This is a genomic window from Trichlorobacter sp. (assembly GCF_034008105.1).
Taxonomy (GTDB): domain Bacteria; phylum Desulfobacterota; class Desulfuromonadia; order Geobacterales; family Pseudopelobacteraceae; genus Trichlorobacter.
The window spans coordinates 1-110139 of the sequence record NZ_JAVEPN010000009.1 but is presented as its reverse complement, the minus strand read 5'-3'; the positions used below and the strand labels follow the sequence as shown (position 1 = coordinate 110139).

The following is a 110139-nucleotide window of genomic DNA, read 5'->3' as shown; positions in this document are numbered from 1 at the left end:
CTGATGGTGCTGGTGGCGGTGCTGCTGTTCTTTGTGGCGGTGATCATCCTGCGCCGCAGCAAGGGGCAGGTGGCGCCCGACGACGCCTGGGCATCAATAAAGCTGTCCCTGTTGGGAATGGTGCTGCTCTACCTGGAGACGGCATTGTCCGCCTATCCGCACTACCGTGGTATCCTGGCCGGCCTGCAGGGCGTGATCGTACTGCTCTGTCTGGCCCGGCTGGTGATCTACCTGATGGTGGATCTGGTGTTGACCATCCGACTCAAGGGCAATGTACCGATGCTGGTGCGGGATGCCGTGCGTCTGCTGGTCTACCTGCTGGCCGCCCTCTTTTCGCTGCACATGGTCTTTAAGGTGGATCTGTCGGCGGTGGTTGCCACCACAACGGTGCTGACCGCGGCGGTGGCCTTTGCCATGCAGAGCACCCTTGCCAACCTGTTCTGCGGGTTCAGTATCCAGTCCGACGCCAAGCTGGCCCGGGGCACCTGGCTGGCCCTGCCGGAGAAGAACCTGTTCGGTCAGCTCGACAATGTAGGTTTTCGCTATACCACCCTGCGCACCCTGGACAACAATCTGGTGCTGGTGCCCAACAACCAACTGGTGCAAAGCGTCGTCACCACCCATGGCAACCGGGTTGAAGAAGCCCATCAGCGGGCTGCCGTGACCTTGACCGTGGGCCTGCCCTACGAAATGCCGCCTGAGGAGGCCCGCAGCCTGCTGTTGGCTGTACTGGCAGAGGACAGCCTGGTGCTTGCCGAACCTGCGCCGCAGGTGCGGCTGCAATCCTTGGCGGAGAGTAGTATTACCTATCTGCTCAAGTTTTGGCTGACCGACCCGCAACAGCGCAACCAGGCGCTTGACACCGTCCAGACCAAGGTCTGGTACGCCGTACAGCGTGCCGGCTGGAGCTTTCCTTTTCCCCGTCGGCAGGTGGTGGTGGATACGCAGCTACGCCCGTCGTTTTCGTCGCCCCGTGAAGCGGTGCTGGAGGGTTTACGGCTTTCCCATCTCTTTGAAGTACTGAGTGAAGCCGAACTGGCCTTGCTTGCCGACCGAGCCCGCATGCGGGTGTTTGCGCCGGGAGAAACCGCCGTGCGGCAGGGGGAACCGGGGGCCTCGCTCTACTTTGTGTTGCAGGGTACTATGGTGGTTGAAGTCGACGGCGAACCAGTGGCGGAGTTGGAAAAAGGGCGCATGTTTGGCGAGATGTCACTCTTGACCGGCGCCGTCCGCAGCGCCACGGTGCGGGCCATCGGCGAGGCACGGCTGGCCGAGGTCTTAAAGGAAGATCTGGCCTGTCTGATGCAGCAAAACGACCGGCTGCTGGAAAGACTAAGCCAGGCCTTGGAACGCCATCAGGCCGGCATCAGGGACCACCAATCCTTCAAGACGCAGTCATCCGGCCCGTCTCATCTCACGGCGGCCGACTACATGCGTCGGGTGCGGGCATTCTTTTTTGGAGGTGCGGCGTCATGTTAGCGGTTGATCAGCTGTTGCGTCGTTACTGCAGTGGCAAAACAGTCGAGATATTGATGACCCATGGCGGGATGGTGGCGGGTAAGGCCCTGGAGGTCTGCGGCCAGCTGCAGGTTGATGCGGATACCCGCAAGCTGGTGCTTGAATCGTGCTACCTGCATGATATCGGCGTTTGTCGTACTGCAGCCCCTGACATCGGCTGTACCGGCAGCGAGCCCTATATCCGCCATGGTCTGTTGGGCAGGGAGCTACTCGAGGCCGAAGGGCTGCCGCTGCACGCCCTGATCTGCGAACGTCATACCGGCGTGGGACTCACTGTGCAGGATATCGAGCGCCAGCAGCTACCGTTGCCCCGACGTGACATGACCCCCCATTCCCTGGCGGAACGGATTATCTGCTTTAGTGACCTGTTTTTTTCAAAAAATCCGTCTCGATTAGAACAGGAAAAACCGGTTGCCACAATTCGTGACGGGTTGGCCCTGTTCGGGGCGGACAAAGTGGCTATCTTTGACGACTGGTTGCACGAATTTTCAGCATAACCCTGTTTTATAAAAGGGTTGCATTTCTGGTGTCAATCCACTACAGTAACGACTCTGTAAAACCCGTCACCAGCCCCTTCAGGATGATATCGAACCATGTCCGAATCCCCAACCCTTGAACAGCTCCGCACCGAGATTGATGCCCTGGACGCCCGGATCGTCGAATCCCTCAATCATCGCGCCAAGATTGCCGCAGCTGTTGGCCGGCTGAAGGCCTCCCAGGACCGTGATTTTCATGTGCCTAGCCGTGAACGAGCGGTGTATGAACGGGTAACCCGTCTGAACGAGGGGCCGTTGCCGGAGGAGGCGATCAGGAGCATCTTCCGCGAGATTATGTCAGCCTGCCTGGCCCTTGAATCGCCGTTGAAGGTGGCCTACATGGGGCCCAAGGCCACCTTCAGTCATCTGGCCACCATGCAGCAGTTTGGCCTTTCAGCCCAGCTTGAACCGCAAAAATCCATACCGGCGGTTTTTGAAGAGGTTGAGAAGGGCAAGGCTCTATACGGTGTCGTGCCGGTGGAAAATTCTACGGAAGGGGTGATTACTCACACCCTTGACATGTTTGTGGACAGCAACCTGCAAATTACGGCCGAGATCATTCTCGACATCCATCATGATCTGCTTTCCCGCACCGGACGGATGGAGGATATCCGCAAGGTTTACTCCCATCCGCAACCGATCGCCCAGTGTCGTAACTGGCTTGAGGAACATCTGCCCAATGTTCCGCTGGTCGATGTGGCCTCCACTGCAGTTGCGGCCCAGATCGTTAGTGAGGACTACACGGCGGCTGCCATTGCCAGTGAGCTGGCTGCTTCCATGTATGACCTGAAGATGGTGCACAGCCGGATCGAAGACCAGGTTAACAATGTCACCCGCTTTCTGGTCATCTCCCGCAAACCGTCCGAGCCAACCGGCAACGACAAGACCTCAATCCTGTTTTCGGTCAAGGACGAGCCTGGTATCCTGTACCGGATGCTGGAACCGTTTGCCCGGCGGGGGGTCAACCTGTCCAAGATTGAGTCCCGTCCGGTTAAAACCAAGGCCTGGGAGTATATTTTTTTCCTGGATATGGTGGGCCATGTCTCGGAACAGCCGGTGACCGAGGCGATTGAAGAGCTGCGTGGTTTCTGTCAATTCCTGAAAATCCTAGGTTCCTACCCGAAGGCGCGATGAGTCAACCGATTATCACCACCTTGACCGTGGTCGGCGTGGGGCTGATCGGTGGTTCCTTCAGCCGCGCCCTCAAGGCGGCTGGGGCCGTACAGCGGGTGATCGGTGTCGACCAGGACGCCGATAACCTGGCCCTGGCGCTGCGTTTAGGGGTGATCGACGAGGCTGCTCCATCGCTGACCGAAGGGGTCCGTGGGGCCCAGGTGGTGTTTGTGGCTGTACCGGTCGGTTCAATTGCCGCCGTGGTAGCTCAGGCGGCACCGTTTCTGTCGCCGGGTTGCGTCGTTACCGATGGCGGCAGCGTAAAGGACGAACTGGTGCAGGCCTGTGAACCGCTCATGCCGGCCGGCACCTTTTTCGTAGGCGGCCATCCGATTGCCGGCACAGAACATTCCGGTGCTGCTGCGGCCTTTGCAGAGCTGTACCAAGGACGGCGCTGTATCCTGACCCCTACCGCCGCTACCGATGCCGCCGCCCTGGAGCTGGTGCGCCGCCTTTGGCTGACTGCCGGCAGCCGGGTTGAATGCATGGAGGCCGCCACCCATGACCGGGTCTTTGCCGCTGTCTCCCATCTGCCCCACATGGTGGCCTATGCCCTGGTGCATGCTGTGGCCCGCTCCGCCGAGGAAGAAGAGAACATCCTGGCCTTCTCCGCCGGAGGATTTCGTGATTTTACCCGCATCGCCTCGTCGGACCCGGCCATGTGGCGCGATATTGCCCTGATGAACCGTGGGGCGCTGCTGGATATGCTTGATCGTTACAGTGCTGAATTCAATGCCTTGCGGGAGCGCGTGGCCACGGGTGACGGCCCCTGGCTGGAGGAGTTTTTCCATACCTCCAAGCGCCTGCGGGATGGCATACGCTAGGGGTGACCATGCACGAACAGATACAGCCGATGACTACAGCGCCTGCCCGGGCGATTCGCGGTGAGGTGACGGTGCCGGGCGACAAGTCGATCTCTCACCGTTCCATCATGTTGGGATCGATCGCCAACGGCACCACCACCATCACCAATTTTCTGCGCGGTGAGGATAACTTTGCCACCATGGCCGCCTTTCGGGCCATGGGAGTGGCGATTGAGGATGATGGCCAGACCGTAACCGTACATGGCGCCGGACTGCGCGGTCTGCAGGAGCCGGGCGATGTGCTGGATTGTGGCAACTCTGGCACCACCATTCGGCTGATGACCGGTCTGCTCTCCGGACAGCGTTTTTTCTCGGTGCTGACCGGTGACCAGTATCTGCGCAAACGCCCCATGAAACGGGTCACCGAACCGCTGGCCCGCATGGGGGCCCTGATCAACGGTCGCGGCAATGGCACCTTGGCGCCATTGGCCATCAGCGGCACCCAACTGCAGGGCATTGCCTATCAGTCACCGATCGCCAGCGCCCAGGTCAAGTCGTCCCTGATGCTGGCCGGCCTGTACGCCGACGGTGTAACAACGATTAGCGAACCGACCCTGTCCCGCGATCATTCCGAGCGGATGTTACGTTATTTCGGCGCCAATCTTGAAACCGCCGGCAGCACGGTCACCCTGCAGGGCGGACAGGAACTGCAGGGCCGCGAGATATGTGTGCCGGGCGACATCTCATCGGCGGCCTTTCTGCTGGTGGCGGCCCTGATTGTGCCCGGCTCGGAACTGCTGATCCGCAACGTGGGGATCAACCCGACCCGTACCGGCGTCATCGATATCCTGCAGGCCATGGGTGGCGATATCGTACTGCAGAACCAGCGTGAGCTGTCCGGTGAGCCGGTGGCCGACCTGCTGGTTCGTTCCTCTCGTCTGAAGGGGATTGAGATTGGCGGCGAGGTGGTGCCGCGGGCCATTGATGAGTTTCCGGCCATTTGTGTGGCTGCCGCCGTTGCTGAAGGGACTACTGTCCTGCGTGATGCCAGGGAGTTGCGGGTCAAGGAGACCGACCGGATTGCCGCCATGGCCGCCAACCTGCGCCTGATTGGTGCCGGAACCATTGAAGAAACCGAGGACGGCATGATAATGCAAGGTGTTGAATCACTGACCGGCGGCACGGTAACCAGTTTCGGCGACCACCGCATCGCCATGTCGCTTTCCATAGCGGCCCTGTCCAGCAGGGCTCCGGTGACGGTGGACGATGTCTCCTGTGTGGCCACCTCGTTCCCCGGCTTTTTCGACCTGTTGGGCCGGGTGGCGGTACGATGAGGCGCGAACGGGGCATCATCATCGCCATTGACGGGCCCTCCGGCGCTGGCAAGAGCACTCTGGCCAAGGAGCTTGCCAAACGTCTGGGGTATCTGCAGCTGGATACCGGCGCCATGTACCGCGCCATGGCCTGGTTAGCCCGGGAAAGCGGTCTTGACCTGGCTGATGAGGCGGCGGTCAGGCAGTTCAGCGCAACCGCCGAGATCGAACTACAGCCGCTGAACGGTTCCAGCCGGGTTTTTGCCAATGGCCGTGAGGTGACCGGCGAGATTCGCACCCCTGAGATATCGATGCTCACCTCGCGCATGTCAGCTCTGGCCCCGGTGCGTGGGGCCATGACCCAATTACAGCGTCGCATGGGGGATGCAGGTGGCGTGGTGCTGGAAGGGCGTGATATTGGCACGGTGGTCTTTCCCGATGCCGAACTGAAATTCTTTCTGACCGCCTCGGCCGAGGAACGGGGGCGTCGCCGTTTTCTGGAACTGCAGGCCAAGGGTGACCCAGCCACCTTGGAGGCCACCATCCAGGATGTGAAACAGCGTGATGCCCAGGATGCCAGCCGCGATCTGGCGCCGCTCAAACAGGCCGACGACGCCTTGCCGATCGATTCGACCGGCCTGACCATTGACGAGGTGGTTTCCCTGATGGAACAGGCTGTGCAGAAAACACTGGCGACAAAGGGAGCATGACCATGGAGGTGATCCTGGCAAAGCGGGCCGGATTCTGTTTCGGGGTCAAGCGGGCCACCCAGATGGCCTTTGAGGCGGCCGGCAAGCATCAAAAGACCTTCACCCTCGGGCCGATCATTCATTCACCGCAAGTGGTAAAAAAACTCGAAGATATGGGTGTTGGCGTGGTGAAGGATCTGTCCGGCGTCCAGGACGGCACCGTGATTATCCGCTCCCACGGAGTCATGGCCAGCGAGTTGGATGAGGCCCATCGCAAGCAGCTTGAGGTGGTGGATGCCACCTGTCCCTTTGTCAAAAAGGCTCAGGACCATGTGAAATACCTGTCTGACGCCGGCTATGAGGTGTTGGTGGTGGGAGACGCCGATCACCCCGAGGTGCAGGGGATCGTTTCCTACGGTGATGCCAGCAGGGTATACGTGGTGGCATCGGGTGACGAGGTCAGGCAGTTGCCTAAAATGGCCAAGATGGGCGTGGTGGCCCAGACCACCCAATCCTTTGACAACCTGAAGAGCGTGGTCACCGAATGCCTGCGACGGGGGGGCGAGGTGCGGGTCTTCAATACAATCTGTGATGCCACGGCGGTTCGTCAACAGGAGGCAACCGAACTGGCCCAGCAAACGGACTGCATGGTGGTGATCGGTGGTTTCAATAGCGCTAATACCCGTCGGCTGACCGAGATCTGCACCGAGCTGCAGCCAAAGACCTATCACATCGAGACCGCTGCCGAGTTGCGACCGGCATGGTTTGTCGGGGTCAATAAGGTGGGGGTGACCGCCGGTGCTTCCACCCCCAAGTGGATCATCGACGATGTGCTGGCGCGGCTGGAAGAGATCAATAATTCACATTGAATTATCATTGAAAGTGTGTAACAGTATTTAACTCGCACTTGTTACCGGTTGGCGGTAGCAGGGGGCAAAATCAACCAGGGGGTAAGGGTCACATGACTGAGGTAAAACGGCTCAACGTAGATATGGACGAGATGGATGTTGAGCACCAGAGTAACGAATTTGCTGAACTGTTCAGCGCCAGCCTGAAGGAGCAGAAGGACCGGCCTGAGCGTGACAAAATATGGGAAGGTACGGTAGTTCGTGTTGATCCTGATACGGTGCTGGTCGACGTCGGGCGCAAGTCCGAGGGGACCGTGCCGATCAATGAGTTTAAGGACGCCGAAGGCAACATCACCGTCCAGGTGGGGGACAAGATCAAGGTTATGTCCACCCGTGATGGCGGTAACCGTCTCTCCAAGCGTCGGGCTGATCAGATGGCAGCCTGGGAAACCATCAATGAAGCCGGTGGCGAAGGCGCCATTGTTGAAGGTGTTATTGCTGCCAAGACCAACGGCGGTTTCACGGTGGCCATCGGTGGCGTGAACGCCTTCCTGCCCGCCTCCCAGGTGGATATCCGTCCCTCCGGTAACGGCGACGCCTATATCGGTTTGTCCTCCAAGTTCAAGGTGATCAGCCTGAACCAGAAGCGTGGCAACATCGTGCTCTCCCGCCGCAGTCTGCTGGAAGAGGAGCGGGCCGAGTCCCGCAAGGTCACCATGGAGAAGCTGGAAGAAGGTCAGGTTATGCAGGGTGTGGTCAAAAACCTCACCGAATACGGCGCCTTCGTTGATCTGGGCGGCGTTGATGGCCTGCTGCATGTGACCGACATCTCCTGGGGCCGCGTCAGCAAGCCGGCCGATGTCCTGACCCCCGGTCAGGAAGTAACCGTCAAGGTGCTCAAGTTCGACCGCGAGAAGGGCAAGGTGTCGGTGGGCATCAAGCAGACCCTGCCCGATCCCTGGCAGGACCTGGCAGCCCGCTACCCGGTTGGCACACGGATCTCCGGTCGCGTGGTCAGCCTGATGGAGTACGGCGCCTTTGTTGAGCTGGAAGCCGGTATTGAAGGCCTGGTGCATGTCTCTGAGATGTCCTGGACCAAGCGGGTGCGTAAGGCTGCCGACATGCTGAGTGTCGGTGACCAGGTCGATGTGGTGGTGCTGGGTGTCGACCTGCAAAACCGCAAGATATCCCTGGGCCTGAAGCAGGTCAGCGATAACCCCTGGCAGTCAATTGCAGAGCGTTATACCGTGGGTACCACACTGGAAGGCCAGATCAAGAACATGACCGATTTCGGTATGTTCATCGGTATTGAGGACGGCATCGACGGCCTGGTGCACGTTTCAGACATCTCCTGGACTAAGCGGATCAAGCATCCTGGCGACGTATATGCCAAGGGCGACCTGGTGCAGGCTGTGGTGCTGAAGGTTGACCCTCAGAACGAGCGCGTCTCGCTGGGCATCAAGCAGCTGACCCCGGATCCGTGGTCGTTGGTGCCGCAAAAATATGCTCCGGGCACCCGTCTGACCGGTAAGGTTGCCTCCACCACCGATTTCGGCGTGTTTGTCGAGATCGAGGAGGGGATTGAAGGCCTGATCCACGTTTCCGAACTGTCCCGCGAAAAGGTTCCCAGCGCCAAGGACTTTGCCCAGGTGGGTGATTCCATTGAGGCGGTGGTGCTGAGCGCCGACCCTAAGGAGCGTCGTATCTCCCTGTCGGTCAAAGGGCTGCAGGCTGCTGCTGAAAAGGCAGAGTTTGAATCCTACCTGGGTAGCCAGGGTGAAGCCACCTCCAATCTGGGCGATCTGCTCAAGAGCCGGATGGGCAAGGCCTAACACTGTCTGGGCTGCGCCAGTTGCATCGGTTGTAGTCGTTACATAAGTCAGGGGTGCGTAAGCAGCGTACCCCTGACTTTTTTGGCATTGGCGGGCATGGTGGAATTGGTAGACACAAGGGACTTAAAATCCCTCGGCCGCAAGGCTGTGCCGGTTCGACCCCGGCTGCCCGCACCACCTATAGACGCACTCGATTGGTCGGAAATGGTCTTGACGTAGCAGGCCGTTTCACCTAATGCTAACAATTCATTTTGCGAGAGTGGCGGAACTGGCAGACGCACCAGACTTAGGATCTGGCGGGCAACCGTAGGGGTTCGACTCCCCTCTCTCGCACCATTTTCCAGTAAAATCCATCCAAGTGAGGAACTCCAGATGCAGGTTCAGGTAGAAGAGATCAGCTCGGTCAAACGTAAGGTCAGTGTCGAGGTGCCGGCAGAGCGTGTCAATGCCGAGATAGAAAAGGCGTTTGCCGGTATTCAGAAAAAGGCCACCTTGTCTGGTTTTCGTAAGGGTAAGGCGCCGCTGCAGATGATCAAGAAGTTTTACCGGAATGCTATGCAGGACGAGGTGATGCGTCGTCTGTACGAGCAGACCCTGTTTCCCGCCTTGGACGAGCACAAGATCGAGCCGGTGGATGCGCCGCTGATTCAGGATATGCCGCTGGTAGAGGAGGGCACCCCCTTCAAATACGCCGCTCTGGTGGAGATCATGCCCCAGATTCTGCTCAATGAATACAGCGGGCTTGAGGTCAAGAAGGAGCGTTATGTTGCCAATAGAGCTGCGGTTGAGGCCGAGATCGAGCGGATGCGCGAGAATATGGCCCAACTGGTGCCGGTTGAAGACGCTGCTGTTGAAGAAGGTCAGGTGCTGACCGTTGACTACAGCTTCAGTGTTGCAGGTCAGCCCGCTGAGGACTCAAGTGGTCAAGGCGCCCAGGTTGAGGTGACAACCGGTCGTCTGCTGCCCGGTCTGGCTGAGGGTTTGATCGGCATGCGGATCGGTGAAACCAAGCCGATCGAGGTCACCATGCCTGAAGGAGAGGGTAACCCTGAGCTTGCTGGCAAGCAAGGCACCTTTACCGTCACGCTGAAAGAGATCAAGAAGAAGGAATTGCCGGAACTGAACGACGAATTTGCCCAGCAGTTCGGCGATTTCGAGACCATCGACGAGATGCGTACCAAACTGGCCGAGATGCGCGAACAACAGGAATTGGAGCGGATCAACACCGATCTTAAGGTGCGGGTGATTGACGCCCTGATCGCCAAGAACCCCCTTGAGGTGCCCGATTCGATGGTGCGCCGTCAGGTTGAGTTCATGCTGGAGAATATGAAACAGCGCCTGCAGAGCCAGCGCATGTCGCTGGAGATGATGGGCTTGAATGAAGAGGCCTTCAAGGCCCGTTACTGGAATGAGGCGACCCAGAAGGTAAAGGGTGGTCTACTGGTAATGGCGCTGGTGGAAAAGGAAAACATCACCGTGACCGACGAGGATCTGGAGGCACGTTACACCAAGATCGCCGCAGGCAACGAAGAGATGCTGCCCCGTATTCGCGAATTCTACGCAGCTCAGGCCAATGCGCGCAACTCGTTGGTGGCTGAATTGAAAGAAGAAAAGGCGATCGCCTTCCTGTTGGAGCAGTCGCAGCTGACCGAAGTGGACGCCGCTGAACTGACGCAGGGAAGCGAGGCCTAGAGGAGTTGAGCATGTACGTACCTATGGTGGTTGAACAATCCGGTCGTGGTGAGCGGGCCTATGATATCTATTCCCGCCTGTTGAAGGAGCGGATTGTCTTTCTGGGGGGCGAGATCAATGATCAGATGGCTGATCTGGTGATCGCCCAGCTGCTGTTTCTGGAGGCAGAGGACCCGGACAAGGATATCCACCTCTATATTAATTCGCCGGGCGGTGTGGTTACCTCCGGCATGGCGATCTTTGATACCATGCGCTACATCAAAGCGCCGGTATCTACCATCTGCATCGGTCAGGCCGCCTCCATGGGGGCGCTCTTGCTGACAGCCGGCGAGAAGGGCAAACGGTTTGCTTTGCCCCATGCGCGGATCATGATCCACCAGCCGTTGGGAGGTTTCAGCGGTCAGGCCACCGATATCAAGATTCACGCCGAAGAGATCCTGCGCATGAAGCATGAGCTGAACGGTATCCTGGCCGACCTGTCCGGCCAGCCGCTGGAGAAGGTGGAAAACGACACTGAGCGCGATTACTTCATGTCGGCGGAAGATGCCTGCGGTTATGGTCTGATCGATGCCGTTATGCAACGGAAGCCCGATGTGGGAGGTGCGCAATGAGCAGGCTCGATGGTAGTCAGGATACGCTGACCTGCTCCTTTTGCGGCAAGACCCAGGAAGAGGTCAAAAAGCTGATTGCGGGCCCGGCGGTCTACATCTGCGACGAGTGCATCGAGCTGTGTAACGACATCGTCGCAGAAGAAAGCCGCATGGAGGATGCCCTTGGTCCTGATGTAAAAAAACTGCCCAAGCCACGCGAGATCAAGGAGTTTCTCGATGAGTACGTGGTGGGACAGGAGATGGCCAAAAAGGTCCTCTCGGTGGCGGTCTACAACCACTACAAACGAATCGAGACACCCTCCAAGCCGGGCGATGTCGAGATGCAGAAGAGCAACATCCTGATTCTGGGGCCCACCGGTTCCGGTAAAACCCTGTTGGCTCAGACCCTGGCCCGCATCCTCAAGGTGCCCTTTGCCATGGCCGACGCCACCAACCTGACCGAGGCCGGTTATGTTGGCGAGGATGTAGAAAATATCATCCTATCGCTCTTGCAGGCTGCCGATTATGATGTTGAACGGGCCCAGAAGGGGATCGTCTACATCGACGAAATCGACAAGATCGCCCGCAAGGCCGATTCACCGTCCCTGACTCGTGATGTCTCCGGTGAAGGGGTGCAGCAGGCGCTGCTGAAGATTATCGAAGGAACCGTGGCCAGCATCCCCCCCAAGGGAGGCCGTAAACACCCGCAGCAGGAGTTTTTGAAGGTGGATACCACCAACATCCTGTTCATTTGCGGTGGTGCCTTTGCCGGTCTTGACGGCGTGATTCAGCAGCGGATCGGTAAGAAGACCCTCGGCTTTGGTGCCGATGTCAAAAAACGTGAAGAGAAGAAGGCCGGTGAGTTGCTGTTGCAGGTCACCCCTGAAGACCTGCTCAAATACGGTTACATACCTGAATTTATTGGCCGTCTTCCGATGCTGGCTAGCCTGACTGAGCTTGATGAAGAGGCCTTGGTACAGATCCTGACCGAGCCGAAAAATGCGTTGTCCAAGCAGTATCAGAAGCTGCTGGAGATGGAAGGGGTGCGGTTGCGTTTTTCCGACGGCGCCCTGGTGGCGATCGCCAAAGAAGCCATCAAACGCAACACCGGCGCCCGTGGTTTGCGAGCCATTTTGGAAGGTGCAATGCTTGATATCATGTATGAAATCCCGTCACAGCAGCATCTGCGGGAGGTGGTCATCAGCGAAGAAGTGATCTATCGCAAAGAGCGGCCGTTGTTGGTCTACGACCAGACGACCACCCCTGCGGCGGCGTAAAACCTGAAAAAGTGCTTGACACTGTCAAACACCATCTGGTAAAGACGACAACGCTTCACAACTTCTCTTTACATATTTCAGGAGGTGTCACGTGACGAAAGCTGAACTGATTACCGCTGTTGCTGAGAAAGCCGGTTTGAAGAAGGTAGAAGCAGAGAAGGCCGTTTCCGCCTTTATCGCAACCGTAACTGGTGCACTCAAGAAAGGTGACAAGCTGAGCCTGGTTGGCTTCGGTACGTTCAGCACCACCAAGCGTGCTGCCCGTAAGGGTCAGAACCCCCAGACTGGCAAGAAGATCACCATTGCTGCAGCAACCGTGCCCAAGTTCAAGCCGGGCAAGACCCTGAAGGAAGCGGTAAACAAGAAGTAATCAGCGCGTCACCTGTTTGTTGCGCACAGAATAACGTCTGTTGGGGCAGTAGCTCAGTCGGTTAGAGTGCCGGCCTGTCACGCCGGAGGTCGCGGGTTCGAGCCCCGTCTGCCCCGCCATTTTTTAGATTAGCAGTAAATGGGTGAATAGCTCAGCTGGGAGAGCGCCAGCCTTACAAGCTGGATGTCGGGGGTTCGATCCCCTCTTCACCCACCAATAGAGCAGGGAGGGAAAAGGTCACTTTTCCCTTTTTTCTCGAAAAAGCATCAGCCGAACATAAGCAGCACGTATGGGGTTGTAGCTCAGTTGGTTAGAGTGCCGGCCTGTCACGCCGGAGGTCGCGGGTTCGAGCCCCGTCAACCCCGCCATTATCAACCAAAGAGGGCGTTTGTCGGCGCCCTCTTTTTTCGTCTTACACTGTCCAGATCGTGAGCGCCATGGACACAGCCTACGTTGTCATACCCACCTATAACGAACGGGACAATCTGCGCCCGTTGACCGAACGTATCCTCAGCCAGCACCAATCGCTGCGTATCCTGATCGTTGACGACAACTCCCCCGATGGCACCGGCCAACTGGCAGATGAACTGGCTCGGGAAGACAGCCGCATTCAGGTGCTGCATCGTCCCGGCAAGCTGGGGCTAGGGTCAGCCTACCGGGAAGGGTTCCGTAGGGCCCTGGACCTGGGAGCCAACTATCTGATCGAGATGGATGCCGATTTTTCTCACGACCCGGCTGTACTGCCCCTGTTTCTCGAAAAGATCGCCGAGTACGATCTGGTAATCGGCTCCCGCTACATCAATGGCATCAGCGTGGTCAACTGGCCTCTGCGCCGTTTGATGCTGAGTTATGGTGCCAACGTTTACACCCGGCTGATCACAGGCCTTACCATCATGGACTGCACCAGCGGCTTCAAATGTTTTCGTCGCAGCCTGCTGGAGCGGATCGACCTTGATCGCATCACCTCCGACGGTTATTCCTTTCAGATCGAGATGCATTTCCGCTGCGCTGAGCTGGGTGCCCGCATCTGCGAGCTGCCGATCATCTTCATCGATCGTCGGGTTGGCCAGTCCAAGATGTCAAAGCGGATTGTGCGGGAGGCGGTGTTGATGGTCTGGAAGCTGAAGCTGGACAGCCTGATCCGTCAACTTTTGGGCAGGAAACGTTAGCATGTCAATGCAGACTTGGTCGCTGCTGGTTGTTGTTTGCTTCTGGTGCTGGGCTGCGGCGCTGGGGCTCTTTATCGCACGGGCCTTCCCCATAGGCCGAGGCTTTGATGCCCGTCAGGCTACGTTGTGGGGAGGGCTGGCGCTGTTCTTCGCTAGCTGCTGGGCCTTTGGTTGTACCATGGCCTGATGCCAGCCTTGTACAGGTTAGGGTTGTTATTCGCTGCTTGAAATGGTAGAGCCTTGTATAGCCTGCCGTAGCTGATCAAGCGGCAGCAATCCATGCTTCGTACCTGGTGATGACCCATGATTCAATTCCATTCCGTTTCGCTTGCCTACCAAAAAGATGCCACTGCATTGCAGAACATCAGCTGCAAGATAGCCAAGGGAGAGTTTGTCTTTTTGACCGGTCCGTCCGGCGCCGGCAAAACCACTCTGTTGCGGCTGATCTATGGCGCCCTTACCCCCACCCGTGGTCAGGTGTTGATCGATGGCCAGAACATCAGCCGTTTTAGCCGTTCGCAACTGCCGTTTCTGCGGCGTACCATCGGGGTGGTATTTCAGGATTTCAAACTGTTGCCCAATCGCACGGTGTTTGAAAACGTTGCCATTACGCTGGAAGTGCTGGGCTGGGACCGTAACGACATCAGCAAGCGGGTGATGCATATCCTGCGACAGATGGGGATGGAGTCCAAGATTCACTTGACGCCCCAGCGTCTGTCCGGCGGCGAGCAACAGCGGGTAGCCTTGGCACGGGCTTTGGTCAACAGTCCGAAGATACTGCTGGCCGACGAGCCCACCGGCAACCTTGATGATGCCAACAAACAGCAGATCATGAACATCTTCAAGGATGCCAATGTGATGGGTACCACCGTGGTGGTGGCCACCCATGATCGACGTCTGATCGAGCAGGCCCATTACCGTACCATCCGGCTGCAGGGTGGCGAACTGGCGCCAGACAAGGAGGTGGCTGATGCGGTCGTCTCGTAACGTCATCAAGCGACCCACCATGTCCCACCAAGGGGCTGGCGGACGGTTACGGTACTTTGTTGGCCGGGCCCTATCCAATATCCGGCAGAATATGTTTGTCAACGTTGTCACCATCGGCACCATTACCGTTGCCTTGCTGATTGTGGCCCTGTTCATGCTGCTGGTGGTCAACCTTGAAAACGCCGCTGAATCCTGGAGCGAGCGGGTGCAGGTCACGGTCTATTTCGACAATGACCTGGCCCCCCAGGAGCAGATTGACCTTGGTAACCGGATTCAAGCCTTGTCCGGGACAGCCAAGGTGAAGTGGGTCGGGCGCGAAGAGGCGTTGCAACGGTTCAAAGGGCGTCTGCGGGGGCAGGAGACCTTGCTTGAAGGGGTGCGTCCCGAGATTCTGCCCACCTCTTTTGAGATTACCCTCAAGAAGGGCAGTCGTAGCAGCGAGGCGGTGGATGCCTATGTCAGCCGTCTGCGTGGCGTGCCGGGCATTGGCGAGATCCAGTATGGCGAAGAGTGGGTGCGTCGTTTTAACACCTTTCTGACCTTCATGCGGCTGGTGGGGGCGCTGGTGGGCAGCTTTCTGCTGGTGGCGGTAATTTTTATCATCTCCAACACCATCCGTTTGACGGTCTATGCACGGCGGGATGAGCTGGAGGTCATGTCGCTGGTGGGGGCCACCCGCCTGTTCATCAAGATGCCGTTCCTGATCGAGGGCTTGTTGCAGGGGCTGGCTGGCGGTCTGCTGTCACTGGGCCTGATTGTGGCGATGTACCAGCTGTTTCTGCATAATGCTGGCAATTTCCTGAGTTTCAATCCGGCCACCTCCGGCCTGGCCTTCCTGCCGCTTGAGTTTATGCTGGGCCTGGTGCTGGCCGGCGCCCTACTGGGATTTGTGGGTAGCATTACCTCGCTGCGGCGTTTCATGGCGGACAGTTAGGCCTTATGCTGCGTTCCGCGCTGATCATACTTCCTCTGCTGATGTTGTTGACAGGCGTCGTACTGGCCAGCTCGCCCCAGGACGAACTGCGTGGGGTGCGGCGCGAGATCCGAGAAAAACAGACTCTGCTCAAAAAAACCAAAAAGGTTGAGGCGGCCGTATCGCAGGAACTGCAGGAGATACTGAAAAACCTTGAGCGTAAGGAAGCCGAGCTCAAACAGCTCGATCGTGACCTGACCACGGTTGAAGGGGCCATCAGCCGCACCCAGCAGGAGGTTGCGCAGGTCACCGAAGAGGCACAGCTTAAGCAGCGTCAGATCGAGCGGCGTCTTACGGCACTCTATAAGGCCGGCGAGCTGGGTGCCGTGCGGATGTTCTTTTCAGCCGAAAGTTTTCCGCAGATGGCCGAAAACATCCGTTATATGCGCTCGGTGCTTGAGCATGACAAGCGGATTTTTGCTGAATATAACCAGAAGCTTGAAGAGTTGCGCCAGCTGAAGACACGGCTTGAAAAGGACGCCTCGCGCAAGGAACGGCTCAAAGGGACCATCGCCTCCAAGAAGCAGGAGATCGAACAGGAAAAGCAGAGAAAGGCCAGCTACCTCTCCAAGGTACAGGGGGATCGCAAGTCCTACGAACAGTCGATCAAGGTGCTGCAAGCCAATGCGGCCCGGCTGCAGAACATGATGGAGCGGCTGGAGGCCGAGAGCCGACGCCGGGCCTTCCAGAAGCAGGCGAAACCCGGCAGCCGCAAGCTGCCTCCTGAGCTGCCGCCGGTTCCTGACCGCGGTTTCGCCTCCCAGAAGGGGCGTATGCCGATGCCGGTACGGGGCGAGGTGGTGGAGGGTTTTGGCAAGCACAAACACCCAGAGTTTAATTCCTACACCTTCACCAAGGGAATTTTTATAGCGGCAGCTGCCGGTGCCGAGATCAAGGCGATTTATGAGGGAACAGTCATCTTTGCCGACTACTTCAAGGGCTACGGCAACATGGTGATTGTTGACCATGGTGGCGGCTATTTTACCCTGTATGCCCATGCCAGCCGGATTTCCCGCAAGGTGGGCAGTGAGGTCAAACGGGGTGACACCCTGGCCCTGGTGGGTGATGTTGATTCAACCCGTGGCCCGGTGCTCTACTTTGAAGTCAGGCATCAGGGTAAACCTCAAGACCCGTCGGGCTGGGTGCGCTAGGGGTGAAAAAAATCGTTTCTTGAGAGTAGTTGTTGTAGTATAGGAAATCAGTATTGTTTCACGATCAAGCGGAGGATGAAACGCGCATGCAGAAGCCTGGCAGAACCAAAAAGGTGGCCCTTGGATTTATGGTGGTGGCAATTGCCCTGATCACCTTTATCGGTATCAGCACGCAACGTCGCTGTAACGCCCAAGGCGGCAACGATTACGAATATATCGGTTTGTTCACCGATGTGATGACCATCGTCAAGAAGAACTACGTGGAAGAGGTAGATTCCAAGAAACTGATTTACGGCGCCATCAACGGCATGCTGGCGGCCCTTGATCCCCACAGCTCCTTCATGACCCCCGACACCTTCAAGGAGATGAAGATCGATACCAAGGGCGCCTTTGGTGGCCTGGGTATCGAGATCAGCATCAAGGACGGCATCCTGACGGTTATTTCACCGATTGAGGACACCCCGGCGCAACGGGCCGGTATCAAGGCCGGTGACCAGATTATCAAGATCGATGATCGCTTTACCAAAGACCTTTCGATCACCGACGCGGTCAAGCGGATGCGCGGCCCCAAGGGCACCAAGGTGGTGCTGACCATCATGCGGGAAGGTTTTGACCGCCCTAAAGAGTTTCCGCTGCTGCGCGATATCATCCAGGTCAAGAGCGTCAAGTCGCGTCTGTTTGACGGCGGGTACGGTTACGTGCGGGTGGCCCAGTTCCAGGAGCGGACCGATGAGGACTTTGCCAAGGCCTTGAAGAGTCTGGTGGACGAAAATAAGGGCAAACCGCTGGCTGGCCTGGTGCTGGACCTGCGCAACGATCCCGGCGGGCTGCTGGATCAGGCAGTCAAGATTTCCGACCATTTTGTGGAGAACGGCAAGCTGATCGTCTACACCGCTGGTCGTGAAAAAGAATCCAAGATGCAGTTTGTTGCCAGCAACCGCAGCAAGGAGCCCGGTTATCCGATTGTAGTGCTGATCAACGCCGGCAGCGCCAGCGCCTCCGAGATCGTGGCAGGAGCCCTGCAGGATCATAAGCGTGGCATCGTGATGGGCACCCAGAGCTTCGGCAAGGGCTCGGTGCAGACCATCATCCCGCTTTCCGATGATTCCGGTCTGCGTCTGACCACGGCCCGCTACTATACCCCGCTTGGGCGCTCGATTCAGGCCAAGGGGATCACCCCGGATATTGTGGTGGAGCAGGTGGAGCTGCCCAAGGAGCCGACCAAACGGGAGATGATGTTCGTACGTGAAAAGGACCTTGAAAACCATTTTGAAGGCGACGGCAGCACCGCAGATAAGCCTGCAGACAAGCAGGACGAGCCCAAGGAGAAGGACAAGAAGCCCCTTGATCCCCTCAAGGTTGACTACCAGCTGATGCGGGCCGTGGATCTGCTCAAGAGTTGGGACATCCTCAAGACCCTGGGTTCGGTGAACAAGTAGATGGCACAGAAGCCACGCCAGCCCCGCACTAATCGCTACAAAAAACAGAACGGCAAGGGCCTCACCGCCCTTGCCGTTTTCCTTGTGCTGCTATTGGCCCTGCTGGTGGGGGGCTACTATTTCTTTGCCTGGCAGCAGCAGGAAGAGGTGTTTAAGCCGCAACAACACGCTGCTCCTGCTATACCGCACGTTGCGCCGCCGGCCTCACCCGTTCCGGTTGATGCGCTGCCGAACAAGGAACCAGGGCCTGATTGGGAACACTACACCGACGATACCCCCCGGCCTGCTATAAAGCTGCCACCCGCGCAGCAGCCGTTGTCGGCAGGCAAGGCCGAGCTGGCCATCATTGTGGATGATATGGGCAGTTCGCTCCAGGAATTGCGCCGTCTGCTAGCCATCGGGGTGCCGCTTACCCTGGCGGTGATCCCCGGTCTGCGCCATGACCGTGAGGTGGCAGCCCTAGCCGACAGCCAGGGGGCCGAGGTGATGCTGCACCTACCGATGCAGTCCAAGGAATATCCGCGCCGACGACTGGAGGCCAATGGTCTGTTGCTGAGTTACGATCAGGCAAAGCTGCAGCAGCTGGTGGAAGGCTATTTTACCCAGGTTCCCCAAGCCAAGGGAGCTAACAACCATATGGGCTCAGCCTTCACCGAAGACGAACCGCAGATGCGCGCTGTGCTGTCACTGCTCAGTCAGCGGGGTCTGTTCTTTGTGGACAGTGTCACCACACCAGCGTCGGTGGGTTCTCGGCTGGCCGCCGAACTGGGGATGAAGAGCGCGCGGCGGGATGTGTTTCTGGATAACGAACAGCAGGAAGCCTATATCATGGGTCAGTTGAGCACGGCGGTTAACCGCGCCCGCAAGACCGGCCGGGCGATCGCCATCTGCCATCCCCATCCCGTAACCATCGCCACCCTGGCCAAGGCCTTGCCAACCCTGCAGCAGCAAGGCATTACCCTGGTATACGCCTCACGACTGGTCCGTTAGGCATCCAGCAGCGTACCGATCCTTCGGTGCAGTTCCTGCAGCTGGCGGTAGCGCGGTTCCTGCAGCACCTGCTGGGGATGTTCCTCATCCACCGGATGCACCGCCAGCCAGCTGTTGCGTAATCCCCCGTCGTAGCCCGCCAGTGATTCGTTCAACAGCAGGTACAGCTGATCCCGCACACCGTCAAATAGGCCTTCGCTGAAACCGGTCAGAGAAACCGTCCGCTCCAGGAGCGCTGAGCCATGCTGATCAAGCTGCATAAAGCGCAGCCGGTACCCACCGTCGTCATCCGCGCTGGGCAGAAAAACCGCCACCGATTCCCGGGCGCTTTCCCGGATCATCTGCAGCGACAGGGCGTGGACCTCGCTGTTGACCGGCAGGTGATAGAGGGTGTTGCAGAGCAGGGTTACAAAACAGTCGCTGTGTAGAAAACCACGGCTGGTGCGGTCGCCAGATTCATAGAAAAACCCCTTGGCGGTCGGGCCATCCAATGATGCGCCGCAGATCACGCAGTGGGCCGGAATCCCTTCCAGTCGGGCCAGAAAGGCCTCCTTCTTCTGGCTTTCCTGTTCTTTCAGCCAACGGTGGTAGAGATAGGCGCGTGGTTCAGGGGTGGCATCGTAACTGGTCAGGATATCCTGGGCCAGTTCGCTGAACTGGCCATGCACCTCGGTGTCGCGGGCATGGCCAAGAATCGGGTAGATCTTGCCGTCCGGATTGGTGTTGAGGCTTTCCACCTTGGGGCTCTTGGAGATATAGGTCTCCAGGCAGCGGTAGCCGCGGTTGATGGCAAAGGCCTTCAGCAGGGTGCGCTGATCCTTGAAAATGCCGTCGTATTTGATCCGGTTGTCGATCAGGCAGGGGATCAGCGACAGCGATTTTTTGTCAATGCCGCGCTGGTCGAACAGGGCGAAGATATGCTTGCAGTTTTCCAGGCTGGGCATGTCCTTGACCGGTATCAGCACCCGGTCGGCGGCGTAGAGCGCGTTCTGGGTCAGGATGTTCAGGTCGGGCCGGGTGTCGATCACCACGATCCCCGACAGCCCTGATTCCGCCATCATGCGGCAGAGCGCCATCGGCCCCTTAAACTCAGGATACAGCTCGGTCAGGTGGTTGGAGGAGGGGATGTACTGCACGCCATAGTGCCCCTGCAGCACCAGTTCCGTAGCCGGCACACCGTTCAGCAACTCCTGCACCGTGCCGTGCTGCTGCTGTCCCTTCAGTTCGAACATCTTGTCCACCGTAAAGTGGTTGTCGAAGGAGAGGATGGTCACCATCAGCTCCGGCTGCATCGCCTTGAGGTAGATCGCCAGGTTGGTGGCCAGGGTGGTCTTGCCGACGCCGCCCTTTTCGGACGAGATGGTCAGGATAAACGGGAAGGTGTGCATGGCGCGCATCATAGGCAAAAGCAGCACCCCGGTCAACCTTGCTGTGAACGGCCGGTTTGACCGCGCTACGGCGCTGTGCTAGGGTGCCGCCATGGACCTTTTTGGCGACCGGACCATCATCAGCGTTTCACGCTTCACCTCTTTGCTGAAGGACGTGCTGGAGGAGAACTTCAGCCACGTCTGGCTGGAGGGTGAGCTGTCCAACCTTTCCCAGCCCGCCTCGGGGCATCTCTACTTCACCCTCAAGGACAGCGGCGCCATGCTGCGCTGCGTCATGTTCCGCAGCAGCGCCAAGGCGCTCAAGTTCCGCCTGCAGGAAGGCCAGTCACTGATCGTGCGGGGCAGGGTCTCGGTCTACGACCAGCGGGGCGAGTACCAGCTGATCTGCGAATATCTGGAACCCCAGGGCGCCGGCGCCCTGCAACTGGCCTTCATGCAACTGAAGGAGCGCCTGGCCGCGGAAGGGCTGTTTGACGAGGCCCACAAACGGCCCTTGCCGGTCATGCCGCGCCGGGTGGGGGTGGTCACCTCCGCCAGTGGCGCCGCTATCCATGACATCCTGAATGTGCTTGGTCGCCGTTTTGCGGCGCTGGAGGTACTGCTGTATCCGGTGCGGGTGCAGGGAGAAGGGGCTGGGGCTGAGATCGCGCAGGCCATTGATGACCTGAACCGGCTGCAGGCGGCCGATGTGCTGATTGTGGGGCGGGGTGGTGGCTCGCTGGAGGACCTGTGGGCCTTCAACGAGGAGGCTGTCGCCCGGGCGGTGGTCCGCTCCCGGATTCCGGTCATCTCGTCCGTTGGCCATGAAACCGACTGGACCATCTGCGATTTTGTGGCCGACCTGCGTGCGCCGACCCCTTCGGCGGCGGCGGAGCTGGTTTGCGCCAGCAGTGAAGAACTGTTGCAGCGGCTGGAAAGTTTGCAGCACCGCTTGCAGCAAGCCCTACAGGGACAGTTGGCTTTGCTGCAGCGTCGCCTGGAAGGACTTGGCCGTGCCCTGCACGATCCGAGTCTGCTGCTGGGACACCTGGGGCAGCGGGTGGATGACCTGTCCGAGCGGCTGGATAACGGGCTGCGTAACCTGCTGGCCCGGCGGCGGGAGCAGCTGGCCCGGCTGGAACAGGGCCTGGCCGGTCAGCACCCTTCAGTCCGGGTCGCCGCACTGCGGCAACAGCTGCAGCTGCTTTCGGAACGGGCCGAACGCCGGGTAACGGCGCTGCTTGATCATCTGGGCAGGGAACAGGGTGAGGCGATCGCCCGTCTGGATACACTGTCGCCGCTGCAGACCCTGGCGCGGGGCTACAGCGTGGCTGAATCCGTGAGCGACGGCAGGGTGGTGCGTGCGAGTGATCAGCTTACGGTGGGGCAGCAGTTGCGCCTGAGGCTGGCGCGGGGTGGGGCACTCTGCCGGGTGGAGCAAACGTCAACTTGATGGCGTGCATTCTCTTTGTCACACATCGAAATCTTTTAACGCAAAGGCCCGAAGACGCTATGTAGCCCTGAAGGCAATCAGGTGTCATGTGTAAAGGCCGTTCTCTGCGTCTTTGCGCCCTGTCTTTGTAGCTTTGTGTTACGTGCTTTTCGAGATCAGCCCTCCCGCCAGCATTCCCTGTTCCATCCCGGTCACCCGCACCGTCACTTCCTGGTTCAGCAGTTCAGGCCCGCCTGGATAACGCAGCTCCAGGTAGTTGCGGGACAAGCCGGTGAGCATGCCCTGCTGCAGATCGTGGCGCAGGCCAAGCACCTGCAGCGTCTGTCCAACGAAACGCTGTTGAAACGCCGTCCGCTTTTCTGTTGCCAGCTGGCGCAACCGTTCGGCCCGCCTGGTGATGACCTGTGGCGGCACCTGATCAGGCAGCTCAGCCGCCGGGGTGCCGGGACGGCGGGAGTAGGGGAAGACGTGCAGATCGGCCAGCGGCAACTGTTCCACCAGCCGATAGGTGGTCTCGAACTCCGCTTCGGTTTCGCCGGGAAAGCCGACAATCAGGTCGGCGGCAATAAAGGCATCCGGCAGGGACGCAGCGGCCCGCTCTACCACACTGCGGTAGAAGTCGGCCGTGTACCGCCGTCGCATCCGTTCCAGCACCGTGTCGCAGCCGCTCTGCAGCGGGATGTGCAGGTGGGGGCAGAGACGGCTTGAGGCCACAAAGCAGTCCAAAAGTTCGTCGGTCAGTTCGTTGGGCTCGATGGAGCCCAGCCGCAGTCGGGGGATGGTGGACAGCTGCTCAAGCTGTCGCACCAGCTCGGTCAGGCTGGTAGTGGGCTGCTGATCCAGACCGTAGGCCCCCAGATGGATGCCGGTCAGCACCACCTCCTGATACCCGTTGGCGGCCAGCCGTTGCACGGTGGTGATCACCTCGTCCGCTGACGCGCTGCGGTTTGGCCCGCGCGCCGCCGGCACGATGCAGTAGCTGCAGCCGTTTTCGCAGCCGTTCTGTACTTGCAGAAAGGCGCGGGTGTGCTCAAGGTGGCTGGTGATCCGTAACGGGCCGGCTGCTGTAAGCGTACTCAGGTCGGTCACCTGGTTGTCGCCCTGGACAAGGGCCTCCACGATCCGCTGTTTTTCCTCGTTGCCCAGCACCTGATCCAGCTCCACCATGGCGGCCAGCGCCTCGGGCTGCACCTGGGCGTAACAGCCGGTGGCCACCACCCGGGCCGCCGGATTCAGTCGACGGGCGCGGCGGATCAGCCGGCGTGATTCAGCATCGCTGCGGCTGGTCACCGTGCAGCTGTTGATCAGGTACAGATCGGCCTGGGTGTTAAACGGCACCAGCTGCCAGCCGGCGGCCTTTAGCTGTTCGGCCATGGCGGCGGTCTCAAACTGGTTGACCTTGCAGCCCAGGGTGGCGATGGCGATCCGTTTGTGTGTAGCGTTGTTCATCGGTTTGCTTATGGCAGGATCGGGTTCAGTTCAACCCGGCTGCCAATTCCCTTCTCCTTGGCCGACGGTTTGTAGATGTTGTCCCCCTTCAGGAATAGCCGCTCCTGGGCCATCTTGCCGCCATCGGTCAAAAAGGCACGCACCGTGGCCACCCGGTCGGCGGCCAGCTGCTTCAGCTCGGCATCACCCACTTTCGTGTTGGCAATGATCAGCTTGGTCATCTCGGCATCGGGTAGTTCCTTCAACATGCCGATGAAATTGCGCGGCTTGGGGAACTTCTCCTTCTGATAGACCCGCTTCAGGTAGCGCGACTGCTCATTGGGCTCGATGGTCAGCTTGTCAGCCGACTGCACATTGCCCCCCTTGCCGGACTTTACCAACTCAAGGTACTTTTCCTGACGCATCTTCCTGGCCAGCAGTTTGCTGCGGTAGCCTTCGGCGTCCCGCTCCTTGTCCACGTACCCCTTCAACTCCACCTTCAGTTCCGGCCGGTCATTCAGGCCTCTGGCCAGAGTCAGCAGCTTCTGCTGCTCCGCTGGGGCCAGCTTCGTGCTGCCGTAGGCAAACGGCACACTGCTCAGGTCTTCGCCGGAGCCCGCCATCGACGACAGCAGGGCAAAGGGCGAGGTGGCTGCTTTGATGAAGAGGTTTTTCACCACCTGCCAGACCACGCCCCAGACGCTGAACTGGGGGTCATCGGTGCGACCGGTCACCGGCAGGTCCAGATGGATCTCGCCGTTGCGGTCTTTCAACAGGGCCACCCCCAGCTTGATCGGCAGGCTGGTGGCCTTGTCGCTGGGGACCTGCTTGCCAAAGGTAAACTGGTCCACAAACACCTTGTTGGAGGCCTTAAGGACTTTGTCTTCAATATGGTACTTCAGATCGAGGTACAGCTTGCCCTTGTCGATCAGATAGCCCAGGTAGGTGCCGGCATAGGGGCTGACCGGCGACAGCTCGATATCCTTGAAGGAGATGGTCAGATCCACAAACAGGTCATCCCGCAGCGGGTTGATCTGCCCCCTGATCAACAGCGGCGAGTGATTCTCCAGACTGCCCCGCAGATCCACATCGGCAAACTGGTTCATGGCCGACGACAGCCCGGTCACCCGACCACCCAGCTTCTGGAAGGTGGTCTTGAACTGCTGTGGCAGGTGGGCGTCGCTAAAGGCGATGGTGCCATCCTGGATTGTGACCTCATCGATCCTGATCTGCGGTGCACCAGCCGGCGTTGCCGCTGCAGCCGTGGCCGTTGCCGGTTTGGCTGGTTTGGGTCTGTTTTCCTGCCCAGTGACCTGTGACCCTTGTCCCTTGTCCTGCTCGGTGCTCACCAGGTTCTGCAGGTTCAGGGTGCGGTCCTTGCGCACCGCAATGCGCGAATAGACGTCATTCAGGGCGATCTGGCGGATGGAGAGACCAAACGGGGCCAGGGTGCCCCGGATCTGATCCAGTTGCAGGCTTTCCCATTTCAGCAGATCCTCCTGCTGGGCCTCATCCACGGCGTGAAAGCTGCGTAGGCCGGTGTTGCCGCTGAAGCTGCCGCGCAGCGTGCCGGCCTTGTCCTGGCGCAGGTTCAGCCGTAACCGGCTGTCCAGGGTACCGCCCATCAGCGTCACATGCAGGTTGTCCGGCAGATAGGGATCAATATCGCTGATCGGCAAACGGCTGAAACTGAGGCTGCCCTGATAGGCAAAGGGCTGCGGCGTCAGGCTGCCCTGGGCCCTGATCGGTGCATTCTTGCCGTAGCTGGCATTGAAGCTGAGCGGCATCGGCTTAAAGAGCGGCCCCTGCAGGTTGCCGGTGGCCAGCCTGATGTTGCGCAGGTTCAGGCTGGCCGGTTCTGTAAGGCTGTTATCCTTAAAACCGACATTCAGGCCGCTGACGTTAATCTGCTTCACCAGCCAGGCCAGCGCCTGCTGATCGTCTTTTTTCGGCTTTTGGGGAGGCTCCGGGGCAGGGGAGCTGTTGGTTTCATCCGGCTGCTTGGCCACCAGCAGCGCCTGGGGCGATAGCGAGCCGTCCCGCTCACGGGAGAGCGTCACCGTGCCGCCGGTCAGCTTGATCTCGCCCACCTCGGCCCGGTTTTGCTGCTGGTTGTAGCCGATGCCGGTCAGATCAAGGCGCGCCAGCTTGATGCCGTCTGTGGCGCCGAACGGGGCAGCCAGCTTCTGCAGCGAAAGGGCGATGTCGTGGGCGTTCAGGCCGTCGGCCGCTGTAAATTCCGCTGTGCCGGTCAGACCCAGGTTGCCGCTGATCGGTCTGGTCAGCCATGTCTGCAGGTAGGGCCAGCCCTGCTGCAATTTGATGTTGCTGAGATCAAAGGTCGTGGTGGCCGCCAAAGGTGTGATCACCGCCGTTCCCTTGGCGCTGAATTGCTCACCGTTGTCACCTTTCAGCCCCAGCTCATAACTGGATTGAGCGTCTTTTTCTGTGGAGATGTTGGCCAGCGTGGCATTGATTTCAGACAAGCGCGCCTTAAAACCACCCTTGGGCTGGCGGTCGTTGAAGCTGAGTGAGCCGTTTTTCAGCTCGGCCCTGGCTATCTTCAGCCGCAGTGGCGGGCCGCTGTCTGCCTTTTTGGTTGCCGGTTGTTTTGCAGTCTTGGGCGGCCCTGCCAGGCGCTGGAAGTTCAGCTTTCCTTTTTCATCGCGGCTGGCCTGCAGCTGCAGGCCCTCCAGGCGCACCAGATCAAGGTCCACCAGCCGCCTGAAGACCTCGATGGTTTTGGCCTGCAGATCAAAGCGGTTAAACGAGGCCAGCGGCGTACCGTTCTTTTCAACCAGCTGCAGATCATCCAGCCGGGTCAGGCCGCTGATGGTCAGTTCCGGCTGCTGCGAGGCATGCACCCGGTAGCAGAGCGCCAGGTCCAGGGTCAGGCTGCCCTTGGCAAGCTTCACCGGCAGATCGGCCGGCAGGTAGGCCAGGTAGTGGGGCAGGTTCAGCCGGTCCAGCTTCAGGTTGAGGGTGGTTTCCATCGATTTGGCCAATGGTTTGGCCTTGCCTTCAAAACGCAGCGGCGCGCCGTTTATCACCGCCGAAAAGAGCGGGTCGGTGTATTTGTTGGCCAGATGGGGGATGTTGCTGATAAACGGGATCGCCAGCTGCAGTTCCCGCACCGTGTGTTGCTTGCCTCCGGCCACCGCCACGGCCCGGTCGTCAAACAGAAAGGTGCCGTCGCTGATCGAGATATTATTGATCGAAAAGCGGGGCGGGCCGCCGCTACTCTCTTTTTTGGGCTGCCGGGCCAGATGGTCCAGGATATCGGAAAAATTATAGCGGTTATCGGCGCTGCGCACCAACCGCACATTGGGCTTATCAATGCTCAGGCGATCGGCCACAATGCCGAAGCGGTAGAGTGAAGAACTGCTCAGCGAGGCGGTCAGGCTGCCCAGCTCCACAAAGGGGGTGCTAGCGTCCGGCTCAAAGAGGCGGAAACCCTCCACCGTGACGGTCATGCCGAACGGGTTGATCCGCACCTTGGCGATGCTGGCCTTGCGGTTAAGCGCCGTGGCGATCCCTTTTTCGGCCTGGCTGCGTACAATGCCCGGCAGCACCAGCACCATAAACAGCAACACCAACGTAACAACGCCACCCCCCCACAGGGCCAAGGGTTTCCAGTGCTGCTGCAGCCAGCTCAGCGCCTTTTTTCCGTACATGACAGCCTCCTCCGCTCGGGTGATCAGGGGTATAACTATACCGCACTGGGCGTAAAGTGGAAGCAGCTGATTGAAAAACGTACCACTTCGGCTATACTGGGCCGGCAAGCATAAGATCGAAACACAGATGCACAGCACAGAGAAAAGTATGTTACAGCACCTGTTGAACGGAATAAAGGGAGTCAGCTATGGCTTTTGATCAGACTAAGTTCGATAAAATAACCTTGTTGGCTAAAGATTACGGCGCAACTAAGTTGATCCTCTTCGGTAGCGCCCATGACACACCAGAAGAGGCCCGAGATATCGATCTAGCCTGCGATGGCGTTTCTGGCTGGAAACTCTATGAGCTTGCTGCAAAGCTTGAGGAAGAGATTGATATGCCGCTTGATCTTGTGCCGCTTTCCCCATCGACCCGGTTCACGCAAATGATCGAACGTAGAGGAAGGCGGCTGCTATGAATCTTGCCGAACTGCGTGAAGAAATTAGCATTGAACTTGAAATGATGGGCATGGTTGTGAGCGAGGCGGTTTCATTATTGAACGATATTGCCGATGATGCAGAGCCAACTGTTCGGGAGAAAACAGCTGCTGCAGCTTTCCTAGCCCAGTTTTACGGCGGCATTGAAAATATCCTCAAGCGGATTCATCGTTACCACGGTATCCCTCTGCCTGTCGGTGATGCGTGGCATATTGACGTTTTTAAAAGGTTTTGCAATCCCTCCCACGCCCCGTTCCCCGTTTTGTTCGACCATGAATTGGCAGCAGACCTGGCCCCCTTCCGAAAATTCCGCCATGTTGTCTATCATGGCTATGGCTTCCAGTTTGACTGGAGCCGGATGAAGGAAGGACTGAGGGCCGTAGAAAGTGTTTATTCACGTTTTGGCGCTTCTGTAACGGAGTATGTCACCAGGCTTGCAGCCTAAAAGGGCTCTGTGCCCTCTCTGTCTCTGTGTTTCATTGTAGTTCAACCACTAAGGAGGAATCACCCCTATGATCAGCCCCAAGATGGCCGATAGCCTCAACAAGCACATGAACCTGGAACTGTTCTCCGCCCACCTCTATCTCTCCATGTCTTCCTGCGCCAACGAACTGGGCCTGAAAGGCGCCGCCACCTGGTTTCTGGTGCAGTACCAGGAAGAGATGATCCATTTCATGAAATTCTACCGCTACCTGGTGGATCAGGGGATCAACGTCACCATCACCGCCAGCAAGGCCGTGCCCAACAGGTACAAGACCCTGTTGGAGATGTTTGAAAAGACCCTGGTACACGAGCAACTGATTACCTCCTGCATCAACGAGCTGACCGAACAGGCCGTGAAGGAAAAAGATCACGCCAGTCAGATATTCCTGCAGTGGTTTGTTACCGAACAGATTGAGGAAGAGAACAACGACCGCGATATCATCGCTAAACTGAAGCTGGTGGGCAGCAACGGCCACGGCGTGCTGATGGTGGATAATGAACTGGGCCAGCGGGTATTCGTGGCTGTGCCGGGCGCCACCGTGCCGATCCAGGTGATGTAGCCCTCACCCGGCCTGCGGCCACCCTCTCCCGCAGAGGGGAGAGGGGATACCAAGTAGCTCCCCCTACCTTTAAAGGGGCAGGGGGTACTCCTGTGATGCAGACGATGGTTATCACCCCCCTCCCTTTATGGGAGGGGGCAGGGGGAGGGCTGAGTAGACAGATCATGCCGATTAATCTGACTCAGACGGCAAGGGAATTGAGAAAGCGCTCAACTGATGCTGAGCAAGCCCTTTGGAAGCATCTGAAGGGGCGGCAGTTTTGTGGAATGAAATTTAGAAGACAAGAACAAATCGGTCGCTTTATTGCTGATTTCGTCTGCTATGAAAAACGCCTGATAATTGAGGCCGACGGAGGACAGCATGCAGTTGAAAAGGAAAAGGACCTCGAACGTACTGCCTGGCTGGCCTCCCAAGGTTTTACCGTGTTGAGATTCTGGAACAATGATGTTCTGAAGAATATAGATGGGGTTTTGGAGGAGCTGCGCAGGCAGTGTTGCGAAATCCCCTCACCCGGCCTGCGGCCACCCTCTCCCGCAGAGGGGAGAGGGGATACCAAGTAGCTCCCCCTACCTTTAAAGGGGCAGGGGGTACTCCTGTGATGCAGACGATGGTTATCACCCCCCTCCCTTTATGGGAGGGGGCAGGGGGAGGGCTGAGTAGACAGATCATGCCGATTAATCTGACTCAGACGGCAAGGGAATTGAGAAAGCGCTCAACTGATGCTGAGCAAGCCCTTTGGAAGCATCTGAAGGGGCGGCAGTTTTGTGGAATGAAATTTAGAAGACAAGAACAAATCGGTCGCTTTATTGCTGATTTCGTCTGCTATGAAAAACGCCTGATAATTGAGGCCGACGGAGGACAGCATGCAGTTGAAAAGGAAAAGGACCTCGAACGTACTGCCTGGCTGGCCTCCCAAGGTTTTACCGTGTTGAGATTCTGGAACAATGATGTTCTGAAGAATATAGATGGGGTTTTGGAGGAGCTGCGCAGGCAGTGTTGCGAAATCCCCTCACCCGGCCTGCGGCCACCCTCTCCCGCAGAGGGGAGAGGGGATACCAAGTAGCTCCCCCTACCTTTAAAGGGGCAGGGGGTACTCCTGTGATGCAGATGATGGTTATCACCCCCCTCCCTTTATGGGAGGGGGCAGGGGGAGGGCCGCCATGAAGATCCGTTTCTGCGAGCATAGCCCCAAGGGCAAGAGCCGGCTGGTGAAACAACTGGCCGCCGAGTTTCCGGGGCTGGATGTCAAGGTTAAGGGTTGTTGCAAGCAGTGTAAAACCTGCCGCAGCACCCCCTTCTGCCTGGTTGATCAGCAGCTGGTGAGCGGGAATAGTTGGGATGAGTTGTTTCTAACCTTGCGAAAACGGCTAACTATTTGATTCTGTTTATATTCGAATTATTGAATGTTTAAGCATAGTTGTTGCATTTTTCAAATAATCAGGTGTATAAGAAGCGTGTTTGTACTAGCTGTCGTAGTAGATTTGTTGCAGCGCAACACAGCCTGCAACGGCAGCAAACGAACCAATGAGTTGACGGTGTGTTTCGCACCACACCATATCCCAAGCAGCACATTTTCTATGAAAAAGGAGAGATGTATGCGCAAGGCAAACAAGTTGATGCTGGCCGCCGTACTGGCTGTAGCCCTGCCCACCGGCGCCTTGGCCGCCGAGGCCGACCTGCAGGTCAAGATCGACAAGCTGTCCCAGCAGATGGAGGACCTGAAGGGCCAGGTTCAGAAGATCGAAGATAAGTCCCTGGGTAAGTGGTTGACCATTGGCGGCAGCTACCAGTTCCGCATGGACAGCCTGCATGGCAAGACCGCTGCGTATGTTGATGCAATGGGGACCTTTGAAAACACAGTTGGCGCTTACATGATGTATGACGCTGCTCCTAGTATGGTCCTTTTACAAACCATTCAGCCTGATTTGGCTAAAGTATCTAAAGTGTCGCAGATACCTACCTGGATGGGTGCTTATGCTCCTATCCTTGGTTACATGACACCAGCTGCCATGGATATGGTTGGCTCCTATAAGCCGAAGAATGAAACTCTCTACACCAATAAGTTCGCCCTGGATCTGAAGGCCAAGGCCACCCAGGATGTGACCGTCAACGTCAAGCTGGGTATGTATAAGGTGTTCGGCTCCCAGGATGATAATGCGGTTACCGGCAACGCCTACTTTGCCGACCGCACCGGCGTGTTTGACGGTACCCTGGGCCACGTGGCCTCCGACAGCAAGCTGAACGTGGATCGGGCCTATGCCACCTGGAGCAACATCATGGAGCAGCCGATCTGGTTGTCAGTAGGTCGTCGCCCCTCCACCGATGGCGCCCCCACCAACCTGAAGAGCAACAATGAGCGTCCCGGCAACGGCGGCACCCCGGCCCTGCTGGTCAACTACGCCTTTGACGGCATGACCCTGGGCTATGCCCCGGATATCGAGATGCTGCCCGGCTTCTACACCAAGGTCTGCTACGGTCGTGGTTTTGATTCCGGCTTCCGCGGCACGGTCACCAACAGCCTGAAAGACACCGACATGCTGGGCGTGGCGGTGATCCCGGTGGATACCGATCCGCTGCGGGTCTGGATGCAGTGGAACCGTGGTTTCAACATCTTTGACTTCCCGGTCATGAACGACACCGCCTTCGGTAACACCGCCCCCACTGTGAATCTGGGCTCCATCGACTGGTACGGCATCGGCGCCATGTCGACCCTCAAGAAGGTCGGCCCCGGCGACCTGAACTTCTTCGTGGACGGTGGTATCAGCAAGACTCATCCCAACAGCAATATTTCCGGTCAGGCCATGTTCCAAGGTCTGCTCACGGGTTCACCGTTTAATCCTGACATGACCCCTGAAAGTAAGACCGGCTACGCCGTGTTTGCCGGCCTGCGGTATGACCTGCCCAGCCGCACCAAGCTCGGTTTTGAGTACAACTACGGTTCCAAAAACTGGATCACCTTCTCCCCGGCAGCCGATGATATGTGGACCAGCAAGGTCGGTACCCGCGGTCATGTCTTCGAGCCGTACATCATCCAGGAGCTGGACCTGAAGCCGATCTCCTCCTACTTTGCCAAGGCCTTCTTCAAGCTGGGCTACCAGTACTATGACTTTGAGTACACCGGCAGCAACAACTGGGTCGGCGCACCGCTGGAGATCTCCAAGCTGACTGGCAACGAAATGCTGCTGCAGGCTCCGGTCGACAAGGCCCATGACATCTACGGCACCTTCGAAGTGCATTTCTAAGACGTAGCAGGCAGTTCCTTCTGTGTGGTAGGGCGGGTCTTCGGACCCGCCCTTTTTTGTTGCCTGATTGACGGTCACGTAGGAATAAGCTATGGTAACACCATGCCAACCCTGCTTATTGAAGATGGTTTCAAGTTTTTCTTTTACGCAAACGAACACCTGCCCATGCATATTCATGTTGCTCGTGGTGATGGCTATGCCAAAATAGATTTAGTTGCTTTGGATGTTGTTGAAAGTTGTTTTAAGAAGCCGGAATTGAAGAAAGTGATGAATATTGTGAAACTACACCGGACTGATTTTGTGAGGTGCTGGCATGAATACTTCAATAAGCGCTAAAGCCGTTCACTTCGATGAACAGTATTTGCATGTTGAGCTTGCTGATCGCCGAATTCTTTCCACGCCTATGGAATGGTACCCTGAGTTACAGCAAGCAACACTTGCCCAACTGAAGCATTACACCTTTATCTGCCGGAATACCGGTATCGAATGGCCCGACATTGATTATCACTTAAGTGTTGAAGCCATGTTCGCCGGCAGGGAGCAGTTGCAGGCCGCATGAAGACGGTCATCGTTAACACCGGTTCTGTTGAAGCGTACTTTAAGCGTGGACAGGCGCTAGCCCGGCAGGTTGACCAGGCTGAAACCCTTGTGCCTGAGTTTACCCTTACCTTCGAAGACCCGGCCGATATGTTTGCGGTGATGAGCCCGGCCCGTTTGGCCCTGTTTCGGGCCGCCAAGGCAGGCTCGGCGTCCATCAGCGCACTTGCGCAACAACTGCAGCGTGACCGCAGCAGTGTCAAGAAAGATGTCGACCTGCTGGCCTCTTTTGGCCTGCTGGATGTCGAACAGGTTCCTCTGCCCGGACATGGCCGGCAAAAACTGGTCAGGGTAACGGCCGACAGTATCCAGCTGCAGGCGGTGGTGGGCTAGTTTTGGGGGGCTGTCTGAGGAGGTTACGTATGGTACGGGATATTGTGCAGGTTACTCCACAATCGGATTTTTTGCTTGAGCTGGTCTATGAAAATGGTGAGCAGCGTCGATTTGATATGAAACCGTTGCTCGCTATCAAGCCGTGGGATCGTATTGCCCAACCGCAGGTTTTTATGCATGCACGGGTTGCATACGGCACGGTGGTCTGGCCGGGAGACATCGACATTGCCCCTGAGACCTTATACGATGATTCAGTGCCGGTTTAGCATGAAGACTAAAGAATTCGATAACCGATTTGATGCTGGTGAGGATATGACGGCCCAGCTTGATCTTGTAAAGGCCCGGCGCCCGTCTCAGGAACAGAAGCGGGTAAATGTGGATTTTCCACTTTGGATGCTCAATCAACTGGACAAGGAGGCCAAACGTCTTGGTGTGCCTCGTCAATCGTTGATCAAGCTATGGGTGGCCGAACATCTGAAAAAAGCTGACTGATACCTTGCCAGGGCGGGTCGTAATGACCCGCCCTTTTTGTTTTGCGCTTAAAGTTCCAAAAGAAATACCGTGTACAAAAAGCTGCTTGATAAGTGTACGCCAAATGGGTATGGTTAAGCATGGAATTCGTTGAGACTGCGCTTTTTACCAAGAAGTTGCCTGCATACCTAGCAGATGAGGAATATCTGAAGCTTCAGAAGTACCTGCTGGCTCGGCCGACGTGCGGCGATATTATTAAAGGAAGCGGAGGGGTCCGCAAGATACGCTGGAAGGCTGAGGGGCGTGGCAAGAGTGGTGGCGTAAGAATCATTTATTACCTTGAGGTAACGGCTTCTCGTTTTTTGATGCTGACGCTGTATGCCAAGAACGAGCTTGAGGATTTGAGCCCGGCTGAAGTAAAGATGCTGAAGAGGATTGTGGAGGATTGGAATAATGGCTGATACACAGAAAAAACAGCGCCTGTTCGACGAGTTGTCGCAGGCATTTGATGAGCTTAACCAATGGAAACAAGGTAAAATTACCCTGAAGACCTATACGGTTGAAACCAGGGCCGTGCCCGAGGTAACACCGGAGGTCATCAGGGACACCAGGGAGAAGCTGAACCTCTCTCGGCCAGTCTTTGCCAATGAACTGCACGTTTCGCCACGTACGCTTGAAAAGTGGGAGCAGGGCCGTGCCAAACCTAATGATCAGGCAGCTGCCTTGATTCTCCTGGTGCGTAAATTCCCTGATACCTTACAACGCTTGAAACAACTGGCTGTCTGACCAGGTCCCTCTGTCCGGCCATGGCCGGCAAAAACCGGTAGAAATCACCACCTGCAACCGCTGCGAGGTCTGCATGAAAGCCCTGCCTTCGCTGATCAGCCTGTTCCTGCACCGTTTTATCCCCGCTGCCGTGGTCTATGTGGCCGGCATGCTGTTCCTGTTCCAGATCGATGACCGCGCCCATAAGACCTTTCTGACCCAGATCGGTGTAAGCGCCGACGACCTTCTGCTGAGCCAGCTGCACGAGCACCTGCTGGGATCGCTGCTGCCGGTGGGGCTGTTGCTGTTTGTGCTAATGACGGTGGTCTGCCTGCTGTTTGCGGTGACCCGGCGGCGGCAGCTGCAAAGCGATTACAACCAGCAACAGCAGTTATACAAGATCCAGTTGCTGCTGGATTCGACCCAGGAGGGGATTTACGGTACCGATCAGGATGGCTGCTGTACGCTGGCCAATAAGGCCTGTGCCCTCATGCTGGGTTTTGATACGCCGGATCAGCTGCTGGGGCAGCAGATGCACAACCTGATGCATCATACCCGGCCCGATGGCAGTCACTATCCGGCAGAGGAGTGTTCGGCCCACCGGATGAGCGAGACCGGGGTGGTGGGGGTGGTGGAAAACGAGTTGTTCTGGCGCCGTGATGGCAGCTCGTTTCCGGTTTCTTACAGCGTATTGCCGATGCGCGATGGGGAACGGGCCATCGGTATGGTCTGCAGTTTTGTGGATATCACCGAGAAACTGCAGATTGAGGAGCAGCTGCGCCAGGCCCAGAAGATGGAGGCGGTGGGGCAGCTTTCGGGCGGCATAGCCCACGATTTTAACAACATCCTGCAGATCGTCTCCAACAATACCCGGCTGGTGATGGACCGTTTTGAGAAAAACGATGAGCTGTTCAGCAGCCTGGAAGAGGTGCTGCAGGCGGTGGAGCGGGGCTCGAACCTGACCCGCAGCATGCTGGCCTTCAGTCGCAAGCAGTTTATGCGGATCAAGCCGCTGGAGTTGAACCAGCTCTTGAGCGATGCCCTGCTGCTGGGGCAGAAGCTGTTGGCCAAGACTCACCAGCTGTCGTTTGCACCCTGGCCGCAGCCGTTGCCGGTGGCCGCCGATAGCACGCTGCTACAGCAGGTATTGTTTAACCTGCTGACCAATGCCCGGGATGCCATGCCGCAGGGAGGTCTGATCACACTGAGCACCGCGCTTGCTGAGCCCGATGCCGAGCAATTGCTGGCCCACGGTTGCAATGCGACAGGGCGTTTTGCCTGTTTTAGCGTCAGTGACCAGGGCTGCGGTATCCCTGATGAGATTCGCCAGAATATCTTTGACCCGTTTTTCACCACCAAGGAGATCGGCCAGGGCACCGGCCTGGGGCTGTCGATGGTGTTCGGCACCGTGCAGCAGCATGGCGGCTTCATTACGCTTGATTCGACGCTGGAGGTAGGTACCACCATCTCGGTGTACCTGCCGTTGCGCTAACACCGCCTGCATATAACCCCCATACAGCAGTGGCAGCTGTATAAAATAGCAAAACAATCTAATTTCATAGTGTTATGGTTGTTTTGATCCCTGCTGCACCTGGTGACTGCATAGTAATTTCATACAAACCCCGCCTGCTCTTTAGCTCTGTCCTTCCTTGAAACTCTCAAATGAGTTGCAGTAAAAACAGATAGTTATGATTTTATTTGGTCGTGCTGAGCGTTTTGGCACCCTCTATGCTCTATCCTGATCATCCATCTGAAACACAGGATGCAGTCAAGGAGGAAGTCATGAAAACCACGATCGTAAAAACAGCTATTGCATTGTTTGGGGCCGGCGCATCGGCAGCCTTTGCAGCCACCAGTGGACTTGCCAGCGAGGGCAGCGGTCTGCTGACCTGGTCGCTGATCGGTTTCGGGGTGATGATCATCATGCTGCAGGCGGTGCCGGCCATGATCTTGTTTGCCTCGTTGCTCAAAGGTCTGTTCAGCGGTCACCAAGAAACCCACCATCTGCCCAAGGTATGAGGGGGGATGCCATGCATGAGATCATGATTGCGGACGAGAATCTGGAAAACCGCGCCATTATGGCTGATCTGTGCACCGAGGCCGGCTATCGGGTAACCGTGGGCACCAGCATCACCTGCCTGCTACAGGGCGCTCTCAAGAAGACTGCACGGGTTATTCTGCTGGGAAGCTGCTTTGATGAACTGCCTGCTTCGGAATTGATACCACTGCTGAAACGCTGCTGTCGGAACCTGGCGATTGTGGTGGTGGCCAGCGATATCTCACCGCCACTTACCCGAAAGCTGCGCAAAGAGGGGATTTTCTATCACTTACTGAAACCGGTGCTGCCCGAAGATCGCGAGGAACTGAAACAGGTGGTTGCCTGCGCCCTGAAACGTCCCAAGCACTGTTATTGCTAACCATGAAAGGAGTACGACCATGAAACGGATCACCGCACTTAACACCCTGTTCGTCCTGTTGGCCAGCTTGAGCACGGCCTTCGCCTCTGCCGCCGCCAGTGAGGTGGATACCAGCCTGACCTATAACAGCGGCATCCTGGTGCTGGCCTTTGCCGGCTTCCTGGCCCTGGTGGTGGTGGTGCAGACGGTGCCTGCCATTATCAGCCTGTACGGCATGATCAAGGGGGCAGCCGAGGCAGCTAAAGAGAAAACGGCACGCGCAACCGTGCAGGGCAAGTAGGCATAGAAAGGAGAGATGGTCATGACAGAACTGTTTGCATCCATTGGACAGATCAAGTCGGTGTACACGATGGTGGATTTTTACCAGTACATCAAAACGGTTGAGTACCTGATCTGTGTTGCCTTCTTTGTCGGTTTTCCGATGTTTTACCGCTACCTGATGAAGAAAGACACGCTGCAGGACGCGTCGCACTAAGGTTTTTCCGGTTGCATTGCGCTCAGGGAGTCTGCATGATTGGCAGGCTCCCTGTTTGCACGAGGGACACTTTAGAGATGGTCAGGCGGTGGTTGATGTCGGCTCGCGCACTACTTTGTCCCAAATGCAGGCGGTTGATCGGCAGTGAAGAAGCGGTATGCTCATGGTGCGGCACCGCCCGTTCGTCGGCCTGGTGGCGGCTGGTGGGGGCGATGGGCGGTTCCTCCGCCGCAAGCTGGACCCTGGCGGCGCTGTTGACGCTTAACCTGCTTTTTTATGCCCTGTCGCTTATGCTCAGCCGCAAGCTTGATCCGGGCGGCAGCCTGCTGTCGCCGGGCAACAACAGCCTGCTGATGCTGGGCGCCTCCGGTGTGATCCCCATCGATTATTATGGCCGTTTCTGGACGCTGCTCAGCGCCAATTACCTGCATGGCGGCATCCTGCACCTGTTGTTCAACATGATGGCCCTGCGTCAGGTGGGGCCGTGGGTGGTTACGGAGTACGGCGCCAGCCGGATGTTCAGTATCTATACCCTGGGCGGCGTTTGCGGCTACGGGATTTCGTACTGGGCCGGAGTGCCGTTTACGGTGGGCGCCTCGGCTGCTCTGTGCAGTCTGATCGGTGCGCTGCTCTATTTTGGTAAAAGTCGGGGCGGCAGCTACGGCTCGGCGGTCTACCGTGAGGTGTCAGGGTGGGTGGTGGGCCTGTTTCTGTTTGGCCTGCTGTTCCCCGGTATCAACAACTGGGCCCATGGCGGTGGCCTGTTGGCCGGCATCGGCTTGGGGATGCTGCTGGGCTACCAGGAGCGACGCCGTGAAACCAGCCTGCACCATCTGCTGGCGTTGACCTGTGCAGGGGCGACCATTGCCGCTTTGGGGTGGTCATTGTTTGTGGCCCGTATCTAGACTATACGTCAAACAGCCCTGTTGCAGGGCAGGGGGAGTGTCACCATGCAGATTTCGATTCCGGGATGCGGCCAGCTTGACCTTGCCTATCTCGTACTGGATTTTAACGGCACTATCGCCCGCGATGGCAAGCTGTTGTCCAACCTTGACCGCACCTTTGAGGAGTTGGCCGCGCAGTATGCCATCCACGTTCTGACTGCCGATACCTGCGGCAGTGTTGCCGCTGAGCTTGCCGGACTGCCCTGTGTGGTGCAGGTGATTGAGGCCGGCAACGAGGCCGAGCAGAAACAACAGTACGTCAGGTCACTGGGGGCGGATCGGGTGGTTGCCGTGGGCAACGGTGCTAATGATCGCCTGATGCTGCAGACGGCTCGCCTGGGGATTGCAGTGCTGGAAGGAGAGGGCAGTGCGGTCAGCGCCATCCAGCATGCCGACGTGGTCGCCCGCAGTATCTATGATGCCATGGGGATGCTGCTGATTCCCCAACGGCTGGTTGCGACACTGCGGAGCTGACCGAACAACCTGCGTAAGGAGGAGAGTGCGATGCGAAGCTTGCTGAAACCGTTGGTGTTGGGCTGCCTTTTGCTCATGGTCGTTGCGGTCGCTGGTGCCACCGCGTCGGGTGGTTCGTCGGTCTTTCATGTGGATCGGGATTTTTTCAAGTTGTACCCATCGCTGATGGTCTATGAAAAAAATTCGGCCAGTTTTACCGAGCCGGAAACCTGCGCCGGTTGCCATCCGCAGCAGTACGAGGAGTGGCACGGCTCACTGCACAGCCTGGCCTTTATCGATCCGGTTTACCAGGGTGAGTACAACAAGGCGGTTAAGGCGGTGGGCAGCGGCATTGCCCGTCATTGTGCCAGCTGCCACACCCCGGCGGCTACGGTGACCGGTGAGGTGAAAAGTCCCGGTGTGAGCGGGCTTTCTGCAGTGGCCAAGGCAGGTGTCTCCTGCGATATCTGCCATTCGGTCAGCAGCCTGCACCATTGCAAGACCCCCAGCAAGGAGCCACAAAACGGTTCCTTGGCTCTGCGTCCCGGTGAGGACGGCAAGGATGGGCCGGTGCTGGTCAAGCGTGGCCCCCATGCCCCGGCTGAGGGCTGCGGCGGCGGTTTCCACGACTGCAAGCAGACCGATTTTCATCCCAAGGCCGACCTGTGCGCTTCCTGTCACCAGGTGTATCACTACGACAAACATTACCCGCTGGAGGCCACCTATCTGGAGTGGAAGCACAGCCCCTACGCCCAGAAGGATATCCACTGCCAGGATTGCCACATGGTGGGACATGACACCTTTGTAAAGAGCGCGGACAGCATGACCAAGCCGCAGCGCAGCGAGTATCGCCACTATTTCAACGGCGCCAACTATCTGCTCTATTTCCTGGCCTCGGAGGCGGCCAAGAAGGCCGGCGACAAGGAACAGGCCGCCCGGCTGATGAAGCAGTACGATATGGCGGTCAAGCGGCTGCAGAAGGCGGCAGAGATTGAGATATCGCCGCAGTATCGTGAGGGACGGCTGGCTGAGGTGAAGGTGCGGGTCAAGAATATCCGGGCCGGCCACAACCTGCCTACCTCGCTGACCAATGTGCGGCAGATGTGGCTTGAGCTCAGGGTTAAGGATGAAAAGGGCAGGCTGGTGATGACCAGCGGTGCCATCGGTAAGGACGGCAGGCTGCCGGCAGATGTACGCAAGTTCAGTTCCGACGGCATGGGTAGCGATATGCACTTTGCCATTGACCCCTGGGTGGTGACCGCATTCTCAAGCCATGAAACTATTCCGCCCAAGGGGTACAAAGATGCCTGGTTTGGTGTACAGGTACCCAAGACAAGCCGCAAGGTGACGGTTGAGGCGGTGCTGCGCTACCGTCAGGCTGACCAGAAGGTGGCTGAGGCGCTTTTGGGGGCCGTGCCGAAAGATATTGACCTGGCTCGTGATTACGGCATCAGCAAGGTGCCCACCCTGCCGGTGGTGGATATGGCCCGCAAACAGGTAGTGCTGCCGAGTACAGCCAACTAGCTTTTCCCTTTTACGCAGCAGCAGGTTGATCCCTCCCCGATGTTTCGGGGAGGGATTTTTTTTACTGTTTTGGTTCAGCATACGTCTGTGAGGCACGTATATATTTTGTATACGGCATAAACAAGTGAAGCAATTCAAGCTGGTTACATCTTTGTTGCCGGCTTTGAGCGCGATGCCGGCTGGTGGTGGTGTATGGCTGCTGTATACAGTCTGCGGTCCGCTACCGTGAGTATGGAATGATGCAGATATCCGAATAAAACGCATGATAACAGCGAGTTGTAAACTGATTCGGCAGCGGCGTCCATGCTGGCACGATGCATGCTCTATGAGCGTGAGACCCGTGCGAACACCAGTCGGGACGAGAAGGTGGTCAGGTTATGCAAGGTGTCCTGATAGCAGACGAGAATGTTGAATCCCGCAAGGTGCTGGCCGATCTCTGCATCGAGGCCGGCTACAACGTGATGGTGACCACCTCGGCCGCCAATGTACTGCATGGCATCCTGAAAAAATCAGCCCAGGTGGTGCTCTTGAGCAGTGAGTTTGATGAACTGGCTGCCGCAGAGCTGATTCCGCTGCTTAAGAAGTGCAGCCGCGATCTGACCATCATCCTGGTTTCTGACGAGACCTCGTTGCCGGTGATCCGCAAGATGCGTAAAGAGGGGATTTTTTATCATTCGCTCAAGCCGATCGATCCGGCAGACAGGGAAGAACTGCGCCAGGCCGTGGCCTGCGCCTTCGATACGATGCGGCATTCCTAAAAAATCGAGGAGGATACAGAGATGTCAGAGTTATTCGGTGCAATCGGGCAGGTGAAGTCGGTCTACACGCTGGTGGATTTTTACCAGTACATCAAGACGGTTGAGTATCTGATCTGCGTTGCGTTCTTCGTGGGCTTTCCGCTCTTTTTCAGGTACCTGCACCGCTCCGGCGATGCTGCACGGCAGTCGAGCCACTAGGGTCGTCGTCACGGATCTGCACACTAACCACGGCACCGGCAGCGTGGTGCCGGACATTTCTTAAGGAGAGGGATTATGCATGCAGCACAGCGACTGATGATCATGGCACTTACCGGAGTACTTGGCCTGCTGACGGCCAGCGTCTGTTTTGGCGCCGCCATTCCTGACCAGATCACCATCAATTCGATCCAGAAGTATTATGGTCCGGTCAGCTTCAATCACGCCGCCCATATCAACATGCTGAAGGACTGTGGCCTCTGCCACCACCACACCACCGGCGCCCAGGTTGCCGATCCCAACTGTGCCCGCTGCCATAAAAACAGCGGTGCCCAGGCGGTGGTGAGCTGCAAGGGCTGTCACGTGGCCGAACCATTTACCCCGGAGGCGCTCAAGCAGCAGCGTGACCAGCAGCCACCGATCTATCACCGTGACAAGCCCGGCCTGAAGGCGGCCTATCATATCGGCTGCATGGGCTGTCACCAGAAGATGTCCGGCCCCACCGGCTGTCAGGATTGCCACACACGCAACGACAGCGGCGATTCGCTCTTCAAGGCAGGTAAATACGCCCCCAAGACGCCTGCCAAACCTAAGCCGGCGCACCACTGATCCGATATCCACGGGAAGGAGAACGTGTACCATGATTGAACGTCGAGATTTTTTGAAAGGGTGTCTGGCCTGCGGTGTGACCGCTGCAACCGTGAGTGTTGCCGGTACCAACGCCATGGCGGCAGGTTCCTTTGAGGGCTACCCGGATGCGATGGGGGTGCTGGTGGACCTGACTCGATGCGTGGGCTGCCGTAGCTGCGAGGCTGCCTGCAACAAGGAGCAGAACCTGCCCGAGCCGGATCAGGCCTTTGATGATCTGTCGGTCTTTAACGAGAAGCGCCGCACCACGGAAAAGGCCTACACGGTGGTCAACGAGTACCAGGTGGCCGATAAAGAAACCCTGTTCCGCAAGATGCAGTGTAATCACTGCAACGAGCCGGCCTGTCTGACCTCCTGCTTCGTTAACGCCTACACCAAGACCAAGGAAGGCGCAGTTATCTACAACTCGAAGGTCTGCGTCGGCTGCCGTAACTGCATGATCGCCTGCCCCTTCAATATTCCGGCCTACAGCTACTCCAGTCCCTTGAACCCGTTGGTCAAGAAGTGTGTCTTCTGTTACGACACCCGCGTCAAGGAAGGCAAGCCGCCGGCCTGCGTCGATATCTGCCCGCAGCAGGTGATGACCTTTGGACGCCGTGATGACCTGATCAAGCTGGGACATGACCGGATCCAGGCCAACCCGGGCAAGTATGTCGATAAACTGTTTGGCGAGAAGGCCGTGGGCGGTACCAGCTGGATGTACCTGAGCAGTGTCGATTTCGACAAGGTGGGCTTTGACGCTCATATGCAGAACGAGCCGATCATTTCCAACGTCAAGGACTTCCTGGGATTCGTGCCGATGGTGCTCGCCATCTGGCCGGCCCTGTTCAGCGGCATCCATCTGCTGGCCACCAAGAACAAGGACGGCCACCATGACCATGAGGAGGGAGATCACCAATGAAAGCTTTTCTGGCGCGTAATCCCAACACGCAGCTGATAACCAGCCTGCGCAAGGATGATGATAAGGGCCGTCCCTGGACCCTCATGGAGAAGATCTTCCTGGGCCTCACCCCGCAGCAGTACCTGTCCCAGGCCATGAGCAACCCCCTGAACTGGATCTTTGCCGTTATCTTCATGATCGGTATTCCGGTGCTGATCGGGCGTTATATCTTCGGTCTTTCCTGGGCAGTGGGCGACCCCTACGACAACGCCTGGGGACTTTTTCTGGCCTTTGGTCTGTTCGGCATGGTGCCGCTGTCATCATCCGGTTTCCAGCTGGGCACGGCGGTCGAGATCTTCGGACGGCATGACCTGGAGCCGATTGAACGGCTGGGACTGCTGAACGGTCTGCTGGGCTATTTCTTCGCCGTCATGTTCCTGATGGTTGACCTGGGCCAGCCCTGGCGTCTGCCGTACCCGATGGTGGTCTCCTTCGGTCCTGCAGCGGTGTTGTTCCTGGTGGCCTGGCACGTTGCCACCTACCTCTCGGTGCAGATGGCTGAGGTCTCCACCTCGTTCTTTGAATGGATGGGCTGGCCAGCCGGCAAGACCTTCATCAAAAAGATGACGCTGGGGCTGACGGTTGCCGGTATCATCCTCTCTACTCTGCATCAAGGCGCCTTGGGTGCACTGTCCACCTATGCACCGGGTAAGGTCCATCCGTTGTGGTACTCGGCATCATTCCAATGGCTGTACTTCTTTGTTTCCTCGCTGCCGGGCGGTCTGTGCATGGTGATCGTGGTCAGTACCATTGCCATCAAGACTATGCAATGGCGCTGCGATGAAACCTTCAAAAATAGCCTCGAAAAACTGCAGATCACCCTGGCCAAGGGCGCCTCGATGGGCCTGATCACCTACCTGACTATCCGACTGGTCGGTATTGCCCATGACAACAAGTGGGCCTACCTGGCAACCGGTTGGGGCGCCTGGTGGATGTTTGAGATCGGTTTTGGCGTGATCCTTTCGCTGGCACTGTTGACTGCCGGCGTCCGCAAGAACAGCGCCACCCTGGTGCGGATGGGGGCCTGGACCACCATCCTGGGGGTTATCCTGCACCGCCTGAACGTCTACATGTTTACCTTCAACTGGCAGCAGGGGCATGTGCATGTGCCACCATGGCGCGAGATCATCATCACCATCACCATGTATTCCATCTATATCGTGACCTACCGCGCGATTCTGTACCGCTGGCCGATCCTGTTCAAATGGAAGACCAGGTACAGTGAATATGCGGTGCTTGAACCAAAACCGGCTGCCGTCGCCAGTGCAGCACAGGCAGAGGCTTGCCCCAGCGGCAAATAGTCTGAAGCTACTACCGGTGCCCCTGTCCTGGAGACAGGGGCATCATGTTCGGGAGATTGTCATGAAGCGCACCCTTATGTTCGCACTGGCAGGTTTGTTGGGACTGGCAGCCGGCCATGCCGATGCTCTACAGCTGAAAGACATCAGCTATGATACGAAAGATGCCGGCAAGGTGGTCTTCAGCCACACGAAGCACCTGGCCAAAAAGAACCAGCGTGGTACGCCGGCCTTCAGTTGTGCCAGTTGCCACACCGGCGGCAAGAGCAAGAAGCGCTATACCATGGAGGATATGTACAAGGGACAGTCCTGTGGTGCCTGTCACAACGGCAGGCAGGCCTTTGATGCCCATGAGTGCAGTAAATGTCATCAAGTGAAGGATGTGGTCTACCAGGTAAAGGAAACCGGCCCGACACCGTTCAGCCACAGTGCTCACCTGAAAAAGCTGCAGGATTGCTCGGTCTGCCACACCAAGCTGTACAAGACCGGCAAGAATCCGACGGTGACCATGGCGGAGATGGAAAAAGGTAAGTCCTGCGGTTTCTGTCACAACGGCAAGCAGGCCTTTAAGGTTGATCAGTGCAGCCGATGCCACAAGAGCCCGGAAGTAAGGTATGCAACACCGCCGGTGCCTCAGGCCACCTTCAGCCATGCCTTCCATACTCAGGTCTACAGTTGTCAGGATTGCCACCCGGCGACGGTGAAACCGGACAAGAAGCAGAACAAGCGGGTCACCATGGCGGAGATGGAAAAAGGTAAGTCCTGCGGTGTCTGTCATGACGGCAAGAGCGCCTTCTCAGTGAAGGGTGACTGCGCCAAGTGTCACACCGGTTTCAAACTGCCGGCTAGCAAGTCCTACACCAATACAAAGGGAACCGTCATTGGCCACTTCAGCCACGAGTTTCACACGGCGGTCTATCAGTGCAATGACTGCCACACCAAAATATACCCTTATGGCAACGCCAAACCTGCCACCATGCAGCAGATGGAGAGCGGCGCCTCGTGCGGCGCCTGCCATGATGGCAAGAGTGCCTTTTCGGTCAAGGGCGACTGCCTGAAGTGTCACAAGCGTTCATGATGTGTGATCTGTGATGGCCGGTGCGGTGGGGTCGCACCTCCGCACCGGCATTTTTTGCAGACAGATCCCAACGGCTGATCAGGAGGTTTCTCATGTTCCAGAGTGTCGCCATCCGCTCAATCATCCCGGTCGGTCTTGCAGTGACCGGTTTTGTGGGGATCTGCTGCCTCAGCCTCTACGGCATCATGAAACGGGACATGGTCAACGATGCCGCCCAGCATGGCCGCAATATCGCCAATACGGTGGTGCTTTCGACCCGCTATGCCATGCTGCACAACGATCGTCAGCATCTGGGCAACATCATCGCCAACATCGGTCAGCACCAGGGTGTTGAGCACTTGCGAGTCTTTAATCACGACGGTTTTGTCACGTTTTCTCGAAATCAGTCCGAGATTGGTCATCAAGTTAACAAACAGGTGGAAGGCTGTAGCGGCTGCCACAGCAACTCCAAGCCTGCCGAGCAGTTGGCTGCCGCCAAACAGACCCGTCGCTTTACCAACGAACGGGGGGTGCAGGTGTTGGCTATGTCGCAGCCGATCTATAACGAACCGACCTGTACCACCGGTTGCCATTATCACCCCGCCAGCAAAAAAGTGCTCGGCATGCTCGATATCGGGCTTGACCAGGGACCGCTGCAAAATTCGCTCGCCTTGATGCGCTACCGTATGATAGTTTTCACCCTCATGACGTTGGTTCTCACCGTAGGCGGCGCCGCTGCCCTGTTGAACCGATCGTTCTTTATCCCCCTGAAAAAGTTGATTGCCGTAACCAGTACACACGAAGCGAGTGAAGCGGTAAAACAGTTGGAATCCGGGTATGGTGAGCTTTCACTGCTGGCCCGCAACTACCACAGCCTGCTCTCGCGCCTGCACGACACCCGCGACGCCTTGGCCCGCTGCCGTAGCTGCAATAAGGAAAAGGGTGGTGGTGAGTCGTAGACCGGATGCGTGGTGTCTGGTTGTGCAACTATTCAAAAGGTCCAGGCCCTCATGACCACCTCCGACACCGGCAAACAACAGACGCCGGAAGAACAACGCAGCGCCCTGCAGGCGTCGATACGTCGCTGGCGTACCCGTTCGCACCAGGGGTTGTGGGCAATAGCCGCCTTTGCCGGTGTCAGTATACCGGCCATGCTCAGCGATCGTATCTTCCCACCCCTGACCCCTGAGATCAAAAGAATGCTGGGCACACCGCCTTCCAGCAACATGATCAGCGCCTTGCTGGTGGTGTATGCCTTTTCAGCCATTTTGCTGGTGCTGGGCAGGATCACCAATGGCTCTCCCAAGATGGTTTCCTTCAGCCATATCGGTTATCTGATCTGTTTTTACGCCTTCTACTACTTCTCGGGAGTGTTGCCGGAAAACTTCTGGGCCGTGCTGGCCACCGGCATGACGATCCTGAGCCTGGAGAGCTACCACATCTGGTCGCTCAGCATGGCCCGGATCAGGGAGGAAGAGGAAGCGTTAACGATCCTGGAGCGCAGGATCGGATTCAACGGCTAGTGCTGTTCAATCTGCCTTAGCTGTTCTTTTTCTGCGGTATCTCCAGTTCATCTTTGCCTGTTGAGGCCTGTCTGAAATTTTTGATGCTCTTGCCCAGCGCACCGCCAAGCTCCGGCAGACGATTCCCACCGAACAGCACCACCACAATCACCAGAATAATCACCATTTCAGGCATACCGAATCCGAACATCTGATCTCTCCTCTGATTTCAGCTTTTTACTGATAGCTGGCAGTGCAGGCAACGGCGCAGGTACATCAGCGACATGCCGTGCATATGAAAGTAGTTGCCGCAGCGTGGGCAGCGGGCCAGGGCCGAGTAGAGCGCTGTGATAAAAAGTATAACCACCCAGATCGAGAAGGTGATGGCCATGCCGCGAAAGCTGGGAAAGAACCTGTTGGAAAGCCACATCAGCGGCATGTAGGCAATGATGGTCGCAAAAAAAAGCTTGCGACGCCAGCGGATCACGGCCATCCCCCTTTGAAAGGCGACCGGATCCAGTTGCGTCAGTGTGCCATCTTCGACAGGTGCCGTTACCGGCTCAGTGGTGATGGTATCAAAAGCGGGGCGAGCAGTGTGCTCGCCCCGTTCTTCGTGACTAGTCACGTACGTTTGCCCGAACCGCTTGCTGCTGCCGGCTCTGTTCGGCAGTCTTCTTGATCATCGTGTACAGGCTTACGATGGCCGGAATGGTCTGTACCACCACCACCAGGGCCAGGAAACCGGCAAAGGCCAGCACCAGGATGCCGCTATTATAGGTCAGGCTGGTATCCACCTCGTTGGCGGCGGCAGAGGCGAAGGCGGTGGATATACTTGCAATCGTCAGGCTCAGGGCGGTCAGGATGGTGCGTACGGATTTCATGGTGCAAATCTCCTTTTCAGATGGTGTGTAAGACGGCGTTAGCAGTTACTTGTGTCCGGCAGCGGTGGCGGTTTTGACCTCTTCCGATGGGCTGAACAGGGCCTTGATCATGGAGTAGAGCATTACCAGGGCCGGTACGGCCTGCACCATCAGCACCAGTGCGCCGAAGCCGATAAAGAACCAGATCAGCGGGCCACCGCCGTCAGTGAGGGCACTGTCGGCAGCAAAGGCTGAGGTTGCGCTGCCGCCCAGTAAAGGGATCAAAAAATGTACGATTCTTGTTTTCATGGCATCCTCCCGTAGGAACTCCGTCTGAGTGTAGAAGCTTTGTGTAGGTACATAGCATATGCAGTGCCAAAAAGAAGATATGGTTAAAATAATGTATAACGTGCTGAAATAGCATGAATGTTTTGAGCTGGAATGAATTGCGGGAATCTGCTGGGAGCGGGCGGGCTGTATGTTTTTGCTATGCAGTAGCAGGTTGTCTGAACAATGCGTTTCTTTGTAACCTGCTAAAATTATTGTGGTGATTCTGTTTGCTGGCAGGGTAGGGACTGTATGGAAACAGCATGCAGTAGCTAGGAGGGCAGGGCTGGTTGTGCGGGCCTCTGTTTAAGGATACGAAATGCGCGCCCACCGGTCCGGCATTGCCGGGAAAGGGGGTCCGGTGTCTGCCGGACCAGCGGGCGTGCAACTGTACTACAGTTTGCTGCGGCTACTTCTTACGAGCGCTGAACCGCCCGCCAGCGGACATGGGATCACCCTTGTAGCCCAAGGCCTTCCAGTCCATCCGTTTGCTGCCCATGTGGCAGTCGCCGCACTGGAGAGCATCTTCCTTGGGTGCCACCTGGTGCTGGGCCGAGATGTAGGAGACGGTTTTTACAAACTGATGCTTGCCGCTGTAGGGCAGACCCTCTTCCTGAGCGCCATCTTTCAGCGCCTTTTCCCAGTTGAAGTGTACCCACAACGACTGATACTGCTGGAAGGTGCTCAAATACCGGTAGACGCTGTCCATCGGCTGGCTGCCCCGATGGGTCTTGTAGGGGTAGATCTTGGCGGCCTTGTCCTTGATGCTGCCCACCGGCTTGGTCATGTTGACCACTTTTGTGGGGTCCTTGATCTTGTCACCCACCATGTAGCGTTCGATCTTGCCGTTATACCAGGCGTAGGTCGGCATAAAGTTCATGTCCCAGGTAAAGGAGCCTTTGCGATTCTGGAAGGTCTCCTGGTCGAACTGCTCTTCCACCGGCAGGTTTTTGCCCACATCGGACCAGTACCAGGAGGTCTTGGTGGCCTGGCCGCGGGCCAGCAGCGGGATGTGGCAGGTCTGGCAGGCTACCGAGGCGGCGTGGGCATCCAGGATAGCCTTGTTCTTGGAGTTTTTGTGGGGGGCCTTGGCGCCGCTGTGGCAATCTTCACAGCGTACCCGGGCCGCATAGTGGGCCATCTGGCTGGAGGCGCCTGATATCTTGTGTTCCGGCGCCTTATGGCAATCAACACAGAGCAGGCCGGCGCCGCCTTTGGTCTTTTTGGCCATATGCACGTCCAGCTTCCGGTCGGCGTATTCCATGGTGGAATCAAGCCCGGCATGCTTTACCCCGTCACCGCCGCCGCCGTAGAAGTGACAGTAGCCGCAGTTCTGCAGGGTCGGCTTCTGGCCCACACTTTTGGCGGCCTCCACCAGATCGACCTTGCCGCTGCCGATTCCCTTGCTATCGACATCACAGCCCACCGAGGCGCGGTCGTAGCTCTTGGTGGCGTGGCAGATCAGGCAGTCGATGCGGGTCTTGTCGCTGTGGTCAAAGCTGTTGCGGTTCCAGCCGTAGCCGGCGTGACAGCGCAGGCAGGATTCACGGGGCAGACCTTCCTTTGCCGCGAAGATGGTGGTGCAGTAGTTGTTGGTCATGTTGGTCTTGCCATACAGCTTGGTGCTCTTCTCCAGCCCCTTGACATGGTTGGGTACCCCTTTGAGGTTCCAGTGCTGGGTTTTGATGAAGTCGCTGGCCTGCTTGTCATGACATTCGATACAGGCCTTGGTCACCTCCCGACCATCCTTGAATGGTCCGGTGATGAAATCCTTGTGGTCGGTTGCAGCCAGACCACTTTGCGCCAGACAGGCTATCAGGCCGACCAGCATACACAACATCGGTTGCAGCTTCATGGAGTACCTCCTCTGTGGGGGTGATATATGCGTAATACAGCGGTGCTCGCCAGCGCCTCGTTGTGAGGTGTGTCGGGCCTGCTCCTGCTGATTACGCAAGCAGCTGTGATCCAGCATCTTTGCCTGCCAGCTCTGAACAGGCCGGCAGACTGATGGTAAAGGTGGTGCCGGTGCCCACGGTGCTTTCAACGGTGATCGAGCCGCCGTGGGCCTGAATGATACCATAGGAAACGGACAGGCCCAGGCCGGTGCCACCGGCGCCCTTGGTGGTGAAAAACGGGTCGAACAACTTGCCCAGTTGCTCTTCCGGTATGCCGTGGCCTGAATCCTTGATGGTCACCACCACCCCGTCTTGCGGTTGCCCGTTCGGCCGGGTATGTATCTGCAGTTCGCCCCGGCGCAGGTCCTGCATGGCCTGACCGGCATTGATGAATATGTTGATGAACACCTGCTTGAGCTGGTTCTGGTCGGCCATGATCAGCGGCAGATCCGTGCCCAGCTGTCGCAGGATGACCACATTCTGAAACACCGACTGACACTCCACCAGGCGCAGTGAATCGATCAGGATCTGGTTGATGTCGCTGGTGGTCATCTTGGGCTGGTAATCGCGGGCAAACTCCAGCAGTCCCTTGACGATACCGGCGCAGCGTTTGGCCTCGCTGCTGATGGTTTCCATATCCTTGTGCAGCGACGGGTCAAGCCGTTTGTCCTTGGCCACCAGCGAGCTGAAGATCAGGATGCCCGAAAGCGGGTTGTTGATTTCGTGGGCGATGCCGGCCACTAACTCGCCAAGGGATGCGAGCTTTTCGGTATGCACCAGCTGCATCTGCATCCGTTGCAGTTCTTCGCTGCGATCCTTGACCTTTTCCTCAAGAGTGCGGCCCCATTCCTCCAGCTCGTCGCGGGCCTGGCGCAGGTTGTTGGTCATCAGCTGGAAGGCGCGCATCAGTTCGCCCAACTCGTCGTTTGAGGTGGGGGTCATCTCGCAGTCGAGCTGCCCCTGGGCCAGCCGGGCGGTGTGGCGCAACAGCTCATTGACCGGCCGGTTGACCAGATGCAGCGTAAAAAAGGTCAACGAGGCCCCCAGCAGGATGATCAGCAGTACCGTCAGCAGGATGATCCGGTTGCGGTAGCCCGAAAGATCTGCCTTGAGCAGGTCCAGCGATACGATGATATCCACCACCCCCAATACACTGTGCGATGGCAGGTGGGCATGGCAGGCGGCGCTGCTGCAGCCGCTTTCATTACGGATCGCCTTGGCCAGCCCCAATACCTGCGTACCGTCGGGCAACGCAAAAAAACGGCTGCGCTCCTCCAGCGGGGGGCGGACCAAGGTCTTGCCGGCCTGGTGACACAGGTCACAACGGACTGCCTTCTGGTCGAGTCGTGTACCGATCTCTGCAGCAACGGTGGAGTGGACGATGATCCGGTCGCGATTGATCATCCTGATCCGCTCAATACCGGGACGCTTGGCCACCTCGTTGATCATCTGATAGACCAGGGGCCGGTTGTCCAGCAGCATCTGGTGTCTGGTCATCCGGATGACGGAAGCCGCCAGATTGTCAAGATCACGCACGGTGCTATTTACCAGCAGTTTTTGCAGGTTGTTGATATTGATCCAGGCAAACAGCGTCATGAACAGCACCACCACGGTGCCGGTCAGGATGGTCAGTTTCTGGATCAGCGAGAAACGGCGCGGTAGCAGCCGCAGCAGGATTTTTTTAATGCTCAGCATAATCCCGGGCCGAGACGCCGAGTTTCTTCATCATACTTTGAAAATTGGGGCGCAGCATGCCGGTCTCTTCCGCAGCCCGGGTGATGTTACCCCGGTTGCGTTGCAGGGCATTGATCACAAAGGCCCGCTCCACATCTTCCACCGCCTGTTCGCGCAGCTGGCGTTTGGTCTCTTTCAGCTCCTCCACACTGAGTGGTATGGCGGTAAAGTCAAGTGACAGTGGTTCGGCTGCCGAACCGCCCAGCTCCAGGTCATCGGGGGTGATCAGGCTGTCTTCGGCCAGCACCACGGCCCGCTCGATCACATTCTCCAGTTCGCGCACGTTGCCGGGAAACGCGTAGCTCTGCAGCAACTGCATGGCCCCGGCAGTGACCCCTTTGATATCCTTGCCTAGCTCTTCGGCGCAACGTCTGACCGCATTGCCCACCAAAAGCGGCACATCACCGGCCCGTTCACGCAGTGGCGGCAGATCGACCGGTATGATGTTAAGTCGGAAGAAGAGGTCTTCGCGGAAGCTGCCTTCGGCCACCATGTCGCGCAGGTTGCGGTTGGTGGCCGCCACCAGGCGGATGTTAATCGGGGTGGGCTGGGTGCCACCGATCGGCGTAACCTGCCGTTCCTGCAGCACCCGTAGCAGCTTGGCCTGGGTGGTCAGACTCAGGTTCGAGACCTCGTCAAGAAACAGGGTGCCGCCTTCGGCCACCTTGAACAGACCGGTCTTGGTGTGGATGGCGCCGGTGAAGGAGCCTTTGACATGGCCGAACAGCTCGGATTCCAGCAGGTTTTCAACCAATGAGGTGCAATCCACCGCCACAAAGGGGTTATCCCTGCGGGCGCTGTGTTTGTGGATCGCCCGGGCCACCAGCTCTTTGCCGGTGCCGCTTTCGCCGGTGATCAGCACGGTGCTGTCGGTAGGCGCCACCTGCATGATCCGGCGGTAGACCTTGACCATCTCGTGACTTTTGCCGACAAAACTGTCGAAGCCCTCGGTATCACGCAGCTCTTTGCACAGGTAGAGATCCTCAAGGGCCACCACCCGTTGCTCCAGGGCCAATCGAATGGTGTTGAGCATCTCTTCGGGGGTGAATGGCTTGGCGATGTAATCCACGGCCCCCAGTTTCATCACCTCCACAGCACTGTCCACCGATGAGTAACCGGTGATGAAGATCACCGGCAGATCCGGTTGGACCTCCTTGATGGCCCGCAGCACATCGACGCCGCCGATGCCCGGCATCTTGAGGTCGGTAATCACCAGGTTAAAGGCTTCCTGCTTTAGTCGTTCAATGGCAGCCTGACCACTGCCGAAGGTCTCAACCTTGAACGACTCGGATTCGAGGATCCTGCGAACCCCCTCCCGGATGGCAGGCTCATCGTCAATCACCAGCAGTTTTTTTTCAGCATCCATGGCAAGCCCCTGTAATGGTGATCACTGCTGCCGCAGCTCGGTATCGAAATCCTCGAGCGCAATCCTGTAGTCGTCGAGCATTCTTTGTCGTTCGACGGTGCTGTCTGCACGTTCTGCAGGCAAAACACCCCGGAAAGGGTAGCAACGTTCCTGCCAGCAGCCACCGCTGAGCGTACGCGTCTTGTCCGGCAGACAAACCCAGGCAACGGTGTGTGCAGCAGCTTCCATCAGCATCCCTCCCGAGGTGTGAACAACCAGTGTTATTCTATTGCGCTGTTCAGTCGAGCGAGCAATTCATCGAGATTCAGCTCATAACGGCTGGCTACTTCAACCAGTGTCGCAAACAACGCTTCACAGCATAGACAGATGCCGAGCCGTTTGCTGTAGCGGTTGAACACCGGCTCGGTCTCCGGATGGTGTTCTACCAATTCCAGCACGGTGGTATCCGGCTGCAGCTGTATGATCATGTCGCCGCTTGCTCCTGCTGCATGATCGGTGTGAGCAGTTCTGTAAACAGGTGTGCCGTCGCCGAGGATGCATAACGTTGCAAAAATGCTACCCCACTGTCGCCAGCCTCGGCGATCTGTGGATCGATCGGCACCGAGCCCAGAAATGGCACCCCCATATCGTCGGCCATCAGTCTGCCGCCGCCGGATTGGAAGACTGCGGTGGTCACCCCGCAACGGGGACAGACGAAACCGCTCATGTTCTCGATCACGCCCAGGATCGGCAGATTGATCTGGCGGCAGAACGAGATCGACTTGCGGACATCAACGGCCGCAACCTTCTGTGGTGTGGTAACGATGATGGCGCCGTCGGCACCTTCCAGGGTCTGGCAGACCGACAGCGGTTCGTCGCCGGTGCCGGGCGGCGAGTCAACGATCAGGTAATCCAGGTCACCCCAGGCTACGTCACGGATAAACTGGGTGATCACGCCGGTTTTCATCGGTCCGCGCCAGATTACCGCCTCATCTTGCTCTTTAAGAAAAAAGCCCAGTGAGATGACCTTCAGGCCGTTAAGATCCGCCGGTACCAGTTCGCCATCGGCCTCCATTACCTTGCTGGTTTCCATGCCCAGCATGGTGGGGATGCTGGGGCCGTGAATATCGACATCCAGCAGGCCAACCTTGTTGCCTGCCAGATGCAGCGCCATGGCAAGATTGACGGCCACGGTGCTCTTGCCCACGCCGCCCTTGCCGGAAAGCACGACGATCTTGTGCTTGATACGGCAGAGTCGTGAGGCCAGTCGCCGGCGTTCTTCAAATTCTTGCTGGGTCTCTGTAGCTGTTTTGCTGCTGGCGGAACAGCTGCTTGACGAGCAGCTCTCGCAGGCTGAGGGTGAACACGATTCCTGCGTTGGTTGTTGCGTTGCTTGCATCGATGGTGCCTCCTGGAGTTTCTTCTGATTAGAGCAGGCGTTTTATCTGCTGCCATACCTTGCGGATATCATCGGCAGCAGCACAGCCGAGTTCTACGGCGGTTATCTGCTGCAGTTGTGCCTGGGTAATGCCACGGTCATACCGGATGCGACCGGCAACCTGTGCGCCGGCTGCACGTGCCGCAGCTTCAATCCGTTCCGTCTGCTGCGGGTTGATATCCCACTTGTTGACACAGACGATGGTGGGTACCGAAAAATGGCGGGTCAAGGCCAGCACCCGTTGCAGGTCATGCAGACCCGACACGGTGGGTTCGGTGACGAGCAAGGCCAGCGAAACCCCGCTCAGCGAAGCGATGACCGGGCAGCCGATGCCGGGGGGGCCATCGGAGATAATCAGTGGAATCCGTTTGTCAACTGCCAGTTCCCACGAGCGTTCCCTGACGGTGGTCACCAGCTTGCCGGAGTTTTCTGCTGCAGGCTCCAGCTGGGCATGCACCATCGGTCCGCTGCGGGCCTGCGATATCATCCAGTGGCCGCTGTGGCGCTCGGGAAAGTCGATCGCCTTGGCCGGACAGAACTGGACGCAGACGCCACAGCCTTCACAGGCTACCGGGTCAACCTGATAGCGGTTGTTTTCCGTGCGGTAGATGGCATCGAAACGGCACAAGGTATGGCATTTGCCACATCCGGTACAGTCATTGAAGCGGATTTCAGCCTCGTTGCCGCTGAAGAAACAGCGCCGCTCTTGAACCTCAGGGTTGAGTACCAGATGCAGATCGGCGGCATCCACATCGCAATCGGCCACCACCGCCTTTTTGGCCAGCATGGCAAATGAAGCGGTCACGCTGGTCTTGCCGGTGCCTCCTTTGCCGGACAGCACCACCAGTTCCTTGATCTGTGCATGTCTCATGGCTGGCCCCCGTGTTGCTGCAGTTCAGTACGTACCCTATCGGCCAGCTGCTTGAACAGCAGGCCATATTCCGGCAGGCAGTGGGCCACCAGCTGCCCCTTGGAAACCACCTCGGCAATCTGCCGGTCATCAGGCAGCGACAGCAGCACCGGCAGGCATTCATCTTGACAGTAACGGGAGAGGCCGACCAGATCTTCGCCGGCCCGGTTGATGATGACGCCGCAGGGCAGCCTTAGCTCGCGCACCATGGCCACTGCAAGTTTCAGATCATGCAGGCTGAACGGGGTTGGGTCGGCCACCAGCAGGACATAATCAGATTCGCGCAGGGTGGCCACTGCCGGGCAGGAAGTGCCGGGGGGCGCATCCAGGATGGCCGGGATATCACTGAACAGTTGGTTGGTTACGGCACGGATCACCGGCGGCACCAGTGAGACGCCCACGTCCAGCCGCCCCTCAACCAGCCTGATGGCGTTCGAATGTCCGCAGTTGACCGTGCCGATCTGCAGCGGTCGTTCGCTGATCGCCTCGGCAGGGCAGACCAGGGCACAGCCTCCGCAGCCGTGACATAGTTCAGGAAACAGCAGCGGCTTGCTGGTACCCAATGAAACCAAGCCGTTAAACCGGCAGATTTCGCTGCAGGCGCCGCAGCCGGTGCAGCGATCAGCGCGGATCTCCGGCACCAGCATGGTGACCGGTTGGCTGTCGAGCTGATCGAACTGCAGGAACAGGTTCAGGTTCGGTTCCTCCACATCGCAGTCTGCCAGCTGCACCGGCTCGTCAAACATAATTGCCAGATTGAGCGCAACCGTGGTCTTGCCGGTGCCGCCCTTGCCGGAAGCAACGGCTATGCGCGGTGCCTGCCTTTTGGTCTGGCCGCCCATTACCAGTGGTCCTCAACATCGGCAGCGGTTGCCGCCTGCAGGATACCGCCCTGCAGGGCTTGTAGCGCTTCCTGCAGTGGTATGACCGGACAGTTGTAGACCTGCACTCCGGCTGCATCCAGGACCCTGAACGCCTTGGGGCCGCAGTGGCCGGTAACCAGTGTATCCACCCCGGCCCTGACAATAGCCTCTGCTGCATGAATACCGGCCCCTTGGGCGGCATTTCTGCTCTGCTCATTTTCCAGCAGACGTATCTGCTGCAACTCCAGATCGTAGAGTAAAAATCCTCGTGCCCGGCCAAAGCGCGGGTCAAGTTCGGCGTCAAGCTCAGTGCCGGATGTGCTGAAAGCGATCAGTTTCACGCTGTTCCTCCGTAAGACGATACCGGTTGACTACGGTCTGTTGTACCGTTTCCTCTGGCCACCACAACGGCCTGCACCCGTACCTTGTCCGTTGTTGCAGCCCCTCGGGCCGCAGCAGTTTGAAGCGCTAGGTGGTGCTGCAACTGTTGTTTCAGGTTGACGAAAGACGTCGGATTGCCGACGCTGCAGCCTGTTTCCTCCGCAGCTGCCGTTGCCGCAACCGGCGTTTCTGGGGCCTTTTCCATTTTGGTTTGGCATGGTGTTAGTCCTCCCGCTGTTGGCTGGTACTACCCTCTGTCGATCTTCCGTGTCTGTTGCACCGATTACCGCCATGTGGTTTTCTAGTGCAACCCGGCATATGCAGCGAACGTTCGTGCAAATGGCCCTGCAGCCAGGCCTGTACCACCTGTTCGAGTTCGCCGGATACAAATGAGACAACCTGGATGCCGCGGTCCTGCAGGGCATCGGCAGTGTCGCGCGTAATGGCGCCACACACCAGTTGCTCCACCTGTAATGAGGCCAGCCGCATGGCTCGTTCCTGAGGACTGTCGCCAGAAAAACGGCGTTCAATCCTGCCGGTTTCGGCCCCTGTTGCTGCGTCCACAATCAACAGATTGCGGGCCACATCAAAAACCGGTGCTATGCGGTCATTCCAGAGCGAAAAGGCTGCTCGTGTCACGGTTTGGCTCCCTGCAAAGATCATCAGACAATGATCATTGACAAAGCAGAGAACGTGCCAAGTGGTTGATGAGAAAAAAAGCTGATGGATTAATGGGTTACGGTTGTTGGGAAGGCTTTGTGAGGATTAATCAGTAGCATTATTGCTACACTGTGAGTGATTTTGGTTGCGTAATTGCTACCCTAGTGGGTCCGTTGTGAGCGGCCATCGGTCCGTGGCAGGTCGATGCCAAATTGCTTGATCTTGCGGAACAGGGTGGTTTTGTGCATGCCGAGCTCCCGCGCGGCTGCCAGGCGATTGTAGGCGTTGCGTTCAAGTGCGGTTCGTATGGTTTGTGCCTCAAGCTGGGAGCGGGCGTCGTGTAGGGTTGCTACTGTACTGATGCGGTTGTTGTGCAGAGTGATCTCGTCGGGCAGGTGGGCGAGCTGAAGCATACCATGCGGACAGAGCACAAAGGCGCGTTCAATGATGTTTTCCAATTCACGGACGTTGCCAGGCCAATCATGGGCCATCAGCAGCGAAAGCGCCTCGGGGGCTATGCCCTGTACTGTGGCGTGGTGCAGCTGGTTGAATTTGTGGATAAACTGATCCACCAGCAGGGGTAGATCTTCTTTGCGGCGCCGCAAAGGGGGCAGCTCCACCCGCACCACGTTGATCCGGTAGTAAAGGTCTTCACGGAAACTGCCGGCCTTGACCATGGCAGACAAGTCGCGATTGGTGGCGACGATGATCCGCGCATCGCTGGTAACCGGACTGGTGCCGCCCAACGGTTCGAAACAGCGCTCCTGCAACACTCGAAGCAGCCGCACCTGCAGGGCCGGACTAATCTCGCCGATCTCGTCCAGAAACAGCGTGCCGCCGCTGGCCAGCGCAAAACGACCCGGCTTGTCTTTGGTGGCCCCGGTGAAGGCGCCGGCCTTGTAGCCAAACAGCTCCGATTCCAGCAAGGTATCCGGCAGTGCGCCGCAGTTGAGTGCCACAAACGGTCCTTTGCTGCGCTTGCTCAAGCCATGAATAGTGCGGGCCATCAACTCCTTGCCGGTGCCGGTCTCGCCGTTAATCAGCACCGTGCTGGGGCTGACCGCTATGGCCGGGATAACCTCAAACAGACGCTGCATCAGAGGGCTGCGGCTGACAAATTCTCCTACGTGAAACCGCGCCTCCAGTTCGTGACGCAGGGTCTCTATCTCGCTCAGATCCCGGAAGGTTTCGGCCCCACCGACCACATTGCCCTGGCTGTCACTCAGCACAGCAGTCGAGAGGCTGATCGGAATCCGGTTGCCCTCACCGTCGACAATGTATCCCGACCGCCCGATGATCGGCTTACCATTCTTCATGGTCCGGCGCAGGGCGCAATCGGTTTCGCACATGTTGGAACGGAACACCTCCGAACAGAGCCGACCAATGGCATCCTTGCGTGAAATGCCGGTGATCTCCTCGGCCGCGCGGTTAAAGGAGGTGATGCGCCATGCAAGATCAACCGTGAAGACACCATCGGAAATGCTTTCCAGGATGGCATCGGTGCTGGTGATTACGGCGCTGGTTGTCTGGCAAGACCTGGGATGAGCCATGTTAAACGTATCTCCCTGATTCTGCTTATCATCATAACCGGTGCCGGGTCAACCAAAGGAAGCGTGGAGCCAGCTTGCTTGGTTGGTATTGTTTTTCGATCATTTTGTTGCCAGTGTAATTTTGTACGCGGATCGGGAAAAAATTGTTGACCGGATTCGATTTCGTAGTGTATATATCTCAGACCACAGCGGCTTGGATTGCGTGGTTGAAATAGGTTGTTTGTGTGGGGCTGTAGCTCAGCTGGGAGAGCGCTTGAATGGCATTCAAGAGGTCGTCAGTTCGATCCTGATCAGCTCCACCATATATTCAAGGCCGGCGTAAGCCGGCTTTTGACATACGGCTTGCGGTGGCCATGGTGAAGCGGTCAACACATACGACTGTGACTCGTACATTCGAGGGTTCAAATCCCTCTGGCCACCCCAAAATTCAACAAAAAGCATCTAGTGTTCACTAGGTGCTTTTGTTTTATCTGCTAAACCGGTATATATACATACTCAATAAGTGAGTGGGGCGAGCCCGCTGTAACCGGTACTGAAGGTGCGAGTATGTCAGCCTACGAACAGGAATTTTTACAGAATATCACCAATATCCGCGGGGTCGATTTTGAGACCTGGCAGGGGTGGGAGCAGTTGATGGCCTGGGTGAAGCGCCAGCCGTGGAAGCAGGAGTTTTTCGGTGGTGAGAAGATTCCATCCAAGTTGTTACATCCGGCAACCCTGGTTGCCGAATTGACCAAGTACCTGGGGGGCTGACAAGCCCCCTTTTTGGTATCCGCTTCCGTTTAAGACAGGTTCCAGAGTGCCATCTCCAGCATATCCTTGGGGCTTTTGCCCACCTCGCTGACCACGGTTGGTTCAAAACCGCAGTGCATCATGCATTGGGCGCAACGGGAGTCTTTGCCCACGCCGTAGCTGGCCCAATCGACCTTGTTCATCAGGTCGGCAAAGGTGGGGTAGTGGCCGTCGGTGATCAGGTAGCAGGGGGCCTTCCAACCCTGTGGGTTGCGGGTGGGGTTGCCCCAGGGGGTGCACTGCAGCTTCTTTTCGCCCTTCAGGAAGCGCAGGTACATCGGGGTTGACCAGAAGCGGTGCTTCTTGCTCATCTCGTAGACCTGCTGGAATTTTTTCTCAATCTCCAGCCGTTGCAGGAACAGTGTGTCTTCTTCAACCGCCTCGTAGCTGAAGCCGGGCGCCACCAGCAGGCCATCCACCCCCAGTTCCTCCAGTTGTGAAAACAGTATCTCGATCTCCACTAGGTCGGTGTCGGTGAAGATGGTGGTGTTGGTGCAGACCCGGAAGCCTCGCTGTTTGGCCGCCTTGATGGCCGCCATGGCGGTCTTGAAGCAGCCTTTGCGCTCCAGGATCCGGTCGTGGGTCTGCTCCAGGCCGTCCATATGCACGTTGAAGGTGAAGTTGGGGTGGGGCTGCATCTGGTCCAGGTTGTGCTCCATCAGCAGGGCGTTGGTGCAGAACATTATGTGGCGGCCACGCTGCAGCACCCCTTTGATCAGCTCATGGACCTGAGGGTAGAGGAACGGCTCGCCGCCGGTGATGGTGACCACCGGGGCCGGACATTCCTCCACCGAATGCAGGCAGTCTTCCAGCGTCATCATGTCGCTGATGGTGCCGGCATACTCACGGATGCGGCCGCAGCCAGAGCAAGCCAGGTTGCAGAGGTGGGTCGGTTCCAGCATCAGCACCAAGGGATATTTATCCACCTTGTGGATGGTGTTTTTAATAATGTATTTGGTCAGGTCGTAGTTGAGACGCCATGGAAAACGCATAGTTACAAACTATCCTTTCAGTGCTGCACAAACTCTTTGGCTGCGGCTTCAATCCCCTCGGCATCAATACCGACATCCTTGCGCAGCTGGGCCTGGGGGCCCTGTTCGATGTAACGGTCAGGGATACCGAGCCGCTTGACCTTGACCTGGGCAGCCCCGTTGTCCTGCAGCATCTCCAGCACGGCGCTGCCGAAGCCGCCCTGCAGAGCGCTTTCCTCAACGGTGATGATCCGGCCGGTGATGCGGGCCTGTTCAAGGATCAGCTCGGCATCCAGCGGTTTGACAAAGCGGGCGTTGATCACCCCGGCGTTGATGCCCTGGCTGGCGAGCCTTTCCGTCGCCTGCAGGGCAGGCATGACCGTACTGCCGATGGCCACGATGGTAAGGTCGTTGCCTTCACGCAGCAGTTCGCCTGTGCCAATCGGCAGCAGCTTCAGTTCCTGATCAAGCTCAACACCGTAACCGGCGCCCCGCGGATAACGCAGCGCAACCGGGGCGTTTAGTTCAATGGCGGTCTTGAGCATGTGGCGCAGTTCGTTTTCGTCCTTGGGGGCCATCAGGGTCAGGCCGGGCAGGTGCCGCAGGAAGGAAAAATCGAACACGCCGTGGTGGGTGGGGCCGTCGTCCCCCACCAGGCCGCCACGGTCCATGGCGATCACCACCGGTAGGTTCTGCAGGCAGACGTCATGGAAGACCTGGTCGTAGGCCCGCTGCATGAAGGTGGAGTAGATGGCCGTCACCGGTTTGTAGCCTTCGGCGGCCAAGCCGGCGGCAAAACAGACACCGTGTTGCTCGGCAATACCGACATCGAAGAAACGGTCCGGCAGCGCCTCGGCAAAGAAGTTGAGGCCGGTGCCGTCCGGCATGGCGGCGGTGATGGCCACCACTTTCGGGTCGTGGGAGGCCAGCTCCACCAGGGTGCGGCCGAAGATCTCGGTGTAGGAGGGGGCGGCTGCCTTGGCCGGTGCCGAGCCGGTTTGCAGATCAAAGGCACCCACCCCGTGAAATTTGGCCGGGGTCTCCTCGGCCGGTTTATAGCCCTTGCCCTTGGTGGTCATGATATGCACCAACAGCGGTCCTTCGTAGTCGCTGGCGGCCTTGAATACCTCGATCAGGTTGGGCAGGTCGTGGCCATCCAGAGGACCGATGTAGTCGAAACCCAACGCCTCGAACAGGGCGCCGGGGGTCAGGAACCCCTTCAGCGAGTGTTCGGCCCGTTTGGCAAATTGCAGGATATCCTTGCCAAAGGCCGGGATGTTGGACAAAAGCCCCTGCATTTCGCGCTTCAGTTCACGGACGCGGCGGGTGGTCATCTTGCGGGAGATGAAGGCCGAAAAGGCGCCGACGTTTTTGGAGATCGACATCTCGTTGTCGTTTAAGACCACGATCAGGTTCTTCTTGAGGTGGCCGGCCTGGTTGAGACCCTCAAAGGCGATGCCGCCGGTCAGCGAGCCGTCGCCGATCACGGCAATGGCGCGATTGGTGGCATGGTCCAGATCGCTGGCCACCGCCATGCCCAGGGCTGCCGAGATAGAGGTGGAGGAATGGCCGACACCAAAGGCGTCATGCTCGGATTCGCTCCGTTTGGGAAAACCGGAAATCCCCTTGTATTGGCGTTGGGTGGCAAAACGATCGCGGCGCCCGGTCAGCAGTTTGTGGGTGTAGGCCTGGTGCCCCACATCCCAGACGATCTTGTCATTGGGCGAGCTGAAGCAGTAGTGCAGTGCCAGGGTCAGTTCCACCGCACCCAGGTTGGAACCCAGATGGCCGCCGGTCTCGGAGACGGTCTGCAGCAGAAACTCGCGGATTTCTTCGGCCAGGGACGGCAGTTGGTCTGCAGACAGTTTTTTCAGGTCAGCAGGGCTGTGTATGGTTTCGAGTAACATGACAGGTCCTCACTTTTTCAGGTAGCCGTTGGCCATGAACCAGTCAACGGCCCGCCCAAGGGCGGACTCTACCGAGGTCTGGGGTAATCCCAGTTCGTTTACGGCCCGCGATGAGTCGAAGTACATGAACTTGCGCGCCATTTGCACACCGGCCAGGGGGATCAATGGCTCACGGCCGGTGATGCGGGCAATGCCTTCATTGGCGTAGGCCGCCAGCAGGATTGGCCAATAGGGTAGGCGCACCTTGGGGGCCGGTTGGCCGGTGATCCGTTCCAGCATGGCAAAAATCTCCCGCAGGGTCAGGTTGCGGTTGCCCAGTATGTACTTGCTGCCAATCTGGCCTTTTTGGGCGGCCAGGATATGGCCCCGGGCGCAATCCTCAACGGCGATCAGGTTCAGCCCGGTATCCAGATAGGCCGGCATGGTGCCGTTTATAAAGTCGACGATGATCTTGCCGGTGGGGGTCGGTTTGATATCCTGCGGTCCCACCGGTGTTGAGGGGTTGACTATAATCAGGGGCAGACCCCTGTCAACGAATTTTTCCGCCTCGCGTTCCGCCAGAAACTTGCTCTTTTTGTAATCGCCCACCATGTCGCTGAAGGTGACCGGTGTCTGCTCGTTGCCGGGTCTGCCATCACCCGGGTTGCCCAGGGTGCCGACGCTGCTGGTGTAGACCACCCGTTCGGCCCCGCTGGCGAGTGCCGCCTCCAGCAGGTTGCGGGTGCCGTCCACATTGGCCCGGTACATCTCCTGCGGGGTGCGGGCCCAGAGGCGGTAATCGGCAGCGGCATGGAAGACCCAGTCACATCCGGCGCAGCCCTTTTCAAGGCTGGCACGGTCAAGCAGGTCGCCCTGCAGCAATTCCAGCGGCAGCCCCTCCAGATTACGGATGTCCGAACCGGGGCGCACCAGGGCGCGCACCTCCAGACCATCCTTCAGCAACTCGCGGACGATGCTGGCGCCGATAAATCCGGTGGCTCCGGTAACAAAGGCTTTCATGGGTGTTTTCCGTCTCTCCCGTGGTGTCTGAACGAAAAGCCCCGGCAGGTGGCAACGGGGCTTTTCCGGTCATGCCGGGTGGTTGCGCCCATTGTTGTAAAGGGCGCCTGAACGGCTACAACGCCCTCGTGCCGCTCAGACGGCGGAAACGCCCCAGGGCGGTCAAAGGGAAGCAGTTGCGGTAGACATGGTATTTTATCATGAAAAATTTGGGGAAGCCGGTGCCGGTGAAGGCATCTTCATCCCAGGTGCCGTCGGGGTTCTGGTTGTTCAGCAGATACTGGATGCCGTGCTCTACCGCCTTAGAATGCACTTCGCCGGCTGCCATCAGGGCCAGTATCGCCCAGGCGGTCTGCGAAGCGGTGCTGGGGCCGCAGCCCATCAGGGTGCGGTCGTAGTACGATTCACAGGTTTCACCCCAGCCGCCGTCCATGTTCTGTTTTGATTTAAGCCAGTTGACCGCTTTTTTGATGTAGGGCTGCGACATGTCCTCGCCGATGGCCTCCAGGCCGATCAGCACATACCAGGTGCCGTATATGTAGTTGACCCCCCAGCGGCCGAACCAGGGGCCTTCCGGCTCCTGTTCCTGCTTGAGAAAGGCGAGGGCGCTCTGCGCCTGGGGGTGCTCCGTTGAACAACCGAAATTGCCCATCAGCTCCAGCATCCGGCCGGTCAGGTCGGCGGTGGGCGGGTCGATCAGCGCCTCCAGATCGGCAAAGGGGATCTTATTCAGCAGGTGCTTGGTATTATCCTTGTCAAAGGCACCCCAGCCGCCATTTGCGCTCTGCATCCCCAGGCACCAATCAATACCGCGGCGGATGGCGTCCTGCTTTGCCTTGTTATTGGTGACCTGCATCTCTTTGATGGCGATCATCACCGCTGCCGAGTCATCAACATCGGGGTACCAGTCGTTCTGGAACTCGAAGGCCCAGCCGCCCGGTTCCAGCTCGGGAGATTTGATCTTCCAGTCGCCACGGATGCGCACTTCTCGATCAAGCAGCCACTGGGCAGCCTTGATCAGGGCTGGATGATTCTGGGGGATGCCTGCTTCCTGCATGGACTGCAGCACCAGCGCGGTGTCCCATACCGGCGAGATGCAGGACTGCAGGGTGAGGGTGTCGTCATCCTCGATGCAAAAATGTGCCAAAGCTTCAAGTCCTTTGGCCATTATCGGATGGTTGCTGGCATAGCCGAGGCAGTGCAGGGCCAGCACCGAGTTGAGCATGGCCGGCTGGATGCCGCCCCAGTCGCCGGTCGGTTCTTGGTGATCGATAATCCACTGTTCGGCAATCTCGGTGGCCCGCTTCTTGAACGGTCGGATCGGGCTGGATTCATAGACCTTCAGCAGGTGATCGACGCCGATGAAGAAGTTTTTCCAGGTGATGATGCCGTCTTCCTTGGTGAAGGTGTAGTCGGTGGGGCGGGGAGGCCGGACGTACAGTTCCTGGACCCTTGACTGGGGCGGCAGCTTGCAGACCGGACGGGTGGACATCACCACCGACAGCGGAATAATGGTGGCTCGCGACCAACTTGACAGTTCGTACAGGTTGAAGTAGGCCCAGTTGGGCAGCAGCATCAGCTCGATCGGCATCGAGGGCACGCCCAGCCAGGAAAATTCGCCGAACAGCGCCAGGAATATCTTGGTGAAGACCCTCGCCTTGAGGATGCCGCCCTTGGCCAGCACGAAATCCCGCGCCTTGCGCATGGCCGGGTGGTCGGCCGGGTAGCCGGCCAGTTTCAGGGCGAAATAGGCCTCGATGGTGGTGGAGAGGTCGCCGGGGCCGCCGTACCAGATGGTCCAGGAACCTTCCCTGGTTTGCTGGCGCAGCAGGTAGTTGGCCATCTTGCGTTCTTTTTCTTTGTCAGCCATGCCCAGAAAATGGAACAGCATCAGGTATTCGGCGGTGATGGTGCTGTTGGATTCCAGTTCGGCCCACCAGTAGCCGTCGGGCAACTGTTCGCGGAAGAAGAAGTCCCGTGTCCGCTCGATGGCTTTGTCAAGGGGGGTTTGTGCAGCGCCGTCTACCGTCTTCCAGATGGAGGCAGGCAGGCGATGCAGCTTGGCTGCGGTGGGCTTGCCACCGGCAGCTGCCAACGGTGCCTGCTCCTGTTGGCTGTGATGGCAGAACGAGGTTAGAGCGTAGGAAATAGGATGGTTGTGCGACTTCATCAGGCTGTATACGCTCCTGGATTGCCTGGGGCGCTCGGGGTAGGCTGCCTCCCTGTGCCGGCTGCGAAAGGTCATTTTTTTACCATAACCTGCCTGAAATGTACATCTTCTTGTCATTCGCACGGCGACTGGCTTTTGCGGCGGATAGCGCTTTGCTGTGTTCAGTCGTGCCTGGTGTGTGGTATAGAAACCAACGGATACAAGCAGACGAGAGGAGAGGGCGGTATGCTGACGGGGAAACAGAAACGGTTTTTACGTGCCTTGGGGCACAATCTCAAGCCGGTGATACAGATCGGGAAAAAAGAACTGGACGAAGGGTTGCTGGCCGAGACCGAGGCAGCCTTGGCACATCACGAGCTGATCAAGGTCAAGCTGCTGGAAAGCTGCCTGCTGGACCGTCGCGAAGCGGCAGATGAACTGGCTGCCGCCTGTGGCGCCGAGGTGGCGCAACTGCTCGGGCGCACCTTCCTGCTGTACCGCCGGGCCGAGCAGCCCAAGCTGGCGCTGCCTTCATCGCAGGAAGCATAACGGATGAGCTGCGGGTGGGCCGGCCGGGTCGGCCGGGTCGGCCGGGTCGATCTGGCCAGCGGTCGATGCTGGATTGAATCACTGCCGGATGATCTGCGGAGTGGCTGGCTTGGGGGACGGGGGCTGGGAGTGGCCCTGCTGAAAGAGTTTGCCGGCCTTGATCCGTGTGCTGATCAGCTGCCGCTGGTTATGGCCGGCGGACCGTTGTGCGGCAGTGACACGCCGATGTCCAGCCGTTGCGTACTGACCGGCCGTTCACCATTGACCGGCACCATCTTCAGTTGCTCCAGCGGCGGACCGTTTGCCTGGCAACTGCGGCAGGCAGGTCTGGATGCCTTGGTCATTACCGGCTCCAGTGCAACACCGGTCCAGCTGCGGGTGATGCCTGACCGGATTGATCTGCTTGCTGCCGACGACTTATGGGGTCTGCCCACTGATACGGTCTTTGCGCGTTTGACAGATGCCGGTGCTGTGGCTGCCATCGGTCCGGCCGGCGAAAACGGGGTACTGTATGCCTCGCTGGAAACCGCAGCCGGCGAACCGTTTGGCCGTGGTGGCCTGGGCGCCGTGGTGGGTCAGCGGCGGCTGAAGGCGATCACGATTCAGGGTGACGAGGGCAAGGTGACGATTGCCGACCAGACGGCCTTTGCAGCGGCCCGCCAGGATATGCAGCGGCTGTTGCTGGCCTCTCCCTTTATCTATGGACCGTTTGGTATTCATCAGTACGGCACCGTGGCCCTGGTTGACCCGCTGGCCCAGCGCGGCATGCTGCCTGCCAGAAATTTTACCGCGGTGCTGCCTGCCGCCGGCTTGAATGCCGCTGCGTTGCAGCACGCGTACCATCCCAGCGGTTACGGCTGTTACGACTGCCCAGTTGCCTGTAAGCGCTTGACGGAAGATGGCCAGCCTCTGCCGGATCACGACGACTTGCTGGCCCTGGCCGGTTGCTGTCAGCAGCCGCAACTTGATGCACTGGTGGCTGCCGGCCGCTGTTGCGCCCAGCTGGGTCTGGATCCCGTTTCTGCTGCCGGCAGTCTGGCTGCCTGGTCAGAGCTGACCGCTTCGCCCATCGTGTGCGGGCAGATGCCTGCTTTGTTGAGCAGGATCGCCCGCCGTGAGGCGGAGGGTGAACTGTTGGCTCTGGGGGCAGAGCGTCTGGCCTGCGCCCTGGGGCAGCCAGAGGCAGCCATGACCGTTAAGGGCCTGGAGCTGCCGCCCTATGATCCGCGAGCCGCAACCGGCCTGGCGCTGGCCTATGCTGTTGCGCCCCACGGCGGCACCCATCTGGATGCCTGGTCGTTATCCTCGGAGGTGCTGCGTAAACCGGTGCCGACCGATCCGGCCTGCTTTGACGGCAAGGCCCGTGTCATCGCCCTGGCCGAAGCGGCCAACGCCGCCATGGATAGTCTGGTGCTGTGCCGTTTTGCGGCCTGCGCTGTGGAGCTGGAGGAGGCTGCCGCCCTGCTGACGGCGGTCAGCGGCGAGAGGCACACTGCCGGTGACCTGTTGACGATCGGAGAGCGGATCATTGCTGCCGAACGGTCCTTTAACCAGGCCAATGGTTTTTCTGTAGCCGACGACCGGCTGCCGGAACGGTTCTTCAGCCACGCGACCGGAATGACGAAGCCGCTTGATCGCGAACATTTTGCCGAGGAGCTGCAACGTTACCAGCGTATCCGTTCTGGAGTTCAGGCCTGATGCAGGGCCACGCCAATCAGGCCCTGGGCGCCCGAGGCGAAGAGCTGGCGAGCGGACATCTGCAGAGGGCCGGTTACCGGATCCTGGAGCGTAATTTCCGCAGCCGGGGCGGTGAGGTGGACATCGTGGCCCGGGATAGGGACGGCACCATTGTGTTTGTGGAAGTGAAGGCCCGTAGCAATCTGGCCTTTGGCCTGCCACAGCTGGCGGTGACCAGCCGCAAGCAGCGTCAGATCGCCAAGGGCGCCCTTTCCTGGCTCTCACGGCATCGTTGCCATGATCAGGCGGCCCGGTTTGACGTGGTTGCCGTTTTGCTGCATGATGACGGCCGAGCTGAGCTTGAGCACATTGTCAATGCCTTTGAGTTGTCCTACTGATCTGGAGGAAGCGTCCATGCGTGATCTGAACGCAGCCCTTGTACAACTGAAACCAAAACTGGGCCGGGTGGCTGATAACCTGGACCTGATCAGGGAGCAGGTGGAGCGGGCCATCGAGCAACAGGCCGATCTGGCGGTATTGCCGGAACTGGCCCTGACCGGCTATTTTTTGAAGGACCTGGTGCCGGAGGTGGCCCTGTCCCTGGACAGCCCCGAGCTGACAACGCTGCGTGAACTATCACGCCGGATCAGCATTGCGGTCGGTTTTGTTGAGGTGACAACGGACTTTCAGTTCTATAACAGCGCCGCCTGGTTCGAGGCGGGTGAACTGCGGCATCTGCACCGCAAGGTCTATCTGCCCACCTACGGCCTGTTTGACGAACAGCGTTATCTGGGCCGGGGTGACCGGTTCCGTGCCTTTGACACCTGCTTTGGCCGGGTAGGGCTCTTGGTCTGCGAGGATATGTGGCACCTTTCGGCCCCCTACCTGCTGGCCATGGACGGCGCCACCACCCTGGTCTGTCTCTCCAGCAGCCCAGGCCGCGGTGTGGAACAGGGGCAACTCGGTACCGCAGCGGCCTGGCGTAACCTGACCACCGCTACCGCCCGCTTTCTGACCTGCCGGGTGCTGTATGTCAACCGGGTCGGCTATGAGGACGGCGTCGGTTTCTGGGGTGGCTCCCATGCCGTGGCTCCTTCGGGTGAAATCGTCGTCAGCGCCCCGGAATTCGATGCGTCAATGACCCTGGCGCGGCTTAACGCGGCTGATCTGCGTAGAGAGCGGATCGCCTCGCCGCTGGTGCGGGATGAAAGCCTGTGCGTCACCCAACTGGAACTGGAACGGATTCATCGTGAAAGGAGCCGCTGATGTCGCTGCTGACGATTAACGCACCGCTGGCGCGTCGGATACTAGTGGGCTTCCTGCAGGATGAGATCTGGAAGGTGGGGGCCAAAAAGGCGATTCTGGGGCTATCCGGCGGTATTGATTCGGCCCTGGTTTGCCATCTGGCTGCCGAGGCGCTGGGGCCAGAAAACGTGTACGCCATCTGCATGCCCTACAAGAGCAGCAACCCCGAGAGCGAGGCCCACGCCCGGCTGGTGGCCGAGGCCAGCGGCGTACACTATAACGTCATCGAGATTACGCCGATGGTGGATGCCTATTTTGAGGGTTTTCCCGATGCTGACCCGATGCGGCGTGGCAACAAGATGGCCCGGGAGCGGATGACGATCCTGTTCGATCACTCGGCCCTGCAGGGCGCTCTGGTGCTGGGCACCAGCAACAAGACCGAACTGCTGCTGGGCTACGGCACCCTGTACGGCGATATGGCCAGCGCCCTGAATCCGATCGGCGACCTGTACAAGACCCAGGTCTGGCAGCTTTCCGAAGAGGTAGGGGTGGCCCGGCCGGTGATCGATAAGCAGCCATCCGCCGACCTGTGGGCCGGCCAGACCGATGAACAGGAGCTGGGTTTCAGCTACCGTGAGGTGGATCAGCTGCTCTACCGGATGGTGGACCAGCGGGCGACGGCCGAAGAACTGCAGCAGGCCGGCTTCAGCGCCGATTTCATCAACACGGTCTACGGCAAGGTGCAGAACTCCCATTTCAAGCGTCGGCTACCGGTGATCGCCAAGCTGTCCAACCGGACCATTGACCGTGACTTCAGATATTCACGGGATTGGGGTAAATAGAGGCTGTGCGTGCAGTAGTCGTTGCTGCTGTACCTATTTTTAGAATACAGGAATCTTGATGAAATCTATCGTTGCCATTGTAGGCCGCCCTAATGTGGGCAAATCAACCCTCTTCAACCGGATTGTCGGTGAGCGTCGCGCCATTGTGGACGATATGCCCGGTGTGACCCGCGACCGGAACTATGCGGTGGTTGATCGTTATGACAAGCCGTTCATCCTGGTGGACACCGGTGGTTTCGAGCCGGTGACCGAGGACCGGATGTTGCAGCAGATGCGGGAGCAGTCGCTGTTGGCCATGGAAGAGGCCGATGTGATCCTGTTCCTGATGGATGCCAAGCAGGGCCTGACGCCGGCCGACAACGAGGTGGCCGCCATGTTGCGTCGGGTGGACAAGCCGGTGCTGTACGTGGTCAACAAGGTGGATGGCGAGAAGATCGAGAACGAGGCTGCCGAGTTTTACGCCCTGGGGATCGAGGGGATGCACACCATCTCGGCTGCCCACAACCGCGGCGTGCGCGACCTGCTGGATGAAGTTCAGTCCCTGCTGCCGGATGCCGGCGCGGACGGTGAGGATCAGGTCACCTCCATCGCGGTGGTGGGGCGCCCCAATGTGGGCAAGTCATCATTGGTTAACCGTCTGCTGGGGTTCGAGCGGGTGGTGGCCAACCCGACCCCCGGCACCACCCGTGATTCGGTGGATACCTACTTTACCTGCAACAAACAGCGCTACTGCCTGATCGATACCGCCGGCATCCGGCGCAAGGGCAAGACCAGCCAGAAGCTGGAAAAATACAGTGTGGTTGATGCCTTGCGCAGTATTGAACGGGCCGATGTGGCCCTGATTGTGCTGAACGCGGAAGAGGGGATCACCGAGCAGGATAAGCATATCGCCGGTTACGTCTATGAGGCGGGCCGGGCCTGCATCTTTGTGGTCAACAAATGGGATACCCTGGAAAAGGACAACAAGACGGTCGGCAAGTTCGTGGAGCAGATCAAGTACGAGTTCAAGTTTCTGGCCTTTGCGCCGATCGTGTTTGTCTCCGCCATGAGCGGGCAGCGTATTCACAAGGTGATGGAAGAGGTGGCTGTGGTTGCAGAGCAGTATTCCCGAAGGGTTACAACAGCAGAGCTAAACCGGTGCTTTAAGGAGGCGGTGGAGGCTCACCATGCACCGCTGCATCAGGGCAGGCGGGTCAAGTTTTATTTTGCCACTCAGGTGGGGGTCAAGCCGCCCACCTTTGCCATCTTCACCAATCAGCCTGAAGGGATCGGCACCCCTTATGAGCGCTACCTGGGGAACCGCTTCCGGGATGCGTTCGGTTTTCAGGGCACCCCGTTCAGGTTGCTGTTCCGCGGCCGTGAGCGGACCGCCCGCAAGGAGCGATAGCGCTTTACTTGCGGTGGAGTCATGGTTTATGATTCACCCTCTTTTGCTGTTGAAACTAGCTGTCGGGAGAAGGCTGGCTCATGGGCAGTAGCCTGAGTGGAAAACTTGAAGAGCTGGGACTGGACGACATCCTGCAGATCATTACGGTCAGCCGCAGGACCGGCATCCTGACCCTGAAGAGCCGCGGTCGCGAGGCGGTGCTGCAGCTGCGTGACGGCCTGGTGGTGCGGGCAACCTCCACCGGTTTCCAGCAGAGTCTGGGCGAAATGCTGGTGCGCAAAGGGGTTGTTGACGCCAACCTGGTACGGGATGTCCTGGCCCTGCAGCAATACGAAGGTTTTCGGGAACGGATCGGTTCCATTCTGCACCATCGCTATCAGGTTGATCTGCAGGTGATTGAACAGACCGTGCGGGAGCAGATGTCAAACGTGTTGTTGACTCTGTTTGCCTGGCATGAGGGTAGCTACGATTTTGAGCCCTGCGAGGAGATTGAGACCGTTGATGCCGCCTACCTGGACCCGTTGCAGCTGATGCTGGAACAAGGCGGTTCGGTTGAGCAGCTTTCGGCCCAGGGAGAGCGGCTGCAACACGAATTCAGCGCTGCAGAAACAGTTCAGGAACCGCCCGCTGCAGCGGCTGCTGCCGCTGGTGGTGACGATACACGCTGTGCACTGGTGGTGGTGGACGATGACAGCGCCACTGCCCAGGCCATTGCCGGACAATTCCCGGCTGAACTGCTGGAGGTGTTTCCCTTCACCAGCAGCGAGCAGGCCCTGGTTACCATCGACACGTTGTGCCGGAGCGGTCGCCGGCCGATGGTGCTGATCGACCTGATCATGCCCAAAATGGATGGCTCCGGTGTGTTGGGCGGCCTTGAAATCCTGAAGCTGCTGCGCCAGAACTTCCAGGATCTGGTCGTGATCCTGATGACCGATTTCTCCCATGCTGAGGCTGAAGCCGAGGCGGCCGAACTGGGCAGTGTCTGTCTGCTGAAGCCACGCCGCGGTAATGTGGAATCGGATGAGTTTACCGTCTTCATGTCCCAACTCCGCGGGGAACTGCAGAAATGCCGGGAGGCAGCTGCAGCCCGATCAGAAAGGTAGTAGTGTGCGTCCTGCCACGATCCTCATTGTCGACGATTCAGCTGCCATGCGTTCGCTGCTCGTGGCCACCATAGAAACCCTGGGTCCCGTCAAGACCGTGCAGGCCGCCAGCGGTTTTGAGGCGCTGCGAATCCTGCCCCGCGAACAGGTCGACCTGGTGCTGACCGACATCAATATGCCGGATATCAATGGCCTGGAGTTGTTGAGCTATATCCGCACCAATCCCATGTATCAGAACCTGCCGGTGATCATCATCTCAACCGAGGGCAGCCGCAAGGATATCGATCGCGGTCTTTCGCTGGGGGCCAACGAGTATCTGGTTAAACCGTTTATTCCCGCCAAACTGCTGGAGCTTGTACAAAGGTTGCTATGAGTGTCGTCCAGCCGCCAATCACCGATGCAGCACGGGATTTTCTGGCAGAAGCCGAAGAGATCCTTGAGGAATTAGGGGCTCAGTTGGCTGATCTGGCCGACATGGCTGAATCCGGCAGCTGGGACCCTGATCTGCTGAACGCCATTTTTCGCGGTGCCCATTCCCTGAAGGGGGTGGCCGGCATGTTCGGCTTTACGGCCGTGGCCGAGGTTGCCCACAACACGGAAAACCTGCTGGATTGGCTGCGGATGGGCAAGGTGAGTCTTAGTCCGACGGTGGTTGACCTGCTGTTCCGTTCTGCCAGGCTGCTGACCGTACTACTGCGGGCCACCAGTGACGGCACCCTTGACCAGCATCAGGATGAGATAGACGCGCACGCCGCAGCCATCACGGCCAGCCTATCACCGGGTTCCGCTCCCACTGCCAGCTCACTGGAACAGCTGGGCCTGCCGGCCGCCATCACCGGTTCCCTTACCGAGTACGAAGAACACCGGTTGCGTGAGAACCTGGCGCAGGGGCGCTGCCTGTTCGTGCTGCACACATCCTTTGACTTGGGCAGTTTCGACTTGGAGTTGGGCAGCCTGACCGATCTGCTGAAAAAATATGGCGAAGTGGTCAGCACCCTGCCCAGTATCGGCGAAAATAATCAGACCAACATAGATTTCGATCTGTTGCTGGGTACCCAACACAGCGAGCAGGAGCTGCGGCAATTGCTGGAAGGGCGCGTGGTCTCGCTCACCGGTTATGGGGCGCCAGCTGAGTTTAGTGCCCCTGTTGCAGCACCTGTCACCCAAGCCGGGGTTGCCATGCCGGTGACTGACGCAGTTGTCGCTGTTGACGAACAGCCCGGCAGTGTCGGGGCGCCTGCGGCATCGACGCCAGTTGACGAGAACGCAACCGCCAAGAGCATGAGCCGCACCGTGCGGGTCGATATCGGCAAGCTGGACTCGCTGATGAATATCGTTGGTGAACTGGTGCTGGCCCAGTCCTCGATTACGGCCATTGCCAACCGGATGAGGGCGGAAGGGTTCTCCCGTATGGCGGTCGATCTGGGAAAGGCCGCCAAAGGGCTTGAACGGCGGCTGGCCGATCTGCAGAGCGGGGTGATGGATATCCGCATGATCCCGGTGGGTCAGCTCTACGACAAGATGTCCCGTATCGTTCGTAGCATCACCCGCGAGCAGGGCAAAAAGGTCGACCTGAAGCTGTACGGCGCCGATACCGAGCTGGATAAGCTGATTGTCGAGGATATCGCCGATCCGTTGATGCATATCATCCGCAATGCCATTGATCATGGCATAGAATCACCTGAACAGCGCCGCGCTCAGGGTAAGGAGGAACGCGGCACGGTGCGGCTTTCCTCCTACCAGAAGGGCAACCATGTTGTGATCGAGGTGGAGGACGATGGCGGCGGCATCGATATTGAAAAGATCAAGCAGAAGGCCCTGGCCAAGGGACTGGTGCATGATGTCAGCAGCTTGAGTGACCGGGAGGCGCTGGAACTGATCTTTCTGCCCGGCTTTTCAACCGCCGATCAGATCACCGATGTCTCCGGTCGCGGCGTCGGCATGGACGTGGTCCGCAACAACATCGCCGCGGTCTCGGGCATGGTGGATATCGAAACCAGCCTGGGCAAAGGGTCCCGTTTCACCATTGTGCTGCCGATCACCCTGGCGATCATCAAGGCGCTGATTATCACCTGCGCCGGCCGGACCTACGCGCTGCCGATCACCTCGGTGGTGGAATCGCTGCTGCTGGTGCCGGAAGAGATCAGGACCGTGGAGAACAAGGAGGTGATCACGCTGCGCGAGACCACCTTGCCGTTGCTGCGGCTTGATCGTTTTCTGGCGGTGAATCGTATCGATACACCGATCGAACAGTACGTGGTGGTGGTCGGTGCGGCAGAAAAACGACTTGGTCTGGTGGTGGATGATCTGCTGGGGCAGCAGGATATCGTCATCAAACCGTTGGGCGAGGTGTTCCGTTCCATTCGCGGCATCTCCGGCGCAGCTGATCTGGGCGATCAGCGTACCATTTTGGTGCTTGATGCAGGCGGCATCATCACCGAGATGGTTCGTTCAGGGGGCTAGGCGTGTACAAGACCTACTTTGGTCTGCGGGAAAAGCCGTTCGGCAAGACCCCCGATCCCCGTTTTCTGTTCCTGTCGCGGGGGCACGAGGAGGCCTTGGCCCGCCTGGAGTATGCTGTTGAGGAGCGGGAGATCGCCCTGTTGACCGGTGATGTCGGCTGTGGCAAGACCACCCTGTCGCGGGCCCTGATGGACCGTTGTGGGACAGCCTGTCGTTTTGTGCTGATCTTTAACCCTCGCATGGGGGCGTTGGAGTTTCTGCGCACCGTGGCCCACGGACTGGAGATCGAGCAACCGGCTCGCACCAAGGACGATCTGCTGCGGCAGATCACCGGCGTACTCTATGATTTCTACCGGGCTGGTGTCTGTCCGGTGCTGGTGATTGACGAGGCACAGACCATCAATGACCTTGAGGTGTTCGACGAGATCAGGCTGCTGACCAACTATCAGCTGGATCATCATAACCTGCTGGCCGTGCTGATCATGGGACAGCCGGAACTGCGTGAACTGCTGCGTCATCAGTCGCTGGAGCCGTTGCGTCAACGGATTGCGCTGCAGTATCATCTGCAGCCGCTCTCCCTTGAAGAGACCATGGAATATCTGGATTATCGGATCATGGCTGCCGGCGGCAGTGACGGGCTGTTTACCCCCGATGCATTGCAGGCGATCCATGAGCTGTCGGGCGGGGTGCCACGGCGGATTAACGCCATAGCCACCAACGCCCTGCTGGTGGCCTACGGTGCCGATGCAGCCATGGTTGATGCGGCAATAATCAACGAAGTCAGGGATGAAGTAATTCTGTAAAGCGGGTAGCCTAAGTTATGGATTTGGCCAAAATACGCACAAAGGCACGGCAGGAGGGGGCGGCTCAGGCACCAAACGAGCAGGTCGATCAGCAGCCGTCACCGCAGGAAACGGTTGTGCCGCCGGCGCTGGCTGTGCCTGATGACTCACCGGAATCGGCCGACAGTGAACTGGTCATACCGGGCCCTGCGCCGATCCGTAGTATCGCCTCGCCGGTTCGTTTCGATCCCCTGGCCGTGATCCTTGCCGGACGGCAGGCTGATCAGGTACTGGCGGATGTTGAGCCGCAACCGCAGAATCAGGCACAGACGGTGGCCAGCGAGGATGTCTACCAGGAGTTTCTCTGTTTTCTGCTGGGTGATGAGGAGTACGGCGTCAACATCATGGAGATCAAGGAGCTGATCAAACCCCGTGAACTGACGGAAGTGCCCCGTGCGCCCCACTTTGTGGATGGCATCATCTCGCTGCGCGGGATGATCGTGCCGGTGATCGATCTGCGCAAGCGTCTCGGACTTCATTCGCAGCGGCCCACTGCACAGCAGCGGATTGTGATCGTGCGTCAGCGCTCTGGTTTCAGTGGTTTGCGGGTGGATAGCGTGACCGGCGTGGTCCGTATTGCCGACCATCGCCGCGAAGCAGCGCCGGCAGCCCTGGAGGGGATTGATCGGGAGTTTGTGGCCGGTATCGGTCGTGCCGACAACCGGATGGTAATCCTGCTTGATATTCAGAACGTGGCTGATCTGGAGCTTGCCGCCCATGGGAACTGAGATGGATGAGGCCACCGTACAGGAACTGCAGTTGGCCAGTTTCCGGCTGGGTGACAACCACTTTGCCGTCGATATCATGCGGATCAGGGAGATCATGTTGCCGCAACCGCTGGCCGGTATGCCCCGTCCCTCACAGGTGCTGGAGGGGATGATCAACCTGCGGGGCACGGTGATTCCGGTGGTGAATCTGCGTTCTCGCTTCGGGATGGAACCCCGCTTTGGCGGCGCAGGCAAGCTGATGATCATCTCGGTTGCCGGTCGACTGGTGGCCTTGGCAGTGGATGACGTTGAGGAAGTTATTTCCGTGCCGGTGCATGCCATTGTCCCGCCGCCGGAACTTGTGGAAGGGGTCGGGGGTGAGTATCTGGTCGGGGTCTGTCTGGTTAACGCGCTCTTGCACCTGATTCTTGATATTGATACGCTTTTTACCCCGGCTGAACGGCGGGAGTTGGGGCGTGTTGCCGGAGATCTGCACCATGGTCATGACTGAGCGACCGACTGCGCTTGCCATTGAAGACGAGGAGGTTCGCCGTCGCACCGTGCAGGAGCAATTGGGGGTGCCGCTAGAGCGCTGTCGTGAGCTGTTGCGGGCTGCACTGGGCGATGAGAGCTGGCGGGTGCGTAAAGAGGCGGTGGAGGTGCTGGTTGCGGCTCGTCCCGGACGGGAAGAGATTGACGGATTGATTGAGCTGCTACGGCATGAGGATAACGCCGGTCTGCGCAACGCAACTTCGGAACTGCTGGTCAGGCTGGGTAAACGCGCCGTACCGGTCCTGCTCGATCATCTTCAGGATAGCGACCAGGACCTGCGCAAGTTGGTGGTTGATACGCTGGCTGCCATCGGCGAGCGGAGCGCCGTGCCGGCCTTGCTGACAACCCTTGCTGACCCGGATGTCAACGTTGCCGCAGCGGCAGCCGAGGCATTGGGCGCCATCGGTGACCGATCGGCAGTGCCGGCCCTGGTGCAGGCATTGGACCGGCAGCAGCACGATTTCTTCCGTTTTAATGCCTTGTCAGCCCTGGGGCGCATCGCTGTGCCCGGGCCACTGCCGCCGGTGGTGGCCCGTCTGGCCCGACAAGACATGCTGCGGCTGGCAGCCTATGAATGTCTGGGCAAGATCGGTGCTGATACTGCAGCGGCCGATCTGTTGCTGGAAGGTTTGCAAAGCCAGTTGCCCAGTCTGCGGTCAGTGGCAATACGTTCGCTGGCCACAGTGCTGCATAACCTGGAACCGCTGTTTCGGCAGTCGGTGATTGACCACCTCAGGGCGCTTTTTGATCAGGGATTGCTGGAGGCCTTGACCCAGGCTGCTGTCAGCGGTACCGCAGAGGTGGCGGAAGCGGTGGTGGAGCTGTTGGAGGTGCTGGCAGACCCGCGTAGCCTGCCCTTGTTGCTGCAGGCCATGGGCAATGAATGTCTGACTTCGCGTGCCATGGACGCCCTGCAGTCCATCGGCACAGTCGCCATTGCGCCATCAGTTGCCCGTTATGCCTTGGCCGATGAGACGGAGCGGGCTGCCATCTGCACCCTGCTGGGCCGTCTGGGGCGCTTACAAGCGGATGTTGAGCAGACCATCAGCCAGGGGTTGTCCGATGATGCCGCTCTGGTGCGCCGCGCAGCAGCCGTTGCAGCCGGTAGATTGCCCAGCGCAGCGTTACTGTCGGCCGTGACTGGCCTGCTCGATGATGAGGATCCGTCCGTGCGCGACGCAGCGCTGCAGGCCTTGCGCGCCCATGGAGGCTCCAACACTGAGTTGGTCCGTGAGATAGCCGGTCAGATGATCAGTTCGGAGCTGCCTGAGCAGCGGCGGGCGGCAGCCCTGTTGTGCGCCGCCAGCGGTGATTGCGAACAGTTGGCCCTGCTGATCAAGGACGAACACGCAGCGGTTCGGGAGTCAGCCGTTCGTGCTGTTGGCCGTTTGGCTCTGGCTGTGTCCTGCCCCAACCTGGTGATGGCGCTGGTTGATGAGGCCGAAGAGGTACGTATTGCCGCGGCCGAGTCGCTGAGCGGCTGTTGTGGCAAGCACGAGAGTATTGCGCCCTTACGGCTGGCATTACAGGATCCATCATCATGGGTACAGGCCGCTGCGCTGCGCAGCCTGGTGGAGCTGTGCGGCAATGAGGCGCTTTCGGATGCACTAGCTCTGTGGCAGCGTGGGGATGAGGTGGCACAACTGGCCTGTCTGGAGGCCTTTGACCTGCTTGCCGCGCCGGAGGGCTTTGCCCTGATCACGCAGGCCCTTGGCCAGCGTGATGGCGAGGTGCTGAAAGGGGTTATCGAGGTGCTGGCCCGGCACAAGCCGGATTTGCTGCTACCCTGGCTGCATCATATCCTCTGCCATAACGATTGGGATGTGCGGATGAGTGCGGTCCGGGCCTGTGCCAGCCTGCCGCCTCCAGAACGGCACGACCTGTTGCGTATGGCCCTTGATCGTGAGGATCATGATCTGGTCAGGCAGGCATTGCGGCAATTGCTGGACGGCCACTGACCATGCCGGTTGCAGAGCAGGCCATACTGATGCCTGACGAGGAGTTTCGACTGCTCCGTGATCTGGTGTATGCCCACAGCGGTCTGTATTTTGGGGATGATGCCAAATACCTGCTGGAAAAACGGCTGGGGCGCCGCTTGGCCACTCACCAGCTTAAGTCGTATCGTGAGTACTACCAATTTCTGAAGTTCAATCGCAAACGAGAGCAGGAGTTGGAGGAGATCATGGATCTCCTCACCACTAACGAGACCTATTTCTTTCGTGAAGCGTATCAGCTGAACGCCTTTTCTGATGAGATCCTGCCGGAACTTTGCAAGCGCAAGCAGGCAGCCGGCGAACCACGCAGGATCAGGATCTGGAGTGCTGGCTGTTCCAGTGGCGAAGAACCTTACACCATCGCCATGCTGCTGCTGGAACAGCAGTGCCTGCAGGGCTGGCAACTGGAGATTGTCGGCACCGATATCAGCCAACGGGTGCTGCACCAGGCGCGGCGCGGTATCTATGGACGTTCAGCCTTTCGGATGACTGACGACTACTATCTGTTGAAGTACTTTGAGCCGCAGGACGGCTCATTCCGGATTGCCGACCGGGTAAGGCAGCTGGTCACGATCAGCCATCTTAACCTGTTGGACAGCACCCGGATGGCAATGCTGGGCAGTTTTGACCTGATTTTTTGTCGCAACGTGATCATCTATTTTGATCTGGCAGTGAAAAAGCAGGTGATTGCATCGTTTCACGGGGCCTTGCGGGATGGCGGTTTTTTGCTCTTGGGCCACTCGGAGTCGTTGATGAACATCAGTACCCTGTTCACCCTGCGTCACTACAAGAATGACATGGTGTACCAGAAGCCGCTGCTCAGCTCGGCAGGGGGGATGTCATGAAGCCGGTGCGGGTACTGGTGGTGGACGACTCGGCCTACAGCCGTCGCAGTATCACTCGCATGCTGGAAGGGGTGCCGGGCATCGAGGTGGTGGGGTACGCCATCGATGGTGAAGAGGGAATCCGTCAGGTGATCAGCCTCAAGCCGGACCTGGTAACCCTGGATCTGGAAATGCCGCGCATGGACGGGTTTACCTTGCTGCGGATCCTGACTGGCCGTTTTAACCTGCCGGTGATTGTGGTCAGTGCCCTTTCCGATGCGGAGAAGGTCTTTCGGGCTCTTGAATTGGGGGCGGTCGATTTTGTGGCCAAACCGTCCAGTGATGCCAGCACCGATCTGCTGTCCATCACCGAGGATCTGCAGTATAAGGTTCGTCAGGCGGTGACGGCCCGCATCAAGGAGTATCATCGCCTGAGCGATCATGCCGTTTGTGGATCGACGCAGCGAAAAAATGGTCGTAAAGGGCGCTTGGAGCCGCTCGAACTGGTTGCCATCGCTGCCTCTACCGGTGGTCCACCGGCATTACAGGGCATCTTGAGCGCCTTTGAGCGGCCTTATCCCTTTGGTGTGGTGGTGGCTCAGCATATGCCGCCCGGTTTTACCAAGGCCTTTGCCGAGCGGCTGAATCGCAGCTCGGTGTTTGAGGTACGCGAGGCCCAGGACGGCGATCCCGTTGTGGCCGGTCAGGCGCTGGTGGCACCCGGCGGCAGCCACGTGATACTGGAGCAGGATACTGCCATTATTCGTGCCCGGGTCTTGCCCCCTGACCCGAACTACCGTTACAATCCGTCGGCCGACGCCCTGTTCAGCTCCTGTGCGCCGTTGTATGGCGGTCGGATGCTGGCAGTGGTGTTGACCGGCATGGGCAATGACGGCAGTCAGGGCGTGCGGCAGGTAAAACAGCATGGCGGCCAGGTGCTGGCCGAGTCGGAGGAAAGTTCGGTGGTGTATGGCATGCCCCGCGAGGCAGCCGCCACCGGTTGTGTTGACCGGATTGCCGCCTTGGACGACATACCCAGTGCAATCCTGGATTGCGGTCATTTTGAGCATTGAAGAAGCTAGGAACATATATAACCAGAAGGAGTAGCTGATGTCTGCTGAGCTGAAGTACACCCCCAACGAGATCGAAGCCAAATGGCAGCAGTTTTGGGCCGATAAGAAGACCTTTAAGGTCACCGAAGATCCGGCCAAGCCGAAGTATTACCTGCTGGAGATGTTTCCGTACCCTTCCGGCCGGATTCATATGGGCCATGTGCGTAACTACTCGATCGGTGATGTGGTAGGGCGCTTCAAGCGGATGCGTGGCTTCAACGTGCTGCACCCGATGGGCTGGGACGCCTTCGGCATGCCGGCAGAGAACGCCGCCATCAAGAACAACAGCCATCCGGCTGCCTGGACCTACGAGAATATGGCCTACATGCGTGACCAGTTGAAGCAGATGGGCCTGTCCTACGATTGGGACCGGGAACTGGCAACCTGTGATGTATCCTACTATCGTTGGGAGCAGAAGCTGTTCCTGGAGATGTATCAGAAAGGGTTGGCTTACAAGAAACAGTCCTTTGTCAACTGGTGCCCCTCCTGCGAGACCGTGCTGGCCAACGAGCAGGTGGAGGACGGCGCCTGTTGGCGGTGCGACAACGAGGTGCAGCAAAAGGAACTGGAACAGTGGTTCTTCCGGATCACCGACTACGCCCAGGAGCTGCTGGATTTTACCCATAAAATGCCCGGCTGGCCGGAGCGGGTGCTGGTGATGCAGCGCAACTGGATCGGCCGTAGCACCGGTTGTGAGATCGACTTCCCGCTGGAGGGCCGCGAAGGAACTATCCGGGTCTTTACCACCCGTCAGGACACCCTGTTTGGCGCTACCTTCATGTCGCTGGCGCCGGAGCATCCACTGGCGCTGGAACTGACCACGCCGGAGCGGCGGGCCGAGGTAGAGGCCTTTATCGACAAGGTTAAAAAGACCGACCGGATCAAGCGCACTGCCGATGACTTCGAGAAAGAGGGGGTCTTCACCGGCAGCTACTGTGTTAACCCGGCCACTGGCTGCAGGATGCCGGTCTTTTTGGCCAACTTTGTGCTGGTGGAGTATGGCACCGGTGCGGTAATGGCGGTGCCGACCCACGACCAGCGCGATTTTGAATTTGCCAAAAAGTATGACCTGCCGCTGGTGGTGGTGATTCAGCCCCAAGGCGAGACCCTTGATCCGTCCGCCATGGCTGCCGCCTACACTGAGCCAGGTGTGATGACTAATTCCGGTCGTTTCGACGGCAAGCCGAGTGACAGTGCCAAAGAGGAGATCGCCGACTGGCTGGAGCAGGAGGGCAAGGGCAAGAAGACGGTCAATTTCCGCTTGAGGGATTGGGGGGTATCTCGCCAGAGATACTGGGGTAATCCGATTCCGATTATCTACTGCGAGTGCTGCGGCGCCGTGCCGGTACCGGACAAGGATCTGCCGGTGGTGCTGCCCCACGACGTGGCCTTCACCGGCGAAGGTGGCAGCCCGTTGGCCAGGCTGGAGAGCTTCATCAAGGTGGACTGTCCACAGTGCGGCAAGCCGGCCCGCCGCGAAACCGATACCATGGACACCTTTGTGGAATCCTCCTGGTACTTCCTGCGTTACTGCAGCCCCGATTTTGAAGGGGGCATGGTGGACAAGGCCCGCACCGACTACTGGATGTCGGTGGACCAGTATATCGGCGGCATTGAGCATGCTGTGCTGCACCTGCTGTACGCCCGCTTCTTCACCAAGGTGATGCGTGACCTGGGCCATATCTCGGTGGATGAGCCGTTCACCAACCTGCTGACCCAGGGGATGGTGATCAAGGACGGCGCCAAGATGAGCAAATCCAAGGGTAACGTGGTGGACCCCGACGCCCTGATCAAGAAGTACGGCGCTGACACGGCCCGCCTGTTCTCTCTGTTTGCCGCACCGCCGGAAAAGGACCTGGACTGGAACGAGCAGGGTGTCGACGGCTGCTACCGTTTCCTGAACCGGGTCTGGAAGTTGGTACACGAATATCTGTCAGCCACACAGGGGGCAGGGGCCCTGGATGTTAGTGCATTGACCGACGAAGAGCGTACCCTGCGCCGTGCAGTACACAAGACCCTCAAAAAGGTCACTGAAGATATTGACGAGCGCTTCCACTTCAACACCGCCATCGCTGCGGTGATGGAGCTGCTGAACGTGCTGCAGGGGGCCAAGCTGGCCTCGCCCCAATCCGGGGCGGTAATGAAGGAGGCCCTTGATCTGCTGGTGCAGATGCTGGCCCCCTTCGTGCCGCACATCAGCGAGGAGTTGTGGCAGCAGCTGGGGCATACCACCAGCCTGGCAGATACCTCGTGGCCGACCTATGACCCAGCGGCTACGGTGGATGAGGAACTGCTGATCGTGGTGCAGGTCAACGGCAAGCTGCGCTCCCGTTTGTCGGTGGCGGTGGGGATCGATGAAGAGAGGGTTAAGGCGCAAGCCCTGGCCGACGACAAGGTGAAGGTTTTTACCGATGGCCAGCAGATTCGTAAGGTGATCTATGTGCCTGGAAAGTTGGTGAACATTGTTGCCGGCTAAGGGGCTTTACGGTGGCTTGTTGGTGCTGTTGCTGGTTGTTATTCTGACCGGTTGCGGTTATCGGTTTACCGCTGACAGCGGAACACGCTTGCCGTCTGGGCAAAAGGTCTGGGTGGCCTATTTTCAGAACACTACGGTCTATCCTGCCGCATCGGTTGCCTTAAAACGTGCGTTGTTCGATCAGTTTAGCGCCCTGCGAGGCATCGTGCCGGCAGCGACACCAGCCGAGGGCGATCTGCTGGTTGAAGGCACCCTGACCGGCTATGGCGCCGGCAACGCCAGCTATACGGCCACCGATATCGTGAAAGAGTACCGCCTGACCGTCTCGGCTCAGATTACGGTCCGCCGTAAAGGAGACGAGAAGAACGCCAAGCCGCTCTGGAAAGGCTCGGTCTCGGCCTGGCAGGATTATCCGGTGGCAACTACCATTGAGCTGCAGCGCAGTAACGAGGATGCGGCCCTGCTGGCAGCCTCACGTAAGCTTGCCCAGCAGGTGATCTGGAACCTGGAGCAGGGTTACTGATGACCGAGCAGGAGTTGGAAAAACAGCTTGCGACCGGCGCCTTTGCGCCGGTCTATTTTTTGTACGGTGAAGAACCGTTTCTGGCGGAACGGGCCAGTCGTCGCATCATGGAGCGGGCTGTTGACCCGGCCATGAAGGATTTTAACCTGAATATCTATTACGGCAACGACTGCAAAGGTACAGAAATACTCGATACCGCCCAGACTCTGCCGATGTTTGCTGAGCGCCGGGTGGTACTGGTCAAGCGCGCTGAAGGGCTGTCTGCGGCGACCCAGGAAGGGCTTTTGCCTTATCTGGCCAACCCGAGCCCCGAGACCTGTCTGATCTTTGTGGCCGGCAAGCCGGACCTGCGGCGCAAGTTTTTTGCCGAGTTAAAAAAGCAGCCCGGCAGCCTGGAGTTTAAAAAGCTGTACGAGAACAGGCTGGGACCCTTTATCAGTCAGGAGGCCGCCGGACACGGCAAGAAGATCGACAGCGCCGGGGCTGAACTGTTGGCCTTTCTGGTGGGGAGCAACCTGCAGGCATTGTCGTCGCAGGTCGAAAAGGCTGCCCTGTATGTTGGCAACCGTCCGGTGATCACGGTGGATGATGTACGGACCATTGTCAGCCAGAGCAAGGAGTTCAGCGCCTTTGAACTGGCCCGTTTCATTGGTGAGAAAAATCTGGCCAAGGCGTTGGCCACCCTGGAGTCGATGCTGACCAATGGTGAGGAAGCGATCATGATGCTGGGGGCGCTGGCCAGCCATTTTCGCAGGATATGGCGTATTCGGGAGCTGTTGGACCAGAAGCTTGCGCCGGCCGAGATCGGCAAGCAGCTCAAGATCCACCAGTTTTTTCTGGGGGAGCAGCTGGCCCAGGCCAAAAAGTATGCAACCCCTGAACTGGAGTTGTTGTTCGAGCGGCTCTATCGGGCGGACCAGGCGCTCAAGACCGGTGCCGCGGCGGCTACGGTGCTGCAGGGGCTGGTGTTTGATGCCTGTAATGGCAGTCTGTAGCAGCTTTTTGTGAATCGTTAACAAAAAAGCCTCCACTTTCTAGTGGAGGCTTTTTGATGTTCGGTGGTGCCGTGTGACTAGCCGAGGGTGTTGACCAGCTTGGTCAGGCGGGAGACGCTGCGCGAAGCATTCGCCTTATGGATGACCCCTTTGGTGGCGGTCTTGTCGATAACCGGAATGGCTGCCTGCAGGGCCTCTTGGGCTGCAGCCTTGTCCTTCTTCTCAACGGCCTCGCGGACCCGCTTGATGTAGGTCTTCAAGGTTGATTTCTGGTGACGGTTGCGGGCGTTACGCTTTTCGTTCTGCTTGATCCGCTTGATTGCCGACTTGTGATGAGCCACGTGCTACCTCCGAATGATTGCAGCAAAGCATGCTGGTAATTAGTCAAATTGAAGCGAAATTTTTAGCATCCTATTCTGGTACTGTCAAGCAGTATCTGAATGGTTAGGCTGAGATATGGACCCGTCGTCCCTCAACTCTCAGTCGGCCGGCGCAGAACAGTCGCACTGCCTCAGGATAGATACGATGTTCTTCGCCATGAATCCGATCTGAAAGGGTTTCCAGCGTGTCGTCGGCCAGGATCGGCACCACCGCCTGCAGGATGATCGGTCCGGTGTCAGTGCCGGTATCCACAAAATGTACGGTGCAGCCAGTGTAGCGCACGCCATACTCCAGGGCCTGCTGTTGGGCGTCCAGGCCGGGGAAAGCCGGCAGCAGGGCAGGGTGGATGTTCATCATGGCATGGGGAAATGCCTCCACCATCACCGGAGATAAGAGCCGCATGAAGCCGGCCAGTATTACCAGTTGTACCCCGTGTTCTTTGAGCAGGGCCACCAGGGCCTGATCGTAGGCTGCCCGGTTGGGGAACTGTTTATGATCCAGCACCAGGGCCGGGATGTTGTGTTTTTTTGCCCGCTCCAGGGCGTAGGCGTCGGCCTTGTTGCTGATCAGGCAGGCGATCCGGCCGTTGGTGATCCGTCCCGCCTCCAGGGCATCAACGATGGCCTGAAAGTTCGAGCCGTTGCCGGAAACCAAGACCCCGATGGCGATGGGTGTGGTTGTCATCAGAGCAGCTCTACCTGTTCTTCATCCTGACGGCGGGTTTGTACTTCACCCACCAGCCAGGCGGTTTCGCCCAATCCCTGCAGGCGGGCCAGGATGTCATCCACGTCCTGTTCGGCCACAGACAACACCATGCCAATCCCCATGTTGAAGGTGCGGTACATCTCGTACTGATCCACCTTGCCAGCCTCTTGCAGCAGGCTGAAGACCGGCGGACGCTGCCAGCTGTCCAGCTTAAAGCTGGCTTTGCAGAGTTTGGGCAGGATGCGGGGTACGTTATCGGTCAGGCCGCCGCCGGTGATATGGGCGATGCCGTTGATCCGGAAGTCCTTCAGCAGGTTCAGCATGGCCCGCACGTAGATCTTGGTGGGGGTCAGCAGGGTCTCGGCCACCGTGGCCCCCATACCAGGCAGTTGATCGTGGATACCGAGTCCCATCCGGTCGAAGATGATCCGGCGGGCCAGTGAGTAGCCGTTGCTGTGCAGGCCGCTGGAGGCGATGCCGATCAGCTTGTTGCCCACCGTGATTGATGAGCCGTCAATGATCTGGTCCTTTTCCACCACCCCCACGGTAAAGCCGGCCATGTCATACTCGCCATCACTGTAAAAACCGGGCATTTCGGCGGTTTCACCGCCGATCAGGGCACATCCGGCCTGCTTGCAGCCCTCGGCAATGCCGGCCACAATCTGGGCCGCCTTGTCCGGATCGAGGTGCCCGGTGGCCAGGTAGTCCAGGAAAAAGAGCGGCTCGGCCCCTTGGACGATGATGTCGTTAACGCACATCGCCACCAGGTCGATGCCGACCGTGTCATGTTTGTCGGCCAGGAAGGCCAGCTTCAGCTTGGTGCCAACGCCGTCGGTGCCGGAAACCAGTACCGGGTTCTTGTACTTGGCGGTGTTCAGTGAAAAGAGGCCGCCAAAGCCACCAATTTCGGTCATCACTTCCGGGCGGAAGGTGGCCTTGACCAACGGCTTGATCTTCTGCACGAATTGGTTGCCAGCCTCAATGTCGACACCAGCCTCTTTGTAGGTTGCACGGGATTCTGTCACAGCGTGGGCACTCCTTGTCAGATTGAATCTGTTTTCTAGCCAATCGGGGGGTAAAAGTCAATCAACTCGGTAGCAACCCCAATGGTAACGCCAGTTTGACCTTGACAAACCTGTCGCTTTGTCGCTTACTTGAGGCCATGCGTAGCATCACGCCCCATACACCGTTTCTCGTGCGTCAGCTGCTGCCCGCTTTGGTGCTGCTGTTTGCCGTCATGGCGCTGGCTCAGCCAGCCTGTGCCGACATCTATCGTTACGAGGACGAGGAAGGGGTGGTGCATTTTACCGATGCGCCCACCGATAAAAAATTCAAGGTCTTCCTGCGCGACCTGCGTAAGGATCGCCAGCTGCGTACCCGTTTCAGGGTGGCCCAGGGCAATCCGCAGCAGTACGAACAGCTGATTCAGGCCAGTGCTGCCAAGTACGGCGTGAACGCAGCCTTGGTCAAGGCGGTTATTCAGGCGGAGTCAGGCTACAATCCCAATGCCGTTTCCCGCGCAGGAGCCAGCGGCCTGATGCAGTTGATGCCCGGCACCGCCAAGCAGCTCAAAGTGGCGGATGCCTTCAATCCAAAACAGAACGTGGACGGCGGCGTGCGTTACCTCAAGTTTTTGCTGGATACCTTCAAGGGTGATGTGAGCCTCGCCCTGGCGGCCTACAACGCCGGGATGGGCAAGGTGGCCAAGTACGGCGGCATCCCTCCCTACGAAGAGACCCGCACCTACGTCAGTCGCGTACTATCCTACATGGGGTCTTACTGACGTGTCTCAGTACCATCCAATTCTCAACCCTCCCAACATTATTACCCTGTTCAGGATCGCCTGCATTCCGTTGATGGTACTGCTGCTTATGTCGCCATCCCGTGAGACCTGTTTCTGGGCAGCCTGGATCTTTGCGCTGGCGTCGGCCACAGACTGGCTGGATGGACATCTGGCCCGTCGGATGGGTATTGTAACCGTCTTCGGCAAATTTCTTGATCCGATTGCCGATAAACTGATCGTGATGGCCGCCCTGATCATGATCCTGCCCTATGATCGGGTACCGGCCTGGATGGTGTTCGTTGTGCTGGCCCGCGAGATCGTGATCACTGGCCTGCGTAGCATCGCCTCCAGCGAGGGGATTGTGATCCATGCTTCTGACCTGGGCAAGTACAAGACCATCTTTCAGCTGGTGGCCATCATCGGCCTGCTGCTGCATTTTGACTACAACTGGTTCTTTGGCATTGCGCATCCGTTGGTCACGGTCAACATGCACAACGCCGGTATGTTTTTCTTCTGGATCGCCTTTGTCCTGACCGTCTGGTCAGGCCTGGATTACCTGTTCCGCTTCGTGCGGGTCATCTCCCGTTAAGCGTTCAACAGATCCCTGCCTTATCCTTTTTCCCCATGTCACTAGCGTACATCACCCTTGATGATCTGATAGCCCGTTTCGGTCTTGATCCGTCACCATTCGCCCAAGTGGCCAAGCGGTATCCATTTCGCCTGACCAGGTATTATGCCGGGCTGATCAAGGAACCGGGTGATCCGATCTGGCGTCAGTGTGTGCCTGACCCGGCTGAACTGGTGGATGACGAACAGCTACCGGACCCGTTGGACGAAGAACGCCTGAGTCCGGTGCCCGGACTGATCCATCGGTATCCCGATCGGGCGGTGCTGCTGGTCTCCAATCGCTGCGCCGTCTACTGCCGGTTCTGCATGCGGAAACGGCAGGTGGGTTGCGGCGCAACATCCCTGGATGTTGATCGGGCCATTGACTACATCGCTGCAACGCCACAGCTGCGCGACGTGGTGCTGTCCGGCGGCGACCCGCTGTTGCTGCCACTTGAGGCCTTGCATGATCTGTTGGGACGGTTACGGGCGATCCCTCACTTGGATATCATCCGCATCGGCAGCCGAGCACCGGTCACGGCGCCGGGCCTGATCACGCCTGAGCTGTGCCGGATGCTGGCCAGCCATCAACCGCTCTACTTTAACACCCACTTCAATCATCCCCGTGAGCTGACCACTGCGGCTGCTCGGGCCTGTGCCCTGCTGGCCGAGGCCGGTATTCCGTTGGGTAACCAGACGGTGCTGCTGAAAGGGATTAATGATCAGCAGTTTGTTTTGCATGAACTTTTCAGCGGACTGCTGCGACTGCGGGTGCGCCCCTATTACCTGCACCAGATGGATCTGGTGCAGGGCACGGCCCATTTTCGTACCCCGTTGCGTCATGGGATGCAGTTGATGGCTGGCCTACGGGGACAGGTCAGCGGCATGGCGATCCCCCATTATGTGGTTGATCTGCCGGGGGGGCAAGGCAAGGTGCCGCTGCAGGCTGAAGCGGCCCAGGCTACTGCTGAAGGCTGGTTGCTCCGTAACCTGTCAGGTGATCAGGTTATGTATCGGGATCCTCACTAGAGTTCATAGCCGTTTGCGCATTTCCAGTACATTGCCGCCCGGTATGCGTCGATAGACCACCGAATCCATCAGGGTGCGGATAATGTAAATGCCGCGCCCGCCGGTCTCCAAAAGCTCTTCTCCCTCAAAACCTGGATCCTGGATGCTGTTCAGGTCAAAGCCTTGCCCCTGATCAAAGACCTGGAGCAGCAGCTCGTTGTCGCCGATGGTGATCCGGATGTCCACCTCTTTGTCCGGGTCGCCGGCGTTGGCATGCCGGATGGCGTTGACCATCGCTTCGGTCAGTACCACGTTCAGTTGATTGGCCAGATCTTCCCGGTCGCCTTTAAAGCCCTGCAACTGGAGGGCAAGGTCTTCACCGATCCTGCCGATCAGACTTAAATAACGGGTCTGGTTGGGCACCTTGATCTGTATGTCGATTTCGTTCTTCATGGGCTGGTATCCCGTGTGTGCCGCTGAGAGATCTGTCAGAAAGAGGCCAGGGCATCATCCATGGTGGTGTAGATGTCGAATACGCGGTGCAGCCGGGTTAACTCAAACATCGATTTGACCTGGCTCTGCACGCCGGACAGTTTCAATTCTGCCTGGCGGGCCGAGGCGTTTTTGAATCCGGAAACCAGGGCTCCCAGGCCGGAGCTGTCGATGAAACGGACCTCTTTCAGATCCACCACGATCCCCTTCTTGCCTGATTCAAACAGGTTGGCCAGCTCCAGCTTCAGTTCATCAGCGTTATGGGCATCCAGCCGCTCCTCTTTTACCTGCACCAGCACCACGTTTCCCTGTTCTTCGCGTTTGATGTTCATGTCCCACTCCTTTCATCAGGTCAGTATCTTCAAGACCACCATTGAGATGTCATCCTGCTGGGTTTGCTCACCACTGAACTGCTGTGCCTGTTCGTAGAACGAATCGGCGATCTCTCCTGCCGACAGGTTACCGATCGCGGCCAGATGTTGACAGATCCGCTCGGTGCCGTACAGCTCTCCCGACGGGGTCATGGCCTCAGGGATGCCGTCGGTATGGAAAAAGATCAGGTCGCCTGAACGCAGCAAAATGGCCTGTTCTTCAAAAACCACTTCCTGTTTGACGCCAAGAATCAGCCCCTCGGCGTCCAGTTCTTGGCAGGCTGATTCGCCAGGGCGATAGACCATCGGTCGGTTGTGTCCGGCGTTGGCATAGGAAAGCCGACCGGTAGCCGCGTTGTAGCGGGCATAGAACATGGTGATAAACAGTTCTGAACGGGACAGGTCATCGTACAGTTGGTGGTTGAGAAGGTTCAAGATTACGCTGGGGCTGGTGGCGCGGCTTACCTGGGCACGCAGCAGGGTGCGCACCTCAGCCATGATCAGGGCCGCCCCGACGCTGTGGCCAGAGACATCGGCGATCACCAGGTCGATGGTATGGTCGTCCCGTTTGAAGAAATCATAGTAATCGCCCCCGACGTGGGCGGCCGGGATACAGCGGCCGGCCAGTTCAATGCCGAAGATGTCGGGGGGCTCTTCGGGCAGCAGCGACAACTGGATCTGCTGGGCGATCTCCATGTCCCGCATCAGGCGGGCCTTATCCAGCTGGGCCTGCTGCATCTTGCGGCGGGCTACCTCCCGGGCCTCCATCTCACCCATCAAGCGTGCAGCCTGGGCCAGCTGCCCGGTAAGACTATTCAGCAGGCCGATAAATTCTTCGGTGAACAGGCCGACGATGCTTTTGGAATAGACCGACAGGACTCCCAGGCATTCTTCTCCCTCGCGAAAGATCGGAACGTGGGCGAAGGAGACGAAGCCTTCCTCCCGGGTCCGCTGCATCTCAAGGATACCTTCCAATAACGTGATGTCGTTTACCAGGTGGGCCCGTTGGTCGATCATCGCCATTTTGAAATAGGGTTCACTTTCCTGATACCAGTGGTCAGGGGTGATCGGCCGGCGGTTGCTGCCTTGGTAACTGATCACCTCAAGAGGAAAATCACTGTTTTTCCGTAACTGGATCAGGCCAACATCGAGCTTGAATTCCTTGATCAGCAGCTGCAGCAGATCGTCGCAGATGGTCTGCAGTTCAAGGGTGCGGTTCATGATCTCCGAGGCCTTGAGCCGAACAAAGAGCGCTTCACGGCTTTGATCCAGTGAGGTGCGTACCGTGCTGAAGATGTCATAGACCGATTCCATCCGGCTGCCCATGTCGGAGAGATAGCTGTCAACAATGGCGCCTGCCGCGGCGGCGCCCACGGAGCCAGCCAGGGTCCGTTCCACAAACCGTTTCAGGCCGGGCAACTCAAACTCTTCAACCGCATCCTGCGCCGAGAGATTTCGGTCGCGCAGGTAGGCCGTCATGATACGGCGGGCCTCATCCTGGCCGATGAATTTACCGAGCAACGCCGTGAACTGGGGGATCGTGACCGGCTTGGAGAGTCGTTTTGCGGCGGCACGGTATTCTTTGGCCTCCTGCTCAAAGCTGCCGATGAAGCGGTGTACCTGTTCCTTTTCCAGCTCTGACTGCGGCAGCATCAGTGAGCAGATCAGATAGGCGCCAATGTTGAACAGCATGCTCCAGAACAGGGAGTGACTCCACATATCCATGCCGACCAGACCGAACAGGGCGGTCGGCTTAAGCAGGGCGATACTAAAGGGGCCTGCAGCCAACAGTGCCGGGAGTTCCGGTGCGGCCAACAGTGATGGAAGCAGCAGGGTATAGCCCCAGAGGATAAAGCCGAGTCCCATGCCGCAGATGGCGCCGGTTTTGTTGCCGCGTTTCCAGTAGAGCCCTCCCAAAAGGGCCGGCAGGAACTGCATGGCTGCGGAAAACGAGATCAGCCCCATGTTGACCAGCATATAGGTATCCCCCACCAACAGGTAGTAGAGGAACCCCATAAAGACCACCAGGCAGATACCGAACCGTTTGAGATTGATCAGCAGGATCGGAAACCACTGTTTGGGGGTGATTCGCACGATGATCGGCATGAACAGATGGTTGAGCAGCATGGTGGAGATGGTAACCGACTCGACCATCACCATGCCGGCTGCTGCCGACAGGCCACCCAGGAAGGCCAACATGGCGATAGCGCTGTTGTTGCTCATCAGCGGCAGGCTGATCATGAAATAATCGGCGCCGGCTGGGCTGCCGGTCATCAGAATCCCACCCAGGGCGATCGGCATGATAAAGAGATTGATCAGGAACAGGTAGGCAGGAAAGAGCCACATGGCGGTTTTTACATGGCGCCGATCTGCGTTTTCCACCACCATCACATGGAACTGTCGTGGCAGCAGCATGATGGCCCCCATCGACATGATCAGCATGGTGGACGACGGGATGGAACCATTGACCTGCTGGGTCTCAAGGGTCATTAACCGGTCGAACTGTTGTGGAAAGCGGCCCTGAAATTGCTGAAAAATGTCTCCAAAACCGTCAAAGATTCCCCAGGTAATGAAGAGGCCAACCCCCACCAGGCTGACCAGTTTGACCAGTGATTCAAAGGCAACGGCTGCGATCAGCCCTTCGTGACGCTCGGTGGAGGAGAGGCGTCGGGCGCCGAAGATCATGCCGAACAGTGCCAGAATCAGCGCCAGGATCATGCCGGTCGGCAGCGTGACTGACTCAACCGACCCGGGCAGGTCGATGATGGTCTGGCTAGCCACACCGCTTACCAGTGAGAAGGAGGCTGTAACCGCTTTAATTTGCAGGGCGATGTAGGGCATGATGCCCAGGGTGGCAATCAGGGTGACCAAGGTGCCCAGCAGTTGTGATTTGCCATACCGCAGGCTGATGAAGTCGGCAATTGATGAAACGTTGGATTCCTTGCTGATTCTGATGATCCGTTCCAGCAGGAAATGCCAGGAAAAGGCGGTCAGGGTTGGCCCCAGATAGATCATCAGGAAATCGATGCCGCTGGTGGCTGCCTTGCCGACGCTGCCGTAAAAGGTCCAGGAGGTGCAGTAAATCGCGATCGAGAGCGAGTAGACCAGGGGATTGTTGACCAGGCTTTTGCCCGCATCGCGGCGTTTGCCGGCAAACCAGGCGACCAGAAACAGCAGTCCGGTGTAGGCAACGGCGATTACCGCCACATGGATCAGGTTCAGTTTCACCGTGCAGGGGGCTCTTCGCCTGAGGGCTGCTCAGACTCGATGGTTTGGGTGAAGAGATAGACCACACCGATGGATATGGCCCAGCCCAGGGTGAAGTAGAGGAACAGGAGTGGAAAGCCGAAAAGAGCGGTTGCCCGGTTGAAGATCTTCAAGAATGGGAAGTTGATCATCACATTTCCCAATACAAAGAAGATGAACCAGGATTCCCGCAGTTGCAGGCGTTTCAGGAGGCGATTTCGGGTGGAGCGCCAGATCATGGAAGCCTCGTGACTGATGTCGGTGGAGCGGGCGGGCTCAGTGGTGCTACCGGACACAGATGGAGGCAATACTACCATTGAAGCAGAGCCGGCGCAAGCCGCCAGCCGGCAGGTGGATTCGTTTGACGCTCCCGGGGTTGTATGGTAGCGTTTCACTTTCTTGAAACCCTATTTTGGACGCACGGATGGTACCCCATGCAGCGCATGTTTCTGCTTGCCCTGATACCCGTAGTATTGACTGCCTGTGCCGGTTTTCAAGGCGGAGGCGGAGAGCTTGTTGCCCCTGCGCCTTCCCGCAGCGCCTTAAGCCTCTATGCGCAGGCACGGATTGCCCTCAACGAGGGTAACAATGAGCGCGCATTGGCGCTTGTGCGTGAGGCGCAGCTTGCTGATCCCCAGGCGAGCCATCTGCTGGTTGCCGAGGCCGAGCTGCGTCTGAAGGCAGGGCAGGTGCCTGAGGCGATGGTGGCGGTAGAAAAGGCGGTCAAGATCGATCCGGATAACCGTGAGGCTCAGTTGATCGGCGGCACGGTTATGGCTAATCTGGGTCGCGATCGTGAGGCGATCAGTTATCTGCGCGCAGCGGTCAAGCTGGACCCGGCCAAGGAAGATGCCGTACTGCAGCTGGTCAATTCACTGATCAAGCTGTTTGAGTATGAGGAATCGGTGACGACCCTCAAGGAATTGACCCGCCTGAAACCTGATTCAGCGGCCGGTTTTTACTATCTGGGTAAAACCTATAGCCAGATGCGGCTTTATCGCGAGGCGGCCGGCTATTACAAGCGTGCTCTGGAGATCCGCCCCGATTTTATCCAGGCTGCCATTGATCAGGCCGTTTCACTGGAGGCGATGGGCGAGATTGATCAGGCCATCAGCGCCTACAAGCTCCTGATTGATGATTCTGAAAATCGTTCGCCGCTGATCAATCACCTGATACAGCTGCTGATTCAGCACCGTCGCTACGATGAGGCGTTGGTTTACCTGAACAGGTTGTCCGATATGGGGCTGGGTGGAGAAGAGGTACAGCGCAAGATAGGCCTGTTGCTGCTTGAGCTAAACCGACATGACGAGGCGATTCAGCTCTTTAGTGCCATGCTGGCCAAGGATCCGGGCAATCATCAGATCCGTTTTTACCTGGGCTCTGCCTATGAGGAAAAGGGAGAGTTGGAGTTGGCCCGGGCCGAATTTTCCAAGATTCCCGTTGATGCCGAGTTGTACGGAGAGGCCCTGGGGCATCTGGCCTTCATTCTCAAGGAGCAGGAGCGTGACGATGAAGCGGTCAAGCTCTTGCAGCAAGGGATCGCCGCCTATCCCAATCGTCTGGAGCTCTACTTGAGTCTGGCCACCCTCTACGATTCCATCGACAAGGATGACGAGGGGCTGAAGCTGTTGTTGGGCGTCGAATCCCGTTTTAACAGCGATCCCCGCTTCCAGTTCCGGCTGGGGGTGCTCTACGACAAGCTGGGCAAGAAGCCTGATTCGATCAGCCGGATGAAGCGGGTGATCCAACTCAATCCCCGCGATGCCCAGGCCCTGAACTATCTGGGCTATACCTACGCCGAGATGGGAGTAAACCTTGAAGAGGCCCTGGGGTATGTCAAGCGGGCCCTGGAAGTGCGTCCAGATGACGGTTTCTTTATTGATAGTCTGGGGTGGATCTACTACCAGATGAAGCGTTATGACGAAGCGATCAACCAGCTGGAGCGGGCCGCCCAGCTGGTGGGTGATGATCCGACGGTGCTGGAACATCTCGGTGATGCCTATCTGGCCAAAAAGGAAGTAAAAAAAGCGCTGAGGTCCTATAAAAAGGCACTGCAGCTTGATCCTGGCAACAAAGAGCTGGATGAGAAGATCAAGCGTCTTGTCAAAGGGGAATCGGGCGAGCGATGATCGGTCAGGCGCAGCTCTGGGTGCTGATCTTCTGCTGCAGTTTCCTGTTGTCGGGCTGCAAGGTCGAGCAGCAGCCACCACGTTCCCAGGCCACAGCTGCGGTTCCGGCCTATGGTGACACCCTGGTGGAGGGGACCATTGGCGAGGCGTCGACCCTGCTGCCGATCCTGGCCTCGGATAGCGCTTCCCACGGTGTGGCCGGCCAGATCTATAACGGTCTGATCAAGTACAACAAAGATTTGCGGCTGGTGGGTGATCTGGCCGAAGCATTCACCGTAGCCAATGACGGCCTCACCATCACCTTTCGACTGCGGCGCAACGTGCGCTGGCACGATGGCGCCCCGTTCAGTGCCCGTGATGTGCTCTATACCTATCGGGTGATCATCGATCCCAAGACTCCCACCGCCTATTCAGAGGATTTCAAGCAGGTGGCCTCGGTAACGGCTCCCGACCCGTTTACCGTGGTGGTACGCTACCGTGCTCCCTTTGCGCCGGCCCTGGCCTCCTGGGGCACCGCCATCCTGCCGGCCCATCTGCTGGAGGGGCAGGAAATCACCAAAAGTCCACTGGCCCGTAAACCGGTGGGGACTGGGCCGTTCCGCTTCAAGGAGTGGGTGTCCGGCCAGAAGATTGCGCTGGAGGCCAACCCTGATTATTTTGAAGGTCGTCCCTATCTGGATCGCTACGTCTATCGGGTAATTCCCGACACCTCCACCATGTATATGGAACTCAAGGCTGGCGGCGTTGATATGATGGGGCTGACGCCGGTCCAGTACGCTCGCCAGACCGATACCGACAGTTTCCGGAGTGCCTTCAACAAGTACCGTTACCCCTCCAGCAGCTACCTCTACCTGGGCTACAATCTGCGTCACCCCCTGTTCAAGGATGTTCGCATCCGCCGTGCCATGACCGCAGCCATCAACAAGGATGAGCTGATTCAGGGGGTGTTGTTCGGCATGGGGCAGAAGGCCCACGGCCCGATTGTACCGGGCAGATGGGCCCATCATGCCGCCGTCAGGGATATCCCCCATGATCTGGCCTATGCACGGCAGTTGCTGGCCGAGGCCGGCTGGCTGCCGGGGCAGGGGGGCATCCTGCACAAGGACGGAAAGCCGCTACAGTTTACGATCCTGACCAACCAGGGTAATCAGCAACGGTTGATGACGGCCCAGATTATCCAGCAGCGGCTGCTGCAGGTGGGAATTGATGTGCGGATCAGGGTGGTGGAGTGGGCCGCTTTCCTGAAGGAATTCATCGATAAAGGTAACTTCGAGGTGGTGCTGCTGGCCTGGATGACCTCCCAGGATCCCGATATGTATGATATCTGGCACTCCAGCAAGACCAAGCCGGGGGAGCTGAATTTCATCGGCTACAACAACCCTGAAGTGGACCGCCTATTGGAGGAGGGGCGCAGCACCTTTGATCTTGAACGGCGCAAGCGGGCCTATTTTCGCATCCAGGAAATTCTGGCCGAGGAACAGCCCTATACCTTCCTGTACGTACCCGATGCCCTGCCGGTGGTCTCGGCCCGGATACGGGGCATCGAACCGGCCCCGGCCGGCATCGGCCATAACCTGATCAAGTGGTATGTGCCGAAGCAGGAACAGCGCTACTAGCGGAGGAAACAGCGATGCTACCGGTCAGCGATATCCATTCCGTGGCCCATGCCATCCAGTTGGCAGTGGCGCCGGTCTTTCTGTTGACCGGCATCGGCGCCATGCTGTCGGTAATGACCAACCGGCTGGGTCGGGTGATCGACCGGGCCCGTTTTCTGGAGCATAAGCTGGAAACGGCAGCAGGTGCTGAGGATGATGCGATCCGTAGCCATCTCAGAACCCTGGCCTACCGTGCCAAGTTGATCGGGCGGGCCATCAACCTCTGTACCACCACCGCACTGTTGGTCTGCACGGTGATCGCCCTGCTGTTCGTGGGGGCCTTTCTGGGCGTCGACCCCTCCATTCCGGTGGCCCTGCTGTTCATCGCCGCCATGGCGGCCCTGGTGGCGGGGTTGCTCTGGTTTCTGCGTGAGATCTTCGTTGCCACCTCCAGTCTGCATATTGGCCCTGACACTCCCTCCTGAACCGTCACGTTTGCAACGATTGACATCGCCCGTAATAAATTGTATACAATATGCTCTTTTTTGACCCCTAAAAGTACGCTAAGTACCTAATCACCATGAGGAGGATTCACCGATGATCGAAGCATATCTGGCCCATGAGGCCGAGCGCGCCGCCCAGGGCATTCCCGCGCTGCCGCTTTCCCCTGAGCAAACCGCCCAACTGTGTCAACTGCTGGAAGCCCCCCCGGCCGGCAAGGAAGCCTTCCTGCTCAACCTGCTGAAAGAGCGGGTTTCCCCCGGTGTTGATCCGGCTGCCAAGGTCAAGGCCGAGTTCCTGGCCGCCATCCTGAACGGCAGCAAGAAGTCGCCGCTGGTCTCCAAGGTGGATGCCGTCCGTATCCTGGGCACCATGATGGGTGGCTATAACGTGACTCCGCTGGTTGAGGCCCTGAAAGTGGCCGAACTGGCCGACGAGGCAGCCTGTGCCCTGTCCGGCATGACCTTGGTCTATGACGGTTTTGATCAGGTGGTGGCGCTGTCCAAGTCCAACGCCGCTGCAATGAAGGTCCTGCAGTCCTGGGCCAATGCCGAGTGGTTCACCAGCAAGCCCGGTGTACCCGAGACCATCAAGGTCAAGGTATTCAAGGTGGAGGGTGAGATCAACACCGACGACTTCTCCCCGGCCGGCGATGCCTGGAGCCGTCCCGACATCCCACTGCATGCGCTGGCCATGGGTAAGACCCGTTTCCCCAACCGCCTCAAGGACATCGCTGACTGGCGTGCTGCCGGTAATCAGGTTGCCTTTGTGGGCGACGTGGTCGGTACCGGTTCTTCCCGTAAGTCGGCCTGTAACTCGGTGCTGTGGCACATGGGTCAGGATATCCCCTGCGTACCCAACAAGAAGACTGCCGGCGTGATCATCGGCGGCGTCATCGCCCCGATCTTCTTCAACACCGCCCAGGATTCCGGCGCACTGCCGATCAAGGCCGACGTGACTAAGATGAACGATGGCGACGTGATCACCATCAACACCGTCAAGGGCGAGATCAGCAACGACAAGGGTGAAGTGATCTCCACCTTCAAGCTGGCCCCCAACACCATCGCTGACGAATTCCGCGCCGGCGGCCGGATTCCGCTGATCATCGGCCGTGCCGTGACCGAGAAGGCCCGCAAGGCGCTGGGCATGGGCGATACCGATGTCTTCACCCTGCCGGTCAACCCGGTTCCGAAGGCTGATCAGGGTTACTCCTTGGCCCAGAAGATGGTTGGTAAGGCCTGCGGCGTTGCCGGCATCCTGCCCGGCACCGCCTGCGAGCCCAAGATGACCACCGTTGGTTCCCAGGACACCACCGGCCCGATGACTGCTGACGAACTGAAGGAGTTGGCCTGCCTCAAGTTCCTGTCCCCGATGTTCATGCAGTCCTTCTGTCACACCGCTGCATACCCCAAGCCGGCTGATGTGAAGATGCACAAGACCCTGCCGGCCTTTATCGCCGAGCGTGGCGGCGTGGCCCTCAAGCCGGGCGACGGCGTCATCCATAGCTGGTTGAACCGTCTGCTGCTGCCCGACACCGTGGGCACCGGCGGTGACTCCCACACCCGTTTCCCGATCGGTATCTCGTTCCCGGCCGGTTCCGGTCTGGTGGCCTTTGCCGGCGCCATGGGCTTCATGCCGCTGGATATGCCCGAGTCGGTACTGGTGCGCTTCAAGGGTAAATTCAACCCCGGCATTACCCTGCGTGACGCCGTGAACGCAATCCCTTACTGGGCAATCAAGCAGGGGCACCTGACGGTGCCCAAGAAGAACAAGATCAACATCTTCAACGGCCGTATTCTGGAGATGGAAGGTCTACCGGAGCTGACCGTTGAGCAGGCCTTCGAGCTGACCGACGCCGCTGCCGAGCGTTCCGCTGCTGCCGGTTGCATCCAGCTTTCCAAAGAGTCGGTTGCCACCTACCTGCGTTCCAACGTGGCCCTGATGAAGAAGATGATTGCCGAAGGCTACCAGGATCCCCAGACTCTGCAGAACCGGATCGACGCTGTCAACGAGTGGCTGAAGAACCCGCAACTGCTTGAGGCCGACAAGAACGCCGAGTACGCCGCCGTGATCGAGATCGACCTGGCCGAGATCACCGAGCCGATCCTGGCCTGCCCCAACGACCCGGATGACGTCAAGCTGTTGTCCGAGGTTGCCGGCACCTCCATCCAGGACGTGTTCATCGGCTCCTGCATGACCAACATCGGTCACTTCCGTGCGGCCGCCGAGATCTGGAAGGGCGAGAAGTTCAATCCGGCGGTCCGTACCTGGATCACCCCGCCGACTCGTATGGACAGCGACCTGCTGAAGGACGAGGCTTACTTCTCCATCTACAGCGCCTTCGGCGCACGGATCGAGATCGCCGGCTGCTCGCTCTGCATGGGTAACCAGGCCCGGGTGCCGGATGGGGTCAATATGTTCTCCACCTCCACCCGTAACTTCGACGACCGGATCGGCAATGGCGCCAAGGTATTCCTCGGCTCCGCCGAGCTGGGGGCCGTAGCTGCCCGCATGGGCAAGTTGCCCACACCGGCTGAGTTCCTTGCCATCTACAAGGAGCGGGTCGAGCCGAACAAGGAGAAGATTTACCGCTACCTGCAGTTCGACGAGATGGCTGAGTACAAGTAGAATTTCCTAAACGCCGCACTGCGAGCCCCCCGGAAATTCCGGGGGGCTTTTTTTATAGGTCGATGACCTTTACGTCTGTTAGCAAAGGAGCGCCATCATGAAAAAGGCGACAGCAGAACAAAATCGTCAGATCGTAATCACCGAGTTCGATCTGGAGCGTTTACAGAGATTGATTGAGGAGATGGAGGAATTTCCGGCGCGAGACAACCGCTATCTGGATGAGCTTTCTGAAGAGCTGCTGCGGGCCGAGGTGGTGGCTCCCGAGGAGATACCGCCGCAGGTGATCACCATGAACTCACGGGTGCGGCTGCAGGACCTGGACAGCAAGGCCGAGCTGGAGTACACGCTGGTCTTTCCCCCAGAGGCCAACCTTGACCAGGGCAAGATTTCAGTGCTGGCGCCGGTGGGAATGGCCATGATCGGCTATCGGGTGGGTGATACCATCAGTTGGAAGGTGCCGGCCGGCCTCAAACGGTTGAAGGTCAAGAAGATACTCTACCAGCCCGAGGCGGCTGGTGATTTTAATGTCTAGCCGATGCGCAGACAGCGGCCCGTTGGAAGCTATTCCGGCGGGTCGTTTTTTTGGTTGTACTGCCAGGGCTTGACAAAGAAATAGCAGATCACCAGGAAGGGCAGGGCGGAAAAGGCTGCCTCGAAGCGGCCCAGAAAGAGCTGCCAGGTGGCAAAGGTCAGGATGCTGACCACAAACAGAATCAGTGCGATGGCGGCTGGTTTGGACATGGTGGCAGGGTACCCTGAACCGTGTAAAAAGGAAAGGTTTCAGTTTGACAAACCGTAGCCGCTGGAGTAGCAATAAATTCTTTATTTCCCGATCACCAAGGTTTCTACATGAAGATCATTGATCGTATTGCACAGCAATCGCCGTTCATCTCCCTTGAGTACTTCCCCCCCAAGGAACGGGAAGACTGGTCGGCCTTTTTTCAGGTGGTCAGTCGTCTGGCCCAGCTAAAGCCGCTGTTTGCCTCGGTCACCTACGGCGCCGGCGGCAGTACCCAGGATGCCACCCTGGAGATCGTCTCCCGCATGCAGCAGGAACATGGTCTGGAAACCATGGCCCACCTGACCTGTGTTGGTGCCCAGCCGGATCGGCTGCGCTGCTTTCTTGACGACTTAAGCGCTGCCGGTGTCAGCAATGTACTGGCCCTGCGGGGAGACCCACCCAAGGAGGTGCCGCCGGAAGGGATTACTGAATCACCGCTGCACTTCGCCTCCGATCTGGTTTCCTTTGTGCGTGCGTCACACCCTGAGATGGGGGTCGGGGTGGCGGCTTATCCCGAGGTGCACCCCGAGGCCATCAATGCCGAGGCTGATCTGGGCTATCTGAAGCTGAAGCTGGATCTGGGAGGCGAGTTTGCCATTACCCAGTTGTTTTTTGATAACGCCCACTATTTTGATTTTGTGGCCCGTGCTCGCGCCCGCGGCATCACCAAGCCGATCATCCCCGGTATCCTGCCGGTGGTCAGTCTGAAGGTGATTCAGCGGATTGTGTCCCTATGCGGCGCCAGCCTGCCAGCCGGTTTTATGGCCGAACTTGAAGAGGCCGACCGTAGCGGTGGTGCAGCGGCGGTGCAACGGGTCGGCATTGCCCATGCCCGTCATCAGGCTGAGGGACTGCTTGCCGGTGGTGCGCCGGGCGTTCACCTCTACACCCTCAACCGGGCCGAGGCGATCCTGGAGATCGCCGACGGTCTGTTACCGTGAGCCAGTAGCGATGCAACTTGATTGGCGCGAGACCGACACGATCCTGCTGGACATGGACGGCACCCTGCTGGACCGGCACTTCGACGATCACTTCTGGCTGGAGCATGTCCCCAAACGGTGGGCGGCCCACCACAATGTGTCGCAGAAACAGGCCAGAGAGCAGTTGCACGCCCTGTTCCGCTCACAGGAGCGCACCCTCAACTGGACCGATCTCGATTACTGGTCCGACCGCTTGGGTATGGATATCCCCCAGCTCAAGCTGGAGGTGGAACATCTGATCGCTGTACATCCGGGGGTTACGGAATTTCTGACCTGGGCCAAGCAGCAGGGCAAGCAGCTCTGGCTGGTGACCAACGCCCATAGTAAAACACTCGACATCAAGTTGAAGAAGACCAGGATAGGTGCCTGGTTTGACGGGGTAGTTTCGGCCCATCAGGTGGGGTTGCCCAAGGAGGACCACAACTTCTGGGAGGCGTTGCAACGCTTTGTGGCGTACGACCCGTGCCGCACCATGCTGGGCGAGGATACCGAGGCCAATCTGCAGACCGCCCAGCAGTACGGCATCCGCCATCTGATCTATATCAGCCGGCCAAGCTCGGCCTTGACGCCGAAGCCGTCGCAGCAGTATCACTCGATCGACTACTTCACCCGCTTGATACCTGTTCCTGGTAGTAGTTGTGTGCAGTTTGCTCCGCAGGAAGGAGATGCGATTCATGGCCCCTAATGTCTACGATGTGGTGATTATCGGCGGTGGTCCGGCAGGCCTTGCCACGGCCTACCTCTGCCATAAGTATGGTCTTTCATACCTGGTGCTGGAGTCTGGCAAGGCGGTTTTTCAAGGCATTGCCAACACCTATCCGCAAGGGAAGCTGGTCTATGCCTCCAAGCCCAAGGATGCGCCGGAGCCGTTTCTGGTGGATGAACTGCGGCCGCCGGATAAGCCGGTGACGGTGGAGAGCTATCTGCAGTACATCCAGCACTTTGTGCAGCATGAAAACCTGAATATCCAGACCGAAGTGGCCTTTGAGGATATTCGCGATGAGCGGGACCAGCTGGTGGTGGTGACCGACAAGGGACTTTTCAAGGGGCGTAAGGTGGTTTTGTCCTTCGGCAGCAGCATTCCCCGCGAACTGTCGGTCTATGGTGATGCCAAGATGGTGGCCAAAAACCTGGATGACCCCAGCAAGTATGTCGGGGCCAAGACCCTGGTGATCGGCGGCGGCAATACGGCGGCCGATGTGGTGATCGCCATCCTCAAGGCCAAGCGGGAGTGCAACGACACTCAGCCGGTCTACTGGGCCCATAAGTCCGAAAAGTTTGACGTCAACAAGGAGACCGCCCAGCGTCTGGGTGAAGAGATCCTCTTGGGCGGCAATATCCGGCTGTTGCCCGGCGCTACGCCACGTATCGGCGAAGTAGATGACGAAGGGGTTGACCGGTTGGTGATCAGGATCAACGAATTCAAGCAGACCGATGGGGTTGACCTCTACCACGCCATGAGCTTCCCGATGCAGAACGTGATCGCCTGCATCGGCTCCCAGGGACCGGTGCCGATCTTCGACAAGCTGGGGGTACAGACCATTTCCTGTACGGCAGGGGTCTGCAAGGTAGCCAAGGAAGGGGACCGGCTGGTACTGTTGACCGGTGGTTTCGAATCGACCCGCAAGGGGGTCTACGTGGTGGGTGGCGCCATATCGCCGTCCTACATGAAGATCTGTGAAGGGGCCATTCAGGAGGAGAAGCATCCCAACCTGATCTATACCGCCATCAACGATGCCTATCGGGTGATGGAGGAGATCAAGGCAAAACTAGGTAAATAATTTTCCGATTTCATTTCAAGGCGCTCTCTTCGTTGGCTTGTCTTCGGCTCCTCGATGTACTGCGTGTACACCTGCGTCGCCGAACTCCTCGCCGCCTTGATATCATCCTTGAACTGAAATCGAAATTATTTCACTTCTCATTACCCCACTTCGGAGTATTCGCGTACCCGAAACTGCACACCCAGTGATTCGGCCAGCCGGCGGCAGGCTTCCATATCTACGCCGGGTACGGTGACGGCGGTTGCGGTCACCTCAGGGATATAGCGGGGCGCTTCACGCAGGAAGTCGCAGACCCCGGCAAAGCCGGCTTCGCCGAAGGGGGTGTTGCAAAGCCTGCCGTAGGTAACGGCATCTGCTGCGTTCAGGCTGATTGAGATACTGTCCACCAGCCCAGCCAGCTCAGGCAGGATGTTGCGGCCATGCACCAGGTTGGCCTGGCCGTCGCTGTTGATCCTGATCCGGTAGCCGCGTGCTTTCAGCGATGCCGACACCTGTTTTACCAGCTCCAGCCGCAGCAGTGATTCCCCGAACCCGCAGAACACCACCTCATCAATCCCCTCTGGCTGCCCAATGGCCGCCATCAACTCCTCAAAGCCCGGTTCATGGTCCAGCAACAGGTTGTGGCCCTTGACGGTGAACTCATCAAATTTTGCACAAAAGGTACAACTGTTGGAGCAGCGGTTGGTGATGTTCAGGTAAAGGGAATTGCGGATCCGGTAGGCCAGCTTGGTTGACTCGTCCCACAGCGGAATGTCAAACAGGCGCCCGGCGTTCATGGTGGTTATCCGGCCCACATCCTCGACTGTCAGCCCCTTCAGTTCTGCCACCTTTTCGGCGGTAATTCTGGTATAGGCCGGCTCATTACGCTTGCCGCGGTGGGGCACCGGCGACAGATAGGGACAGTCGGTCTCCAAGAGCAGCCGCTCCAGCGGCACGCTGCGCACTACCTCGCGCAGCTGTTCGTTAGCAGGGTAGGTGACGGTACCGGTGATCGAGACGTAAAGACCTTGTTCAAGACACTGTCGGGCGAAATCGACGTCACCGGAAAAGCAGTGCATCACTCCCTTGGTCACCCCAGCAGCCTTGATCTGTGCCAATGTTTCTTCATGGGCGTCACGATCGTGGATTACCACCGGCTTGTCCAGCTCCCGTGCCATCAGCAAGAAACGATCGAATATGGTGCGTTGCAGATCGCGGGGTGCTCGGTCGCGGTAAAAATCAAGCCCGATCTCGCCAATGGCCACGCATTTTGAACTAGTCAGGGCCAGTTGGCGAATTTCCGTTATGGCAGCCTCATCGGCCTGCTGCACGTCATGGGGGTGGATGCCCACGGTGCAGAAGATCTGCTCGTAACGCTCGGCAATCTCAACCGCCTGGCGGCTGGAAGCCAGGTCGGCCCCCACCACCACCATGCCGCGCACCCCGTTTTCTTTGGCCCGGGCCAGCATCTGATCCCAGTCGGCCTCAAAATCAGGGTAATAGATATGGCAATGGGTATCGATGATCGTCAGCTTGTCGTCCATGGTCAGTATGCTTTCGGCAGGTTGCCGACCTCCTCTAGGGCCCGTTTGATGGCCCGGATATCGAAGCCGTCCACCACCTGCTTGCCGTTGTCAAATACAATCACCGGCACGATATCGCCCTGCCAGGTTTTTTGCCATTCACGATAATAGGTCTGGTTGTGTTGAATATCGCGTACTTCAAAGGGTAATCCGAGTTTGGCGAAATACCTTTCCGCCCGAGTGCAGTAGCCTCAGCCGTCGGCAACGTACAGCACGATCCGTTCCTTGGCCGGGATGGTGAACTGTGGCGGGGCAGGGGCGCTGGTCGCAGCCAGGACGCTTGAGAGAGGTAGCAGAACAGCAATGGAGGTGATAGCGGCGATTAACCTGATCTGACGTAGTAGCATGTTGTCAGTAAACCAAAAAACGGGCGAGTAGACAACCAGAATCAGTGTGCAGAAAAAAGCCGCCCCCCGGAGTAAGGGGGCGGCAAGCAGGTGGGGTTTGATTGGCACTACACCCACCACAGAATTGGTTGGAGTGATGCTGGCGGCCCGTTGCGGGCCGCCGGTGTTCAGGAAGGGTTAGAATTTGTAGCCGACCGTTACATAGCCGATATGTGCATCGTAGTCGGGGTTGGCATAGGCACCGGTTAACATGACACCGTCAGTCTTGGTAATCATGTAATCATAGCCGGTGTAATGATCGTCGGTGTAGTCAAGTTTTTCGAATAAATAGCCAAGGCCAAGTTCAAGATTTTTTGTGATGCTGTAGTTTAGCTTTGCTGCCAAAGCATGCTTCTTGTAATTGTCAACATTATCATTACTTACAATTGGTGTTGCTAGACTTGTGAGGTCATATCCAGAAGAAAAATCCTGATCGCCAGAGGCGTCTTCATATCTATAACCAGTGCTTAATACCAGTTTTTTCTTGATAATATCGATATTTCCATTAACACCAATCGCATAACTTACGTCTTTCCTCTTTGAATTCCAGTTGTAAGCTGTAGCGGTATCGACGAGATTAGGATCAGCATTGGTGAATGCGGTGTAATTGCGATGTTGTGATTCATTCTTGCTCATCTCAAATTCAACATACGGATTGATACTGAAGTTTGATTTGCTGTAGGTAGCGTCGGCATAAACCTCATGGCGGGAGTCATCCAGCATGCCAAAATCAGTATCAACATAATCATTCATTTTAAAGCTGTATTCGGTTGTGAAAGATAGTGAATCAGTGGGTTCAAATTCAACGCCAAGTTTTACGCTGTGCTGGTTTTTCTCAGCCGTATCAACTGGCCGCCACCACTGTTTGAAGAATGATGCGTCGGTGGCGGTGGCATAAAGGTCGCCCCTGAAATCACTGCTTCTGGTCAGATACTGGTAGCGCACCTTCGCCGACATCCAGTCAAAATAGTTGTTTTTAAGCTGGGTATAGAAAATGTGGTCGGTTGTCTGGGGGGCGTCGGTCCGTGCTCCCATGTAGGTTGTGCCGAAGATATGGAAGTTCATCAGGCGATTGATGCGCAGGTATTCATAACCAGCGGCCAGTTTGGTGTTTGCCGGCAGCTTGTACCCGACATCAAGTCCGCCGTTAACCTTGTTATAGTCGAACTTCTCAGTGGTGTTTGTTGCTGCATCAGCCGCTAAGACGCTGCCGTACACAAAACCTGTTGGTGATTTATTGGTCTTGTCGAGCAGGTTCAGATATGCCTTTACATCCAGTGCCTTGATGGGAGAGCTGGTGACGGCGGCATAGGCCGTCTTGTAGGTGATTTTTCCGCTGAACGTACCGCCGATAGTGTTGGTGCCTTCCGTCAGGCTGATGTCGTTACTGCTCTCCGAGTAGCTGGCCCGTGCCATGAACGTGGTATTCCAGAACGGTATCCGGTACATCACATTGCCGCCGACCTTGTAGTACATGCTGTCCGGAGCAAGATATACGGTGGCGGTTGATGGGCCGGTATAGGTGTGGCTGAAGGTCTTGTCGCTGTTGGTAAAGTCGCTGATGGTCCCGTCAAGGGTGACAATCAGGTTGTTTGACCGGTAGCCGGCGGTCAGATAGACATTTTCAGTGGAATAGCTGATCGGAGCAGGCAGTTCCTTCTGCTGACCCAAGTAGGTGCCCAGGGGCAGCAGACCGTCTGTTTCAATTTTTTCAAATCTGGCATTCAGGAAAAAGGGACTCTTGAACGAAAACTCCATCTCGCCACCGTAGTTTTTGCGGTCGATGGTGTAATCAAAGGGGGTACTGTTTACAATTGTGGCATATGCGGTAGCATAGGATGCATCGTTTGCCACCGGGGCTGTCAGGGCCGTTGAGCCTACACCACTGTAGATCGATTTTGCGCCAAAGGTCAGGTTGTGTGGTGTCTCGTTATAAAAAATGGAATATTTAAAATCCTCCGGCCTGCCGATGCTGAATTCAAAACTCTGGTCATTGAGTGTCTTTTGTGTGTCGGCGTTGTAACCGAATCTTTCACCCTTGAAGTTCAGGAAGTAGTCCTTGCCATAATAATCAAGCAGGAAGTTGCCGGTGATTCCTTCGCCGATATCGCGATATTCGTTGAATTTGGCCTTATCACCCTGGATGTCTGAGAACACACCTCCAAGCTCCATGTTCCCGGTAAACTCTTCACCAAAGGCCGGCGCTGTGCAGGCAGCTACCGCCAAGATGGATGCAAGAAATGTTTTTTTCATTGTGCGCTCCCTCCTTATCGGATAAACCGCTTGCCGCCATAGACGGTGCCATTGGCCCTGCCCGGTGCATTGCTGCCGTGAATGGTGCCATGGCAGCCGGTGCAACCACGCGCCAAACCGCCCCTGCCTGCTCCAAACGTTGAGGTGAAGTTTTGGTTTCCACCGTAGGGGGTTCCAGGGTGGCGCGACCAGTCATGGCACTGCTGGCAAAGCTGGGGCTGTTTTTCTTTGAGCAGCTTGGCGGCCTTGGTACCGTGGGGGGCGTGGCACTTCATGCAGTCTTCCTCAACCGGTGGGTGTTCCCAGATATAGGGACCGCGCTTGTCGGCATGACACTTGTAGCAGAGCTGGTTGACGTTTTCGGCCTTGATCATGCCGTGCCCCAGGGCGCCGTGGGGGTTGTGACAGTCTGAGCAGCTGATCTTGCCTTCGATTATCGGGTGGTGGGAGAACTTGTTGGCCTGGGATTTAACATCCTTGTGGCACTGGAAGCAGGATTCAGGCTGCTTGGCGTAGGGCTTGGGGGCCTTGTGGACAGAGTGACAGGACGCACAGGTGACATCATTCTTCTTGTGGTAGGAGCTGTCCCAGAACATCAATTTTTCATTCTTGCCGTGGCACTGCTGACACTGGGCGTTTTGTTCCTTGGCGTTGGCGCCCTTGCCAAAACGGATGATGTTTGATTTGCTGGGGTTGGCCATGTGGGCGTCACCACCACCGTGGCATGAGAGGCAATCCTTGCCTGCCTTGCCGTGCAGGGTTGTCGTGTGTTTGGCGACGATGTCGGCGTGACATGTTGCGCACTTTTCGTTGGCTAGGGCTGTTCCTGCAAACATCAGCAGGGCTGCACTGGCCAACAGCGACAGTTTTGCAGCGATTCGTGTCATACTGTTTTCCTCCTTGTGGTGGTGTTGTCTGCTGCGACATATAATTAAACGAGTGTTTACTGTTTTATTAATTAATATTCCGCTAAAGATTAGATGGTCAACAACTTAATGTTAGAATTTGACAAAATTAATGTGTGTAATTTTTAATGTTTGCCATGACTGGACAGTTGTTGTTGATTTCGGGTATATGCAAGAGGCTGTTGCGCACGTGATACGAGGGGGATGCATGATCAGGAGTATGACCGGTTACGGCAAGGGTGAGGCGGCAGGGGGGGCGGGCCGATGTGTGGTGGAGGTGCGAACGGTCAACCACCGCTACGGCGAGGTTACAGTGAAGCTGCCGCGCAGCTTTCTGGCCTATGAGCATGAGTTACGGAAGGCGGCTGCCAGCCGTATCAAGCGCGGCAAGGCCGATCTGTTTGTGCAATGGGAGGAGGCTGCTGGGGCCGCACAGGTGCCGCCGGTGAATATGACAGCAGCCCGGGGGTATCAGGCTGCCTTTCTGGAATTGGCCCGTGAGCTGCGCCTGTCTCCGGAAATCCCGCTTTCGTTGATCATTAGCCAAAAAAATGTTCTACAGGAGGCGGCAGGTGAGGAACAGCCTGATCTGTTGCCCCAGGTGCTGCAGGCGGTGCAGGCTGCCCTGGATGCGCTTGACGCCATGCGGCTGCGCGAAGGGGAGGCGTTGGAGCGCGACCTGCGGGAGCGACGTCAGGGGCTGGCCGAACTGGTGGCTCAGGTAACGGAGCGGGCTCCACTCGTGGTGGAAGAATATGAGGCTAAGCTTCGGCAACGACTGGCTAAGTTACTCAATGATACCGAGCTTGACCCTCAGCGTCTGGCCCAGGAAGTGGCTTTGATGGCTGATCGCTGTGATGTGACCGAGGAGTTGGTGCGGTTGCAGAGCCATTTTGTGCAGTTTGACGAGACCCTGGCCTTGACTGAGCCGGTGGGCCGTAAGCTGGATTTTCTGATGCAGGAGTTGAACCGTGAGGTGAATACCATTGGCTCCAAGGCTAACGATGCGCAGGTGACCGCACTGGTGGTGCAGATGAAGGCGGAACTGGAGCGGATGCGGGAGCAGGTGCAAAACATCGAATAAGCGAAACGGTCTTTTTCCGCCCTGGCACAGCCATCCTCAAAATGATCTTGTGCGGCGTACTATCGTGTACGCCTCCGCGATATTTTTCGGTTGTCTGCACCAGAACGAAAAAATCCTCGCTTCTTAGTAAAACGTTTTCAGCGATCTCGGCGTCAGGTTTCAGGTTTGTGTGTGGGAGACAGGTTATGCCGACAGTTTTGAAGTCCGGGCCATATCGATTTTATTTCCACAGCCACGAGACAACTGAACCTCCTCATATCCATGTTGATCGTGATGACCAGACGGCCAAATTCTGGTTGACACCGGTTTCGCTTGCATCGAGTATTGGTTTTACTCCGAGGGAGTTACGGCTCATACAGCTTTTAGTAATTGAGAACAGGTTGTTGTTGGAGGAGGCGTGGCATGGCTACTTTGGCGCTTAAATCAGATGAACGCGTAAAAAATGTGCTCGTAAATGACGACGTATTAGCTGTTGATCT

Annotated in this window: 115 protein-coding genes, 7 tRNA genes and 2 pseudogenes (1 of these 124 only partly in view); 89 read left to right on the top strand and 35 right to left on the bottom strand. The window is 58.0% G+C overall.

Going from position 1 to position 110139, the window contains the following annotated elements; translation table 11 throughout:
• The 24 genes and pseudogenes from RBQ93_RS07305 to RBQ93_RS07190 all read left to right on the top strand — a co-directional run.
• On the top strand, positions 1-1479 hold the 3' portion of the coding sequence (locus tag RBQ93_RS07305; protein WP_320371445.1) for a mechanosensitive ion channel family protein. Its footprint begins 81 nt before the window's first position; only the last 1479 of its 1560 coding nucleotides appear in the window; the start codon falls outside the window, past its left edge; the stop codon is at positions 1477-1479.
• A complete protein-coding gene (locus RBQ93_RS07300) occupies positions 1473-2015 on the top strand; it encodes an HDIG domain-containing metalloprotein (RefSeq protein ID WP_320371444.1) in 543 nt (180 codons plus the stop codon). Before RBQ93_RS07305 ends, RBQ93_RS07300 begins: the two co-directional genes overlap by 7 nt.
• Before the next feature lie 96 nt (positions 2016-2111).
• Positions 2112-3188 (top strand): prephenate dehydratase, encoded by a 1077-nt coding sequence (gene pheA, locus RBQ93_RS07295; protein ID WP_320371443.1) that lies wholly within the window; start codon positions 2112-2114, stop codon positions 3186-3188.
• Positions 3185-4051: a prephenate dehydrogenase gene (locus tag RBQ93_RS07290; protein ID WP_320371442.1), complete on the top strand. Its 867-nt coding sequence runs from the start codon at positions 3185-3187 to the stop codon at positions 4049-4051. The genes pheA and RBQ93_RS07290 overlap by 4 nt, the downstream gene beginning before the upstream one ends.
• A gap of 8 nt (positions 4052-4059) precedes the next feature.
• Complete coding sequence (gene aroA / locus RBQ93_RS07285) at positions 4060-5364, top strand: 3-phosphoshikimate 1-carboxyvinyltransferase (RefSeq protein WP_413818365.1); 1305 nt, start codon at positions 4060-4062, stop codon at positions 5362-5364.
• Positions 5361-6053 carry a (d)CMP kinase gene (gene cmk / locus RBQ93_RS07280; protein ID WP_320371441.1) on the top strand — a complete coding sequence of 231 codons (693 nt, stop codon included), beginning with the start codon at positions 5361-5363 and terminating at the stop codon, positions 6051-6053. The genes aroA and cmk overlap by 4 nt, the downstream gene beginning before the upstream one ends.
• 2 nt (positions 6054-6055) lie before the next feature.
• Complete coding sequence (ispH, locus tag RBQ93_RS07275; RefSeq protein WP_320371440.1) at positions 6056-6901, top strand: 4-hydroxy-3-methylbut-2-enyl diphosphate reductase; 846 nt, start codon at positions 6056-6058, stop codon at positions 6899-6901.
• A gap of 92 nt (positions 6902-6993) precedes the next feature.
• The gene (locus RBQ93_RS07270) at positions 6994-8712 is read left to right on the top strand and encodes a 30S ribosomal protein S1 (protein WP_320371439.1); all 1719 of its coding nucleotides are present in this window, start codon (positions 6994-6996) and stop codon (positions 8710-8712) included.
• A gap of 90 nt (positions 8713-8802) precedes the next feature.
• Positions 8803-8889: transfer RNA gene (locus RBQ93_RS07265), tRNA-Leu, on the top strand.
• A 76-nt stretch (positions 8890-8965) separates the two neighbouring features.
• Positions 8966-9048, top strand: a tRNA-Leu gene (locus RBQ93_RS07260).
• A gap of 36 nt (positions 9049-9084) precedes the next feature.
• Positions 9085-10404 carry a trigger factor gene (tig, locus tag RBQ93_RS07255; protein WP_320371438.1) on the top strand — a complete coding sequence of 440 codons (1320 nt, stop codon included), beginning with the start codon at positions 9085-9087 and terminating at the stop codon, positions 10402-10404.
• Positions 10405-10415: 11 nt separating this feature from the next.
• Positions 10416-11015, top strand: a complete 600-nt coding sequence (gene clpP, locus RBQ93_RS07250) for an ATP-dependent Clp endopeptidase proteolytic subunit ClpP (RefSeq protein ID WP_320371437.1) — start codon at positions 10416-10418, stop codon at positions 11013-11015.
• Complete coding sequence (gene clpX, locus RBQ93_RS07245) at positions 11012-12271, top strand: ATP-dependent Clp protease ATP-binding subunit ClpX (protein WP_320371436.1); 1260 nt, start codon at positions 11012-11014, stop codon at positions 12269-12271. The genes clpP and clpX overlap by 4 nt, the downstream gene beginning before the upstream one ends.
• Positions 12272-12320: 49 nt before the next feature.
• A pseudogene (locus RBQ93_RS07240) lies at positions 12321-12641 on the top strand (HU family DNA-binding protein); the annotation flags it as partial.
• Positions 12642-12683: 42 nt separating this feature from the next.
• Positions 12684-12760, top strand: a tRNA-Asp gene (locus tag RBQ93_RS07235).
• Positions 12761-12781: 21 nt separating this feature from the next.
• A tRNA-Val gene (locus tag RBQ93_RS07230) sits at positions 12782-12857 on the top strand.
• A 75-nt stretch (positions 12858-12932) separates the two neighbouring features.
• Positions 12933-13009 (top strand) — tRNA-Asp (locus RBQ93_RS07225).
• A gap of 69 nt (positions 13010-13078) precedes the next feature.
• The gene (locus RBQ93_RS07220; protein WP_320371435.1) at positions 13079-13810 is read left to right on the top strand and encodes a polyprenol monophosphomannose synthase; all 732 of its coding nucleotides are present in this window, start codon (positions 13079-13081) and stop codon (positions 13808-13810) included.
• Between the two features lies 1 nt (position 13811).
• Positions 13812-13997 carry a hypothetical protein gene (locus RBQ93_RS07215; RefSeq protein ID WP_320371434.1) on the top strand — a complete coding sequence of 62 codons (186 nt, stop codon included), beginning with the start codon at positions 13812-13814 and terminating at the stop codon, positions 13995-13997.
• Between the two features lie 116 nt (positions 13998-14113).
• The gene (gene ftsE / locus RBQ93_RS07210) at positions 14114-14797 is read left to right on the top strand and encodes a cell division ATP-binding protein FtsE (RefSeq protein ID WP_320371433.1); all 684 of its coding nucleotides are present in this window, start codon (positions 14114-14116) and stop codon (positions 14795-14797) included.
• Positions 14781-15731 (top strand): permease-like cell division protein FtsX, encoded by a 951-nt coding sequence (ftsX, locus tag RBQ93_RS07205; protein ID WP_320371432.1) that lies wholly within the window; start codon positions 14781-14783, stop codon positions 15729-15731. The genes ftsE and ftsX overlap by 17 nt, the downstream gene beginning before the upstream one ends.
• 5 nt (positions 15732-15736) lie before the next feature.
• Complete coding sequence (locus tag RBQ93_RS07200) at positions 15737-16921, top strand: murein hydrolase activator EnvC family protein (protein WP_320371431.1); 1185 nt, start codon at positions 15737-15739, stop codon at positions 16919-16921.
• Between the two features lie 86 nt (positions 16922-17007).
• On the top strand, positions 17008-18360 hold the full coding sequence (locus RBQ93_RS07195) for a S41 family peptidase (protein WP_320371430.1): 1353 nt from the start codon (positions 17008-17010) through the stop codon (positions 18358-18360).
• Positions 18361-19350 carry a divergent polysaccharide deacetylase family protein gene (locus tag RBQ93_RS07190; RefSeq protein WP_320371429.1) on the top strand — a complete coding sequence of 330 codons (990 nt, stop codon included), beginning with the start codon at positions 18361-18363 and terminating at the stop codon, positions 19348-19350.
• Here the strand turns inward: RBQ93_RS07190 and RBQ93_RS07185 are convergent.
• Complete coding sequence (locus RBQ93_RS07185) at positions 19347-20750, bottom strand: ParA family protein (RefSeq protein WP_320371428.1); 1404 nt, start codon at positions 20748-20750, stop codon at positions 19347-19349. The two genes, RBQ93_RS07190 and RBQ93_RS07185, sit on opposite strands and share 4 nt — an antisense overlap.
• A 79-nt stretch (positions 20751-20829) precedes the next feature.
• Here RBQ93_RS07185 and xseA point away from each other — a divergent pair, with 79 nt between their 5' ends.
• A complete protein-coding gene (xseA, locus tag RBQ93_RS07180) occupies positions 20830-22170 on the top strand; it encodes an exodeoxyribonuclease VII large subunit (protein WP_320371427.1) in 1341 nt (446 codons plus the stop codon).
• 138 nt (positions 22171-22308) lie between these two features.
• Here xseA and mtaB read toward each other — a convergent pair whose 3' ends face one another.
• Positions 22309-23619: a tRNA (N(6)-L-threonylcarbamoyladenosine(37)-C(2))-methylthiotransferase MtaB gene (gene mtaB, locus RBQ93_RS07175; RefSeq protein ID WP_320371426.1), complete on the bottom strand. Its 1311-nt coding sequence runs from the start codon at positions 23617-23619 to the stop codon at positions 22309-22311.
• An 8-nt stretch (positions 23620-23627) separates the two neighbouring features.
• Complete coding sequence (locus RBQ93_RS07170) at positions 23628-27272, bottom strand: DUF748 domain-containing protein (RefSeq protein ID WP_320371425.1); 3645 nt, start codon at positions 27270-27272, stop codon at positions 23628-23630.
• 188 nt (positions 27273-27460) lie between these two features.
• Between RBQ93_RS07170 and RBQ93_RS07165 the strand changes: the two genes are divergently transcribed.
• The 30 genes from RBQ93_RS07165 (at position 27461) to RBQ93_RS07020 (ending at position 46432) form a co-directional block, all read left to right on the top strand.
• Entirely contained in the window at positions 27461-27730 is a 270-nt protein-coding gene (locus tag RBQ93_RS07165) for a DNA polymerase III subunit beta (RefSeq protein ID WP_320371424.1), read from the top strand.
• Positions 27727-28194 carry a hypothetical protein gene (locus RBQ93_RS07160; RefSeq protein ID WP_320371423.1) on the top strand — a complete coding sequence of 156 codons (468 nt, stop codon included), beginning with the start codon at positions 27727-27729 and terminating at the stop codon, positions 28192-28194. The genes RBQ93_RS07165 and RBQ93_RS07160 overlap by 4 nt, the downstream gene beginning before the upstream one ends.
• Positions 28195-28261: 67 nt before the next feature.
• Entirely contained in the window at positions 28262-28792 is a 531-nt protein-coding gene (locus RBQ93_RS07155) for a ferritin (protein WP_320371422.1), read from the top strand.
• 164 nt (positions 28793-28956) lie between these two features.
• Positions 28957-29352 (top strand): endonuclease domain-containing protein, encoded by a 396-nt coding sequence (locus RBQ93_RS07150; RefSeq protein ID WP_320371421.1) that lies wholly within the window; start codon positions 28957-28959, stop codon positions 29350-29352.
• A 107-nt stretch (positions 29353-29459) separates the two neighbouring features.
• A complete protein-coding gene (locus RBQ93_RS07145) occupies positions 29460-29855 on the top strand; it encodes an endonuclease domain-containing protein (protein WP_320371421.1) in 396 nt (131 codons plus the stop codon).
• Positions 29856-29952: 97 nt separating this feature from the next.
• Positions 29953-30171 (top strand): DUF1450 domain-containing protein, encoded by a 219-nt coding sequence (locus RBQ93_RS07140; RefSeq protein ID WP_320371420.1) that lies wholly within the window; start codon positions 29953-29955, stop codon positions 30169-30171.
• A 216-nt stretch (positions 30172-30387) separates the two neighbouring features.
• Positions 30388-32034, top strand: a complete 1647-nt coding sequence (locus RBQ93_RS07135; RefSeq protein WP_320371419.1) for a DUF3373 domain-containing protein — start codon at positions 30388-30390, stop codon at positions 32032-32034.
• A 102-nt stretch (positions 32035-32136) separates the two neighbouring features.
• Positions 32137-32370 carry a DUF4160 domain-containing protein gene (locus tag RBQ93_RS07130; protein ID WP_320371418.1) on the top strand — a complete coding sequence of 78 codons (234 nt, stop codon included), beginning with the start codon at positions 32137-32139 and terminating at the stop codon, positions 32368-32370.
• Positions 32348-32593, top strand: a complete 246-nt coding sequence (locus tag RBQ93_RS07125; protein WP_320371417.1) for a DUF2442 domain-containing protein — start codon at positions 32348-32350, stop codon at positions 32591-32593. Before RBQ93_RS07130 ends, RBQ93_RS07125 begins: the two co-directional genes overlap by 23 nt.
• A complete protein-coding gene (locus RBQ93_RS07120; RefSeq protein WP_320371416.1) occupies positions 32590-32964 on the top strand; it encodes a MarR family transcriptional regulator in 375 nt (124 codons plus the stop codon). The genes RBQ93_RS07125 and RBQ93_RS07120 overlap by 4 nt, the downstream gene beginning before the upstream one ends.
• A 29-nt stretch (positions 32965-32993) precedes the next feature.
• Positions 32994-33230, top strand: a complete 237-nt coding sequence (locus tag RBQ93_RS07115; RefSeq protein WP_320371415.1) for a DUF2442 domain-containing protein — start codon at positions 32994-32996, stop codon at positions 33228-33230.
• A 1-nt stretch (position 33231) separates the two neighbouring features.
• Positions 33232-33456 carry a type II toxin-antitoxin system BrnA family antitoxin gene (brnA, locus tag RBQ93_RS07110; RefSeq protein ID WP_320371414.1) on the top strand — a complete coding sequence of 75 codons (225 nt, stop codon included), beginning with the start codon at positions 33232-33234 and terminating at the stop codon, positions 33454-33456.
• A 119-nt stretch (positions 33457-33575) separates the two neighbouring features.
• Positions 33576-33896, top strand: coding sequence for a type II toxin-antitoxin system RelE/ParE family toxin (locus RBQ93_RS07105; protein WP_320371413.1), 321 nt, complete (start codon positions 33576-33578; stop codon positions 33894-33896).
• Complete coding sequence (locus RBQ93_RS07100) at positions 33889-34221, top strand: helix-turn-helix domain-containing protein (RefSeq protein WP_320371412.1); 333 nt, start codon at positions 33889-33891, stop codon at positions 34219-34221. Before RBQ93_RS07105 ends, RBQ93_RS07100 begins: the two co-directional genes overlap by 8 nt.
• Positions 34222-34294: 73 nt before the next feature.
• On the top strand, positions 34295-35692 hold the full coding sequence (locus RBQ93_RS07095; protein ID WP_320371411.1) for a two-component system sensor histidine kinase NtrB: 1398 nt from the start codon (positions 34295-34297) through the stop codon (positions 35690-35692).
• A gap of 290 nt (positions 35693-35982) precedes the next feature.
• On the top strand, positions 35983-36219 hold the full coding sequence (locus RBQ93_RS07090; RefSeq protein ID WP_320371410.1) for a hypothetical protein: 237 nt from the start codon (positions 35983-35985) through the stop codon (positions 36217-36219).
• 11 nt (positions 36220-36230) lie between these two features.
• Positions 36231-36617: a response regulator gene (locus tag RBQ93_RS07085; protein WP_320371409.1), complete on the top strand. Its 387-nt coding sequence runs from the start codon at positions 36231-36233 to the stop codon at positions 36615-36617.
• A 19-nt stretch (positions 36618-36636) separates the two neighbouring features.
• Positions 36637-36897 (top strand): hypothetical protein, encoded by a 261-nt coding sequence (locus tag RBQ93_RS07080; RefSeq protein ID WP_320371408.1) that lies wholly within the window; start codon positions 36637-36639, stop codon positions 36895-36897.
• A 21-nt stretch (positions 36898-36918) separates the two neighbouring features.
• A complete protein-coding gene (locus RBQ93_RS07075; RefSeq protein WP_320371407.1) occupies positions 36919-37092 on the top strand; it encodes a hypothetical protein in 174 nt (57 codons plus the stop codon).
• 95 nt (positions 37093-37187) lie between these two features.
• Positions 37188-37997, top strand: coding sequence for a rhomboid family intramembrane serine protease (locus RBQ93_RS07070; protein WP_320371406.1), 810 nt, complete (start codon positions 37188-37190; stop codon positions 37995-37997).
• A 45-nt stretch (positions 37998-38042) separates the two neighbouring features.
• Entirely contained in the window at positions 38043-38510 is a 468-nt protein-coding gene (locus RBQ93_RS07065; protein WP_320371405.1) for an ATPase P, read from the top strand.
• A gap of 30 nt (positions 38511-38540) precedes the next feature.
• Complete coding sequence (locus RBQ93_RS07060; protein ID WP_320371404.1) at positions 38541-40013, top strand: multiheme c-type cytochrome; 1473 nt, start codon at positions 38541-38543, stop codon at positions 40011-40013.
• 377 nt (positions 40014-40390) lie between these two features.
• Positions 40391-40771 (top strand): response regulator, encoded by a 381-nt coding sequence (locus RBQ93_RS07055; protein WP_320371403.1) that lies wholly within the window; start codon positions 40391-40393, stop codon positions 40769-40771.
• 21 nt (positions 40772-40792) lie between these two features.
• Positions 40793-40969 (top strand): hypothetical protein, encoded by a 177-nt coding sequence (locus tag RBQ93_RS07050; RefSeq protein WP_320371402.1) that lies wholly within the window; start codon positions 40793-40795, stop codon positions 40967-40969.
• 75 nt (positions 40970-41044) lie between these two features.
• Entirely contained in the window at positions 41045-41575 is a 531-nt protein-coding gene (locus tag RBQ93_RS07045) for a cytochrome c3 family protein (RefSeq protein WP_320371401.1), read from the top strand.
• Positions 41576-41606: 31 nt separating this feature from the next.
• On the top strand, positions 41607-42515 hold the full coding sequence (locus tag RBQ93_RS07040) for a 4Fe-4S dicluster domain-containing protein (protein ID WP_320371400.1): 909 nt from the start codon (positions 41607-41609) through the stop codon (positions 42513-42515).
• Positions 42512-43855 carry a polysulfide reductase gene (locus tag RBQ93_RS07035; RefSeq protein WP_320371399.1) on the top strand — a complete coding sequence of 448 codons (1344 nt, stop codon included), beginning with the start codon at positions 42512-42514 and terminating at the stop codon, positions 43853-43855. The genes RBQ93_RS07040 and RBQ93_RS07035 overlap by 4 nt, the downstream gene beginning before the upstream one ends.
• 61 nt (positions 43856-43916) lie before the next feature.
• Positions 43917-44930: a cytochrome c3 family protein gene (locus RBQ93_RS07030; protein ID WP_320371398.1), complete on the top strand. Its 1014-nt coding sequence runs from the start codon at positions 43917-43919 to the stop codon at positions 44928-44930.
• A 92-nt stretch (positions 44931-45022) separates the two neighbouring features.
• Entirely contained in the window at positions 45023-45868 is an 846-nt protein-coding gene (locus tag RBQ93_RS07025; RefSeq protein ID WP_320371397.1) for a HAMP domain-containing protein, read from the top strand.
• Positions 45869-45919: 51 nt separating this feature from the next.
• Positions 45920-46432 carry a menaquinol oxidoreductase gene (locus RBQ93_RS07020; protein WP_320371396.1) on the top strand — a complete coding sequence of 171 codons (513 nt, stop codon included), beginning with the start codon at positions 45920-45922 and terminating at the stop codon, positions 46430-46432.
• A 16-nt stretch (positions 46433-46448) separates the two neighbouring features.
• On the opposite strand, the gene RBQ93_RS07015 is transcribed toward RBQ93_RS07020, so the two are convergent.
• From RBQ93_RS07015 to RBQ93_RS06945, 15 genes are all read right to left on the bottom strand, one after another.
• Complete coding sequence (locus RBQ93_RS07015) at positions 46449-46622, bottom strand: twin-arginine translocase TatA/TatE family subunit (protein ID WP_320371395.1); 174 nt, start codon at positions 46620-46622, stop codon at positions 46449-46451.
• 18 nt (positions 46623-46640) lie between these two features.
• Positions 46641-47036, bottom strand: coding sequence for a hypothetical protein (locus tag RBQ93_RS07010; protein ID WP_320371394.1), 396 nt, complete (start codon positions 47034-47036; stop codon positions 46641-46643).
• On the bottom strand, positions 47029-47292 hold the full coding sequence (locus RBQ93_RS07005; RefSeq protein ID WP_320371393.1) for a hypothetical protein: 264 nt from the start codon (positions 47290-47292) through the stop codon (positions 47029-47031). The genes RBQ93_RS07010 and RBQ93_RS07005 overlap by 8 nt, the downstream gene beginning before the upstream one ends.
• Before the next feature lie 45 nt (positions 47293-47337).
• The gene (locus RBQ93_RS07000) at positions 47338-47580 is read right to left on the bottom strand and encodes a hypothetical protein (protein ID WP_320371392.1); all 243 of its coding nucleotides are present in this window, start codon (positions 47578-47580) and stop codon (positions 47338-47340) included.
• A 427-nt stretch (positions 47581-48007) separates the two neighbouring features.
• Positions 48008-49453: a tetrathionate reductase family octaheme c-type cytochrome gene (locus RBQ93_RS06995; protein ID WP_320371391.1), complete on the bottom strand. Its 1446-nt coding sequence runs from the start codon at positions 49451-49453 to the stop codon at positions 48008-48010.
• Between the two features lie 91 nt (positions 49454-49544).
• Positions 49545-51188, bottom strand: coding sequence for a sensor histidine kinase (locus RBQ93_RS06990; protein WP_320371390.1), 1644 nt, complete (start codon positions 51186-51188; stop codon positions 49545-49547).
• Positions 51175-52593: a sigma-54 dependent transcriptional regulator gene (locus RBQ93_RS06985; protein ID WP_320371389.1), complete on the bottom strand. Its 1419-nt coding sequence runs from the start codon at positions 52591-52593 to the stop codon at positions 51175-51177. The genes RBQ93_RS06990 and RBQ93_RS06985 overlap by 14 nt, the downstream gene beginning before the upstream one ends.
• A gap of 21 nt (positions 52594-52614) precedes the next feature.
• A complete protein-coding gene (locus RBQ93_RS06980; protein WP_320371388.1) occupies positions 52615-52821 on the bottom strand; it encodes a hypothetical protein in 207 nt (68 codons plus the stop codon).
• Positions 52822-52853: 32 nt separating this feature from the next.
• Entirely contained in the window at positions 52854-53060 is a 207-nt protein-coding gene (locus RBQ93_RS06975) for a hypothetical protein (protein ID WP_320371387.1), read from the bottom strand.
• Positions 53057-53971 (bottom strand): Mrp/NBP35 family ATP-binding protein, encoded by a 915-nt coding sequence (locus tag RBQ93_RS06970; protein ID WP_320371385.1) that lies wholly within the window; start codon positions 53969-53971, stop codon positions 53057-53059. The genes RBQ93_RS06975 and RBQ93_RS06970 overlap by 4 nt, the downstream gene beginning before the upstream one ends.
• Before the next feature lie 28 nt (positions 53972-53999).
• The gene (locus RBQ93_RS06965) at positions 54000-54881 is read right to left on the bottom strand and encodes an ATP-binding protein (protein ID WP_320371384.1); all 882 of its coding nucleotides are present in this window, start codon (positions 54879-54881) and stop codon (positions 54000-54002) included.
• Positions 54878-55762 (bottom strand): ATP-binding protein, encoded by an 885-nt coding sequence (locus tag RBQ93_RS06960; protein ID WP_320371382.1) that lies wholly within the window; start codon positions 55760-55762, stop codon positions 54878-54880. The genes RBQ93_RS06965 and RBQ93_RS06960 overlap by 4 nt, the downstream gene beginning before the upstream one ends.
• Positions 55762-56124 (bottom strand): NifB/NifX family molybdenum-iron cluster-binding protein, encoded by a 363-nt coding sequence (locus RBQ93_RS06955; RefSeq protein ID WP_320371381.1) that lies wholly within the window; start codon positions 56122-56124, stop codon positions 55762-55764. Before RBQ93_RS06955 ends, RBQ93_RS06960 begins: the two co-directional genes overlap by 1 nt.
• 262 nt (positions 56125-56386) lie before the next feature.
• The gene (locus RBQ93_RS06950) at positions 56387-56803 is read right to left on the bottom strand and encodes a NifB/NifX family molybdenum-iron cluster-binding protein (RefSeq protein WP_320371380.1); all 417 of its coding nucleotides are present in this window, start codon (positions 56801-56803) and stop codon (positions 56387-56389) included.
• 182 nt (positions 56804-56985) lie between these two features.
• Positions 56986-58374, bottom strand: coding sequence for a sigma-54 interaction domain-containing protein (locus tag RBQ93_RS06945; protein ID WP_320371379.1), 1389 nt, complete (start codon positions 58372-58374; stop codon positions 56986-56988).
• 226 nt (positions 58375-58600) lie between these two features.
• Here RBQ93_RS06945 and RBQ93_RS06940 point away from each other — a divergent pair.
• From RBQ93_RS06940 to RBQ93_RS06930, 3 genes are all read left to right on the top strand, one after another.
• Positions 58601-58676 (top strand) — tRNA-Ala (locus RBQ93_RS06940).
• A 45-nt stretch (positions 58677-58721) separates the two neighbouring features.
• Positions 58722-58797 (top strand) — tRNA-His (locus RBQ93_RS06935).
• Between the two features lie 123 nt (positions 58798-58920).
• Entirely contained in the window at positions 58921-59127 is a 207-nt protein-coding gene (locus RBQ93_RS06930) for a hypothetical protein (protein WP_320371378.1), read from the top strand.
• A gap of 29 nt (positions 59128-59156) precedes the next feature.
• On the opposite strand, the gene hpnH is transcribed toward RBQ93_RS06930, so the two are convergent.
• The 4 genes from hpnH to shc all read right to left on the bottom strand — a co-directional run bounded on the left by hpnH (position 59157) and on the right by shc (position 65213).
• The gene (gene hpnH, locus RBQ93_RS06925) at positions 59157-60158 is read right to left on the bottom strand and encodes an adenosyl-hopene transferase HpnH (RefSeq protein ID WP_320371377.1); all 1002 of its coding nucleotides are present in this window, start codon (positions 60156-60158) and stop codon (positions 59157-59159) included.
• 17 nt (positions 60159-60175) lie between these two features.
• On the bottom strand, positions 60176-62044 hold the full coding sequence (dxs, locus tag RBQ93_RS06920) for a 1-deoxy-D-xylulose-5-phosphate synthase (RefSeq protein ID WP_320371375.1): 1869 nt from the start codon (positions 62042-62044) through the stop codon (positions 60176-60178).
• A gap of 9 nt (positions 62045-62053) precedes the next feature.
• Entirely contained in the window at positions 62054-63043 is a 990-nt protein-coding gene (gene hpnA, locus RBQ93_RS06915; protein WP_320371374.1) for a hopanoid-associated sugar epimerase, read from the bottom strand.
• A gap of 115 nt (positions 63044-63158) precedes the next feature.
• Positions 63159-65213 carry a squalene--hopene cyclase gene (shc, locus tag RBQ93_RS06910; protein ID WP_320371373.1) on the bottom strand — a complete coding sequence of 685 codons (2055 nt, stop codon included), beginning with the start codon at positions 65211-65213 and terminating at the stop codon, positions 63159-63161.
• 225 nt (positions 65214-65438) lie between these two features.
• On the opposite strand from shc, the gene yhbY reads away from it, so the two are divergent.
• From yhbY to holA, 18 genes are all read left to right on the top strand, one after another.
• Positions 65439-65741 (top strand): ribosome assembly RNA-binding protein YhbY, encoded by a 303-nt coding sequence (yhbY, locus tag RBQ93_RS06905; protein ID WP_320371372.1) that lies wholly within the window; start codon positions 65439-65441, stop codon positions 65739-65741.
• 3 nt (positions 65742-65744) lie between these two features.
• Positions 65745-67439 (top strand): aldehyde ferredoxin oxidoreductase C-terminal domain-containing protein, encoded by a 1695-nt coding sequence (locus RBQ93_RS06900; RefSeq protein WP_320371371.1) that lies wholly within the window; start codon positions 65745-65747, stop codon positions 67437-67439.
• Positions 67439-67816 carry a YraN family protein gene (locus RBQ93_RS06895; protein WP_320371370.1) on the top strand — a complete coding sequence of 126 codons (378 nt, stop codon included), beginning with the start codon at positions 67439-67441 and terminating at the stop codon, positions 67814-67816. The genes RBQ93_RS06900 and RBQ93_RS06895 overlap by 1 nt, the downstream gene beginning before the upstream one ends.
• A 16-nt stretch (positions 67817-67832) precedes the next feature.
• Entirely contained in the window at positions 67833-68684 is an 852-nt protein-coding gene (locus RBQ93_RS06890; RefSeq protein ID WP_320371369.1) for a nitrilase-related carbon-nitrogen hydrolase, read from the top strand.
• Positions 68684-69505 (top strand): NAD+ synthase, encoded by an 822-nt coding sequence (locus tag RBQ93_RS06885; protein WP_320371368.1) that lies wholly within the window; start codon positions 68684-68686, stop codon positions 69503-69505. The genes RBQ93_RS06890 and RBQ93_RS06885 overlap by 1 nt, the downstream gene beginning before the upstream one ends.
• 58 nt (positions 69506-69563) lie before the next feature.
• On the top strand, positions 69564-70892 hold the full coding sequence (der, locus tag RBQ93_RS06880; protein ID WP_320371366.1) for a ribosome biogenesis GTPase Der: 1329 nt from the start codon (positions 69564-69566) through the stop codon (positions 70890-70892).
• Positions 70893-70972: 80 nt separating this feature from the next.
• Complete coding sequence (locus tag RBQ93_RS06875) at positions 70973-71995, top strand: response regulator (protein WP_320371365.1); 1023 nt, start codon at positions 70973-70975, stop codon at positions 71993-71995.
• A 4-nt stretch (positions 71996-71999) separates the two neighbouring features.
• On the top strand, positions 72000-72368 hold the full coding sequence (locus RBQ93_RS06870; RefSeq protein ID WP_320371363.1) for a response regulator: 369 nt from the start codon (positions 72000-72002) through the stop codon (positions 72366-72368).
• Entirely contained in the window at positions 72365-74458 is a 2094-nt protein-coding gene (locus RBQ93_RS06865; RefSeq protein ID WP_320371362.1) for a chemotaxis protein CheA, read from the top strand. The genes RBQ93_RS06870 and RBQ93_RS06865 overlap by 4 nt, the downstream gene beginning before the upstream one ends.
• Positions 74459-74460: 2 nt before the next feature.
• Positions 74461-75261, top strand: a complete 801-nt coding sequence (locus tag RBQ93_RS06860) for an ExeA family protein (protein WP_320371360.1) — start codon at positions 74461-74463, stop codon at positions 75259-75261.
• A 17-nt stretch (positions 75262-75278) separates the two neighbouring features.
• The gene (locus RBQ93_RS06855) at positions 75279-76028 is read left to right on the top strand and encodes a chemotaxis protein CheW (RefSeq protein WP_320371359.1); all 750 of its coding nucleotides are present in this window, start codon (positions 75279-75281) and stop codon (positions 76026-76028) included.
• Entirely contained in the window at positions 76018-76518 is a 501-nt protein-coding gene (locus tag RBQ93_RS06850; RefSeq protein WP_320371358.1) for a chemotaxis protein CheW, read from the top strand. The genes RBQ93_RS06855 and RBQ93_RS06850 overlap by 11 nt, the downstream gene beginning before the upstream one ends.
• Positions 76484-78517: a HEAT repeat domain-containing protein gene (locus tag RBQ93_RS06845; RefSeq protein WP_320371357.1), complete on the top strand. Its 2034-nt coding sequence runs from the start codon at positions 76484-76486 to the stop codon at positions 78515-78517. The genes RBQ93_RS06850 and RBQ93_RS06845 overlap by 35 nt, the downstream gene beginning before the upstream one ends.
• 2 nt (positions 78518-78519) lie before the next feature.
• Positions 78520-79398, top strand: coding sequence for a protein-glutamate O-methyltransferase CheR (locus RBQ93_RS06840; protein WP_320371356.1), 879 nt, complete (start codon positions 78520-78522; stop codon positions 79396-79398).
• The gene (locus RBQ93_RS06835; protein WP_320371354.1) at positions 79395-80450 is read left to right on the top strand and encodes a chemotaxis response regulator protein-glutamate methylesterase; all 1056 of its coding nucleotides are present in this window, start codon (positions 79395-79397) and stop codon (positions 80448-80450) included. The genes RBQ93_RS06840 and RBQ93_RS06835 overlap by 4 nt, the downstream gene beginning before the upstream one ends.
• A 37-nt stretch (positions 80451-80487) precedes the next feature.
• Entirely contained in the window at positions 80488-82965 is a 2478-nt protein-coding gene (gene leuS, locus RBQ93_RS06830; RefSeq protein WP_320371353.1) for a leucine--tRNA ligase, read from the top strand.
• Positions 82966-83053: 88 nt separating this feature from the next.
• The gene (locus tag RBQ93_RS06825) at positions 83054-83488 is read left to right on the top strand and encodes an LptE family protein (protein WP_320371352.1); all 435 of its coding nucleotides are present in this window, start codon (positions 83054-83056) and stop codon (positions 83486-83488) included.
• The gene (gene holA / locus RBQ93_RS06820) at positions 83488-84483 is read left to right on the top strand and encodes a DNA polymerase III subunit delta (protein ID WP_320371350.1); all 996 of its coding nucleotides are present in this window, start codon (positions 83488-83490) and stop codon (positions 84481-84483) included. Before RBQ93_RS06825 ends, holA begins: the two co-directional genes overlap by 1 nt.
• Before the next feature lie 77 nt (positions 84484-84560).
• Here the strand turns inward: holA and rpsT are convergent, their stop codons facing one another.
• From rpsT to purM, 3 genes are all read right to left on the bottom strand, one after another.
• Positions 84561-84824 (bottom strand): 30S ribosomal protein S20, encoded by a 264-nt coding sequence (rpsT, locus tag RBQ93_RS06815; RefSeq protein ID WP_320371349.1) that lies wholly within the window; start codon positions 84822-84824, stop codon positions 84561-84563.
• A gap of 103 nt (positions 84825-84927) precedes the next feature.
• Positions 84928-85548 (bottom strand): phosphoribosylglycinamide formyltransferase, encoded by a 621-nt coding sequence (purN, locus tag RBQ93_RS06810; protein WP_320371347.1) that lies wholly within the window; start codon positions 85546-85548, stop codon positions 84928-84930.
• Entirely contained in the window at positions 85548-86594 is a 1047-nt protein-coding gene (purM, locus tag RBQ93_RS06805) for a phosphoribosylformylglycinamidine cyclo-ligase (protein ID WP_320371345.1), read from the bottom strand. Before purM ends, purN begins: the two co-directional genes overlap by 1 nt.
• A gap of 212 nt (positions 86595-86806) precedes the next feature.
• On the opposite strand from purM, the gene RBQ93_RS06800 reads away from it, so the two are divergent.
• From RBQ93_RS06800 to RBQ93_RS06790, 3 genes are read left to right on the top strand one after another with little or no spacing between them, the layout of a single operon-like run.
• Positions 86807-87352, top strand: a complete 546-nt coding sequence (locus RBQ93_RS06800; RefSeq protein WP_320371460.1) for a lytic transglycosylase domain-containing protein — start codon at positions 86807-86809, stop codon at positions 87350-87352.
• A 1-nt stretch (position 87353) separates the two neighbouring features.
• The gene (gene pgsA, locus RBQ93_RS06795; protein ID WP_320371344.1) at positions 87354-87941 is read left to right on the top strand and encodes a CDP-diacylglycerol--glycerol-3-phosphate 3-phosphatidyltransferase; all 588 of its coding nucleotides are present in this window, start codon (positions 87354-87356) and stop codon (positions 87939-87941) included.
• A 35-nt stretch (positions 87942-87976) separates the two neighbouring features.
• Positions 87977-88987 carry a KamA family radical SAM protein gene (locus tag RBQ93_RS06790; RefSeq protein WP_320371343.1) on the top strand — a complete coding sequence of 337 codons (1011 nt, stop codon included), beginning with the start codon at positions 87977-87979 and terminating at the stop codon, positions 88985-88987.
• Between the two features lie 3 nt (positions 88988-88990).
• Here RBQ93_RS06790 and RBQ93_RS06785 read toward each other — a convergent pair whose 3' ends face one another.
• From RBQ93_RS06785 to RBQ93_RS06770, 4 genes are read right to left on the bottom strand one after another with little or no spacing between them, the layout of a single operon-like run.
• Positions 88991-89419, bottom strand: a complete 429-nt coding sequence (locus RBQ93_RS06785; RefSeq protein WP_320371342.1) for an ATP-binding protein — start codon at positions 89417-89419, stop codon at positions 88991-88993.
• A 35-nt stretch (positions 89420-89454) separates the two neighbouring features.
• The gene (locus tag RBQ93_RS06780) at positions 89455-89790 is read right to left on the bottom strand and encodes an STAS domain-containing protein (protein ID WP_320371341.1); all 336 of its coding nucleotides are present in this window, start codon (positions 89788-89790) and stop codon (positions 89455-89457) included.
• A gap of 15 nt (positions 89791-89805) precedes the next feature.
• Entirely contained in the window at positions 89806-93057 is a 3252-nt protein-coding gene (locus tag RBQ93_RS06775) for a SpoIIE family protein phosphatase (RefSeq protein WP_320371340.1), read from the bottom strand.
• On the bottom strand, positions 93054-93314 hold the full coding sequence (locus RBQ93_RS06770) for a hypothetical protein (protein ID WP_320371339.1): 261 nt from the start codon (positions 93312-93314) through the stop codon (positions 93054-93056). The genes RBQ93_RS06775 and RBQ93_RS06770 overlap by 4 nt, the downstream gene beginning before the upstream one ends.
• 195 nt (positions 93315-93509) lie before the next feature.
• Between RBQ93_RS06770 and RBQ93_RS06765 the strand changes: the two genes are divergently transcribed.
• From RBQ93_RS06765 to rnk, 5 genes are all read left to right on the top strand, one after another.
• Complete coding sequence (locus RBQ93_RS06765; RefSeq protein ID WP_320371338.1) at positions 93510-95204, top strand: tetratricopeptide repeat protein; 1695 nt, start codon at positions 93510-93512, stop codon at positions 95202-95204.
• Entirely contained in the window at positions 95201-96820 is a 1620-nt protein-coding gene (locus tag RBQ93_RS06760) for a peptide-binding protein (protein WP_320371337.1), read from the top strand. Before RBQ93_RS06765 ends, RBQ93_RS06760 begins: the two co-directional genes overlap by 4 nt.
• A gap of 14 nt (positions 96821-96834) precedes the next feature.
• Positions 96835-97284 carry a DUF2721 domain-containing protein gene (locus tag RBQ93_RS06755; protein ID WP_320371336.1) on the top strand — a complete coding sequence of 150 codons (450 nt, stop codon included), beginning with the start codon at positions 96835-96837 and terminating at the stop codon, positions 97282-97284.
• A gap of 112 nt (positions 97285-97396) precedes the next feature.
• The gene (acnB, locus tag RBQ93_RS06750) at positions 97397-99928 is read left to right on the top strand and encodes a bifunctional aconitate hydratase 2/2-methylisocitrate dehydratase (protein ID WP_320371335.1); all 2532 of its coding nucleotides are present in this window, start codon (positions 97397-97399) and stop codon (positions 99926-99928) included.
• 97 nt (positions 99929-100025) lie between these two features.
• Entirely contained in the window at positions 100026-100460 is a 435-nt protein-coding gene (gene rnk / locus RBQ93_RS06745) for a nucleoside diphosphate kinase regulator (RefSeq protein ID WP_320371333.1), read from the top strand.
• A gap of 29 nt (positions 100461-100489) precedes the next feature.
• On the opposite strand, the gene RBQ93_RS06740 is transcribed toward rnk, so the two are convergent.
• Positions 100490-100669, bottom strand: coding sequence for a hypothetical protein (locus RBQ93_RS06740; RefSeq protein WP_320371332.1), 180 nt, complete (start codon positions 100667-100669; stop codon positions 100490-100492).
• A gap of 108 nt (positions 100670-100777) precedes the next feature.
• Between RBQ93_RS06740 and RBQ93_RS06735 the strand changes: the two genes are divergently transcribed.
• From RBQ93_RS06735 to RBQ93_RS06725, 3 genes are read left to right on the top strand one after another with little or no spacing between them, the layout of a single operon-like run.
• The gene (locus tag RBQ93_RS06735) at positions 100778-101650 is read left to right on the top strand and encodes a methylenetetrahydrofolate reductase (RefSeq protein ID WP_320371331.1); all 873 of its coding nucleotides are present in this window, start codon (positions 100778-100780) and stop codon (positions 101648-101650) included.
• A 10-nt stretch (positions 101651-101660) separates the two neighbouring features.
• Positions 101661-102374 carry a GMP/IMP nucleotidase gene (gene yrfG / locus RBQ93_RS06730; protein WP_320371330.1) on the top strand — a complete coding sequence of 238 codons (714 nt, stop codon included), beginning with the start codon at positions 101661-101663 and terminating at the stop codon, positions 102372-102374.
• A complete protein-coding gene (locus RBQ93_RS06725; RefSeq protein WP_320371329.1) occupies positions 102364-103470 on the top strand; it encodes an NAD(P)/FAD-dependent oxidoreductase in 1107 nt (368 codons plus the stop codon). The genes yrfG and RBQ93_RS06725 overlap by 11 nt, the downstream gene beginning before the upstream one ends.
• 140 nt (positions 103471-103610) lie before the next feature.
• On the opposite strand, the gene RBQ93_RS06720 is transcribed toward RBQ93_RS06725, so the two are convergent.
• The 5 genes and pseudogenes from RBQ93_RS06720 to RBQ93_RS06700 all read right to left on the bottom strand — a co-directional run bounded on the left by RBQ93_RS06720 (position 103611) and on the right by RBQ93_RS06700 (position 108558).
• A complete protein-coding gene (locus RBQ93_RS06720; protein ID WP_320371328.1) occupies positions 103611-104993 on the bottom strand; it encodes a TatD family hydrolase in 1383 nt (460 codons plus the stop codon).
• Between the two features lie 2 nt (positions 104994-104995).
• Positions 104996-105211 (bottom strand): annotated as a pseudogene (locus RBQ93_RS06715) (glutaredoxin family protein); the annotation flags it as partial.
• Between the two features lie 12 nt (positions 105212-105223).
• Positions 105224-105379 carry a hypothetical protein gene (locus RBQ93_RS06710; RefSeq protein ID WP_320371327.1) on the bottom strand — a complete coding sequence of 52 codons (156 nt, stop codon included), beginning with the start codon at positions 105377-105379 and terminating at the stop codon, positions 105224-105226.
• A gap of 177 nt (positions 105380-105556) precedes the next feature.
• A complete protein-coding gene (locus RBQ93_RS06705) occupies positions 105557-107671 on the bottom strand; it encodes an MtrB/PioB family outer membrane beta-barrel protein (protein ID WP_320371326.1) in 2115 nt (704 codons plus the stop codon).
• A 14-nt stretch (positions 107672-107685) separates the two neighbouring features.
• Positions 107686-108558, bottom strand: a complete 873-nt coding sequence (locus RBQ93_RS06700; protein ID WP_320371325.1) for a DmsE family decaheme c-type cytochrome — start codon at positions 108556-108558, stop codon at positions 107686-107688.
• Positions 108559-108784: 226 nt separating this feature from the next.
• On the opposite strand from RBQ93_RS06700, the gene RBQ93_RS06695 reads away from it, so the two are divergent.
• Together RBQ93_RS06695 and RBQ93_RS06690 are read left to right on the top strand one after the other, a co-directional pair.
• Positions 108785-109660, top strand: coding sequence for a YicC/YloC family endoribonuclease (locus RBQ93_RS06695; RefSeq protein ID WP_320371324.1), 876 nt, complete (start codon positions 108785-108787; stop codon positions 109658-109660).
• Between the two features lie 41 nt (positions 109661-109701).
• Entirely contained in the window at positions 109702-110082 is a 381-nt protein-coding gene (locus RBQ93_RS06690; protein WP_320371323.1) for a DUF4160 domain-containing protein, read from the top strand.
• The last annotated feature ends 57 nt before the right edge of the window (positions 110083-110139 follow it).

Excerpts from the sequence above, each read along its gene's own strand:
- RBQ93_RS07140 (WP_320371420.1), top strand. The coding sequence starts at position 29,953 with ATGAAGATCCGTTTCTGCGAGCATAGCCCCAAGGGCAAGAGCCGGCTG.
- RBQ93_RS07215 (WP_320371434.1), top strand. The coding sequence starts at position 13,812 with ATGTCAATGCAGACTTGGTCGCTGCTGGTTGTTGTTTGCTTCTGGTGC.
- RBQ93_RS07070 (WP_320371406.1), top strand. The coding sequence starts at position 37,188 with ATGTCGGCTCGCGCACTACTTTGTCCCAAATGCAGGCGGTTGATCGGC.
- RBQ93_RS06875 (WP_320371365.1), top strand. The coding sequence starts at position 70,973 with ATGGGCAGTAGCCTGAGTGGAAAACTTGAAGAGCTGGGACTGGACGAC.
- RBQ93_RS06720 (WP_320371328.1), bottom strand. The coding sequence starts at position 104,993 with ATGGACGACAAGCTGACGATCATCGATACCCATTGCCATATCTATTAC.
- RBQ93_RS07170 (WP_320371425.1), bottom strand. The coding sequence starts at position 27,272 with ATGTACGGAAAAAAGGCGCTGAGCTGGCTGCAGCAGCACTGGAAACCC.
- RBQ93_RS06760 (WP_320371337.1), top strand. The coding sequence starts at position 95,201 with ATGATCGGTCAGGCGCAGCTCTGGGTGCTGATCTTCTGCTGCAGTTTC.
- RBQ93_RS06945 (WP_320371379.1), bottom strand. The coding sequence starts at position 58,374 with ATGGCTCATCCCAGGTCTTGCCAGACAACCAGCGCCGTAATCACCAGC.
- RBQ93_RS06980 (WP_320371388.1), bottom strand. The coding sequence starts at position 52,821 with ATGGAAGCTGCTGCACACACCGTTGCCTGGGTTTGTCTGCCGGACAAG.
- aroA (WP_413818365.1), top strand. The coding sequence starts at position 4,060 with ATGCACGAACAGATACAGCCGATGACTACAGCGCCTGCCCGGGCGATT.
- RBQ93_RS06930 (WP_320371378.1), top strand. The coding sequence starts at position 58,921 with ATGTCAGCCTACGAACAGGAATTTTTACAGAATATCACCAATATCCGC.
- der (WP_320371366.1), top strand. The coding sequence starts at position 69,564 with ATGAAATCTATCGTTGCCATTGTAGGCCGCCCTAATGTGGGCAAATCA.
- RBQ93_RS06960 (WP_320371382.1), bottom strand. The coding sequence starts at position 55,762 with ATGGGCGGCCAGACCAAAAGGCAGGCACCGCGCATAGCCGTTGCTTCC.
- ftsE (WP_320371433.1), top strand. The coding sequence starts at position 14,114 with ATGATTCAATTCCATTCCGTTTCGCTTGCCTACCAAAAAGATGCCACT.
- RBQ93_RS07220 (WP_320371435.1), top strand. The coding sequence starts at position 13,079 with ATGGACACAGCCTACGTTGTCATACCCACCTATAACGAACGGGACAAT.
- RBQ93_RS07120 (WP_320371416.1), top strand. The coding sequence starts at position 32,590 with ATGAAGACGGTCATCGTTAACACCGGTTCTGTTGAAGCGTACTTTAAG.
- leuS (WP_320371353.1), top strand. The coding sequence starts at position 80,488 with ATGTCTGCTGAGCTGAAGTACACCCCCAACGAGATCGAAGCCAAATGG.
- yhbY (WP_320371372.1), top strand. The coding sequence starts at position 65,439 with ATGCTGACGGGGAAACAGAAACGGTTTTTACGTGCCTTGGGGCACAAT.
- RBQ93_RS06800 (WP_320371460.1), top strand. The coding sequence starts at position 86,807 with ATGGCGCTGGCTCAGCCAGCCTGTGCCGACATCTATCGTTACGAGGAC.
- RBQ93_RS06895 (WP_320371370.1), top strand. The coding sequence starts at position 67,439 with ATGCAGGGCCACGCCAATCAGGCCCTGGGCGCCCGAGGCGAAGAGCTG.
- RBQ93_RS06725 (WP_320371329.1), top strand. The coding sequence starts at position 102,364 with ATGGCCCCTAATGTCTACGATGTGGTGATTATCGGCGGTGGTCCGGCA.
- mtaB (WP_320371426.1), bottom strand. The coding sequence starts at position 23,619 with ATGAACAACGCTACACACAAACGGATCGCCATCGCCACCCTGGGCTGC.
- RBQ93_RS07020 (WP_320371396.1), top strand. The coding sequence starts at position 45,920 with ATGACCACCTCCGACACCGGCAAACAACAGACGCCGGAAGAACAACGC.
- RBQ93_RS07055 (WP_320371403.1), top strand. The coding sequence starts at position 40,391 with ATGCAAGGTGTCCTGATAGCAGACGAGAATGTTGAATCCCGCAAGGTG.
- dxs (WP_320371375.1), bottom strand. The coding sequence starts at position 62,044 with ATGTTACTCGAAACCATACACAGCCCTGCTGACCTGAAAAAACTGTCT.
- RBQ93_RS07075 (WP_320371407.1), top strand. The coding sequence starts at position 36,919 with ATGACAGAACTGTTTGCATCCATTGGACAGATCAAGTCGGTGTACACG.
- RBQ93_RS06790 (WP_320371343.1), top strand. The coding sequence starts at position 87,977 with ATGTCACTAGCGTACATCACCCTTGATGATCTGATAGCCCGTTTCGGT.
- RBQ93_RS07085 (WP_320371409.1), top strand. The coding sequence starts at position 36,231 with ATGCATGAGATCATGATTGCGGACGAGAATCTGGAAAACCGCGCCATT.
- RBQ93_RS07015 (WP_320371395.1), bottom strand. The coding sequence starts at position 46,622 with ATGTTCGGATTCGGTATGCCTGAAATGGTGATTATTCTGGTGATTGTG.
- RBQ93_RS07090 (WP_320371410.1), top strand. The coding sequence starts at position 35,983 with ATGAAAACCACGATCGTAAAAACAGCTATTGCATTGTTTGGGGCCGGC.
- RBQ93_RS06740 (WP_320371332.1), bottom strand. The coding sequence starts at position 100,669 with ATGTCCAAACCAGCCGCCATCGCACTGATTCTGTTTGTGGTCAGCATC.
- RBQ93_RS07165 (WP_320371424.1), top strand. The coding sequence starts at position 27,461 with ATGGCTTTTGATCAGACTAAGTTCGATAAAATAACCTTGTTGGCTAAA.
- RBQ93_RS07185 (WP_320371428.1), bottom strand. The coding sequence starts at position 20,750 with ATGATGCGCGCCATGCACACCTTCCCGTTTATCCTGACCATCTCGTCC.
- yrfG (WP_320371330.1), top strand. The coding sequence starts at position 101,661 with ATGCAACTTGATTGGCGCGAGACCGACACGATCCTGCTGGACATGGAC.
- RBQ93_RS07135 (WP_320371419.1), top strand. The coding sequence starts at position 30,388 with ATGCGCAAGGCAAACAAGTTGATGCTGGCCGCCGTACTGGCTGTAGCC.
- RBQ93_RS06995 (WP_320371391.1), bottom strand. The coding sequence starts at position 49,453 with ATGAAGCTGCAACCGATGTTGTGTATGCTGGTCGGCCTGATAGCCTGT.
- RBQ93_RS06700 (WP_320371325.1), bottom strand. The coding sequence starts at position 108,558 with ATGACACGAATCGCTGCAAAACTGTCGCTGTTGGCCAGTGCAGCCCTG.
- RBQ93_RS06785 (WP_320371342.1), bottom strand. The coding sequence starts at position 89,419 with ATGAAGAACGAAATCGACATACAGATCAAGGTGCCCAACCAGACCCGT.
- RBQ93_RS07125 (WP_320371417.1), top strand. The coding sequence starts at position 32,348 with ATGAATACTTCAATAAGCGCTAAAGCCGTTCACTTCGATGAACAGTAT.
- RBQ93_RS07040 (WP_320371400.1), top strand. The coding sequence starts at position 41,607 with ATGATTGAACGTCGAGATTTTTTGAAAGGGTGTCTGGCCTGCGGTGTG.
- RBQ93_RS06840 (WP_320371356.1), top strand. The coding sequence starts at position 78,520 with ATGCCGGTTGCAGAGCAGGCCATACTGATGCCTGACGAGGAGTTTCGA.
- RBQ93_RS07060 (WP_320371404.1), top strand. The coding sequence starts at position 38,541 with ATGCGAAGCTTGCTGAAACCGTTGGTGTTGGGCTGCCTTTTGCTCATG.
- ispH (WP_320371440.1), top strand. The coding sequence starts at position 6,056 with ATGGAGGTGATCCTGGCAAAGCGGGCCGGATTCTGTTTCGGGGTCAAG.
- RBQ93_RS06865 (WP_320371362.1), top strand. The coding sequence starts at position 72,365 with ATGAGTGTCGTCCAGCCGCCAATCACCGATGCAGCACGGGATTTTCTG.
- clpX (WP_320371436.1), top strand. The coding sequence starts at position 11,012 with ATGAGCAGGCTCGATGGTAGTCAGGATACGCTGACCTGCTCCTTTTGC.
- holA (WP_320371350.1), top strand. The coding sequence starts at position 83,488 with ATGACCGAGCAGGAGTTGGAAAAACAGCTTGCGACCGGCGCCTTTGCG.
- RBQ93_RS07150 (WP_320371421.1), top strand. The coding sequence starts at position 28,957 with ATGCCGATTAATCTGACTCAGACGGCAAGGGAATTGAGAAAGCGCTCA.
- RBQ93_RS07095 (WP_320371411.1), top strand. The coding sequence starts at position 34,295 with ATGAAAGCCCTGCCTTCGCTGATCAGCCTGTTCCTGCACCGTTTTATC.
- RBQ93_RS07130 (WP_320371418.1), top strand. The coding sequence starts at position 32,137 with ATGCCAACCCTGCTTATTGAAGATGGTTTCAAGTTTTTCTTTTACGCA.
- xseA (WP_320371427.1), top strand. The coding sequence starts at position 20,830 with ATGGACCTTTTTGGCGACCGGACCATCATCAGCGTTTCACGCTTCACC.
- RBQ93_RS07005 (WP_320371393.1), bottom strand. The coding sequence starts at position 47,292 with ATGAAATCCGTACGCACCATCCTGACCGCCCTGAGCCTGACGATTGCA.
- shc (WP_320371373.1), bottom strand. The coding sequence starts at position 65,213 with ATGAAGTCGCACAACCATCCTATTTCCTACGCTCTAACCTCGTTCTGC.
- brnA (WP_320371414.1), top strand. The coding sequence starts at position 33,232 with ATGAAGACTAAAGAATTCGATAACCGATTTGATGCTGGTGAGGATATG.
- RBQ93_RS06705 (WP_320371326.1), bottom strand. The coding sequence starts at position 107,671 with ATGAAAAAAACATTTCTTGCATCCATCTTGGCGGTAGCTGCCTGCACA.
- RBQ93_RS07195 (WP_320371430.1), top strand. The coding sequence starts at position 17,008 with ATGCAGAAGCCTGGCAGAACCAAAAAGGTGGCCCTTGGATTTATGGTG.
- purN (WP_320371347.1), bottom strand. The coding sequence starts at position 85,548 with ATGACAACCACACCCATCGCCATCGGGGTCTTGGTTTCCGGCAACGGC.
- RBQ93_RS06855 (WP_320371359.1), top strand. The coding sequence starts at position 75,279 with ATGGATTTGGCCAAAATACGCACAAAGGCACGGCAGGAGGGGGCGGCT.
- RBQ93_RS07065 (WP_320371405.1), top strand. The coding sequence starts at position 38,043 with ATGCAGATTTCGATTCCGGGATGCGGCCAGCTTGACCTTGCCTATCTC.
- RBQ93_RS07200 (WP_320371431.1), top strand. The coding sequence starts at position 15,737 with ATGCTGCGTTCCGCGCTGATCATACTTCCTCTGCTGATGTTGTTGACA.
- tig (WP_320371438.1), top strand. The coding sequence starts at position 9,085 with ATGCAGGTTCAGGTAGAAGAGATCAGCTCGGTCAAACGTAAGGTCAGT.
- hpnA (WP_320371374.1), bottom strand. The coding sequence starts at position 63,043 with ATGAAAGCCTTTGTTACCGGAGCCACCGGATTTATCGGCGCCAGCATC.
- RBQ93_RS06975 (WP_320371387.1), bottom strand. The coding sequence starts at position 53,060 with ATGATCATACAGCTGCAGCCGGATACCACCGTGCTGGAATTGGTAGAA.
- clpP (WP_320371437.1), top strand. The coding sequence starts at position 10,416 with ATGTACGTACCTATGGTGGTTGAACAATCCGGTCGTGGTGAGCGGGCC.
- RBQ93_RS06885 (WP_320371368.1), top strand. The coding sequence starts at position 68,684 with ATGTCGCTGCTGACGATTAACGCACCGCTGGCGCGTCGGATACTAGTG.
- RBQ93_RS07160 (WP_320371423.1), top strand. The coding sequence starts at position 27,727 with ATGAATCTTGCCGAACTGCGTGAAGAAATTAGCATTGAACTTGAAATG.
- RBQ93_RS07155 (WP_320371422.1), top strand. The coding sequence starts at position 28,262 with ATGATCAGCCCCAAGATGGCCGATAGCCTCAACAAGCACATGAACCTG.
- pheA (WP_320371443.1), top strand. The coding sequence starts at position 2,112 with ATGTCCGAATCCCCAACCCTTGAACAGCTCCGCACCGAGATTGATGCC.
- RBQ93_RS06990 (WP_320371390.1), bottom strand. The coding sequence starts at position 51,188 with ATGCTGAGCATTAAAAAAATCCTGCTGCGGCTGCTACCGCGCCGTTTC.
- RBQ93_RS06765 (WP_320371338.1), top strand. The coding sequence starts at position 93,510 with ATGCAGCGCATGTTTCTGCTTGCCCTGATACCCGTAGTATTGACTGCC.
- RBQ93_RS07100 (WP_320371412.1), top strand. The coding sequence starts at position 33,889 with ATGGCTGATACACAGAAAAAACAGCGCCTGTTCGACGAGTTGTCGCAG.
- RBQ93_RS06850 (WP_320371358.1), top strand. The coding sequence starts at position 76,018 with ATGGGAACTGAGATGGATGAGGCCACCGTACAGGAACTGCAGTTGGCC.
- ftsX (WP_320371432.1), top strand. The coding sequence starts at position 14,781 with ATGCGGTCGTCTCGTAACGTCATCAAGCGACCCACCATGTCCCACCAA.
- RBQ93_RS07115 (WP_320371415.1), top strand. The coding sequence starts at position 32,994 with ATGGTACGGGATATTGTGCAGGTTACTCCACAATCGGATTTTTTGCTT.
- RBQ93_RS06690 (WP_320371323.1), top strand. The coding sequence starts at position 109,702 with ATGATCTTGTGCGGCGTACTATCGTGTACGCCTCCGCGATATTTTTCG.
- RBQ93_RS07045 (WP_320371401.1), top strand. The coding sequence starts at position 41,045 with ATGCATGCAGCACAGCGACTGATGATCATGGCACTTACCGGAGTACTT.
- RBQ93_RS07190 (WP_320371429.1), top strand. The coding sequence starts at position 18,361 with ATGGCACAGAAGCCACGCCAGCCCCGCACTAATCGCTACAAAAAACAG.
- RBQ93_RS06890 (WP_320371369.1), top strand. The coding sequence starts at position 67,833 with ATGCGTGATCTGAACGCAGCCCTTGTACAACTGAAACCAAAACTGGGC.
- RBQ93_RS07105 (WP_320371413.1), top strand. The coding sequence starts at position 33,576 with ATGGAATTCGTTGAGACTGCGCTTTTTACCAAGAAGTTGCCTGCATAC.
- RBQ93_RS07290 (WP_320371442.1), top strand. The coding sequence starts at position 3,185 with ATGAGTCAACCGATTATCACCACCTTGACCGTGGTCGGCGTGGGGCTG.
- RBQ93_RS06735 (WP_320371331.1), top strand. The coding sequence starts at position 100,778 with ATGAAGATCATTGATCGTATTGCACAGCAATCGCCGTTCATCTCCCTT.
- RBQ93_RS06900 (WP_320371371.1), top strand. The coding sequence starts at position 65,745 with ATGAGCTGCGGGTGGGCCGGCCGGGTCGGCCGGGTCGGCCGGGTCGAT.
- RBQ93_RS07050 (WP_320371402.1), top strand. The coding sequence starts at position 40,793 with ATGTCAGAGTTATTCGGTGCAATCGGGCAGGTGAAGTCGGTCTACACG.
- RBQ93_RS07035 (WP_320371399.1), top strand. The coding sequence starts at position 42,512 with ATGAAAGCTTTTCTGGCGCGTAATCCCAACACGCAGCTGATAACCAGC.
- RBQ93_RS07080 (WP_320371408.1), top strand. The coding sequence starts at position 36,637 with ATGAAACGGATCACCGCACTTAACACCCTGTTCGTCCTGTTGGCCAGC.
- RBQ93_RS06965 (WP_320371384.1), bottom strand. The coding sequence starts at position 54,881 with ATGAGACATGCACAGATCAAGGAACTGGTGGTGCTGTCCGGCAAAGGA.
- RBQ93_RS06770 (WP_320371339.1), bottom strand. The coding sequence starts at position 93,314 with ATGATCTGGCGCTCCACCCGAAATCGCCTCCTGAAACGCCTGCAACTG.
- RBQ93_RS07300 (WP_320371444.1), top strand. The coding sequence starts at position 1,473 with ATGTTAGCGGTTGATCAGCTGTTGCGTCGTTACTGCAGTGGCAAAACA.
- RBQ93_RS06985 (WP_320371389.1), bottom strand. The coding sequence starts at position 52,593 with ATGGATGCTGAAAAAAAACTGCTGGTGATTGACGATGAGCCTGCCATC.
- RBQ93_RS07145 (WP_320371421.1), top strand. The coding sequence starts at position 29,460 with ATGCCGATTAATCTGACTCAGACGGCAAGGGAATTGAGAAAGCGCTCA.
- RBQ93_RS07000 (WP_320371392.1), bottom strand. The coding sequence starts at position 47,580 with ATGAAAACAAGAATCGTACATTTTTTGATCCCTTTACTGGGCGGCAGC.
- RBQ93_RS07030 (WP_320371398.1), top strand. The coding sequence starts at position 43,917 with ATGAAGCGCACCCTTATGTTCGCACTGGCAGGTTTGTTGGGACTGGCA.
- RBQ93_RS06755 (WP_320371336.1), top strand. The coding sequence starts at position 96,835 with ATGCTACCGGTCAGCGATATCCATTCCGTGGCCCATGCCATCCAGTTG.
- RBQ93_RS06695 (WP_320371324.1), top strand. The coding sequence starts at position 108,785 with ATGATCAGGAGTATGACCGGTTACGGCAAGGGTGAGGCGGCAGGGGGG.
- RBQ93_RS06835 (WP_320371354.1), top strand. The coding sequence starts at position 79,395 with ATGAAGCCGGTGCGGGTACTGGTGGTGGACGACTCGGCCTACAGCCGT.
- RBQ93_RS06710 (WP_320371327.1), bottom strand. The coding sequence starts at position 105,379 with ATGCTACTACGTCAGATCAGGTTAATCGCCGCTATCACCTCCATTGCT.
- RBQ93_RS07025 (WP_320371397.1), top strand. The coding sequence starts at position 45,023 with ATGTTCCAGAGTGTCGCCATCCGCTCAATCATCCCGGTCGGTCTTGCA.
- RBQ93_RS07270 (WP_320371439.1), top strand. The coding sequence starts at position 6,994 with ATGACTGAGGTAAAACGGCTCAACGTAGATATGGACGAGATGGATGTT.
- acnB (WP_320371335.1), top strand. The coding sequence starts at position 97,397 with ATGATCGAAGCATATCTGGCCCATGAGGCCGAGCGCGCCGCCCAGGGC.
- RBQ93_RS06970 (WP_320371385.1), bottom strand. The coding sequence starts at position 53,971 with ATGCAAGCAACGCAACAACCAACGCAGGAATCGTGTTCACCCTCAGCC.
- rnk (WP_320371333.1), top strand. The coding sequence starts at position 100,026 with ATGAAAAAGGCGACAGCAGAACAAAATCGTCAGATCGTAATCACCGAG.
- hpnH (WP_320371377.1), bottom strand. The coding sequence starts at position 60,158 with ATGCGTTTTCCATGGCGTCTCAACTACGACCTGACCAAATACATTATT.
- RBQ93_RS06780 (WP_320371341.1), bottom strand. The coding sequence starts at position 89,790 with ATGAACATCAAACGCGAAGAACAGGGAAACGTGGTGCTGGTGCAGGTA.
- cmk (WP_320371441.1), top strand. The coding sequence starts at position 5,361 with ATGAGGCGCGAACGGGGCATCATCATCGCCATTGACGGGCCCTCCGGC.